77 protein-coding genes and 1 pseudogene (1 of these 78 only partly in view) are annotated in these 87,501 nt (G+C 56.9%); 30 read left to right on the forward strand and 48 right to left on the reverse strand.

Translation table 11 applies throughout. The features are described from left to right. On the reverse strand, positions 1-69 hold the 5' end (the start) of the coding sequence (locus VF709_RS18055; RefSeq protein WP_149896857.1) for a DUF4153 domain-containing protein. It extends 1,680 nt beyond the left edge of the window; the window shows 69 of its 1,749 coding nt (coding positions 1-69); the start codon lies at positions 67-69; the stop codon falls past the left edge of the window. Positions 70-404: 335 nt separating this feature from the next. Between VF709_RS18055 and pckA the strand changes: the two genes are divergently transcribed. Next, a complete protein-coding gene (gene pckA / locus VF709_RS18060) occupies positions 405-2,024 on the forward strand; it encodes a phosphoenolpyruvate carboxykinase (ATP) (protein WP_014833557.1) in 1,620 nt (539 codons plus the stop codon). 96 nt (positions 2,025-2,120) lie between these two features. Here pckA and envZ read toward each other — a convergent pair whose 3' ends face one another. After that, complete coding sequence (envZ, locus tag VF709_RS18065; RefSeq protein WP_029882169.1) at positions 2,121-3,467, reverse strand: two-component system sensor histidine kinase EnvZ; 1,347 nt, start codon at positions 3,465-3,467, stop codon at positions 2,121-2,123. Then, positions 3,464-4,183, reverse strand: coding sequence for an osmolarity response regulator transcription factor OmpR (ompR, locus tag VF709_RS18070; protein ID WP_006177890.1), 720 nt, complete (start codon positions 4,181-4,183; stop codon positions 3,464-3,466). The genes envZ and ompR overlap by 4 nt, the downstream gene beginning before the upstream one ends. A 232-nt stretch (positions 4,184-4,415) precedes the next feature. On the opposite strand from ompR, the gene greB reads away from it, so the two are divergent. The 5 genes from greB to feoC all read left to right on the forward strand — a co-directional run bounded on the left by greB (position 4,416) and on the right by feoC (position 10,465). Continuing rightward, complete coding sequence (gene greB, locus VF709_RS18075; RefSeq protein WP_013099090.1) at positions 4,416-4,889, forward strand: transcription elongation factor GreB; 474 nt, start codon at positions 4,416-4,418, stop codon at positions 4,887-4,889. Positions 4,890-4,975: 86 nt separating this feature from the next. After that, the gene (locus VF709_RS18080; protein WP_040022726.1) at positions 4,976-7,306 is read left to right on the forward strand and encodes a Tex family protein; all 2,331 of its coding nucleotides are present in this window, start codon (positions 4,976-4,978) and stop codon (positions 7,304-7,306) included. A gap of 334 nt (positions 7,307-7,640) precedes the next feature. After that, on the forward strand, positions 7,641-7,868 hold the full coding sequence (gene feoA, locus VF709_RS18085; RefSeq protein ID WP_010436417.1) for a ferrous iron transporter A: 228 nt from the start codon (positions 7,641-7,643) through the stop codon (positions 7,866-7,868). Between the two features lie 30 nt (positions 7,869-7,898). After that, entirely contained in the window at positions 7,899-10,217 is a 2,319-nt protein-coding gene (gene feoB, locus VF709_RS18090; protein WP_013099092.1) for a Fe(2+) transporter permease subunit FeoB, read from the forward strand. An 8-nt stretch (positions 10,218-10,225) separates the two neighbouring features. Continuing rightward, complete coding sequence (feoC, locus tag VF709_RS18095; protein WP_013099093.1) at positions 10,226-10,465, forward strand: [Fe-S]-dependent transcriptional repressor FeoC; 240 nt, start codon at positions 10,226-10,228, stop codon at positions 10,463-10,465. On the opposite strand, the gene bioH is transcribed toward feoC, so the two are convergent. Continuing rightward, positions 10,437-11,219 carry a pimeloyl-ACP methyl ester esterase BioH gene (bioH, locus tag VF709_RS18100; RefSeq protein ID WP_038981426.1) on the reverse strand — a complete coding sequence of 261 codons (783 nt, stop codon included), beginning with the start codon at positions 11,217-11,219 and terminating at the stop codon, positions 10,437-10,439. The genes feoC and bioH overlap by 29 nt on opposite strands. 35 nt (positions 11,220-11,254) lie before the next feature. Between bioH and gntX the strand changes: the two genes are divergently transcribed. The 3 genes from gntX (at position 11,255) to gntT (ending at position 14,281) form a co-directional block, all read left to right on the forward strand. Beyond that, on the forward strand, positions 11,255-11,938 hold the full coding sequence (gene gntX / locus VF709_RS18105) for a DNA utilization protein GntX (RefSeq protein ID WP_038420751.1): 684 nt from the start codon (positions 11,255-11,257) through the stop codon (positions 11,936-11,938). Positions 11,939-11,999: 61 nt separating this feature from the next. Then, positions 12,000-12,575, forward strand: a complete 576-nt coding sequence (gene nfuA, locus VF709_RS18110) for a Fe-S biogenesis protein NfuA (protein WP_013099096.1) — start codon at positions 12,000-12,002, stop codon at positions 12,573-12,575. Positions 12,576-12,964: 389 nt separating this feature from the next. Continuing rightward, positions 12,965-14,281, forward strand: coding sequence for a gluconate transporter (gntT, locus tag VF709_RS18115; RefSeq protein WP_013099097.1), 1,317 nt, complete (start codon positions 12,965-12,967; stop codon positions 14,279-14,281). Between the two features lie 110 nt (positions 14,282-14,391). Here gntT and malQ read toward each other — a convergent pair whose 3' ends face one another. Both malQ and malP read right to left on the reverse strand, forming a co-directional pair. Next, positions 14,392-16,470, reverse strand: coding sequence for a 4-alpha-glucanotransferase (gene malQ, locus VF709_RS18120; protein WP_440232118.1), 2,079 nt, complete (start codon positions 16,468-16,470; stop codon positions 14,392-14,394). Positions 16,471-16,479: 9 nt separating this feature from the next. Then, the gene (malP, locus tag VF709_RS18125) at positions 16,480-18,873 is read right to left on the reverse strand and encodes a maltodextrin phosphorylase (protein ID WP_149896856.1); all 2,394 of its coding nucleotides are present in this window, start codon (positions 18,871-18,873) and stop codon (positions 16,480-16,482) included. Between the two features lie 585 nt (positions 18,874-19,458). Between malP and malT the strand changes: the two genes are divergently transcribed. Beyond that, the gene (gene malT / locus VF709_RS18130; protein ID WP_149896855.1) at positions 19,459-22,164 is read left to right on the forward strand and encodes an HTH-type transcriptional regulator MalT; all 2,706 of its coding nucleotides are present in this window, start codon (positions 19,459-19,461) and stop codon (positions 22,162-22,164) included. Positions 22,165-22,225: 61 nt separating this feature from the next. On the opposite strand, the gene VF709_RS18135 is transcribed toward malT, so the two are convergent. The 3 genes from VF709_RS18135 to glpE are packed head-to-tail and all read right to left on the reverse strand — an operon-like array spanning position 22,226 to position 24,211. Continuing rightward, positions 22,226-22,984, reverse strand: a complete 759-nt coding sequence (locus VF709_RS18135) for a DeoR/GlpR family transcriptional regulator (protein ID WP_013099103.1) — start codon at positions 22,982-22,984, stop codon at positions 22,226-22,228. Positions 22,985-23,000: 16 nt separating this feature from the next. After that, on the reverse strand, positions 23,001-23,831 hold the full coding sequence (gene glpG, locus VF709_RS18140; RefSeq protein WP_013099104.1) for a rhomboid family intramembrane serine protease GlpG: 831 nt from the start codon (positions 23,829-23,831) through the stop codon (positions 23,001-23,003). Positions 23,832-23,878: 47 nt separating this feature from the next. Next, on the reverse strand, positions 23,879-24,211 hold the full coding sequence (glpE, locus tag VF709_RS18145) for a thiosulfate sulfurtransferase GlpE (protein ID WP_014833569.1): 333 nt from the start codon (positions 24,209-24,211) through the stop codon (positions 23,879-23,881). A gap of 250 nt (positions 24,212-24,461) precedes the next feature. On the opposite strand from glpE, the gene glpD reads away from it, so the two are divergent. Next, the gene (gene glpD, locus VF709_RS18150) at positions 24,462-25,970 is read left to right on the forward strand and encodes a glycerol-3-phosphate dehydrogenase (RefSeq protein ID WP_013099107.1); all 1,509 of its coding nucleotides are present in this window, start codon (positions 24,462-24,464) and stop codon (positions 25,968-25,970) included. A gap of 86 nt (positions 25,971-26,056) precedes the next feature. On the opposite strand, the gene glgP is transcribed toward glpD, so the two are convergent. From glgP to asd, 6 genes are all read right to left on the reverse strand, one after another. Further along, positions 26,057-28,504, reverse strand: a complete 2,448-nt coding sequence (gene glgP, locus VF709_RS18155; protein WP_013099108.1) for a glycogen phosphorylase — start codon at positions 28,502-28,504, stop codon at positions 26,057-26,059. Positions 28,505-28,522: 18 nt separating this feature from the next. Continuing rightward, the gene (glgA, locus tag VF709_RS18160) at positions 28,523-29,956 is read right to left on the reverse strand and encodes a glycogen synthase GlgA (protein ID WP_013099109.1); all 1,434 of its coding nucleotides are present in this window, start codon (positions 29,954-29,956) and stop codon (positions 28,523-28,525) included. Beyond that, positions 29,956-31,251: a glucose-1-phosphate adenylyltransferase gene (gene glgC, locus VF709_RS18165; protein WP_013099110.1), complete on the reverse strand. Its 1,296-nt coding sequence runs from the start codon at positions 31,249-31,251 to the stop codon at positions 29,956-29,958. The genes glgA and glgC overlap by 1 nt, the downstream gene beginning before the upstream one ends. Before the next feature lie 17 nt (positions 31,252-31,268). Next, positions 31,269-33,242, reverse strand: coding sequence for a glycogen debranching protein GlgX (glgX, locus tag VF709_RS18170; protein ID WP_440232122.1), 1,974 nt, complete (start codon positions 33,240-33,242; stop codon positions 31,269-31,271). Then, on the reverse strand, positions 33,239-35,425 hold the full coding sequence (glgB, locus tag VF709_RS18175) for a 1,4-alpha-glucan branching enzyme (RefSeq protein ID WP_440232124.1): 2,187 nt from the start codon (positions 35,423-35,425) through the stop codon (positions 33,239-33,241). The genes glgX and glgB overlap by 4 nt, the downstream gene beginning before the upstream one ends. A 239-nt stretch (positions 35,426-35,664) precedes the next feature. After that, the gene (gene asd / locus VF709_RS18180) at positions 35,665-36,768 is read right to left on the reverse strand and encodes an aspartate-semialdehyde dehydrogenase (protein ID WP_029883894.1); all 1,104 of its coding nucleotides are present in this window, start codon (positions 36,766-36,768) and stop codon (positions 35,665-35,667) included. 177 nt (positions 36,769-36,945) lie between these two features. On the opposite strand from asd, the gene yhgN reads away from it, so the two are divergent. Together yhgN and VF709_RS18190 are read left to right on the forward strand one after the other, a co-directional pair. Then, the gene (yhgN, locus tag VF709_RS18185; RefSeq protein ID WP_003861574.1) at positions 36,946-37,539 is read left to right on the forward strand and encodes an NAAT family transporter YhgN; all 594 of its coding nucleotides are present in this window, start codon (positions 36,946-36,948) and stop codon (positions 37,537-37,539) included. A gap of 402 nt (positions 37,540-37,941) precedes the next feature. Then, the gene (locus tag VF709_RS18190; protein WP_038420756.1) at positions 37,942-38,388 is read left to right on the forward strand and encodes a hypothetical protein; all 447 of its coding nucleotides are present in this window, start codon (positions 37,942-37,944) and stop codon (positions 38,386-38,388) included. A gap of 153 nt (positions 38,389-38,541) precedes the next feature. On the opposite strand, the gene gntU is transcribed toward VF709_RS18190, so the two are convergent. The 5 genes from gntU to VF709_RS18215 all read right to left on the reverse strand — a co-directional run bounded on the left by gntU (position 38,542) and on the right by VF709_RS18215 (position 43,493). Continuing rightward, complete coding sequence (gntU, locus tag VF709_RS18195) at positions 38,542-39,882, reverse strand: gluconate transporter (protein WP_014833577.1); 1,341 nt, start codon at positions 39,880-39,882, stop codon at positions 38,542-38,544. 3 nt (positions 39,883-39,885) lie between these two features. Next, positions 39,886-40,413 (reverse strand): gluconokinase, encoded by a 528-nt coding sequence (gene gntK / locus VF709_RS18200; RefSeq protein ID WP_038420757.1) that lies wholly within the window; start codon positions 40,411-40,413, stop codon positions 39,886-39,888. Between the two features lie 126 nt (positions 40,414-40,539). Next, positions 40,540-41,535, reverse strand: coding sequence for a gluconate operon transcriptional repressor GntR (gntR, locus tag VF709_RS18205; protein WP_014833579.1), 996 nt, complete (start codon positions 41,533-41,535; stop codon positions 40,540-40,542). 101 nt (positions 41,536-41,636) lie between these two features. Beyond that, the gene (locus tag VF709_RS18210; RefSeq protein WP_000639796.1) at positions 41,637-42,332 is read right to left on the reverse strand and encodes a pirin family protein; all 696 of its coding nucleotides are present in this window, start codon (positions 42,330-42,332) and stop codon (positions 41,637-41,639) included. 123 nt (positions 42,333-42,455) lie between these two features. Further along, entirely contained in the window at positions 42,456-43,493 is a 1,038-nt protein-coding gene (locus VF709_RS18215; protein WP_038420758.1) for an oxidoreductase, read from the reverse strand. A 309-nt stretch (positions 43,494-43,802) separates the two neighbouring features. On the opposite strand from VF709_RS18215, the gene yhhY reads away from it, so the two are divergent. Then, positions 43,803-44,291: an N-acetyltransferase gene (yhhY, locus tag VF709_RS18220; RefSeq protein WP_149896852.1), complete on the forward strand. Its 489-nt coding sequence runs from the start codon at positions 43,803-43,805 to the stop codon at positions 44,289-44,291. Positions 44,292-44,345: 54 nt separating this feature from the next. On the opposite strand, the gene ggt is transcribed toward yhhY, so the two are convergent. Continuing rightward, positions 44,346-46,091, reverse strand: a complete 1,746-nt coding sequence (ggt, locus tag VF709_RS18225) for a gamma-glutamyltransferase (RefSeq protein WP_013099121.1) — start codon at positions 46,089-46,091, stop codon at positions 44,346-44,348. A gap of 122 nt (positions 46,092-46,213) precedes the next feature. Here ggt and VF709_RS18230 point away from each other — a divergent pair, with 122 nt between their 5' ends. Continuing rightward, entirely contained in the window at positions 46,214-46,591 is a 378-nt protein-coding gene (locus VF709_RS18230; RefSeq protein ID WP_013099122.1) for a DUF2756 family protein, read from the forward strand. On the opposite strand, the gene ugpQ is transcribed toward VF709_RS18230, so the two are convergent. The 10 genes from ugpQ to livK all read right to left on the reverse strand — a co-directional run bounded on the left by ugpQ (position 46,575) and on the right by livK (position 56,618). Next, a complete protein-coding gene (ugpQ, locus tag VF709_RS18235) occupies positions 46,575-47,321 on the reverse strand; it encodes a glycerophosphodiester phosphodiesterase (protein ID WP_040020745.1) in 747 nt (248 codons plus the stop codon). The two genes, VF709_RS18230 and ugpQ, sit on opposite strands and share 17 nt — an antisense overlap. Beyond that, the gene (locus VF709_RS18240; protein ID WP_020687753.1) at positions 47,318-48,388 is read right to left on the reverse strand and encodes a sn-glycerol-3-phosphate import ATP-binding protein UgpC; all 1,071 of its coding nucleotides are present in this window, start codon (positions 48,386-48,388) and stop codon (positions 47,318-47,320) included. Before VF709_RS18240 ends, ugpQ begins: the two co-directional genes overlap by 4 nt. Before the next feature lies 1 nt (position 48,389). Continuing rightward, positions 48,390-49,235 (reverse strand): sn-glycerol-3-phosphate ABC transporter permease UgpE, encoded by an 846-nt coding sequence (ugpE, locus tag VF709_RS18245; RefSeq protein WP_440232130.1) that lies wholly within the window; start codon positions 49,233-49,235, stop codon positions 48,390-48,392. Continuing rightward, a complete protein-coding gene (gene ugpA, locus VF709_RS18250) occupies positions 49,232-50,119 on the reverse strand; it encodes a sn-glycerol-3-phosphate ABC transporter permease UgpA (protein WP_013099126.1) in 888 nt (295 codons plus the stop codon). Before ugpA ends, ugpE begins: the two co-directional genes overlap by 4 nt. Positions 50,120-50,221: 102 nt before the next feature. Beyond that, on the reverse strand, positions 50,222-51,538 hold the full coding sequence (gene ugpB / locus VF709_RS18255; protein WP_029883603.1) for a sn-glycerol-3-phosphate ABC transporter substrate-binding protein UgpB: 1,317 nt from the start codon (positions 51,536-51,538) through the stop codon (positions 50,222-50,224). A 244-nt stretch (positions 51,539-51,782) separates the two neighbouring features. After that, positions 51,783-52,496: a high-affinity branched-chain amino acid ABC transporter ATP-binding protein LivF gene (livF, locus tag VF709_RS18260; RefSeq protein WP_013099128.1), complete on the reverse strand. Its 714-nt coding sequence runs from the start codon at positions 52,494-52,496 to the stop codon at positions 51,783-51,785. 1 nt (position 52,497) lies between these two features. Continuing rightward, positions 52,498-53,265: a high-affinity branched-chain amino acid ABC transporter ATP-binding protein LivG gene (gene livG, locus VF709_RS18265; protein WP_013099129.1), complete on the reverse strand. Its 768-nt coding sequence runs from the start codon at positions 53,263-53,265 to the stop codon at positions 52,498-52,500. Beyond that, positions 53,262-54,539: a branched chain amino acid ABC transporter permease LivM gene (livM, locus tag VF709_RS18270; protein ID WP_014833590.1), complete on the reverse strand. Its 1,278-nt coding sequence runs from the start codon at positions 54,537-54,539 to the stop codon at positions 53,262-53,264. The genes livG and livM overlap by 4 nt, the downstream gene beginning before the upstream one ends. Then, on the reverse strand, positions 54,536-55,462 hold the full coding sequence (gene livH / locus VF709_RS18275) for a high-affinity branched-chain amino acid ABC transporter permease LivH (RefSeq protein ID WP_013099131.1): 927 nt from the start codon (positions 55,460-55,462) through the stop codon (positions 54,536-54,538). Before livH ends, livM begins: the two co-directional genes overlap by 4 nt. A 46-nt stretch (positions 55,463-55,508) precedes the next feature. Beyond that, positions 55,509-56,618, reverse strand: coding sequence for a high-affinity branched-chain amino acid ABC transporter substrate-binding protein LivK (livK, locus tag VF709_RS18280; RefSeq protein WP_038420760.1), 1,110 nt, complete (start codon positions 56,616-56,618; stop codon positions 55,509-55,511). Between the two features lie 424 nt (positions 56,619-57,042). On the opposite strand from livK, the gene panM reads away from it, so the two are divergent. Beyond that, positions 57,043-57,426, forward strand: a complete 384-nt coding sequence (gene panM, locus VF709_RS18285) for an aspartate 1-decarboxylase autocleavage activator PanM (protein WP_440232134.1) — start codon at positions 57,043-57,045, stop codon at positions 57,424-57,426. Positions 57,427-57,517: 91 nt separating this feature from the next. Here the strand turns inward: panM and livJ are convergent, their stop codons facing one another. From livJ to ftsY, 6 genes are all read right to left on the reverse strand, one after another. Continuing rightward, positions 57,518-58,618 (reverse strand): branched chain amino acid ABC transporter substrate-binding protein LivJ, encoded by a 1,101-nt coding sequence (livJ, locus tag VF709_RS18290; RefSeq protein ID WP_014833593.1) that lies wholly within the window; start codon positions 58,616-58,618, stop codon positions 57,518-57,520. 196 nt (positions 58,619-58,814) lie between these two features. Beyond that, the gene (locus tag VF709_RS18295; RefSeq protein ID WP_038420762.1) at positions 58,815-60,080 is read right to left on the reverse strand and encodes a 4-aminobutyrate--2-oxoglutarate transaminase; all 1,266 of its coding nucleotides are present in this window, start codon (positions 60,078-60,080) and stop codon (positions 58,815-58,817) included. 136 nt (positions 60,081-60,216) lie between these two features. Further along, the gene (rpoH, locus tag VF709_RS18300; protein WP_008500093.1) at positions 60,217-61,074 is read right to left on the reverse strand and encodes an RNA polymerase sigma factor RpoH; all 858 of its coding nucleotides are present in this window, start codon (positions 61,072-61,074) and stop codon (positions 60,217-60,219) included. Between the two features lie 251 nt (positions 61,075-61,325). Next, entirely contained in the window at positions 61,326-62,381 is a 1,056-nt protein-coding gene (gene ftsX / locus VF709_RS18305) for a permease-like cell division protein FtsX (RefSeq protein ID WP_149896850.1), read from the reverse strand. Continuing rightward, positions 62,368-63,039 carry a cell division ATP-binding protein FtsE gene (gene ftsE, locus VF709_RS18310; protein WP_057071758.1) on the reverse strand — a complete coding sequence of 224 codons (672 nt, stop codon included), beginning with the start codon at positions 63,037-63,039 and terminating at the stop codon, positions 62,368-62,370. The genes ftsX and ftsE overlap by 14 nt, the downstream gene beginning before the upstream one ends. A gap of 2 nt (positions 63,040-63,041) precedes the next feature. Then, the gene (ftsY, locus tag VF709_RS18315) at positions 63,042-64,499 is read right to left on the reverse strand and encodes a signal recognition particle-docking protein FtsY (protein WP_100168769.1); all 1,458 of its coding nucleotides are present in this window, start codon (positions 64,497-64,499) and stop codon (positions 63,042-63,044) included. Positions 64,500-64,626: 127 nt separating this feature from the next. Between ftsY and rsmD the strand changes: the two genes are divergently transcribed. Further along, the gene (gene rsmD, locus VF709_RS18320) at positions 64,627-65,229 is read left to right on the forward strand and encodes a 16S rRNA (guanine(966)-N(2))-methyltransferase (protein WP_029883606.1); all 603 of its coding nucleotides are present in this window, start codon (positions 64,627-64,629) and stop codon (positions 65,227-65,229) included. Then, positions 65,213-65,494 (forward strand): DUF1145 family protein, encoded by a 282-nt coding sequence (locus VF709_RS18325; protein WP_013099143.1) that lies wholly within the window; start codon positions 65,213-65,215, stop codon positions 65,492-65,494. Before rsmD ends, VF709_RS18325 begins: the two co-directional genes overlap by 17 nt. Before the next feature lie 54 nt (positions 65,495-65,548). Here the strand turns inward: VF709_RS18325 and VF709_RS18330 are convergent, their stop codons facing one another. Next, a complete protein-coding gene (locus VF709_RS18330; protein WP_029883607.1) occupies positions 65,549-65,905 on the reverse strand; it encodes a DUF2500 domain-containing protein in 357 nt (118 codons plus the stop codon). A 129-nt stretch (positions 65,906-66,034) separates the two neighbouring features. Here VF709_RS18330 and VF709_RS18335 point away from each other — a divergent pair, with 129 nt between their 5' ends. The 5 genes from VF709_RS18335 (at position 66,035) to VF709_RS18355 (ending at position 71,898) form a co-directional block, all read left to right on the forward strand. Beyond that, the gene (locus VF709_RS18335) at positions 66,035-66,661 is read left to right on the forward strand and encodes a lysoplasmalogenase (protein ID WP_013099145.1); all 627 of its coding nucleotides are present in this window, start codon (positions 66,035-66,037) and stop codon (positions 66,659-66,661) included. Between the two features lie 76 nt (positions 66,662-66,737). After that, entirely contained in the window at positions 66,738-68,912 is a 2,175-nt protein-coding gene (zntA, locus tag VF709_RS18340; RefSeq protein ID WP_114519306.1) for a Zn(II)/Cd(II)/Pb(II) translocating P-type ATPase ZntA, read from the forward strand. 196 nt (positions 68,913-69,108) lie between these two features. Beyond that, positions 69,109-70,080: a TRAP transporter substrate-binding protein gene (locus VF709_RS18345; RefSeq protein ID WP_013099147.1), complete on the forward strand. Its 972-nt coding sequence runs from the start codon at positions 69,109-69,111 to the stop codon at positions 70,078-70,080. A gap of 11 nt (positions 70,081-70,091) precedes the next feature. Continuing rightward, positions 70,092-70,601: a TRAP transporter small permease gene (locus tag VF709_RS18350; RefSeq protein WP_013099148.1), complete on the forward strand. Its 510-nt coding sequence runs from the start codon at positions 70,092-70,094 to the stop codon at positions 70,599-70,601. A 10-nt stretch (positions 70,602-70,611) separates the two neighbouring features. Next, on the forward strand, positions 70,612-71,898 hold the full coding sequence (locus tag VF709_RS18355; protein WP_440232140.1) for a TRAP transporter large permease: 1,287 nt from the start codon (positions 70,612-70,614) through the stop codon (positions 71,896-71,898). 4 nt (positions 71,899-71,902) lie between these two features. Here VF709_RS18355 and tusA read toward each other — a convergent pair whose 3' ends face one another. Continuing rightward, positions 71,903-72,145 (reverse strand): sulfurtransferase TusA, encoded by a 243-nt coding sequence (gene tusA / locus VF709_RS18360; RefSeq protein WP_014833603.1) that lies wholly within the window; start codon positions 72,143-72,145, stop codon positions 71,903-71,905. A gap of 167 nt (positions 72,146-72,312) precedes the next feature. Here tusA and VF709_RS18365 point away from each other — a divergent pair, with 167 nt between their 5' ends. Beyond that, entirely contained in the window at positions 72,313-72,978 is a 666-nt protein-coding gene (locus VF709_RS18365; RefSeq protein ID WP_013099151.1) for a 7-cyano-7-deazaguanine/7-aminomethyl-7-deazaguanine transporter, read from the forward strand. Between the two features lie 72 nt (positions 72,979-73,050). Continuing rightward, on the forward strand, positions 73,051-73,608 hold the full coding sequence (locus tag VF709_RS18370) for a DcrB family lipoprotein (protein WP_013099152.1): 558 nt from the start codon (positions 73,051-73,053) through the stop codon (positions 73,606-73,608). A 4-nt stretch (positions 73,609-73,612) separates the two neighbouring features. On the opposite strand, the pseudogene VF709_RS18375 reads toward VF709_RS18370, so the two are convergent. Beyond that, a pseudogene (locus VF709_RS18375) lies at positions 73,613-74,865 on the reverse strand (MFS transporter). A gap of 109 nt (positions 74,866-74,974) precedes the next feature. On the opposite strand from VF709_RS18375, the gene VF709_RS18380 reads away from it, so the two are divergent. Then, positions 74,975-76,024 carry an AI-2E family transporter gene (locus VF709_RS18380; RefSeq protein WP_013099154.1) on the forward strand — a complete coding sequence of 350 codons (1,050 nt, stop codon included), beginning with the start codon at positions 74,975-74,977 and terminating at the stop codon, positions 76,022-76,024. A gap of 104 nt (positions 76,025-76,128) precedes the next feature. Further along, the gene (acpT, locus tag VF709_RS18385; RefSeq protein WP_038420766.1) at positions 76,129-76,728 is read left to right on the forward strand and encodes a 4'-phosphopantetheinyl transferase AcpT; all 600 of its coding nucleotides are present in this window, start codon (positions 76,129-76,131) and stop codon (positions 76,726-76,728) included. On the opposite strand, the gene arnF is transcribed toward acpT, so the two are convergent. From arnF to VF709_RS18425, 8 genes are all read right to left on the reverse strand, one after another. Then, entirely contained in the window at positions 76,679-77,083 is a 405-nt protein-coding gene (gene arnF / locus VF709_RS18390; protein WP_058682457.1) for a 4-amino-4-deoxy-L-arabinose-phosphoundecaprenol flippase subunit ArnF, read from the reverse strand. The two genes, acpT and arnF, sit on opposite strands and share 50 nt — an antisense overlap. Beyond that, positions 77,080-77,418, reverse strand: coding sequence for a 4-amino-4-deoxy-L-arabinose-phosphoundecaprenol flippase subunit ArnE (arnE, locus tag VF709_RS18395; protein ID WP_013099172.1), 339 nt, complete (start codon positions 77,416-77,418; stop codon positions 77,080-77,082). The genes arnF and arnE overlap by 4 nt, the downstream gene beginning before the upstream one ends. Continuing rightward, entirely contained in the window at positions 77,415-79,070 is a 1,656-nt protein-coding gene (gene arnT / locus VF709_RS18400; protein ID WP_440232143.1) for a lipid IV(A) 4-amino-4-deoxy-L-arabinosyltransferase, read from the reverse strand. Before arnT ends, arnE begins: the two co-directional genes overlap by 4 nt. Continuing rightward, on the reverse strand, positions 79,067-79,969 hold the full coding sequence (arnD, locus tag VF709_RS18405; RefSeq protein WP_038420770.1) for a 4-deoxy-4-formamido-L-arabinose-phosphoundecaprenol deformylase: 903 nt from the start codon (positions 79,967-79,969) through the stop codon (positions 79,067-79,069). The genes arnT and arnD overlap by 4 nt, the downstream gene beginning before the upstream one ends. After that, complete coding sequence (gene arnA, locus VF709_RS18410; RefSeq protein ID WP_038420771.1) at positions 79,966-81,948, reverse strand: bifunctional UDP-4-amino-4-deoxy-L-arabinose formyltransferase/UDP-glucuronic acid oxidase ArnA; 1,983 nt, start codon at positions 81,946-81,948, stop codon at positions 79,966-79,968. The genes arnD and arnA overlap by 4 nt, the downstream gene beginning before the upstream one ends. After that, the gene (gene arnC, locus VF709_RS18415) at positions 81,945-82,928 is read right to left on the reverse strand and encodes an undecaprenyl-phosphate 4-deoxy-4-formamido-L-arabinose transferase (RefSeq protein WP_013099176.1); all 984 of its coding nucleotides are present in this window, start codon (positions 82,926-82,928) and stop codon (positions 81,945-81,947) included. Before arnC ends, arnA begins: the two co-directional genes overlap by 4 nt. Position 82,929: 1 nt before the next feature. Further along, entirely contained in the window at positions 82,930-84,069 is a 1,140-nt protein-coding gene (gene arnB / locus VF709_RS18420) for a UDP-4-amino-4-deoxy-L-arabinose aminotransferase (protein ID WP_038420772.1), read from the reverse strand. Positions 84,070-84,393: 324 nt separating this feature from the next. Next, on the reverse strand, positions 84,394-84,900 hold the full coding sequence (locus VF709_RS18425) for a phenolic acid decarboxylase (protein WP_029883623.1): 507 nt from the start codon (positions 84,898-84,900) through the stop codon (positions 84,394-84,396). Between the two features lie 99 nt (positions 84,901-84,999). Here VF709_RS18425 and VF709_RS18430 point away from each other — a divergent pair, with 99 nt between their 5' ends. From VF709_RS18430 to VF709_RS18440, 3 genes are all read left to right on the forward strand, one after another. After that, the gene (locus tag VF709_RS18430; protein WP_038420773.1) at positions 85,000-85,881 is read left to right on the forward strand and encodes a LysR family transcriptional regulator; all 882 of its coding nucleotides are present in this window, start codon (positions 85,000-85,002) and stop codon (positions 85,879-85,881) included. Between the two features lie 32 nt (positions 85,882-85,913). Continuing rightward, the gene (locus VF709_RS18435; protein ID WP_020687718.1) at positions 85,914-86,708 is read left to right on the forward strand and encodes an SDR family NAD(P)-dependent oxidoreductase; all 795 of its coding nucleotides are present in this window, start codon (positions 85,914-85,916) and stop codon (positions 86,706-86,708) included. A 106-nt stretch (positions 86,709-86,814) separates the two neighbouring features. Then, positions 86,815-87,477, forward strand: coding sequence for an HAD family hydrolase (locus tag VF709_RS18440; RefSeq protein WP_013099181.1), 663 nt, complete (start codon positions 86,815-86,817; stop codon positions 87,475-87,477). The last annotated feature ends 24 nt before the right edge of the window (positions 87,478-87,501 follow it).

The following is an 87,501-nucleotide window of genomic DNA, read 5'->3' on the forward strand; positions in this document are numbered from 1 at the left end:
CCCCTGTAAAGCGCCCACCAGCACGATGGCCAGGCGCGTTGAAGGGGATAACGTTTCACTGTTTTCCATCTCTCATCCCTTTTCCAGAAAAGCGTATTGTTTCATCAATCCGCGGACGACATGAATCGTTTTCATACTGTAACCCTTACGTAATTTTCTTACGTGTATGCGATTACATTCACATTCTTTCCGATAAAATCACCAGCCATTAACCTTTTCGGAACATTTTCCCCACCAAAAAAGCGATTCCTGCGATAATCCGCCTGCCCTGTGACTGGAGTCGCAGCGTTTTCCGTTAGTAAGGGTTTTGACCAGATACGTAAATCTATGAGCCCCGTCGCGGTTAACAACCTCAGAAAAACCCTACAATTTCAGGCAGTACATATTGGCTAAGGAGCAGTGATATGCGTGTTACTGGTTTAACCCCGCAAGATCTCAAGGCTTATGGTATTCACGACGTCCAGGAAATCGTCTACAACCCCGATTACGATACGCTGTATCAGGAAGAGCTCAATCCAGCACTGGAAGGATACGAGCGAGGTGTGTTGACTAACCTTGGTGCTATCGCCGTCGATACCGGTATCTTTACCGGTCGTTCGCCGAAAGATAAGTATATCGTCCGAGACGAAACCACCCGCGATACGCTGTGGTGGGCTGACAAAGGCAAAGGGAAGAACGATAACAAACCGCTCTCCCCGGAAACCTGGCAGCATCTGAAAGGGCTCGTCACCCAGCAACTTTCCGGCAAGCGTCTGTTCATTGTCGACGCTTTCTGCGGCGCTAACGCCGACACCCGTCTTTCCGTGCGTTTTATCACCGAAGTGGCCTGGCAGGCGCATTTCGTGAAAAACATGTTTATTCGTCCAACCGACGAAGAGCTGCAGACGTTCAAACCCGATTTCATCGTGATGAACGGTGCCAAATGCACCAACCCACAGTGGCAAGAGCAGGGCCTGAACTCCGAGAACTTTATCGCCTTTAACCTGACCGAGCGTATCCAGCTGATTGGCGGTACCTGGTACGGCGGCGAGATGAAGAAAGGCATGTTCTCGGTCATGAACTACCTGCTGCCGCTGCGCGGTATCGCCTCTATGCACTGCTCAGCGAACGTCGGTGAAAAAGGGGATGTGGCGGTGTTCTTCGGCCTGTCCGGCACCGGTAAAACCACCCTGTCTACCGATCCAAAACGTCGGCTGATTGGGGATGACGAGCACGGCTGGGATGACGACGGCGTGTTTAACTTCGAAGGCGGTTGCTACGCGAAGACCATTCGTCTGTCTGAAGAAGCTGAGCCGGATATCTTCCATGCCATCCGCCGCGATGCGCTGCTGGAAAACGTCACCGTACGTGCCGACGGCTCTATCGACTTCGACGACGCATCCAAAACCGAAAACACCCGCGTTTCCTACCCGATCTACCACATCGACAACATTGTGAAGCCGGTGTCGAAAGCGGGTCATGCGACGAAGGTGATTTTCCTGACGGCGGATGCGTTCGGCGTGCTGCCGCCGGTTTCCCGCCTGACCGCCAGCCAGACGCAGTATCATTTCCTCTCCGGTTTTACCGCCAAACTGGCGGGCACCGAGCGGGGCGTGACGGAGCCAACCCCAACGTTCTCTGCCTGCTTCGGCGCGGCCTTCCTGTCGCTGCACCCGACGCAGTACGCAGAAGTGCTGGTAAAACGCATGCAGGCCTCCGGGGCGCAGGCGTACCTGGTTAACACCGGCTGGAACGGTACCGGCAAGCGTATCTCCATCAAAGATACCCGCGCCATTATCGACGCCATTCTGGATGGTTCTCTGGATAACGCTGAAACCTTCACTCTGCCGATGTTTGATCTGGCTATTCCAACGGCGCTGCCGGGCGTGGATACGCATATCCTTGACCCGCGTAACACCTACGGATCCCCGGAACAGTGGCGTGAGAAAGCAGAAACGCTGGCGAAGCTGTTTATTGAGAACTTCGAGAAGTATACCGATACCCCGGCGGGTGAAGCGCTGGTGAGTGCGGGACCGAAGCTGTAGGTAAAAGCAAAAAGGCAACGAAAGTTGCCTTTTTTAATGGTTTCTCCCTCTCCCCGTGGGAGAGGGCCGGGGTGAGGGCATCAGGCCGCACCCCGATTACCCCTCTTTCACCTGCCCCCGCGTCACCGGCACCGGCAACCAGGCGCGAATGCTCAACCCACCCCGCTCGCTGGTACCAATCTCCAGCAACCCGTTATGGTTATCAACAATACGCTGCACAATCGCCAGGCCTAAACCGGTTCCGCTGGTGCTGCGCGCGCTGTCGCCGCGCACAAACGGCTGGAACAGATGCTTACGCTGCTCGGGCTTGATACCCGGACCGTCATCTTCCACCTGGAACCAGGCGCGGTTGAGTTCCGATCCGCTGCTGACTTTAATCCAGCCATTACCGTAGCGGGCCGCATTCACCACCATATTTGCCACCGCGCGCTTGATGGAGAGCGGATGCATGCGAACCTGAATTTCACCGGCCTGAAGGTCGGTATCAATCTCACGCTCGTAGCCGCTTTCAGCCGCCACCACTTCGCCCAGCACCGCGTTCAGGTCAGCCATCTCCATCGGCATCTCCTGCCCGGTACGCAGGTAGTCAATGAACTGCTCAATGATGGCATTACACTCTTCGATATCCTTGTTGATGGACTCGGCGAGATAACCGTCCTCTTCGCCCATCATCTCCGTCGCCAGTCGGATACGCGTGAGTGGCGTACGCAGATCATGGCTGACGCCCGCCATCAGCAGCGTACGGTCATCCGCCAGCTGTTTGACGCCAGCCGCCATATGATTAAACGCGCGCGTCACCGAACGCACTTCCGATGCGCCATATTCACGCAGCGGCGGCGGAATAATCCCTTTACCGACCTGGAGCGCAGCGTGTTCCAGGTCGACCAGCGGTCGGTTCTGTATGCGGATAAACAGCCACGCGCCGCCTATCGCTAACAGCATGATGGCAAGGGTGTAGCGGAACAGCGGCGAGAAGTCGCCCTGGTGGATTTCGGTCAGCGGAACGCGCACCCAGATATTGGGCGACAGCCAGGTTTTCAGCCAGACAACCGGCGAGCTTTTGTTGACCTCAACACGCACCTCCGTCGGGCCCCCCAGCTGCTGCGCCATCTGCTGGCTGAGGAATTCATAGTGCTGTGCCCAGCGCAGACCCGCGTCTTCCGCCGCTTCATTCGAATAGAGCGAAATGCCCAGTTCACGGTAGATTTCACGGCGAAACGCCGGAGGAACCACTAACTGCGTGCCGTCCTCCAGCTGCAGTTTATCGGTCATCAGCATACGTACTTCGTACGCCAGGACCTTATTAAACTGCTGAAGGCTCGGCAGGATCGCAAAGTTCAGCACCACCAGGTAGGTTGTCACCAGGCTGACAAACAGCAGGGTGACAATCAAAAGCAGGGTACGGGCAAACGAGCTTCGCGGTGAGAAGCGCATTCGCCTCATGCTTTAGCGCCGTCCGGGACGAACACGTAGCCCAGACCCCATACGGTCTGAATATAACGAGGATGCGCCGGATCTTCTTCCACCATGCGGCGCAGACGAGAGATCTGCACGTCGATGGAACGTTCCATTGCCGAGTATTCACGGCCGCGCGCCAGGTTCATCAGCTTGTCACGGGAGAGCGGCTCACGCGGGTGGCTGACCAGCGCTTTCAGTACCGCGAACTCACCGCTGGTGAGCGGCATTGGCTCGTCTTCACGGAACATCTCACGCGTACCGAGGTTCAGCTTGAACTTCCCGAACGCAATCACCGCTTCTTCCTGCGACGGTGCGCCTGGCAGCTCGTTCGCCTGACGGCGCAGCACGGCCCGAATACGCGCCAGCAGTTCACGCGGGTTAAACGGTTTAGGAATGTAGTCGTCAGCGCCAATTTCGAGGCCCACGATACGGTCAACCTCTTCCCCTTTCGCCGTCACCATAATGATTGGCATGGGGTTGCTCTGGCTGCGCAGGCGGCGGCAGATAGAGAGCCCGTCTTCGCCCGGCAGCATCAGGTCGAGGACCATCAGATGGAAGGATTCACGGGTCAGCAGGCGGTCCATCTGCTCAGCGTTCGCGACGCTACGAACCTGGAAGCCCTGCTCGGTCAGATAACGTTCCAGCAGCGCACGCAGGCGCATGTCGTCATCCACGACCAGAATTTTGTAGTTCTCTTGCATTGTGTGTACTCCCAAAGGTTCGGATAGTCTAATAACAGCGTATTCTAAAAAAGTGCACGGGTTCGACCAGCGAATTCTGGTATAAATTCTAGTCGAAATTGTTACAAAGCATATTTAACAGCAGCTTATCTGCACAATTCATCACATAAATGATTATTAACGCTGTCTGATAGACTACGTGATACGTAATGTGCGCAATGTTTGCAATGAAGTCGAGTCTGAAGGTCACAGTATGAAAACGCCCCTGATCACCCGCGAAGGGTACGAAAAACTCAAAAAAGAGATGGATTACCTGTGGCGCGAAGAGCGTCCGGAAGTGACCAAAAAAGTTACCTGGGCGGCAAGCCTGGGCGACCGCAGCGAAAATGCTGACTACCAGTACAACAAGAAGCGGCTGCGTGAGATCGACCGTCGGGTACGCTATCTGACCAAATGTCTCGAGAATCTTAAAATTGTCGATTATTCACCGCAGCAGGAGGGCAAAGTCTTCTTCGGCGCGTGGGTAGAGATCGAGAATGATGATGGCAATACCCTGCGCTTTCGCATTGTCGGGTACGACGAAATTTTTGGCCGTAAGGATTATATCTCCATCGACTCGCCGATGGCCCGCGCGCTGCTGAAAAAGGAGGTGGGTGATTTAGCCGTCGTCCAGACGCCTGCCGGAGAAGCGAGCTGGTACGTCAATGAGATCACCTACGTAAAATAGTCCGAGAGCGCCCTCCACGGCTGGCATTTTACCGTGTCAGCCCGTATAACTATCCCCTGATTTTTGACCCACAAGATGATAAAGCCATGATGAAAGATTCGCTCTGCCGCATTATTGCGGGTGAACTTCAGGCCAGAGCCGAACAGGTAGAAGCTGCCGTTCGCCTGCTTGATGAAGGGAACACCGTGCCGTTTATTGCACGTTATCGTAAGGAAGTCACCGGCGGTCTGGATGACACGCAGCTGCGTAACCTGGAGACCCGTCTGGGCTACCTCCGTGAACTGGAAGACCGCCGTCAGGCAATCCTCAAATCCATCGGCGAACAGGGCAAACTGACCAGCGATCTGGAAAAGGCCATTAACGGCACCCTGAGCAAAACTGAACTCGAAGACCTCTATCTGCCCTACAAACCGAAGCGCCGTACGCGCGGGCAGATTGCAATTGAAGCAGGTCTGGAGCCGCTGGCCGAGCTGCTGTGGAACGAACCGTCACACGACCCGGAAACCGAAGCGGCCAAATTTATCGACGCTGACAAAGGCGTGGCAGACGCCAAAGCGGCCCTTGATGGCGCACGCTACATTCTGATGGAGCGCTTCTCCGAGGATGCCGCCCTGCTCTCCCGCGTGCGTGATTATCTGTGGAAGAACGCCCACATCGTCTCTACCGTGGTGGCAGGCAAAGAAGAGGAAGGCGCGAAATTCCGCGACTACTTCGATCACCACGAACCGATTTCAACCGTGCCTTCTCACCGTGCGCTGGCCATGTTCCGCGGCCGTAATGAAGGCGTGCTGCAGCTCTCTCTCAACGCCGACCCACAGTTTGATGAGCCGCCAAAAGAGAGCCACTGCGAGCAGATCATCACCGATCACCTCTGCCTGCGCCTGAATAACGCCCCGGCGGACAGCTGGCGTAAAGGCGTGGTGAGCTGGACGTGGCGCATTAAGGTGCTGATGCACCTCGAAACCGAACTGATGGGCACCGTGCGCGAGCGTGCGGAAGACGAAGCAATTAACGTTTTTGCCCGCAACCTGCATGATCTGCTGATGGCCGCACCTGCTGGCCTGCGTGCGACCATGGGTCTCGATCCGGGTCTGCGTACCGGCGTAAAAGTGGCGGTGGTTGACGGCACCGGCAAGCTGGTGGCAACCGACACCATTTATCCGCATACCGGTCAGGCGGCGAAGGCCGCTGTAGTGGTGGCCGCACTATGCGAGAAATATAACGTTGAGCTGGTGGCTATCGGCAACGGTACGGCCTCCCGCGAAACCGAACGTTTCTACCTCGACGTGCAGAAACAGTTCCCGAAAGTGACGGCGCAGAAAGTGATCGTCAGCGAGGCCGGGGCGTCCGTCTATTCTGCGTCAGAGCTGGCGGCCCAGGAGTTCCCGGACCTGGACGTCTCCCTGCGCGGTGCGGTCTCTATCGCCCGTCGTCTGCAGGATCCGCTGGCGGAACTGGTGAAGATCGACCCGAAATCCATCGGTGTGGGCCAGTATCAGCACGACGTGAGCCAGACGCAGCTGGCGCGTAAGCTGGATGCGGTGGTGGAAGATTGCGTAAACGCCGTGGGCGTGGACCTGAACACCGCCTCCGTTCCTCTGCTGACCCGCGTGGCAGGCTTAACCCGCATGATGGCGCAGAACATCGTTGCCTGGCGTGATGAGAACGGTCAGTTCCAGAACCGCCAGCAGTTGCTGAAGGTAAGCCGTCTGGGGCCAAAAGCGTTTGAGCAGTGTGCGGGCTTCCTGCGCATCAACCACGGCGATAACCCGCTGGATGCCTCAACCGTTCACCCGGAAGCCTACCCGGTGGTTGAGCGCATTCTGGCAGCGACTCAGCAGGCACTCAAAGACCTGATGGGCGACAGCAACGCGCTGCGCAACCTGAAAGCGGTCGATTTCACCGACGAGCAGTTCGGCGTGCCGACCGTGACCGACATCATCAAAGAGCTGGAAAAACCGGGCCGCGATCCGCGTCCTGAGTTCAAAACCGCGACCTTTGCCGACGGCATCGAGACCATGAACGACCTGCTGCCGGGCATGGTGCTGGAAGGCGCCGTCACCAACGTCACTAACTTTGGCGCTTTTGTCGATATCGGCGTGCATCAGGATGGCCTGGTGCATATCTCATCGCTCGCCGATAAGTTCGTTGAAGATCCGCATACGGTGGTCAAAGCGGGCGATATCGTGAAGGTGAAAGTGCTGGAAGTGGACCTGCAGCGCAAGCGAATCGCCCTGACCATGCGTCTGGACGAGCAGCCAGGTGAAACCAACGCGCGCCGCGGCAGTAACGGCGGTGGCCGTGAGCAGCAACGCCCTGCCGCTAAAGGCGCGAAGCCGCGCGGGCGTGATGCGCAGCCAGCGGGTAACAGCGCAATGATGGATGCGCTGGCGGCCGCGATGGGTAAGAAACGCTAAGGTTGTAAATGCCCCTCACCCTAACCCTCTCCCCAATGGGGAGAGGGAACTTGAACACCCTCTCCCCAAGGGAGAGGGCCGGGGTGAGGGGACAAATTATATCGCAAGAGATGAAACCGATTGCATATCCATATTTAAACCACCATTTATCACCCCGTTAACAAATAATCCCCTTTTCGTTTTCCCGTCATTTCAGCAAATATTGAGCAAGGTCAAACAGGCCGTAAATTAATACGCTTAACAACATTCCGTCACAGTTTTCATATTGCTGATAAAAACTATTCTCATTATCATCCCATAGTAGATAATTTAACCTTCCGTGGAATCAGGCATTATGCAATTCACTCCAGACAGTGCATGGAAAATTACCGGTTTTACCCGCGAAATTAGCCCGGCCTATCGGCAAAAGCTGCTGTCGCTGGGCATGCTCCCCGGCTCGTCATTCCAGGTAGTGCGCGTGGCCCCGTTAGGTGATCCCGTTCATATCGAAACCCGGCGCGTGAATCTGGTACTGCGTAAAAAAGACCTCGCATTAATTGAAGTCGAAGCCTTATCCCAATAACAAGCCAGCGGTTTCAGTGAGTCGAAAACAATGAAAAAATTAACTATTGGCTTAATTGGCAATCCTAATTCCGGCAAGACAACGTTATTTAACCAGCTCACCGGTGCACGCCAGCGTGTGGGTAACTGGGCGGGCGTAACGGTTGAACGTAAAGAAGGCCAGTTCACCACGACAGACAATCAGGTCACCCTGGTGGATCTGCCCGGCACCTACTCCTTAACCACCATTTCGTCACAAACCTCGCTCGATGAGCAGATTGCCTGTCACTATATTCTGAGTGGCGATGCGGACCTGTTAATCAACGTGGTCGATGCATCTAACCTGGAGCGTAACCTCTATCTGACGCTGCAGTTGCTTGAGCTGGGGATCCCCTGCATTGTGGCGCTCAACATGCTCGACATCGCAGAGAAACAAAAGCTGCGTATCGACGTCGACGCCCTCTCCGCGCGTCTGGGCTGCCCGGTAGTGCCGCTGGTTTCTACCCGTGCCCGCGGAATTGACGCACTGAAGCTGGCCATTGACCGCCACGCGGGCAACGCCGACGTTGAGCTGGTGCACTATGCGCAACCGCTTCTGCGCGAAGCCGGTCTGCTGGCGCAGGAGATGGACAACAGCATGCCCGCCAGACAGCGCCTGTGGCTCGGCCTGCAGATGCTGGAAGGCGATATTTACAGCCGCGCCTATGCGGGCCATGCCGCAGACAAACTGGACGTGGCGCTGGCGCGTCTGAGCGATGAGCTCGATGACCCGGCCCTGCACATCGCCGACGCGCGCTATCAGGCCATCGCCGCCATTTGCGACGTGGTCAGTAATGCCCTGACGGCCGAGCCAAGCCGCTTTACGGCCGCCGTGGACAAGATTGTGCTTAACCGCTTCCTCGGTTTGCCGATCTTTTTACTGGTCATGTACCTGATGTTCCTCCTCGCCATTAACATCGGTGGCGCGCTACAGCCTATTTTCGATGCTGGTTCTGTGGCGATATTTGTCCACGGTATTCAGTGGCTGGGCTACACCCTGCACTTCCCGGAATGGCTGACCATTTTCCTCGCCCAGGGGATCGGTGGTGGTATCAACACCGTTCTGCCGCTGGTACCGCAAATCGGCATGATGTACCTGTTCCTCTCGTTCCTTGAGGACTCCGGTTACATGGCGCGTGCGGCTTTCGTGATGGATCGTCTGATGCAGGCCCTGGGTCTGCCGGGTAAATCCTTCGTCCCGCTGATTGTCGGCTTCGGCTGTAACGTCCCGTCGGTAATGGGTGCGCGCACGCTTGATGCACCCCGCGAACGTCTGATGACCATCATGATGGCGCCATTTATGTCCTGCGGGGCGCGACTGGCTATCTTTGCGGTCTTTGCCGCGGCCTTCTTTGGTCAGGAAGGGGCACTGGCGGTCTTCTCGCTGTATGTGCTGGGCATCGTGATGGCGATCCTGACCGGGCTCATGCTTAAACACACCATCATGCGCGGGGAAGCGTCGCCGTTTGTGATGGAACTGCCGGTGTATCACGTGCCGCATCTGAAAAGCCTGGCGATCCAGACTTGGCAGCGCCTGAAAGGTTTTGTGCTGCGCGCCGGTAAAGTGATTGTCATCGTCAGCATCTTCCTGAGCGCGCTGAACAGTTTCACCCTGAGCGGGCAGGCGGCGGATAACATCAACGACTCCGCCCTCGCCTCCGTGAGCCGCATCATTACCCCGGTGTTTAAACCGATTGGCGTGCATGAAGACAACTGGCAGGCGACCGTTGGCCTGTTCACCGGCGCGATGGCAAAAGAGGTGGTGGTCGGCACCCTGAACACGCTTTACACCGCTGAGAATATCCAGGAAGAAGAGTTTAACCCGGCGGCGTTCCACCTCGGTGATGAACTGCTCGGCGCGGTGGAAGAGACCTGGCAGAGCCTGAAAGACACCTTCAGCCTGAGCGTACTGGCGAACCCGATTGAAGCCAGCAAAGGCGACGGCGAAATGGCCACCGGTGCCATGGGCGTGATGAGCGAGAAATTTGGCAGCGCGTCAGCGGCCTACAGCTACCTCATCTTTGTCCTGCTCTATATTCCGTGCATCTCGGTGATGGGGGCGATAGCCCGTGAGTCCAGCCGCGGCTGGATGGGGTTCTCCATCCTGTGGGGCTTAAACATCGCCTACTCGCTGGCGACGCTCTTTTACCAGACCGTTAACTTCAGCCAGCATCCGCGCTACAGCCTGGTCTGCATCCTGGCGGTTGTGCTGTTTAACGTGCTCGTTCTCGGTCTGCTACGCCGGGCACGCAGCCGCGTCGATATCAACCTGCTGGCAAACCGTAAAACCGCCGCGACCTGCTGCAACAGCCCGGCGGGCGATTGTCACTAGGGGGAGCCATGGCATCGTTGATTCAGGTTCGTGATTTACTGGCGTTGCAGGGGCGTATGGAGGCAAAACAGCTGAGCCTCAGCCTGCATACGCCGCAGCCGATGATCGATGCCATGCTGGAAAGACTGGAAGCGATGGGGAAAGCCATACGTATTCAGGAAGAGCCGGACGGTTGTCTGTCCGGCAGTTGTAAACATTGCCCGGAAGGGAAAGCCTGTCTCAGGGAGTGGTGGGCACTTCGTGACTGAAGGCGATCAACGCTGAACAAAACTCGGCAGGATGCGAGATAAACGGCGCATGGGCCGCTTTGGCGATTGTCAGCGATTGACTCTCTGGCCACAGTTCATCCAGCAGTGGCACCACTTTGCGTGGAACCAGCCCATCCAGATAACCATAAATGCGCAGGTGCGGCACCGCCAGCGCGGTCATCGGCTCACGCAGGTCGACCGTTTTCAGTAATTCGAGTCCCCCGTTCAGCACCTCCACATCCGGCATCGGCAGCGACAGCACGGTTTGCTTCAGCAGACGGGCATCCTTACGGGCGCTCTCTGTCCCCATCGTCTGCAGGGCCAGGAAGCGTTCTACCGTTCGCTGGTAATCTTCGCTCAACTGCCGCTGGAAGTTGCTCAGTACGTCCGGCTTAATACCCGGCCACTCCTCCTGCGCACTGAAGTTCGGCGACGAGGCCACCGTTACCAGCGCCTGCACGCGTTCAGGGTTCGTTAATGCAACCTCACTTGCCACCAGCCCGCCCAGACTCCAGCCGAGCCAGATGGCCTGTTGCGGTGCGGCGGCCAGAACCTGCTGCGCCATTTCGTCAAGCGACATCGCCCCATAGCCCCGGCTGCGGCCAAAACCGGGTAAATCCACCAGATGCAGCGTGAAATGCGAGGCAAGTTCCTCATTTACGCAATGCCATACTTCCGCATTCAGTCCCCATCCGTGCAGCAGCACAAGATGGCGATTTCCCGTCCCTACGGTCTGCCACCACAGCGTCTTCATCAGTTACTGTTCTCTTTTTTACATGGAGGTTGTCTATGCTAACAGTGCCCGGCTTGTGCTGGCTATGTCGAATGCCACTTGCGCTGAGCGCGTGGGGAGTCTGTTCCGTCTGCACGCGTTCGCTGGCAAGCCGCATCACGACCTGCCCGCAGTGCGGTTTACCGGCGTACAGTCCACAGTTTCCCTGCGGTCGCTGCCTGAAAAAGCCACCACCGTGGAGCGCCCTGGTGGCGATCGATGATTACGTTCCACCGTTAAGCAGGCTTATCCACGCGCTGAAGTTTTCCGGCCAGATTGCGCTGGCTCGCCCTCTCGCCCGCCTGTTATTGCTGGCGGTGTTGCAGGCACGGCGCACGCGCGCGCTGCCGAAAGTGGATATGGTGCTGAATGTGCCCTTATACCGGCGCCGTCACTGGCGACGCGGCTACAACCAGAGCGACCTGCTCTGTCGCCCGCTCGCCCGGTGGCTCGGCTGTCAGTACCCAGCCGCTGCGCTGACGCGCCGCCATGCCACTGCCATTCAGCATCAGCTGAGCGCCCGGCTTCGCAAAAGGAACCTCAAAAACGCCTTTCGCCTTGAATTCGCCGTCAAAGGGCTCCATATCGCGATTGTGGATGATGTCGTCACCACAGGCAGTACCGTTGCTGAACTTTCCCGACTGCTTTTGCAAAGCGGCGCCGCGTCGGTTCAGGTATGGTGTCTGTGCCGTACCTTGTAGCCCTTCTCCAATGGGCGTATGATTATACCCAGGTAATTTAGTCAACTATTAGGCCAAAGCTATGATCCGTATTTCCGATTCTGCACAAGCGCACTTTGCCAAACTGCTGGCAAATCAGGAAGAAGGGACGCAGATCCGCGTGTTTGTGATCAATCCAGGCACTCCGAATGCAGAATGTGGTGTCTCCTATTGTCCGCCAGACGCGGTGGAAGCAACTGACACTGCCCTTAAATTTGACCAGCTCACGGCATATGTTGATGAGCTGAGCGCGCCGTATCTTGAAGATGCGGAGATCGACTTCGTCACCGACCAGCTGGGCTCGCAGCTGACGCTGAAAGCGCCAAACGCCAAAATGCGTAAAGTATCTGACGATGCCCCGCTGATGGAGCGCGTAGAGTATCTGCTGCAATCCCAGATCAACCCGCAGCTGGCCGGTCACGGTGGTCGCGTTTCCCTGATGGAAATCACCGACGAAGGCTACGCAATTCTGCAGTTTGGCGGCGGCTGTAACGGTTGTTCCATGGTCGATGTGACCCTGAAAGAAGGGATCGAGAAGCAGCTGCTGAACGAGTTCCCTGAACTGAAAGGCGTGCGTGACCTGACCGAACACCAGCGCGGCGAGCACTCTTACTACTGATTCATTGCCCGTCTGTATTGCCCGGTGGCGCTGCGCTTACCGGGCCTACAAAAATAGTGCGGTCTGATGCACTCACCCCGCCCCTCTCCCACGGGAGAGGGTGAAAACATTAAAAACGGTAACCTTGCGGTTACCGTTTTGCGTTTACCTCCATATGTTGACCTGCGTCTCATAATTTAAATTTTGCCCTCCAGGGTGATTCTCAATCACGTCATGTTACCCGTATCATTCTCATGGGCACTAAACACACTCATAACAGCCGACTAAACTAAATAGTTTCCAAGGTATCAGTATTAGTGCCGTTAACCACTCTGTTCCCAGTTGGGACAACCGGAACGTGTCGTTGAAACAATGACGTTACCCATAACAATTCAAAGGCCAGGTAAATCATGCCATTAGTCATCGTTGCTATCGGTGTTGTGTTATTACTGCTCTTGATGATCCGTTTCAAAATGAACGGGTTTATCGCTCTGGTTCTGGTGGCACTTGCAGTCGGTCTGATGCAAGGGATGCCGCTGGTCAAAGTTATTAGCTCCATTAAAGCGGGTGTCGGCGGTACGCTCGGCAGCCTGGCGTTGATCATGGGCTTTGGCGCCATGCTCGGCAAAATGCTGGCGGACTGCGGTGGTGCACAGCGTATTGCCACCACGCTTATCGACAAATTTGGTAAGAAGAACATCCAGTGGGCAGTTGTGTTAACCGGTTTTACCGTCGGTTTCGCACTGTTCTATGAAGTGGGCTTCGTGCTGATGCTGCCGCTGGTCTTCACCATTGCGGCGGCGGCGAGCATTCCGCTGCTGTATGTCGGTGTGCCAATGGCAGCAGCGCTGTCCGTGACGCACGGCTTCCTGCCACCGCACCCGGGCCCAACCGCTATCGCCACCATTTTCCACGCCGATATGGGTAAAACCCTGCTGTTCGGTACGATTCTGGCCATCCCAACCGTGATTCTGGCAGGCCCTGTTTATGCCCGCTTCCTGAAAGGCATTGATAAGCCGATTCCGGAAGGTCTGTACAGCGCGAAAACCTTCACCGAAGAAGAAATGCCTGGCTTTGGCGTCAGCGTCTGGACCTCTCTGGTTCCGGTGATCCTGATGGCGATGCGCGCCGTGGCAGAGATGGTTCTGCCGAAAGGTCACGCGTTCCTGTCCGTTGCTGAGTTCCTCGGCGACCCGGTGATGGCCACGCTGATTGCTGTGTTGATCGCGATGTTCACCTTCGGCCTGAACCGCGGTCGTTCCATGGATCAGATCAACGACACGCTGACCTCTTCCATCAAAATCATTGCCATGATGCTGTTGATCATCGGCGGTGGCGGTGCGTTCAAGCAGGTTCTGGTCGATAGCGGTGTGGATAAATACATCGCGGCCATGATGCATGAAACCAACGTGTCGCCGCTTCTGATGGCCTGGTCTATCGCCGCAGTTCTGCGTATCGCGCTGGGTTCTGCAACCGTTGCGGCAATCACCGCGGGCGGTATCGTTGCGCCACTGATTGCCACCACGGGCGTCAGCCCTGAGCTGATGGTTATTGCCGTCGGTTCCGGTAGCGTGATTTTCTCACACGTGAACGATCCGGGCTTCTGGCTGTTCAAGGAGTACTTCAACCTGACTATCGGTGAAACCATCAAGTCCTGGTCCGCGCTGGAAACCATTATTTCGGTGTGCGGTCTGGTCGGGGTGCTGCTGTTGAATATGGTGGTCTGATGCCATAAGTCGGGTGGCGGCTTCGCCTTACCCGACCTACTCGCTCCATGTAGGCCCGGTAAGCGTAGCGCCACCGGGCAATAAAAAACCCGCCACTGGCGGGTTTTTTATCACTTCTTCGCGACTGCTTTTCGCCGCTTATCCAAATCCTTAATCAGCCTGTTCACCCCGTCATCAGCAAACATCGTCTCAAGCGTGGTGGATAACTTGCGGCGCCAGTTCTTGTACTGATAGCTGGTGCCCGGGATGTTCACCGGCTCCGCCATATCAATCCAGTCTTCCGGCTGCAGGCCCAGCAGGGCGCTGTTGCTGTCGGCAATGTAGCGCTGCAATCCGCGGTTGAGCGTCGGCGTCATCGACATCAGCGACGCTTTATGCCCGGCGCGTTTCGGCAGACAGCCGTGCTTATGCAGTGCATCCAGCAGACCCTGCTTCGCCAGCTCGCGATCCTGATACAGGCCGCGAAGGACATCTTCATCCGGATAGAGACCCAGGGTTTTACCGAGCGTCAGATCGCCGCTTTCCCAATAGCCACGAAGCGTAGGAAGGTCATGCGTCGTCGCGACTGCCATTGACTGTTCAGGGTACGCTTGCGGCGCGCGGAAGGTTTTCTCATGGTCGTTTTCAAAATAGAGCACTTTATAGGAGTAAACGCCGCTGTCGCGAAGCTTACTGACGATTTTTACCGGCACGGTACCGAGATCTTCGCCGATCACCATGCACTGATGGCGCTTGCTTTCCAGCGCCAGGATCGACAGCAGATCGTCAACCGGATACTGAACATACGCCCCGTGATCGGCCGTCTCACCGTAGGGGATCCACCACAGGCGCAGCACCGACATCACGTGGTCGATACGCAGCGCGCCGCAGTTCTGCATGTTGGCGCGCAGCAGGTCGATAAACGGCTCGTAGGCACGCGCCGCCATCACGTGCGGATCCATCGGCGGCAGGCCCCAGTTCTGGCCGAGCGGGCCCAGAATATCCGGTGGTGCGCCTACGGAGGCCTTCAGGCAGTACAGCTCACGGTCACACCAGGTTTCCGCCCCGCCTTCTGCCACGCCAACGGCCAGGTCGCGATACAGACCGATCGGCATCTTATAGCCCTGGCTCACCTGCCAGCAGTCGGCAAACTGGCTGTACGCCAGCCACTGCAGCCACAGGTAGAAGTCCACTTCATCGGCGTATTTTTTACAGAACGCTTTGACTTCAGGCGTGTCGACGGATTGATACGCCTCCGGCCAGACCGGCCAGCCCCAGCGCATTTCGTCCTCTTTCACCTGATACGCATGCAGCGCATCGAACGCCGCCTGCCAGTAGAGGCTCTCGCCCTCCTGCGCCACAAACTGACGGAAGGCGGCCATCTCCTCGTCATCACGCTGAGAAAAGCCTTTCCAAGCCAGACGCAGGGCAGCCATCTTCAGCGCCGTCACGGTGGAATAGTCCACCCAGTCTGCTTCGCGCGCCTGCTTCAGCGCCTGCTGAGTGGTGCTAAGTGCCCACCACGCCTGCGCTTCCGGGCTGTTTTTGAAATCGTCTAACGCATTCACGTCGATGTAAATCACGTTCAGCCAGCGACGGGACGACGGGCTGTACGGGCTGGCACTCTCCGGGTTAGCCGGATAGAGGGCGTGGATCGGGTTGAGGCCGATAAACGCGCCGCCGCGCTCCCCCACCGATGCCAGCATCTTTTTCAGGTCACCAAAATCGCCGATGCCCCAGTTGCTGTCAGAGCGCAGGGTGTAGAGTTGCACGCAGGCCCCCCACAGCTTTTTGCCTTCGAGCAACGCCTGCGGCTCATAACAACGTTTTGGCGCCACGATCAACCGGCAGTGAAAGCGCAGCTCGTCCTGGGTGAGCGTTAGGGTGTGGTAACCCTCCGGCAGCTTCGCCGGAAGGGTGAGTGCTTTGCCGCCGGTGGCGTGGCCCTTGTGCTGATGTCCCTCTTCGGTGGTCAGCAGCCAGGTAAACTCGCCGCGTCCTTCCACCGCCAGCGACATCTTTTTGCCCGCGGTGAAGACTTTAACGTTCGGTACCGGCGTGGCCGACGCTTTCGCGTCGGTTTTGTGCATGGCATCCAGCAAACGTCTTTTGGTGTCGGCGCCAATAGACTGTGGTTTGCCGTGAGCATTAATGTAACTGAGGCTGATCCCCGCCGCCTGCGCGGCACTGTCCAGACGTTTACTCTCCATCGCGCTTCCTTAGCGTTTTGCCTGCCAGATACGAGTCTGATAATCCCGGATTGAACGGTCAGAGCTGAACATTCCGCAGCGGGCGGTGTTCAGAATGCACGCCCGGGTCCACGCTTCCTGGTCACGGTACAACACGTCGACCTGTTTTTGCGCTTCCACGTAGGCCGTGAAGTCCGCCATCACCAGATACGGGTCGCCACCGTGTTTGTCCATGCTGTGCAGCATCTGGTCAAACGCGTGCTTATCGCCATCGCTGTATTTACCGCTTTCCAGCTCTTTCAGCACCGCATCCAGCACTTTGTCCTTCTTACGCCATTTCACCGGATCGTAGCCTTTGGCCTTGAGGGCTTTCACTTCTTCAACCGTATGACCAAAGATAAAGATGTTCTCTTCTCCGACCTTCTCGGCAATCTCTACGTTCGCACCGTCTAGCGTACCAACAGTCAGCGCGCCGTTCAGCGCCAGCTTCATGTTGCCCGTACCGGACGCTTCTTTACCCGCGGTCGAGATCTGCTCGGAGATATCCGCCGCCGGGATCAGCATCTCTGCGGCAGAGACGCAGTAGTCCGGCAAGAACACCACTTTCAGCTTGTCGCCCACTTTCGGATCGTTGTTGATAGCCTCCGCCACTTTATTGATGGCGAGGATAATGTTTTTCGCCAGGTAGTAGCCCGGTGCCGCTTTCGCGCCGAACAGGAACACGCGCGGCACGCGGTCAGCCTGCGGGTTCTCGCGGATCTCTTTGTACAGCGCGAGGATATGCAGCAGGTTCAGGTGCTGACGTTTATATTCGTGCAGACGCTTAATCTGGATGTCGAAAATGGCGTTCGGGTTAATCTCGATCCCGGTACGCGCTTTCACAAACGCCGCCAGACGCACTTTGTTATCCCGCTTGATGGCGCGGTATTGTTCGCGGAACTTCGCGTCGTCCGCGTATTTTTCCAGGTTGATCAGCTGGTCCAGATCGTTGGCCCACTCTTTCTTCAGCGTTTTGTCCAGCAGACCGGCCAGCAGCGGGTTGCACTGTTTGATCCAGCGACGCGGCGTGATGCCGTTAGTTACGTTATGGAATTTGGTCGGCCACAGCTGGTGATATTCCGGGAACAGGTCTTTCACCACCAGATCCGAGTGCAGCGCCGCCACACCGTTCACCGCAAAGCCGCTCACCACGCACATATTTGCCATGCGCACCTGTTTGTCATGCACCACGGCCAGCTTCGCCCAGACCGCTTTGTTGCCCGGCCAGGTTTTATCCACCAGCGTTTTAAACTGGTCGTTAATCTTGTTGATGATCTGCATATGGCGCGGCAGCAGCGTTTTCACCAGCTTCTCGTCCCAGCACTCCAGCGCTTCTGGCATCAGGGTGTGGTTGGTGTAAGCAAAGGTGCGGCTGGTGATCGCCCAGGCATCATCCCAGCTCAGCTGGTGCTCGTCGATCAGCACACGCAGCAGTTCAGGAATAGCGATGGTCGGGTGCGTGTCGTTAAGTTGAATCACTTCAAAGTCAGGCAGCTGTGCCAGCTTGCGGCCCGCCAGGTGGTGACGACGCAGAATATCCGCCACGGAGCAGGCGCACTGGAAGTACTGCTGCATCAGACGCAGTTTCTTGCCCGCCAGATGGTTGTCGTTCGGGTAGAGCACTTTGGTCAGCTTCTCGGCGTCGATGCCCTGCTGTTCAGCACGCAGGAAATCGCCGTCGTTAAATTTGGTCAGGTTAAACGGATGCGCATGCTTCGCCTGCCACAGACGCAGCGGTTGCGCCACGCCGTTACGGTAACCCAGCACCGGCAGGTCCCAGGCTTCGCCGATAAACGTAAATGCCGGTTCCCAGAGACCCTGTTTTGATACTTTACCGCCAATGTTCACCTGCACATCCAGCTGCGCGTTGTGGCGGAACCACGGGTAGGTGTTACGGTGCCAGTCGTCCGGCGCTTCCATCTGATGCCCGTCTGCAAATGACTGACGGAACAGACCGTATTGATAGTTCAGGCCGTAACCAATGGCCGACTGCCCAACCGTTGCCATCGAATCGAGGAAACAGGCCGCCAGACGTCCCAGACCACCGTTGCCCAGCGCCGGGTCAATCTCTTCTTCCAGCAGGTCGGTCAGGTTAATGTCGTGTTCTTTCAGCACATCCCCAATCTCCTGATACCAGCCGAGGTTCAGCAGGTTGTTGCCGGTCAGACGACCGATCAGGAATTCCATCGAGATATAGTTGACGTGGCGCTGGCCTTTTACCGGTTTTGCCAGAGGTTGAGCATCCAGCTGCTCTGCGAGCGCACCGCTCACCGCCTGCCACCACTGGTGAGGCGTCATCTCGTTTGCAGCATGAAGGCCAAAACGCTGCCACTGACGCGTCAGGGCAGCCTGGAATTGAGCTTTGTTGAAGGTAGGCTGTGACATAGGGGATCGGCATCCTTTAGAAAGAAAACACAAGTTGGCGCTAGTGTGCCTGGCTCATTTCTCCTCTTCCTCCTCCCGCAGGGGATTAGGCAGGGAGGAGTAGCGGGGATGAGCATAAAAGTGTGATCGAGGCCACTCTGAGAGCATAGTCGGAGTGTGTCAGGAAGATAAAAAGATAACCGGGAAGCGTGTCAGGAAAATGAAATGCAGTTTCGGGTGAAATTAAAACGCGCTGAAATGATTACTTACGTAGAATAATATTTCCGCAACCGGGTCAGAACGAAGAAGATTATTAATTTCACTAAACTTTACCCCGCGTTTATTAAATTTGACGTCACTATACCTTTCTGAAACCAGTTTCAGCGCAGCCGCAGCACAGCCATACAAGCCAGCATTGACGCGGCATCACAGCCCTTTCCAGAAAGTTCCATCATCTGTCTGAATGTTTTGTGACAGAGTGCAAATTCAGAGCCACCAAAACCAGACATAACTTGCAATAGTTCTCTTTCTGGCCGACCTTATATCTATTAATTACGAAGCGCAAAAAAAATAAATTCTCTCGTTCCCCACAGTGAAGTGAAACCTATGTTGATTCCGTCTAAATTAAGTCGCCCGGTTCGTCTTGACCATACAGTGGTCCGCGAGCGTCTGTTGGCTAAACTTTCCGGCGCGCATAATTTCCGACTGGCGCTGGTTACGAGCCCTGCAGGTTATGGAAAAACAACGCTCATTTCGCAATGGGCCGCAGGTAAAAGCGATCTTGGCTGGTACTCCCTTGATGAGGGCGATAACCAGCAAGAACGTTTTGCCAGCTATCTGATTGCCGCCATTCAGCAGGCCACCAACGGGCACTGCGTGGCCAGCGAAGTGATGGTGCAAAAGCGCCAGTACGCCAGCCTGTCCTCCCTTTTCTCTCAGCTGTTTATTGAACTGGCCGAGTGGCACCGCCCGCTTTACGTGGTCATTGATGATTATCATATGATCACTAACCCGGTGATCCATGAGTCCATGCGCTTCTTCCTGCGCCATCAGCCGGAAAACCTGACCCTGGTGGTGCTGTCGCGTAACCTGCCGCAGTTGGGCATTGCCAACCTGCGCGTGCGCGATCAACTGCTGGAAGTGGGTAGCCAACAGCTGGCCTTTACCCATCAGGAAGCCAAACAGTTCTTTGACTGCCGCCTGAACTCACCGATTGAGGCCGCTGAAAGCAGCCGCCTGTGCGACGATGTCGCCGGTTGGGCGACAGCGCTGCAGCTGATTGCCCTCTCCGCCCGGCAAAACAACAGCCCGACGCATCAGTCCGCGCGTCGCCTGGCGGGGATCAACGCCAGCCATCTTTCCGATTACCTGGTGGATGAGGTGCTGAACAGCGTCGATCCTTCGACCCGCCATTTCCTGCTGAAGAGCTCCCTGCTGCGTTCCATGAACGACGCGTTGATTGTGCGCGTGACCGGCTGCGAAAACGGTCAGCTGCAGCTTGAAGAGATTGAACGCCAGGGGCTGTTCCTGACGCGGATGGACGATCCCGGTGAATGGTTCAGCTATCACCCGCTGTTTGGCAGTTTCCTGCGCCAGCGTTGCCAGTGGGAGCTGGCGACTGAATTGCCGGACATCCACCGGGCTGCCGCTGAGAGCTGGATGGCGCAAGGCTTCCCGAGCGAGGCTATCCATCATGCGCTCGCCGCCGGTGATGCCGGCATGCTGCGCGATATCCTCCTCAACCACGCGTGGGGGTTGTTTAACCACAGCGAACTGACGCTGCTGGAAGAGTCGCTGAAAGCGCTGCCGTGGGAGAGCCTGCTGGAGAACCCGCGTCTGGTGCTGCTGCAGGCCTGGCTGATGCAGAGCCAGCACCGCTACAGCGAAGTGAATACCCTGCTGGCGCGTGCCGAGCAGGAGATGGAAAGCGATATGGATACCACCCTGCACGGCGAATTTAACGCCTTGCGGGCCCAGGTAGCGATCAACGATGGCGATCCGGAAGAAGCAGAGCGGCTGGCAATGGTCGCGCTGGATGAGCTGCCGCTGGCCAATTTCTACAGCCGCATTGTGGCGACGTCGGTACACGGCGAGGTACTGCACTGCAAGGGTGAGCTGACGCGCTCCCTGTCGCTGATGCAACAGACCGAACAGATGGCCCGCCGTCATGATGTCTGGCATTACGCGCTGTGGAGCCTGATCCAGCAAAGCGAAATTTTATTTGCTCAGGGGTTCCTGCAGGCGGCCTGGGAGAATCAGGAAAAGGCGTTTCAGCTGATTCGCGAACAGCATCTTGAACAGCTGCCAATGCACGAGTTCCTGTTGCGTATTCGCGCCCAGCTTCTGTGGGCGTGGTCACGCCTGGATGAAGCAGAGAGCTGTGCCCGTCAGGGCGTAGAGGTGCTTTCCGGCTTCCAGCCGCAGCAGCAACTGCAGTGCCTGGCCCTGCTGGTGCAATGCTCGCTGGCGCGTGGGGATCTGGATAATGCCCGCAACCACCTGAACCGTCTGGAGAACCTGCTCGGCAATGGTCAGTATCACAGCGACTGGGTTTCGAACGCCGATAAGGTGCGGGTGATTTACTGGCAGATGACGGGTGATAAGAAATCCGCCGCCAACTGGCTGCGCCAGACGCCAAAACCTGAATTTGCAAATAACCACTTCCTGCAAAGTCAGTGGCGAAACATTGCCCGCGCGCAGATCCTGCTCGGTGAGTTTGAACCGGCTGAGATTGTGCTGGAAGAGCTGAACGAGAACGCCCGCAGCCTGCGTCTGATGAGCGATCTCAACCGTAACCTGCTGCTGCTTAACCAGCTCTACTGGCAGGCCGGGCGTAAAAATGATGCCCAGCGCGTACTGCTGGAGGCGTTGCAGCTGGCGAACCGTACCGGGTTTATCAGTCACTTTGTGATTGAGGGCGAAGTGATGGCTCAGCAGCTGCGTCAGCTTATTCAGCTCAACACGCTGCCGGAGCTGGATCAGCACCGTGCCCAGCGCATCCTGCGCGAGATTAACCAGCACCATCGCCACAAGTTTGCCCACTTCGACGAGAACTTCGTTGAACGCCTGCTGAACCATCCGGAAGTACCTGAACTTATTCGCACCAGCCCGCTGACGCAGCGCGAATGGCAGGTGCTGGGGCTTATCTATTCAGGCTACAGCAATGAGCAGATTGCCGGTGAGCTGGCGGTGGCGGCAACCACCATCAAAACGCATATCCGCAATCTGTATCAGAAGCTGGGCGTGGCGCACCGTCAGGATGCGGTGCAGCATGCGCAGCAGTTGTTGAAGATGATGGGGTATGGGGTGTAGGTTTGTGCGGGCTGATGCCCTCACCCCGGCCCTCTCCCCGTGGGAGAGGGAGAATGGCTTCTCAACATAACTCTAACTGCACATTATTATCTTTAATCACCTGCATCACGCCCGCCGGTGGCATCACATCGGTATAAACCGCATTTACCATGCTGATGCTGCCCATGTTGACCATCGCGTTACGGCCAAATTTGGAGTGGTCCACCACCAGCATCACGTGACGTGAGTTTTCAATGATCGCGCGCTTGGTGCGCACCTCGTGATAATCAAATTCCAGCAGTGAGCCGTCGCTGTCGATGCCGCTGATCCCCAGAATGCCGAAGTCGAGACGGAACTGAGAGATAAAATCGAGCGTCGCTTCACCAATGATGCCGCCGTCGCGGCTGCGCAGTTCGCCCCCGGCGAGGATGATGCGGAAATCATCTTTCTGCATCAGGGTATTGGCCACGTTCAGGTTGTTGGTCACGATGCGCAGGTTTTCGTGATCCAGCAGCGCATGGGCGACCGCTTCAGGCGTGGTGCCGATATCAATAAACAGCGTCGCCCCGTTGGGGATTTGGCTCGCCACTTTACGGGCAATGCGCTCTTTCTCTGCCGTCTGCGTGGCTTTGCGGTCATGCCACGAGGTGTTAACCGAACTGGACGGCAGCGCCGCCCCGCCGTGATGGCGCAAAATACGGTTTTGATCGGCAAGATCGTTCAGGTCGCGGCGGATGGTTTGTGGGCTGACGGCAAACTGTTCCACCAGCTCTTCGGTGCTGACGTATCCCTGTTTTTTTACCAGTTCGATAATGGCGTCATGACGTTGTGTTTGTTTCATGAAATATCCCTGGGAATTATGTTCGTTTTCGCGCATGGAGCGTGTCGGCAAACGCCATTGCCAGCCCGACGGCCAGCCCGGTGACGTGTGCACCATTGGCGATAGACATACCAAACAGATCAAACCATCCGGCAATTAGCCATATTAACGCAAAGGTTATTAATCCGCGCTGCAGATAGATGCCACTTTCGGGGTCGCGCTCGCCTCTGAGCCAGACATAGCCCATCAGGGCATACACCACGCCGGATAAACCACCGAACCACGGGCCGCTGAATTTATGCTGCACATAGCCGCTCAGCAGGGCGCTGATAAGGGTGATAACAATCAGCTTGCCGCTGCCCAGACGCTTCTCCACCGCGCCACCGAGATACCACCACCACAGCAGGTTAAAGAGAATATGCATCACCGAGAAGTGCATCAGCGCGTGGGTGAAATAGCGCCAGACGTCAAAATCGAGAGACGGGTCGTACGGCCACGCAAGCGCGATCATCACGCTCTGGTCACCCACCACGTTCATAATGATGAAGACGATAATGCAGGCAGCCATCAGCAGCAGCGTAAACGGACCTGCGCGCTCGCGAATGGTGGCAAGGAAGGGGAAGCGCCGATAGTGCAGTCCGCTCCCCGTCTGCCCCGACTGCCAGCTCGCGGCCAGATAGCGAGGGTCGCCGGGATTCTCAAGAAAGCGGGCCAGTTCCGCATTCACGCGATCGGCCTGGCTTTCATCCGCCAGCCAGACATCGGTTTTCGTGTGCTGCTGAACGGTCAGGATGATGCCCTGGGTTGCCATATAGTCGACAAACGCCTGGGCGACGCGCGGATTGGTAAAAGAGGTGATCATCAACATGGGCGGCGGTCGCTTATTTCCACACAAAAGGGGACAGTATAGCGGGATCAGCGCTCAAAAGCGTATTCCACTTCTGCCGGGAAATGACGATGCCAGGCATCGAAACCGCCGTCGACGCTGTAGACCGCATCATAGCCCTGCTGAATAAGGTACTGCGCCGCACCTTTGCTGCTGTTGCCGTGATAGCACATCACCATCACCGGCGTATCGAAGTCGTTATCGCGCATAAACGCGCCCAGCGTATCGTTGGTGAGGTGGAACGCACCCGGGGTGTGGCCCATCGCAAAACTCTGCGGATCGCGGATATCCACCAGCACCGCCGTTCCCTGGTGCATCTTCTGGTGGGCTTCTTCTACGTTAATACATTCAAACTGATCCATGGTGTTCTCTTTCTGTTGTTCAGGTTGGGTGCGCTCTGATGCCCTCACCCCAGCCCTCTCCCACGGGGAGAGGGAGAAAAGTTAGTCGCACTATTTTACCCCGTAGTGTACGTCCTGGCGGCGGGTAAACGCCATTATGTTATCCATATCACTCTAAATTGTTTTTTTGATGTTACCAAAAGCGCGTTCCTTTGCTATTATGAGCGATATCGAACATTTCTGAGCTTTAACGAAAGTGCGTGAGGGTGTTATGGAAACCAAAGATCTGATTGTGATAGGCGGTGGCATCAACGGTGCCGGTATTGCGGCAGACGCCGCAGGACGCGGATTATCCGTACTGATGCTGGAAGCTAACGACCTCGCCTGCGCGACGTCGTCCGCCAGCTCCAAACTGATTCACGGTGGCCTGCGCTACCTGGAACACTATGAATTCCGTCTGGTCAGTGAAGCGCTGGCCGAACGTGAAGTGCTGCTGAAGATGGCACCGCACCTGGCCATCCCGATGCGCTTCCGCCTGCCCCATCGCCCGCATCTGCGTCCGGCGTGGATGATTCGAATCGGTCTGTTTATGTACGATCATCTGGGTAAACGCACCAGCCTGCCGGGTTCAAACGGTTTGCGTTTTGGCTCAGAATCGGTCCTTAAGCCTGAAATCGTGCGCGGTTTCGAATATTCCGACTGCTGGGTGGACGATGCGCGTCTGGTGCTGGCTAACGCACAGATGGTTGAGAAGAAAGGCGGCGAAGTGAAAACCCGCACCCGCGCCACCGCTGCGCGCCGTGAAAACGGCCTGTGGATCGTCGAAGCGGAAGACGTAGATACCGGCGAGAAGTTCAGCTGGAAAGCGCGCGGTCTGGTGAACGCCACCGGCCCATGGGTGAAACAGTTCTTCGACGAGGGGATGCATCTGCCATCTCCGTACGGTATCCGCCTGATCAAAGGCAGCCACATTGTGGTACCACGCGTGCACACCCAGAAGCAGGCCTACATTCTGCAGAACGAAGACAAGCGCATTGTGTTTGTGATCCCGTGGATGGACGAATTCTCCATCATCGGCACCACCGACGTGGAGTACAAAGGCGATCCGAAAAACGTCGAGATCGACGAGAGCGAAGTGAACTACCTGCTGAAGGTGTATAACGCGCACTTCAAGAAACAGCTGTCCCGCGATGACGTGGTCTGGACTTACTCCGGCGTGCGTCCGCTGTGCGATGACGAATCTGACTCACCGCAGGCGATTACCCGCGACTATACGCTCGATATTCACGACGTGGACGGTCAGGCACCGCTGCTCTCCGTGTTTGGCGGCAAGCTCACCACCTACCGTAAGCTGGCCGAGCACGCGCTGGAAAAACTGGCGCCGTACTACAAAGGCATTGGCCCGGCATGGACCAAAGGCGCGGTACTGCCTGGCGGTGATATCGGCGACAACCGCGATGATTACGCCGCGAAGCTGCGTCGTCGCTATCCATTCATCACGGAAGGCATGGCGCGCCACTATGCCCGTACCTACGGCAGCAACACGGAATTGATCCTGGGTGACGCGAAAGAGATTACCGACCTGGGCGAACATTTTGGCCACGAGCTGTATGAAGCCGAACTGCGCTATCTGGTGGAACATGAGTGGGTTCGCCGTCTGGATGATGCCATCTGGCGTCGTACCAAAGAGGGTATGTGGCTGAATGCCGAACAGCAGTCGCGTGTGGCGCAGTGGTTGCTGCAGCATGCGGGGAAGCGTGAGCTGTCGTTGGCGTCGTGATGTAAAAAAGCCGGGTGGCGGCTCCGCTTTACCCGGCCTACTCGATCCCGTAGGCCCGGTAAGCGCAGCGCCACCGGGCTTTGTTTTTACAACCGCACCGGATCAATATGCCAGATATTCTCGGCATACTCCTTAATGGTCCTGTCGGACGAGAAATACCCCATATTGGCGATGTTATGCATCGCGACGCAGGTCCACTTCTCCTGCTGACGATAAAGCTCGTCCACCCTGTCCTGACAATCCACGTAGCTGCGGTAATCCGCCAGCACCTGATAGTGGTCGCCAAAGTTAATCAGCGAATCCACCAGGTCCCGATAGCGCCCTGGCTCGTCTGGGCTAAACACCCCGGTGGCGATTTGCGTCAGCACCTGACGTAGCTCCTCATCCTCTTCGTAATACTCACGCGGCGAGTAGCCTTTCTTGCGCAGCGCCTCCACCTCTTCCGTGGTATTTCCGAAGATAAAGATATTTTCCGCCCCCACGTGCTCCAGCATTTCGACATTGGCCCCGTCCAGCGTGCCGATGGTCAGCGCGCCGTTAAGGGCAAACTTCATGTTACTGGTGCCGGACGCTTCCGTCCCGGCGGTGGAGATCTGCTCAGAGAGATCGGCCGCCGGAATGATCAGCTGCGCCAGGCTGACGCTGTAGTTAGGAACAAAGACCACCTTCAGCTTGTCGCCGATATCCGGATCGTTGTTGACCACCTTCGCCACATCGTTGATGAGGTGAATGATGTGCTTCGCCATGTAGTAAGCGGATGCCGCCTTACCGGCAAAGATCTTCACACGCGGCACCCACTCCGCCGTCGGATCGGCCTTGATGCGGTTATAGTGGGTGATCACATGCAGCACGTTCATCAGCTGGCGCTTGTACTCATGAATACGCTTGATCTGCACGTCGAACAGCGCTTTCGGGTTCGCCACCACGTTCAGATGCAACGCCAGCCAGACTGACAGACGTTTCTTGTTCAGCAGCTTGGCTTCTCGTACGGCTTTGTTCACCGCCGGAAAATCAATGTGCTGTTCAAGCTCGCTCAGCTGGCTGAGATCGGTTCGCCAGGTGCGGCCAATGTGCTCATCCAGCACCTCAGAAAGCGGCTGGTTTGCCAGCGCCAGCCAGCGACGCGGCGTGACGCCATTGGTCACGTTGCAGAAACGCGTCGGGAAGATCTTCGCAAAGTCCGCAAACAGCGACTGCACCATCAGGTTCGAGTGCAGCTCTGAAACCCCGTTCACCTTGTGGCTGATCACCACCGCCAGCCAGGCCATACGTACGCGACGACCGTTCGATTCATCGATGATAGAAGCGCGACTCAGCAGGCCGGTATCGTTCGGATACTGCTCCTGCAACGTCTTGAGGAAGTAGTCGTTAATTTCAAAGATGATCTGCAGATGGCGCGGCAAAATTTTGCCGAGCATATCCACCGGCCAGGTTTCCAGCGCTTCGCTCATCAGCGTGTGGTTAGTGTAAGAGAAGACCTGACAGGTCACCTCAAACGCGTCATCCCAGCTGAACTTATGCTCATCGATAAGCAGACGCATCAGCTCCGGAATCGACAGCACCGGATGGGTATCGTTGAGGTGAATGGCGGTTTTTTCCGCCAGATTGGCGTAGGTCTTGTGCAGCTGATAGTGACGGCTGAGGATATCCTGAATCGTCGCGGAGACGAGGAAATACTCCTGACGCAGGCGCAACTCGCGCCCGGAATAGGTCGAGTCGTCCGGGTAGAGCACGCGGGAGACGTTCTCGGAGTGGTTTTTATCTTCCACCGCCGCGAAGTAGTCGCCCTGGTTAAATTTACCCAGGTTAATCTCGCTACTGGCCTGCGCGTTCCACAGACGCAGCGTATTGGTCGCATCGGTATCGTAGCCCGGGACAATCTGGTCATAGGCGACGGCAAGGATCTCTTCGGTTTCCACCCAGCGGGACTTTTTCCCTTCCTGCTGAATACGTCCGCCAAACCGCACCTTATAGCGCGTATTGTGACGTTTAAACTCCCACGGGTTACCGTATTCCAGCCAGTAGTCCGGGGACTCTTTCTGACGTCCGTCCACGATGTTCTGCTTGAACATCCCGTAGTCGTAGCGAATGCCGTAGCCACGCCCCGGCAGGGCCAGCGTCGCCAGCGAGTCGAGGAAGCAGGCGGCAAGTCGCCCCAGGCCACCGTTACCGAGCCCCGGGTCGTTCTCTTCGTCAATCAGCTCTTCTAAGTCCAGCCCCATCTCTTCCAGCGCGGTTTTAACGTCATCGTAAATACCGAGCGATAACAGCGCGTTAGAGAGGGTGCGGCCAATCAAAAATTCCATCGACAGGTAGTAAACCTGACGTGTTTCCTGCGACAGCTGGGCGCGGTTGGAGCGCAGCCAGCGTTCAACCATGCGGTCACGCACCGCAAACAGGGTGGCGTTGAGCCACTCGTGTTTGTTGGCGATGACCGGATCTTTCCCGATGGTAAACATCAGCTTATAGGCGATAGAGTGCTTCAACGCCTCAACGCTGAGCGTGGGGGAAGAGTAGCTAAAAGGAGCGTTCATATCAGTAACTTCGCCTCGTTACATCAAGCGTTGATAGAGATCGCGGTATGACTGCGCCGCAACGTGCCAGCTAAAGTCCATGGACATCGCCTGACGTTGAACGTAACGCCACAGCGACGGACGGGACCACAAGACGAAAGCACGCCGAATCGCCCGAAGCAGCGACCAGGCATTACTGTCCTCAAAGACAAACCCGCTGGCGATACCGTCCGCCAGGTTTTCCAGTGAGCTGTCAGATACCGTATCCGCCAGCCCGCCCGTGCGTCGCACCAGCGGCAGGGTGCCGTACTTCAGGCCGTAGAGCTGCGTCAGGCCGCAAGGTTCGAAACGGCTCGGCACCAGAATGACGTCCGCGCCGCCCATGATCCGGTGCGAGAACGCTTCGTGATAGCCAATCTGCACGCCCACCTGCCCCGGGTGTTCCGCCGCTGCCGCCAGGAAGCCTTCCTGCAATACCGGGTCGCCCGCGCCGAGCAGCGCCAGCTGTCCGCCCTGCTCCAGCAGTCCCGGCAGGGCCTCCAGCACCAGGTCCAGCCCTTTCTGGCTGGTCAGACGGCTCACCACCGCAAACAGCGGCACTTTGTCGTTGACCTTCAGCCCCATCGCAATTTGTAACTGGCGTTTGTTTTCCGCTTTGTCTTCCACGGAATCACGGCCATAGCGGGCCGCGAGCAGCAGGTCGGTCTCCGGGTTCCAGATCTGTTCATCGACGCCGTTAAGGATCCCCGACAAACGCCCTTCACGATGGCGCTGACGGAGCAACCCTTCCAGGCCGTAGCCGAACTCCGGCTGCGTAATTTCACGGGCGTAGGTCGGGCTCACGGCCGTGATGTGGTCGGCATAGTAAAGCCCGGCCTTCAGGAACGAGATCTGCCCGTTAAACTCCAGCCCGTGCATGTTATAGAACGACCATGGCAGATCGATGTCATTCATGTGATGGGCGTAGTACATGCCCTGATACGCCAGGTTATGCACCGTAAAGACCGATTTCGCCGGATGGCCGCGCGCCGCCAGATATGCCGGAGCGAGCCCCGCGTGCCAGTCGTGTGCGTGCACAATGTCCGGGCGCCAGAACGGATCCAGCCCTACCGCCATTTCAGCCCCAACCCAGCCGAGCAGCGCAAAACGCAGCACGTTGTCGGTATAGGCAAACAGGTTCGTATCGTGATACGGGCTACCTGGTCGGTCATATAAGTGCGGCGCGTCAATCAGGTAGATGCCCACGCCATTGTAATGTCCATACAGCAGGGTGATGCGTCCGGCGAAGGTGTCACGGCGCGTCACCACCTTTGCATCGGGAATGCCGCGCCGGATATCCGGGAAGGCAGGCAGCAGGACTCGGGTATCTACTCCGCCAGCGATTTGCGCCGCGGGTAATGCACCAAGAACATCCGCCAGGCCGCCCGTTTTTAACAACGGGAACATCTCAGAACATACGTGTAAAACCTGCATCATCGCTCCTGTTTGATCTGCAGCTTCCGCAACATTTCCCGTGTGACTAACACGATCCCCTCTTCAGAACGGTAGAAGCGACGTGCATCTTCTTCCGCGTTTTCACCAATCACCATTCCTTCAGGAATGACGCAGGCACGGTCGATCACGCAGCGACGCAGACGACACGAACGCCCGACCCAGACATCCGGCAGCAGCACCGCCGAATCGATATTACAGAATGAGTTTATACGCACGCGCGGGAACAGCACCGACTGCACCACCACCGAGCCGGAGATAATGCACCCGCCAGAGACCAGCGAGTTCAGCGTCATGCCGTGGCTGCCGGAGCGGTCCTGAACGAATTTCGCTGGCGGCAGGGATTCCATATGGGTACGGATCGGCCAGTTCTGGTCGTACATATCCAGCTCAGGCGTGACGGAGGCCAGATCGAGGTTGGCTTTCCAGTACGCTTCCAGGGTTCCCACATCGCGCCAGTAAGGTTCCGCATTCGGATCTGACTGCACGCAGGACAGCGGGAAAGGATGTGCATAGGCCATGCCAGCTTTGGTAATTTTCGGAATGATGTCTTTACCGAAGTCGTGGCTGGAGTGTTCGTCTTTGTCGTCTTCTTCCAGCAGCTCATAAAGGTAATCTGCATCAAAGACATAGATCCCCATGCTGGCGAGCGATTTGGTGTCATCTCCCGGCATGGTTGGTGGGTTGGCCGGTTTTTCAACGAAGTCGATAATTTTATCGTCCGCGTCCACGTGCATCACGCCAAACGCCGTCGCCTCGGCAACGGGCACCGGCAGACACGCCACGGTGCAGCGCGCCCCTTTCTCGACGTGGTCGATGAGCATGTGGGAGTAGTCTTGCTTGTAGATGTGATCCCCGGCGAGGATCACGATGTACTCCGCGTTGTAGCGGCGAATAATATCGAGGTTCTGGGTCACCGCATCAGCGGTGCCGCGGTACCAGTTTTCACCGTGAACACGCTGCTGGGCAGGCAGGAGATCGACAAACTCATTCATCTCTTCGCTGAAGAATGACCAGCCGCGCTGAATATGCTGCACCAGGGTGTGCGACTGATACTGCGTAATGACGCCAATGCGGCGAATACCTGAGTTCAGGCAGTTGGACAGTGCAAAATCGATAATTCGGAACTTACCACCAAAGTGAACAGCCGGCTTGGCGCGCTTGATGGTCAAATCTTTAAGACGGGTTCCGCGCCCGCCAGCGAGGATCAGGGCAACCGTTTTTAAGGGGAGCTGGCGTGCCAACATTAAGGGATCGTTCTTCTCTAATCTAACCATGACTAACTCCTTTTTTATCATCTTTGGAATACGCACACTCCGTGCGCAGGCCCGTGCCAGACAGCCATTACTACCGGATTATCCGCTCCGGCAAAGGGGGGAACGGCGCGCCATTCCCCGTCAGGTAAAACAATCTCAGCGACGTCATCCGTCGCGTTCAGCGTAACCAGCCAGCGATCCGAAAGCAGGATCTGCAGGCGCGGTACGCCGTGTTGCCACTCTTGCGCGCTTAACGGTTGCGCGTCTTTATTCAGCCAGCGAACGTTGCCGTCGCCCTCCTCCCACCAGCGGTTGGCGGTGAGCGCGGGGATCTGCTGACGAAGGTGGATCAGCGCCGCGGTAAAGTGGATCAGGCCGCTGTTCGCTTCTCCCCAGTCGAGCCAGGTTAAGGTGTTGTCCTGGCAATAGGCGTTGTTGTTACCGTGCTGGCTGTGGCCATGTTCATCCCCTGCCAGCAGCATCGGCGTGCCCTGCGACAACAAAAGCGTCGTCAGCAGCGCATGCACGCTGGCGCGTCGCCGCTCAATAACATCCAGACTTCCGCCTAACCCTTCTATACCATGATTAAAGCTATGGTTATTGTTAGTGCCATCGCGATTCTCCTCGCCATTTGCCTCATTGTGTTTCTGATTGAAACAAACGCAGTCCCGGAGCGTAAAACCGTCATGCGCGGTCACCAGGTTGACGGTAGCAGACGGTCGTTTGCCATCACGTTTAAACAGATCGCTGGAAGCGGCAAAGCGTCCGGCGAACTCCCCCAGCGACAGGCTTCTCTCCAGCCAGAAGCGGCGTACGGCATCGCGATAGTGGTCGTTCCATTCAGCAAACAGCGGCGGGAAGTTCCCCACCTGGTAGCCGCCTTCACCAATGTCCCACGGCTCGGCAATCAGTTTCACCCGCGAGAGCACCGGGCAGTTTTTGATCGCCTCAAACAGCGGCGCCTGCTGGCTGAACCCCGGCGTGCGGCCCATCACCGGCGCCAGGTCAAAACGAAAACCGTCGACGTGGAACGTTTCCACCCAATATTTCAGGCATTCATACGCAAAATGCGTCACCGCCGGATGGCTGAGGTTGAGCGTGTTACCGCAACCGGTCCAGTTGTGGTAATCACCATCCTCTCTGATCCAATAATAGCTACGGTTATCAATTCCGCGCATGGAGAGCGTCGGACCGTCAAGATCGCTTTCCGCGCTGTGGTTCAGCACCACGTCCAGAATCACTTCGATACCGGCCGCATGAAGCGCTTTCACCGCATCACGAAACTCTTCCCGCGCCTTGTCCGGGTGGGCGGCGTAGCGGGGGTCGAGCGCAAACATCGCCAGCGGGTTGTAGCCCCAGTAGTTGCTCAGGCCCAGCCGCTGCAGGCGAGGCTCGCTGGCGAAATGGGCGATGGGCAACAACTCCAGCGCGGTGATCCCGAGATGTTTCAGATAGGCGATCATGGTCGGATGGCCGAGCGCCTTATAGGTGCCGCGCATCTCTTTGGGAATAGACGGATGGAGATAGGTCAGCCCTTTTACATGGGCCTCGTAAATCACGGTGTTGCCCCACGGCGTGCCCGGCGGGGCATCGTCTTCCCAGTCGTACCGATCGCCCACCACCACGCTTTTTGGGTCCACGTGGGCGCTGTCGCGGTGGTCGGGTTCCCCGTAGCCGACGTGGAAAATCGGGTCGTCTTTAAACTCGCCTTCCACGCGGTGGGCGCAGGGGTCAATCAGCAGCTTTGCCGGGTTAAACCAGTGCCCCTGAGCAGGCGCCCAGGGACCGTGAACGCGAAAACCGTAATGCATCCCTGGCCGCCCACCGGCCAGGTAACCGTGCCAGGTATCCCCGGTGCGCGCCGGTAAATCGTAACGATGTTCGTTACCTTCCCCATCAAACACACAGAGTTCGACCCGCTCCGCGTGAGCAGAAAAGAGGGTGAAATTCACACCCTTTCCGTCAAAGCTCGCCCCGAGCGGTTCGGGTTTACCTGCCGTAAGCTGCGTCATTCGCCCTCCCGCACCAGCCAGATGGTACCGAGCGGCGGCAGCGTCAGGCTCAGGGAGTTGGGGCGCCCGTGGCTTTCGATGGCATCACTCTGGACCAGTCCGCCATTACCGGCGTTACTGCCGTGGTAATGCATGGAATCGGTGTTGAGGATTTCGCGCCATTTACCGGCCTGATTAATGCCAAAGCGGTAATGATGACGTGGAACCGGCGTAAAGTTGCTGGCAACGATAATCTCGTTACCCGCTTTATCCCGGCGCACAAAGACAAATACCGAGCGCTCATGGCCGTCCACCACCAGCCACTCAAAACCGTACGGATCGAAGTCCAGCTCGTGCAGTGCTTTATGGTGGCGGTAGGTCAGGTTCAGATCGCGGACCAGCCGCTGCACGCCGTGGTGCCAGTTGTCAGCGCCCTCCAGCAGATGCCAGTCGAGGCTGGTATCGTGGTTCCACTCGCGCCCCTGGGCGAACTCGTTGCCCATAAACAGCAGTTTTTTGCCCGGGAAGGCGAACATCCAGCCGTAATAGGCGCGCAGGTTGGCAAACTTCTGCCACGCGTCGCCCGGCATGCGGTCGAGAATGGATTTTTTACCGTGCACCACTTCATCGTGCGACAGCGGCAGCATGAAGTTTTCGGTGTAGTTGTAGAGCAGCCCGAAGGTAAGCTTATCGTGATGATACTGACGATAAACCGGGTCGAGCTTCATGTAATCGAGCGTGTCGTGCATCCAGCCCAGGTTCCACTTGTACCAGAAGCCCAGGCCACCCATTGACGGCGGACGGGAAACGCCCGGGAAGTCGGTGGACTCTTCCGCCATCGTCACCGCGCCCTCAACCTGCTCGCCAATAATGCGGTTGGTGTTGCGCAGAAACTCAATCGCTTCCAGGTTCTCGCGACCGCCATACTCGTTCGGGATCCACTCGCCCTCTTTGCGGCTATAGTCGCGATAGATCATCGACGCCACCGCATCCACGCGCAGGGCATCAATGCCGAAACGCTCGATCCAGTAAAGCGCGTTCCCGACCAGGTAGTTCGCGACTTCACGACGACCGTAGTTGTAGATCAGCGTATTCCAGTCCTGGTGATAGCCTTCGCGCGGGTCGCTGTGCTCGTACAGTTTTGTGCCGTCGAACTCGGCCAGCGCAAAATCATCCGACGGGAAGTGGCCCGGCACCCAGTCAAGAATGACGTTCAGCCCGGCGGCGTGTGCGGCATCAACGAAATAGCGGAAGTCGTCGCGCGTGCCAAAGCGGCGCGTCGGTGCGTATAACCCGGTGGGCTGATAGCCCCAGCTTCCGTCGAACGGGTGCTCGTTAACCGGCAGCAGCTCCAGATGGGTAAAGCCCATCCATTTGGCGTAGGGTACCAACTGGTCAGCCAGCTCACGATAGCTCAGCCAGAAATTGTCATCGGTGTGGCGACGCCAGGAGCCGAGATGCACCTCATAAACGGAGATTGGCGCGTCGAAGCGGTTAGCCTGCTTGCGCTCTTCCGTCTGGACCACCTTCTCCGGCAGGCCGCAAATAAGCGAGGCAGTATTCGGGCGCAGCTCCGCTTCAAAGGCGTACGGGTCAGCTTTAATGCGCAGCTTGCCGTTGGCATCGATCATCTCAAATTTATAGAGCTGACCGTTATGCGCCCCGGGGATGAACAGCTCCCAGATGCCGGTTTCCCGACGCAGGCGCATGGGGTGACGACGACCGTCCCAGTAGTTGAACTGCCCGACGACGGAGACGCGCTGGGCGTTTGGCGCCCACACGGCAAACCGCGTGCCGGTAATACCATCCATGGTATCCGCATGGGCACCCAGCGTTTCATAAGGCCGCAGATGGGTGCCTTCGGACAGCAGCCAGGCATCCATCTCTTTTAAGAGCGGGCCAAAGCTATAGGGATCGTCAATCAGGTTTTGCTGACCGTGCCAGATGACGGCAAGCTGATAACGAAAGGGGTTTTTACGACGGGGCATGACGCCCGAGAAGAAGCCACGTGAGTCGAGGCATTCCAGATTACCCACCTTGCGGCCGGTTTTGGGTTCGATGACCCACACTTCTGTGGCATCCGGTAACAGCGCGCGAACTTCCAGCCCGGCCTCTGTACGGTGCATCCCTAGCACAGAAAAGGGGTCGGCAAAATGACCCGTAATAAGCGCATTAATCACGTCTCTCGAAATACGATCGGACATGGTATTCATCCTGTTTTTTTATGTCGCCCTTTTTATTCGCTCCGGGACGACTTTTAATGTGACCTAAACGGTGCAGCTCATCCTCTCTGCTCCGCCCTACCCTCAGGTGAGAAATAAATCTTCCTTAAAGCATAGCCAACGACGAGGTTCCTCCTGATAAAAAATAAGACATCTGCGTTTTACTCCATGTAGTACGCAAAAAAAGGGGGTGAAAATCACCCCCGGTAGTTAACAAATTATTACGCCAGCTGGCGCAGCATGCGGCGCAGCGGCTCTGCGGCACCCCACAGCAGCTGGTCACCCACGGTGAACGCGGAGAGGTACTCTGGCCCCATGTTCAGCTTGCGCAGACGGCCAACCGGCGTGGTCAGCGTGCCGGTGACGGCCGCAGGCGTCAATTCGCGCATGGTGATATCGCGATCGTTTGGCACCACTTTCGCCCACGGGTTGTGTGCGGCGAGCAGCTCTTCCACGGTCGGAATAGACACATCTTTTTTCAGTTTAATGGTGAAGGCCTGGCTGTGGCAGCGCAGCGCGCCGATACGCACGCACAGACCGTCAACCGGAATGGTGTTCGCGGTAGCGAGGATTTTGTTGGTCTCCGCCTGACCCTTCCACTCTTCACGGGTCTGGCCGTTATCCAGCTGTTTGTCGATCCACGGGATCAGGCCACCGGCCAGCGGTACGCCAAAGTTATCGACCGGCAGTTCGCCGCTGCGGGTCAGTTCGGTGACTTTACGCTCGATATCGAGGATCGCGGACGCCGGATTTGCCAGCTCGGTCGCAACGCTCTGGTGCAGCTGGCCCATCTGGGTCAGCAGTTCACGCATGTGACGCGCACCGCCGCCGGATGCGGCCTGGTAGGTCGCCACGGAGACCCACTCCACCAGGTCCTGCGCGAACAGGCCACCGAGGGACATCAGCATCAGGCTGACGGTACAGTTACCGCCGACAAAGGTTTTCACGCCGTTGTTCAGGCCGTCGGTGATCACGCCCTGGTTCACCGGGTCGAGGATGATGATGGCATCGTCTTTCATACGCAGCGAAGAGGCCGCGTCAATCCAGTAGCCCTGCCAGCCGCTTTCACGCAGCTTTGGATAGATTTCGTTGGTATAATCGCCGCCCTGGCAGGTCACAATAATGTCGAGTGCCTTCAGCGCTTCCAGATCGTAAGCATCCTGCAACGTCCCTGTGGTACCACCAAAGGACGGTGCAGCCTGGCCGAGCTGGGAAGTGGAGAAGAAGACCGGGCGGATAGCGTCGAAATCGCGCTCTTCAACCATGCGTTGCATGAGTACAGAGCCGACCATACCGCGCCAGCCGATAAAACCAACGTTTTTCATAGCATTTGTTTCCTGCAGAGGGTGTGTGCTGTTTGTGCAAGCCAGTATTGAACTGGGATATGCTTCACATTACAAAATGCTGCCAAAGTCGCAAGCGAAATTAATCGATGATTGCCCGGCAATCAGAAAAAGAGCTAATCATCCTAATAACCATAGAGAAATTCAGGGCTAATTTACATGAGTGAAATCATTTCTGCGGCGGTTTTATTGATCCTGATAATGGATCCACTGGGAAACCTGCCGATTTTCATGTCGGTGCTGAAGCACACCGAACCCAAGCGCCGCCGGGCGATCATGATCCGCGAGCTGCTCATCGCCCTGCTGGTGATGTTTATCTTCCTGTTTGCTGGCGAAAAAATTCTCGCTTTCCTGAATCTGCGTGCCGAAACGGTCTCCATTTCCGGCGGAATTATTCTGTTCCTGATTGCCATTAAGATGATTTTCCCGAGCGCGGAAGGCAGCAGCAGCGGCCTGCCTGCGGGTGAAGAGCCGTTTATCGTACCGCTGGCGATCCCGCTGGTCGCCGGGCCGACCATTCTGGCCACATTGATGCTACTGTCGCATCAGTATCCCAACCAGATGAGCCATCTGGTGATTGCTTTGCTGATTGCCTGGGGCGGAACGTTCATTATTCTGCTGCAGTCGTCGCTGTTCCTGCGCCTGCTGGGCGAAAAAGGGGTCAATGCGCTGGAACGCTTGATGGGGCTGATTCTGGTGATGATGGCGACGCAGATGTTCCTGGACGGGATCCGGGCGTGGATGAAGGGCTAGGTAAAAGCAAAACGGCAATCTTAGATTGCCGTTTTTAGTGGTTGCTCCCTCTCCCCGTGGGAGAGGGCCGGGGTGAGGGCATCAGGCCGCACTCCTCAAAAATAATATTTCGTTTTGCGAGCCGCCTTCCAGAGCCTCACTTGTCACCCCATCCCCAACGCAGTATCTTCTTGCCGCGCCTGCAAAATCAGGCGTCGGGATTAGCCTCCTGAACTTCCTCATCAGCAACACGAGTGTTATCGTGTCGCGCGCTTAGCTACACTCCAATGGTGGGCCGGGCAGGGGCGTCGCAAGACGCGCCGGTAGCTGATGAGGCCGGTAAGGCTAACCCTGTCTGGTTCCACCACCCGTGAGATTAGCCTCTCCAGTGGTGGATATACATTACGCATCAGAGGCGGTCTTATGACTACTATCCTTAGCTTTTCTCACTCCTTATTCACCACACCGTTCGATCACACCACCGACTTCACCGAGCTGGCAGACAACTGCGCGCGGTTTGTCGACGTGCTGGTTGAATGTGACGATCCAACTCAGAAGATGGCGCTGTGTGGACGACTTTCCGCCTGCCTCACCCTGCTTCAGCCCACGCTGCTTGAACCTGTACCAGAATATTTAAAAGCCAGCCTGACGGTGGATGACCTGCCGTTGGACGTGCCGGTATTCGAACCAGAAGTTGATCAGTTAGGGCGATATTGCCAGCTGTTAACGCAAATGCTGTTAGCGCATTCGCTGTCAGAAAGCGATGAGAGAGTGGCGGGAGATCTGTTGCAGGAGTTGGTGCGATTTTACAGCGATACGCTAAAAGCGCCGCGCTGGCTGCGCACAACGGAAGGCACAGTACTGCTGTAAAAAAGCCGGGTGGCGCTTGCGCTTACCCGGCCTACGGGAACTGAGTTTTTTGTAGGTCGGGTAAGGCGAAGCCGCCACCCGACAAAATAAGATCTCTGCGGCCTGATGCCCTCACCCCAACCCTCTCCCACAGGGAGAGGGAGAAAACCGGGGTTAGCTCAGCAGCGTAAACGCAATCATCCCGACAATCGCACCCGTAGTGCCGAGGATAGTTTCCATCAGCGTCCAGGTTTTCAGGGTTTGCGCTTCGGTCGCACCGGTAAATTTACCGAACAGCCAGAAGCCCGCATCGTTCACGTGCGACACCACAATCGAACCACCCGCGATACAGATAGACAGAGCCGCCATCTGCGCACCGGAATAGTTCAGCTGTTCAATCACCGGCATCACCAGGCCAACAGCCGTTAAACAGGCAACGGTCGCGGAGCCCTGAATGATACGCACCGCCGCCGCCAGCACAAAGCAGGTGACCGCGATGGGCAGTCCCATTCCGGTCAGCGCTTCACCCAGCGCCGGACCGACGCCTGAATCCACCAGCACCTGCTTGAACACGCCACCCGCACCGATCACCAGCAGGATAATGCCCGCTGGCTGCAGCGCAGCACCGCAGATTTCCATCACGCGGTCTTTCGGCATCCCCTGACGCATCGCCAGGCCATAAATCGCCACCAGACACGCCACCAGAATTGCCGTGAACGGGTGACCGATAAATTCGAACCATTCGTACGCGGTAGAGCCCACCGGTACAAAGCGCGCGGCAATGGTTTTCAAACCCACCAGCACCAGCGGCAGCAGGATCAGAGACAGGCTGAAGCCGAAGGACGGCATTTTACCTTCGCCCAGGTGCGGCTCGGTAATATCATCAGGAATATGCAGTTCAACGTAGCGGCTGATGAAGTTGCCCCACAGCGGACCGGCGATAATCATTCCCGGGATTGCCGCGCACAGGCCAATCAGGATCATCCAGCCAAAGTCGGCGTGCATCTGGGAAGCCAGCAGCATCGGCGCAGGCCCCGGCAGCAGAAACGCCGCCGCCGCGGCCACACCCGCAAACAGCGGAATAACCAGCTTCACAAGGTTAGTACCGGTATGGCGCGCCATGGAGAACGCTACGCTAATCAGCAACACCACGGCCACTTCAAAGAACAACGGCAGCGCGCAGATCAGACCGGCCAGCCCAATCGCATAGTGTGCACGACTGTGACCAAACGATTTCAGCATCTTGACGGCAATCTGGTCGACCGCGCCCGTCTCATGCAGGATCTTGCCAAACATCGCGCCCAGCGCGACCACAATAGCCAGGAAGCCCAGTGTGCCCCCCATCCCTTTTTCCATCGTCGCAGCGATCTTGTCGAGCGGCATACCGGAAAAGAGACCTGCACCAATAGAAACCACCATCAAAGCAACAAAAGCATGCATACGCGCTTTCATCACTAAAAACAGCAGCAGCAATACCGAACCCACTGCTGTCAAAACTAGCGTTAATGTACTCAAAACTTACTGCCTTTTATTAATGACCTCGATGGTGCTGGCAACAACACCCTCCAGTGACTGATCGATATCAACCACTAAGACGTCTTTTTCATCTTCACCTGGCTCCTGCAGCGCTTCGAACTGTGTGACCAGCATCTGGGTTTTGAAGAAGTGGCCTTTGCGCGCCTTGAGACGGCTTTCGATGACGTCGAAATCGCCTTTCAGGTAGATGAAAGAGAGGTTCGGGTTGCCGTCACGCAGCAGATCGCGGTAGGTTTTTTTCAGCGCAGAGCAGACGATCAGGGAAACTTTATTGGTGCGCTGCATGGCAAACGCGGCATCGTTCAGCGCCTGTAACCACGGTTTACGGTCGTCGTCGTTCAGCGGCTCGCCGGAGGCCATCTTCATGATGTTGCTGCGCGGATGGAGGAAGTCGCCATCAAGAAACGCCGCATTAAGTTGATGCGCCACTTCGCTTGCCACGGCAGATTTACCGCTACCGGAAACGCCCATCAGGACGTAAACGTGGTGATCATGATTAGTCGTGCTCAAAGGGTGTCCCTCAGTCAATTGTTACGGGTAACAGTTATCGGTAACATTGTCCTGCCGGGGCAAAAGAGAAGCAATATCCAAACGTGCGCGATGTGAATAAGTGTGAGCTACTTCAAATTTGTCGGATTAAATAGATCCACCCGGTGACAAGGTGAAACCTAAATCTAACATTTTTGGCGTAACCGCTTCACCGCGAATGCGCGCCAGCAGGCGTTCTGCGCCAATGCGGCCCATGCGTTCACGCGGTGTCAGGACGCTCGCCAGACGCGGCTCCATCACCTGGCCGATGTCATGGCCGTGGAAACCGGCTATCGCCATATCATCGGGGATCTTCAGCCCCAGACGCTGGCATTCGAACGCTGCACCGACCGCAAGGTCATCGTTGGTACAGAAAATACCGTCCAGTTGTGGATACTCGCGCCGTGCCTGCCGCATCAGCTCAATACCCGACGTATAGGAAGAGGACTGCTCCACCATCACGCTGTACGGGGTTAAATTTGCGTCAAGCATCGCCTGCTCGTATCCCTTCTGTTTGATGATAGTACGTTCATCAAGACGCGCACCCAGGTAGGCGATATGACGATGACCGCGCGCGATGATCGCCGCCGTCATCTGCCGCGCCGCTTCGAAGTTGTCAAAACCCACGGCAATATCAAGGCACGGCGACTGGCTGTCCATCAGTTCCACCACCGGGATCCCGGCCACTTCGATCATCTTCAGCGTACGGGGGGTGTGAGTACGTTCAGTTAAAATCAGGCCATCGATGTTCCAGGAAAGCATCGATTCAAGACGTTCTTCTTCCAGTTCCGGTTTGTAGCCGTAGTGTGCCAGCATGGTCTGGTAACCAAACGCATCCGTGACGCTTTCAATACCGCGCAACACTTCGGCAAAGACCTGGTTGGTTAAAGAAGGCAGGAGGACGCCCACCGCACGACTGGTAGCATTGGAGAGAATATCGGGTGCGCGGTTAGGGATATAACCCAGTTCATCGAGAGCAGCGGCAATCTTGCCACGCAACGCTACGGAAACCTGTTCCGGGTTACGTAAAAAACGGCTGACCGTCATTTTGGTCACACCAACACGATCGGCGACATCCTGAAGTACGGGGCGTTTCTTTTTCATCGTCCTGAGAAATCTTGAAGAGAGAGATTTGCTCAGTTTATCACGGACAAAGCCCATCCTTCCCCTGTCAAAGGGAAGGATGGGCATTTATTTATGATTTATTACACCGGTGGCAGATCAAACAGCAGAATTTCACTTTCGCTGTCGGCATGCACGGAGAGCGCTTGCTCATCCCAGATGGCCAGACCATCTGCCGTTGTCGCTTTGGTGCCGTTGATGGACACTTCACCTTTCACCACCTGGATCCAGACGCGGCGGTTCGCGGCGATCTGGTGTACAGACTGTTCGTCTTTCGCCAGCGCCCAGCGGTACAGTTCCATATCCTGATGCACTTTTAGCGAACCTTCACGCGCATCCGGGGAGAGCACCAGCTGTTTGCCCTGTTTGGCGTCGAAGCGGCGCTGCTCGTAGCGCGGCGTGATGCCGGTTTCTTCTGGAATGATCCAGATTTGATACAGGTGCAGTTTTTCCGTTTTGCTCGGGTTGTACTCCGAGTGACGAACACCGGTACCCGCACTCATGATCTGGAACTCGCCCGCCGGAACCTGCTCTTTGTTGCCCATGCTGTCCTGGTGCTCAACCGCCCCTTCCAGCACATAGGTCAGGATTTCCATGTCTTTATGCGGGTGGGTACCGAAGCCCTGGCCTGCATCAATCACGTCATCGTTAATCACGCGCAGTGCAGAGAAGCCCATGAAGTTCGGGTCGTAGTAGTCGGCAAACGAGAATGAATGCCATGAGTCCAGCCAGCCATGATTCGCGTGACCACGTTCGTTTGCTTTGCGTAAGTAGATCATTGTTTTCACCCTCAGTTCGTTTCGATGAAGTAAGTGTGGACGCAAACCGCCTGGGATCATAGAGGGTGAAAATTGACTCCTCTGTTCAAAAATTATGAACAAGTGCAGAGGAGCCATTTTTGCTTATTTCGCAAGGGTTACCGTGGCAGGAGAAGCCTGTTCGAAGGCCCGTTCGAGGATTTCGAGGTTGGTCAGAACGTCAGATTCCTTGACGTAATTCCCCACGCCGCGGGTCAGGGTTGCATGCAGCGCGTCGTAGACGCGACCATAGTCGCCGGTTTCAGGCGTCAGCTCTTCTCTGACCGTCACACCTTCTGCGTTCACATACTCCAGTACGCCAACCGAATCATCCGCCGCAAAGCCCGGTTCACCCGGCATGATATTGGCCTTCAGGCTGGTCTCCTGCTGATCGATACCGTACTTGATAAACGAACCTTTCGTGCCGTGAACGATAAATTTCGGGTAGTCGATTTTCACCAGATGGCTGGTTTTAACGATGGCTTTCAGGTCGCCGTAGAACAGCTGCGCTTCAAAAGTATCGTCCGGGTTGGCTTTATTACGCAGGCTGCGAATGTCATACGCCACGTGGTCCGGGCGGCCAAACAGGGAGATGATTTGGTCCATGGTATGGACGCCAAGACCGTAGAAGGAACCGTCCTGCGGCAGGCCGGGCTTGGTCTCCGCCACTGGGCGGTAATAGTCAAAATGGCTTTCCATTTCGACGATGTCGCCAAGCTTGCCGCTCTCAATCGCCTTTTTCGCCGTCAGGAAGCAGCTGTCGAAGCGACGGTTCTGATACGGCGTGACGGTCAGCCCTTTGCTTTTCGCCAGTGCGAAGAGTGTTTTCGCTTCAGCGATGGTCGGGGTGAAGGGTTTTTCTACCAGCACGTTTTTACCCGCCTCGAGCGCGCGTTTCGCATAGTCGAAATGGCTGTCGGCATGGGTACAGACGATGACCAGTTTAACCTGCGGGTCGCCCAGGACTTCATTGAGATCGCTGGTGAAATGAATATGGGAATACTGCGGAGACTGCTCTTCCGGCTTCGCGCTGCGGCGGTAGATATGCGCCACATGCCAGCTGTCTTTACGGTTGAGAACATACGGAAGGTGATAGCGGGTCGTACTTTTACCAAATCCAATAAATGCGCAATGTAAGGTCATAGCTCAGTCCTTTTGGAAGGTTACTGGGTTTTACCATAGCGCATGTTTTGCCCTCACCCCAGCCCTCTCCCACGGGGAGAGGGCGAAAAAGGACAAAAAAAAGCCAGCTAAAAGCTGGCTAAAGTAATACTGGAAGCAATGTGAGCAATGTCGTGCTTTCAGGTTCCCGTAGTGGTCTTCCTGAATGCAGAGCAATAATAATCATTCTCATTCGCACTTGTCCAATACTTTTTGCAAAAAATAGCGGTTGACTCAAATTTCAAAGTCACTGATGTTGGAAAGGATGTTTAACTGACTGAGGAATAAGGAATGAGTGAGATAGTGATACGCCATGCGGAACCGAAAGATTATGACGCCATTCGTCAGATCCACGCCCAGCCGGAGGTGTACCACAACACGCTACAGGTTCCTCATCCCTCTGAGCAGATGTGGCAAGAGCGGCTATCCGACCAGCCGGGCATTAAACAGCTGGTCGCATGTATCGACGGCACCGTTGCCGGACACCTGTGCATCGCCGTTGCGCGACGCCCGCGCCGCAGCCATGTGGCTGATTTTGGGATTTGTGTAGGCGCGCAGTGGCAAAACCGGGGCGTTGCCAGCGCACTGATGCGCACCATGATTGATATGTGCGATAACTGGCTGCGCGTTGACCGCATTGAGCTGACGGTGTTTGTCGATAACGAGCCGGCGATTGCGGTGTACAAAAAACACGGATTTGAGATTGAAGGCACAGGCAAGCGTTATGCCCTGCGCAACGGCGAGTATGTGGATGCGTATTATATGGCGCGAATGAAGTAGTTTGTTGCCCTCACCCTAACCCTCTCCCACCGGGAGAGGGAATTACACAACAGATTAATACCCCGCCGTTAAATCATCCACCGACCGCGGGTCTGACGCGCCAAACAGCGCCCCGTCCGGCCCCACCATAATGCTCTGGGTGCTGCCCATCGCCTCTTTCACCGCTACCTTCTGTCCGCGCTGCTCCAGTAGTTTGAGGGTGTCCGGGCTAAAGCCCTTCTCGACGCGCAGTTCATCCGGCAGCCACTGATGATGGAAGCGTGGGGCGTTGGTCGCCTCCGCCACGTTCATACCAAAATCGATACTGTTCACCACCATCTGCAGCACGGTGGTGATAATTCGGCTGCCGCCGGGGCTGCCGGTTACCAGCCAGGTTTTGCCGTCTTTCACCACAATGGTTGGTGACATCGACGACAGCGGACGTTTCTTCGGCCCCACCGCGTTGGCATCCCCACCGACCAGCCCGTAGACGTTCGGTACGCCCGGTTTGGCAGAGAAGTCATCCATCTCGTTGTTCAGCAGAATGCCGCTGTTGCCCGCCACAATCCCGGTTCCAAAGGTGGTATTGAGCGTATAGGTAACCGCCACCGCGTTACCGTCTTTATCCACCACCGAGAAGTGGGTGGTCTGGTTACTTTCATACGGTGCCAGCTTGCCGGGGCGGATCTCGCTCGACGGCTTAGCCTTATTGATGTCGATCTGATCGGCAATGGATTTGGCATACGCTTTGTTGGTCAGCGCCTGCCACGGCACCTTCACAAAGTCCGGGTCGCCAAGGTATTCCGAGCGGTCGGCATAGGCGCGTTTTTCCGCCTCGGCCATCACCTGCATGGCATCGGCACTGCCGAAGCCAAACTTGTGCATATCGAAGTTTTCCAGAATATTGAGGATCTGCACGATGTGGATCCCGCCGGAGGACGGCGGCGGCATGGAGAAGACCTCATACCCACGATAGGTGCCGCTAATTGGCTCGCGCTCCACCGCCTTATACTCCGCCAGATCCGCTTTAGTGATGAGCCCGCCGTTCTTTTGCATCTCTTCGGCAATCTGGTCGGCAATCGCCCCTTTGTAGAAGGCGTCCGGGCCATGCTCCGCAATCAGCTCCAGGCTTTTGGCAAGGTTCTTCTGCACCAGCTTATCGCCCTTCTTCAGCGGCTCTCCGTCTTTCCAGAAGATCGCCTTGCTGTTTTCATGGTTCGGAATGACTTCGCTGCCGTAGGTTTTAAGGTCATCGGCCAGGGCGTCGTTCACCACAAAGCCGTCGCGTGCCAGCTTAATGGCAGGCTGGACCACTTTGTTCAGCGGCATCGTGCCGTATTTTTCCAGCGCCAGCGAGAAGCCTGCGACGGTGCCCGGCGTGCCGGACGCAAGGTGCGAGGTCAGCGATTTTTTACTGTCCGGATTGCCCTGATCGTCAAGGAACATATCGCGGGAGGCCTGAGCTGGCGCCATTTCGCGGAAGTCGATAGCCGTCGTCTTCCCGTCTTTGGTGCGCAGCATCATAAAGCCGCCGCCGCCGAGATTCCCCGCCTGCGGGTGTGTTACCGCCAGCGCATAGCCGACCGCCACCGCGGCATCCACCGCATTACCGCCCTGTTTGAGAATATCGACGCCCACTTTCGTTGCCAGCGCATCCACCGAGGCCACCATCCCGTGCGTGGCCCGCACGGGATGAAACACATCTTCCTCCACGCCATAAGAGACCGGAGGAGCCGCAGGCGGGTTAGCCGCCACGCTAAATGTACCGCCTGCCATCAGCGCAGCGATGGCGACCCAGCGCAAAAGGGTTGGTTTCATCATTATTGTTCTCCAGGTGAAGGGAGCCATATTCCCCGCTTAAGCCTGGTTCACAACTCCTAAAAAATCATCGTCATGGTGAATTCGGGGTAAACTTAAGAGAAACCTCAAAGAAGGAGAAGATCATGAAACGCTTCCTGATCCTTACGGCGTTGCTCCCGTTTGCCGCACTTGCACAGCCACTCAATACGATGAATAACCCTAACCAGCCGGGCTATGTCATTCCGAGCCAGCAGCGTATGCAGACGGAGATGATGAGTCAGCAGCAACAGCAAAAAGGGATGCTGAACCAGCAGTTGAACACGCAGACCCGAATGCAGCAGCAGAGCCTGCAAAATCAGATGAACACTAACACCCAGCGCGTGCAGCAGGGGCAGATGCGCGAGCAACCGCTGCCGAATAAAAACGGCGGGATGCTGGGAGGGATGAGTTCGTCAGGCAGCGGACAGCAGCATATGCTGCCGTCGCAGTCGAATGGCAGTATGCTTAATCCGCAGAACTAAAGTCCGGACCGATCAGGTCAATCGCATCGGTACAGATGCTGTCCACACCCCAGCGCAGCAGCTCAGCCGCACGCTGGGGTTTGTTGACGGTATACACCAGAATATGCAGCCCTGCCGCTTTCAGCATCTTAACCCTCGCCTCATCCAGCAGCTTATGATTGAGATGGATCGACACGCACGCTAAGCGGGTGGTCAGCTCACGCCAGTCCTCGCGCCACTCGTCCAGCAGCAGCCCGCGCGGCAGCTCCGGCACCGCAGCCTGTGCCGCTTCAAGGGCATCAATTTCAAATGACGACAGCAGCGGTGGCGTCATGCCTTCCCACAGCTCGCGCGCGGCCAGCGCAATCACGTTGCCCGTGAGCGGCCCGGTACCGGTCGTCGGTTTGATTTCGATGTTGGCCATCATCCCGTGTTGACGACAACGGTCGGCCACTTCCGCCAGCAGCGGCAACGGTTCGCCTTTGTACTCGCCGCTGAACCAGCTTCCGGCATCCACCTTCAGCAGATCGCGCCACGGCAGTTCCCCCGCCACGCCCCAGCCGTTGCTGGTGCGTTCGAGATCGTCATCATGCAGCAGGAAAATTTCGCCGTCTTTCGACAGCTTGGCGTCGAACTCAATCATCGTGTGGCCGTAGCGTGCGCCAACATCAATTGCCGCCAGGGTATTTTCCGGCGCCAGTTTACCGCCGCCACGGTGGGCGACGATGTGGGGATAAGGCCAGTTGCTCATACTCGTTGTCCTGTTTCACCGTCAAATAAGTGCAGGTGATTTTCCGGCAGATGCAGCCACAGCGTGCTGCCTGCTTTCGGGCGTTCCTGATGCGGCAGACGCACCACCATTTTTTGCTCGCCCCAGCGTCCATGCGCCAGGTTATCTGCACCCAACATCTCCAGCGTGTCCATCACCAACGGCACGCCGCCGTCCGCCTGAGAGGTTAAACCAATATGCTCCGGGCGAATACCGAGCGTCATCTTACGCCCGGCGTAGCCACGATAGTACCAGTTGATGGGCAATGCCATCCCGCTTTCCAGCTCAAAGTGGGTGCCCGCGCTGCTGATCCGCCCTTCCAGCAGGTTCATTGCCGGGCTGCCGATAAAGCTCGCCACAAAGCGGCTGGCCGGTTTTTCGTACACCTCCACCGGCGTGCCAATCTGCTCGGCAACGCCTTTGTTCATCACCATCACCCGCTGGGCAAGGGTCATGGCTTCGACCTGATCGTGCGTCACGTACAGGGAGGTGGTTTTAAGACGGCGATGCAGTTGCTGCAGCTCCAGACGCATCTGCACGCGCAGCTTGGCGTCAAGGTTAGAGAGCGGTTCATCGAACAGGAACACCGCCGGATCGCGCACGATGGCACGCCCCATCGCCACGCGCTGGCGCTGGCCGCCGGAGAGCTCGCGCGGACGGCGCTTAAGCAGGCCATCCAGCTCCAGAATGCGCGCCGCCTCTTTCACCCGCTCCTCGATATGCCCCTTGCCCATGCCGCGGATTTTCAGCCCCCAGGCCATGTTCTCTTCCACGCTCATGTGCGGATAGAGGGCGTAGTTCTGGAACACCATCGCGATGCCGCGATCTTTGGGCTCCATCTCGGTCACGCGCTGGCGGTCAATCCAGATATCGCCGGAGGAGACGCGCTCAAGCCCGGCCACCATGCGCAGCAGCGTGGATTTGCCGCAACCGGACGGGCCGACCATCACGATGAACTCCCCGTCCGCCACGTCGAGGGTGAGCGGCTGAATCACCTGGGTTTTGCCATCCCAGCTTTTGGTCACTGCCTGAAGTTTTAAACCTGCCATCTTATTTCTCACTGTCTACTAAACCACGCACAAACGCACGCTGCATGGCTAAAACGATAACGACCGGGGGGATAAGGGTGAGCAGCATCGCCGCCATCACCTGGTTCCAGAGAGTGGTGCCTTCGCCGGTGGCGATCATGCCCTTGATGCCCGCCACGGCGGTGCCGAGGTTGACGTCCTGAATAATCAGCAGCGGCCACAGGTACTGGTTCCAGCCGTAGATAAAGGTGATCACAAACAGCGCCGCGAGGTTGGTTTTCGACAGCGGCAGCACGATGTCGCGGAAAAAGCGCATCGGTGATGCACCGTCAATGCGCGCGGCTTCAATCAGCTCGTCCGGCAGCGTCATAAAGAACTGGCGGAACAGGAAGGTGGCAGTCGCAGACGCCATCAGCGGCAGGGTTAAGCCCGCGTAGCTGTCGAGCATCTTCAGGTTGGCGATCACTTCCACCGTCGGGAAGATACGCACCTCCACCGGCAGCATCAGGGTGATAAAAATCATCCAGAAGAAGAGGTTACGCAGCGGAAAGCGGAACCAGACGATGGCGAAGGCCGAGAGCATCGACACCGTGATTTTGCCCACCGTAATGCCGAACGCCATGATGAAGCTGTTGAGCATCATCAGCCAGAACGGCGCGCTGTTGGCCCCCACACCCTGGGTCCAGATGGTTTTCATGTTCTCAAAAAGATGCGTGCCTGGGATCAGCGTCATCGGCGTGTCGAACACCGCTTTGGTGTCCAGCGTGGCGGCGACAAACGCCACGTACAGCGGAAAGAGGATGACGATAATCCCCAGAATCAGCATGGTATGGCTGAAAATCGTCAGCCCGTGACGGTTCTCAATCATTGGTAGCGCACCTTACTTTCGACATAGCGGAACTGCACCACCGTGAGGATGATGACGAGGAACATCAGCACGACGGACTGCGCGGCGGAGGCCGAGAGATCCAGCCCGGCAAACCCTTCGCGGTAGATTTTATAAATCAGCGTCGTCGTGGCCTGCACCGGGCCACCGGCGGTGGCCGCGTCGATGACCGGGAAGGTGTCGAAAAAGGCATACACCAGGTTCACCACCAGCAGGAAGAAACTCACCGGGGCAATCAGCGGCAGCGACAGCCTGAAGAAGCGGCGGATCGGGCCTGCACCGTCAATGGCGGCGGCTTCCACCAGCGAACGCGGAATGGACTGTAGCGCGGCAAAGAAGAACAGGAAGTTGTAGCTGATCTGCTTCCACACCGAGGCGAACACCACCAGGAACATCGCCTGGCCGCTATTCTGGGCGTGGTTCCAGTCGTATCCGAATTCCGCCAGAAAATGGGTAATTAACCCGCGTCCGGGGTTAAACAGGAAGATCCACAGCACGGCGGCGACCGCTGGTGCCACGGCGTAGGGCAGCAGCATCAGGGTCTGATACAGACGGCTGCCACGCACCACATAATCCACCAGCGCGGCGAAGAACAGCGAGGCAACAAGGCCGCTCACGGTGACCAGCGCGCTGAATTTGATCGTCGTCCAGAAAGAATCCAGGTAGTAGCTGTCGTGGAACAGCGCGGTGAAATTGTCCAGGCCAACAAACTGGCTGGAAAGCCCAAACGGATCAACGCTTTGCACCGAGTACCAGAGCGCTTCGCCCGCAGGCCAGATAAAGAAGATAACGGTGATGACCAGCTGAGGCGCGACCAGCAGATACGGCAGCCAGCGGGAACGAAACACCGGACGGGATGATGACATTGAGATTTGGTTCCTGAACAGTGCCGGGTGGCGGCTACGCCTTACCCGGCCTACATATGGCACGTCGTAGGCCCGGTAAGCGCAGCGCCACCGGGCATTTTTTTACGATTTGGTGGACTGCTCAAAGCGGCGCAGCAGCTGATTTCCGCGCTCTACCGCTGAATCCAGCGCCTGCTGTGGCGTTTTCTTGCCGGTCCAGACGCTTTCCAGCTCTTCGTCGACAATGGTGCGGATCTGCGGCATGTTGCCCAGACGCAGCCCTTTGGTGAACGGCAACGGCGGCTTGTTCAGCATCTGACGCGTCGCGATATCCGCACCCGGATTCTTGCTGTAGAAGCCCTGCTCGCGGGTCAGGTCATAGGCAGCTTTGGTGATCGGCAGGTAGCCGGTTTTCTGGTGCCATTCGGCCGCGTTTTCAGGTTTCGCCAGGAAGTCGAGGAACTCGGCCACTCCTTTGTAGGTGCCGGCGTCTTTACCCTGCATCACCCACAGGCTTGCTCCGCCGATGATGGCGTTCTGCGGCGCGCCTTTCACGTCTGCGTCGTACGGCATCATGCCCACGCCATAGTTGAATTTGGCATAGTGACGGATATCCGCCAGCGAGCCGGACGAGGCGGTGGTAATGGCGCAGTCACCGTTGTAGAACTTCTCGGTGGATTCGTCTTTACGTCCGAAGTAGCTGAAATCACCCTTCTTGTTCAACTCTTCCAGCAGCGCGATGTGCTTCACCTGCTCTGGCTTGTTGAACTCCAGTACCGCGTCGGTGCCATCGAAACCGTTGTTTTTGGTGGCTACCGGCAAGCCGTGCCAGGCGCTGAAGTTTTCAATCTGGATCCAGCCCTGCCAGCCGCTGGCGTAGCCGCACTTCATCCCCGCCGCTTTCAGCTTCGCGGTGTACTCCGCCAGATCCTGCCAGGTTTTTGGCGGCTGCTCCGGGTCTAAACCGGCTTTCTTAAAGGCGTCTTTGTTGTAGTACAGCACCGGCGTCGAGCTGTTAAACGGCTGAGACAGCAGATGGCCGGTTTTAGAATCGGTGTAGTAACCCGCTACGGTCGGCACAAACTGGGATTCGTCGAAGTTGATCCCCGCCTCTTTGAACACTTCGTAGACCGGTTTGATGGCTTTGGAGGCCATCATGGTCGCGGTGCCTACTTCGTACACCTGCAAAATGGCAGGCGCATTACCGGTACGGAAGGCGGCAATGCCCGCGCTCAGGCTCTGCTCGTAGTTACCTTTGTACACCGGCACAATTTTGTAATCCGGATGGGAGTCGTTGAAACGCTGCGCCAGGGAGTCAACCTCTTTACCCAACTCCCCTTCCATGGAATGCCAGAACGGAATGGTCGTCACAGCCATTGCGTTCGTCGCAAAAGCCAGACCCAGTGCCAGACCCAAAGCTGTGTGTCGTAACGATGTCATTGTCATCTCTCTTATTGTGCCGGATGCGCGATATCACGCGTTTTATGCTCGCGAGGTAACATGACATGCTCGAATGACAGAAAAATAACTGTTTGTTTACAGATAAGTGACAACAAAAGGTCAGCGGGATGATGGTTGTGTGAAGGGGTTTATGTGAAAAAGCCGGGTGGCGGCTTCGCCTTACCCGGCCTACTCGATCCCGTAGGCCCGGTAAGCGTAAGCGCCACCGGGCAATACAGACGGCTCAGCCGCCTAAATACGCACTCCGCACCGCTTCATTGGCCAGCAGCGCATCGCCGGTATCCTCAAGCACCACGTGGCCGTTCTCCAGCACGTAACCGCGATCGGCGAGCTTCAGCGCCTGGTTGGCGTTCTGCTCGACGAGGAAGATGGTCATCCCCTCTTTACGCAGCTGTTCAATGGTGTCGAAGATCTGCTGAATGATAATTGGCGCAAGACCCAGCGACGGTTCATCCAGCAGCAGCAGGCGCGGCTGGCTCATCAGGGCGCGGCCGATCGCCAGCATTTGCTGCTCACCGCCGGACATGGTCCCCGCACGCTGAATACGACGCTCCCACAGGCGCGGGAAGAGTTCGTACACCCACTTGATACGGGACTGATACTGGTCGCGGTCAGCGAAGAAGCCGCCCATCGCCAGGTTCTCTTCCACCGTCATGCGCGAGAAGACGCGACGCCCTTCAGGGACTATCGCCACCGCTTCACGCATGATTCTGGCGGTCTGCCAGTCGGTGATGTCTTTGCCATCAAACACAATCCGACCGCTGGTGGCGCGCGGGTCGCCGCACAGGGTACCAAGCAGCGTGGTTTTGCCCGCGCCGTTAGCCCCAATCAGGGTGACGATTTCGCCCTGATTGATATGCAGGCTGACGTCGTGCAGCGCCTGGATCTTGCCGTAGTGGGCACTTACCTTGTCAAACGTTAACATCGCTTTTTCCATCTTATGCCTCACCCAGGTATGCGCGGATCACGTCCGGGTTGTTGCGGATCTCATCCGGCGTGCCGTTTGCCAGCGGCGTCCCCTGGTTCACCACGTAGATACGGTCAGAGATACCCATTACCAGCTTCATATCGTGCTCAATCAGCAGGATAGTCGTGTCGTGATGATCGCGAAGCTCAGCAATCAGCTCGTCCAGCTCTTTGGTCTCTTTCGGGTTGAGGCCCGCAGCGGGTTCATCGAGCATCAGGATTTCCGGCTGCGTTACCATGCAGCGCACAATCTCAAGGCGACGCTGGTCACCGTACGCAAGGTTACTTGCCTGGCGGTTGGCATGCGGCAGCAGACCGATACGGTCAAGCCATGTTGCCGCACGATCCAGCGCTTCGCTCTGCGCACGGCGGAAGGCTGGCGTCTTCAGCAGGCCGGAGAACAGACCGGTTTTCAACTGCTGATGCTGTGCCACCAGCAGGTTCTCAATCACCGTCATCTCGCGGAACAGACGCACGTGCTGGAAAGTACGCACTACGCCCATGCGGGCAATCTGCTGGCCCGGCAGTCCTTCCAGGTGCTGGTCGCGCAGCATGATGGTGCCGCCCGTCGGCTTGTAGAAACCGGTCAGGCAGTTAAAGACCGTGGTTTTTCCCGCACCGTTCGGGCCAATCAGGGAGACGATCTCTTTCTTGTGCAGATCCAGATTCACATTGTTGACCGCCAGCAGGCCGCCAAAACGCATCATAAGACCGTTAACGGATAATAATGGCTGACTCATGCCTGCTCTCCTTTTGCTTGCCCGTTCTTCAGCTTCAGCTGTGGACGGGTCATCGGCAGCAGACCCTGCGGACGCCAGATCATCATCAGCACCATCAAACCACCCAGCATCAGCATGCTGTATTCGTTAAAGTCACGCATCAGCTCGCGTGAGACCACCAGCAGAATGGCGGCGAGGATAACAGCAAACTGCGAACCCATCCCGCCGAGTACCACAATCGCCAGCACAAAGGCGGATTCGGCAAAGGTGAACGATTCCGGGCTGACAAAGCCCTGACGCGCGGCAAACAGCGTGCCGGCAAAACCGGCAAACGCGGCGCTGATGGTGAACGCAGTCAGCTTAATGCGAGTCGGGTTGAGGCCCAGGGAGCGGCAGGCGATTTCATCTTCACGCAGCGCTTCCCACGCACGGCCCAGCGGCATACGCAGCAGGCGGTTAATCACGAACAGCGTGATGACCACCAGCAGCAGCGCCACCATGTAGAGCCAGATGACGCGGTCGGACGGATCATACTTCACGCCAAAGAAGTTGCTGAAGGTATCCCAGCCGCCTTCACGGGCGGTACGGCTGAACTCCAGACCAAAGAAGGTTGGTTTCGGGATCTGGCTGATGCCGTTCGGGCCGCCGGTCACCTCGGTATTGTTGAGCAGCAGGATACGGACGATTTCGCCGAAGCCTAAGGTCACAATCGCCAGGTAGTCACCGCGCAGGCGCAGCACCGGGAAGCCAAGCAGGAAACCTGCCGCGGCAGAGACCAGCCCCGCCAGCGGCAAGCACGTCCAGAAGCCGAGACCGTAATAGTGGTTCAGTAGCGCAAAGGTATACGCGCCAATGGCGTAGAAACCGCCGTAGCCCAGTACCAGCAGGCCAGAGAGCCCCACCACCACGTTCAGGCCCAGACCCAGAATAACGTAGATCATGGTCAGGGTGGCGATATCTACCGTGCCGCGCGAGACCACGAACGGCCACGCCACCGCAGCCACCAGCAGCGCCACGAGGAACAGCTTCTGCTTAACGGTGGAGCCGTCGATAGCCGGCAGGACAAACTTCGGTCCTGAGACGCCTTTCAGCGTTTTCTGGAACAGCGGACGCAGCAGCTGGAACAGGAACACCACGGCGGTGCCGATAAAGACCCACTGCCAGCGAATGTCTGCGGCGGTGTCCACCACAAGCTTTGTGCCGTTCAGCTCTAACTGAACGCCCATAAAGACGCCCGCCAGCACGAAGAACATGGCGGCAGAGAGCAGCGCCATTGCAAAATGCATCGGTTTCATACTTTCTCTACCTCCGGACGACCCAGAATACCGGTAGGCATCACCAGCAGAACCAGAATCAGCAGGGCAAACGACACCACGTCTTTATACTCGGTACTCAGATACGCTGAGGAGAGCGCTTCTGCCACGCCCAGAATCAGGCCGCCAATCATCGCGCCTGGAATACTGCCGATACCGCCCAGTACCGCCGCGGTAAAGGCTTTCATCCCGGCCATAAAACCGATGTACGGGTTAATTACGCCGTAGAACTGGCCGAGCAGGACGCCTGCGACGGCCGCCATCGCCGCGCCGATCACAAAAGTGAGCGCAATCACGCGGTCAGTGTTGATGCCGAGCAGGCTCGCCATCTTCAAATCTTCCGCGCAGGCGCGGCAGGCGCGTCCCATGCGGGAGTAGCGGATGAAGAGCGTCAGAGCGAGCATCGCAATAAAGGTCACCACCCAGATCACCAGTTGCATGGTGGTGATAGAGGCAGAGAAGTTTTCGCTGGCGCCGACAATCCACTGGCCGTTGAACAGGCTTGGCAGCGCCACATCGCGCGAGCCTTCGGTCAGGCTGACGTAGTTTTGCAGGAAGATAGACATCCCAATCGCGGAGATCAGGGCAATCAGGCGCTTGGAGCTGCGTACCGGCCGGTAGGCCACCCGCTCGATGCTCCAGCCGTAGGCGCTGGCAATCACAATCGCGCCGACAAACCCGGCGGCGACCAGCAGCCAGCTGCTGTCGATACCCATCATCATCAGGGCGGCGATAATCATAAAGGAGACGTAGCTACCGATCATGTACACCTCGCCGTGGGCGAAGTTGATCATGCCGATAATGCCGTACACCATCGTATAGCCGATGGCAATCAGCGCGTAGGTGCTTCCCAGCGTGACGCCGTTAAACATCTGCTGCAGGAAATAGAGAAACTGCTCGGACATATGCAAACCTTTTTATACCCGCCCGGCGGTCCGGGCGGCGGGATAATTATTTGGCGGCCGAAGACGAACCGTCGGCGTGCCACTTAAAGACACCAAATTCAAATCCCTTCAGATCGCCTTTCTCATCCCAGTTCAGCGGCCCAATCACGGTGTTCGCCCCGTGTGCTTTTAAATCTTTCACCAGATCCAGCGGTTCTTTGCTGCCAGTACGGTCCAGCGCGGTGGCCAGTGACTGCACGGCGGCGTAGGTGATCCAGACGTATGGACCACTTGGATCTTTCTTCTGCGCCTTGAGCGCATCCACGATAGCCTTGTTCGCCGGATCCTGGTCATAGCGTTTTGGCATTGTCACCAGCATGCCTTCAGCGGCATCCCCGGCGATGTTAGACAGGGAGGCGTTACCCACGCCTTCTGGACCCATGAACTGGGTTTTCAGACCGACAGAGCGCGCCTGGCGCAGCATCTGGCCCATTTCCGGGTAATAACCACCGTAGTAAACGAAGTCGATATTCTCTTTTTGCAGACGGGCGATCAGCGCAGAGAAATCTTTCTCACCCGCGGTAATCCCGTCGAAGAAGACAATATTTGCGCCGCCTTTTTTCAGCCCGTCCTGAACGGAACGCGCCAGGCCTTCGCCGTACTGCTGTTTGTCATGAATAATGGCAATGCGCTGCGGTTTAACCGTCTCGAGAATGTATTTCGCCGCGGTCGGCCCCTGGGAGGAGTCCAGACCGGCGGTACGCATAATGTGCTGGTAGCCGCGCTGGGTCAGCTCCGGGTTGGTGGCACCAGGGGTAATCATCAGAATACCTTCGTCTTCGTAGATATCAGACGCAGGCTGAGTGGACGATGAGCACAGATGGCCGATCACATACTGGATGCCATCGTTCACGATTTTGTTCGCCACCGCGACGGCCTGTTTTGGATCGCAGGCGTCGTCGTACTCCACGCCCACCAGCTTGTCGCCTTTGATGCCACCTTTGTCGTTGATGTCTTTAATTGCCTGACGTGCGCCGTTGAACTCCATGTCACCCCACTGGGCAACAGGCCCGGACATGGCACCGACCACCGCAACTTTAATCTCTTCCGCCATGGCTGCATGCGAGAGAGACAATGCAACCATGCCCGCGATTAACGTCTTCGCGTTCCTTTTCATCTCTGAATCCCCATTCGTGATGTCGTGTATATATTTTGTTTTATTATGGTTAAAAAGCATTCTGTACTTTTAATGCACAACGCTATTTTTACCAGTGCCTTTAATGGTTTAGCGCAGGTTTTTATCAAAAACCAGACTAAAATCTCTATTTTTCAGGCGATTAAGCAAAGATAATATTCTGAAATCAGGCAGAGATAAACAAATAAAAGTGCAGTTTGCAGCATAAAATAACGGTACAAAGCGCCGAATAAATCACTGCCATTCAGGTTAAAATTCTGCTTATTTTTCGATCCATGTGTTTTCAAACTGCACTTCGCCCTGGCAAAAAACTAATCACCTGGTAACGGGGAATAAAAAGAGGAAGCCGCTGAGCGAATAAATTGAGTACACTGCCTCTACTCAATTTGATTTGGACAAGCAGCTAATGAAACTGACTATCGTTCGTCTGGTGACCTTTAGCGACCAGGATCATATCGACCTGGGCAAGATCTGGCCGGAATATTCCCCTTCGTCGCTGAGCGTTGACGAAACCCACCGTATTTATGCCGCGCGCTTCAACGAGCGTCTGTTGGCTGCTGTGCGCGTGACGCTGAGCGGCACGGAAGGGGCGCTGGACTCTCTGCGCGTGCGTGACGTCACCCGTCGTCGCGGCGTAGGACAGTACCTGATTGAAGAAGTGATCCGTGAAAACCCGAGCAGTACCTCCTGGTGGATGGCCGACGTAGGCGTGGAGGACCGTAGCGTGATGGCGGCGTTTATGCAGGCGTTAGGGTTTACGGCGCAGAAAAATGGGTGGGAGAAGCGCTAGATTTGTGCGGCCTGATGCCCTCACCCCAGCCCTCTCCCACGGGGAGAGGGGGCAAACATTAAAAAAGGCAACTTACGTTGCCTTTTTGCTTTTATTTGGCGTCAGTAGCAGTACCGTTGGCATGCCAGTCAAACACGCCGAACTCGAAGCCCTTCAGATCGCCCTTCTCATCCCAAGAGAGCGGCCCCATCACGGTATCAACAGAGTTCGCTTTCAGCCAGGTGGCAATCTCAGCCGGATCGGCTGACTGGTTCAGACCCGCCTGCAGAGACTGCAGTGCTGCGTAGGTGGTCCAGACGAACGCGCCGCTTGGATCCTGTTTCTTCGCCTTAATGGCATCTACAATCGGTTTGTTCGCAGGGACCTGGTCGTAGTTCTTCGGCTTGGTCACCAGCAGGCCTTCCGCAGACTCACCGGCAATGTTAGACAGGGAAACGTTCGCCACCCCTTCCGGCCCCATGAACTGGGTTTTCAGACCCGCTGCACGAGCCTGACGCAGGATCTGCCCCATTTCCGGGTGGTAGCCACCGTAGTAAACAAAGTCGATATTTTCTTTCTTCAGACGCGCCACCAGGGTAGAGAAGTCTTTCTCACCGGCGGTGATACCATCAAAGAAGACGACGTCAGCATTCGCTTTCTTCAGGTTGTCCTGCACGGAGCGCGCCAGACCTTCACCGTACTGCTGTTTGTCATGAACGATCGCGATACGCTTCGGCTTCACTTTTTCGACAATGTATTTGGCGGCCGTTGGGCCCTGATCGGAGTCCAGACCGGTGGTGCGCAGGATCAGCTTATAGCCGCGCGACGTCAGCTCCGGTGCCGTTGCCGCCGGGGTGATCATCAGGATGCCTTCGTCTTCGTAGATATCAGACGCAGGCTGGGTGGAAGAGGAGCACAGGTGACCGATAACGTATTTGATGCCGTCGTTCACCACTTTGTTCGCCACGGCAACCGCTTGTTTCGGGTCACAGGCATCATCATATTTTACGATCTGCAGTTTTTCGCCTTTGATACCGCCCTTCGCATTAATGTCGGCAACCGCCTGCTCTGCGCCCGTAAATTCCTGGTCGCCATACTGTGCTACCGGACCGGACATCGCGCCCACCACGGCCACTTTAATATCGGCCTGCGCCATGGTGCTGAATGCCAACGCGATACATCCTGCCAGTAACGCTTTACCCTTCATGTTCATCCTGAGATTCCCCATTATTATGGTTATTACGATTGTTGTGATGTTGTTGTGTAGCGCTTTATTTCAGTTATAGGTATGCCAGTCGCGCTTTTTCAGCATACTCTGCTAAAACATACCCCATTTTTATGATTTTGGAATAGCAAATTTGAAATGAATATATGATAAGCCCGGCAGGAATTTCACCGGGCTTCTGGCTTTAACGAGTCAGCGACGCAGAAATAATGTCCAGCGCTTTACGGAACTGCACTTCAGGGATTGTGAGCGGATAGAGGAAACGGATGACGTTACCGTACACGCCGCAACTCAGAAGCAGAAGGCCTTCCTGCAGGGCTCGCTCCTGAACCTGACGGGTGAATTCCGGTGACGGCAGCCCGGATTGCGGATCGTTAAACTCCACCGCCACCATTGAGCCTTGCGCGCGGATATCCGCGATATACGGACAATGTTCCTTCGCTTTGTTCAGTACTTCCACCAGATGATGACCCAGGTGCGCCGAGCGCGTACAAAGATCGTCTTCATCAATCACGTCCAGCACGGCATGTGCGGCGGCGATCGCCAGTGGGTTACCGGCGTAGGTACCGCCCAGTCCGCCAGGCGCAGGCGCGTCCATCACCTCGGCGCGGCCCGACACTGCCGAGAGCGGCATGCCACCCGCCAGGCTTTTCGCCATGGTGATCAGATCCGGCTTCACGCAGTGGTGTTCCATCGAGAACAGTTTTCCGGTACGCGCAAAACCGCTTTGCACCTCATCGGCGATCAGCAAAATACCGTGGGTATCGCACAGGGCGCGCAAGGCCTGCATAAAATCCGCCGGTGCGATATTGAAACCGCCCTCACCCTGAACCGGTTCAAGAATAATGGCCGCGACCTGGTCCGGGGCAATGTCCGCTTTGAAGATACGCTCCAGGCTTTTTAATGCCTCCGCCGTACTGACACCGTGCAGTTCATTGGGGTATTGGGCGTGATATACCGAGCCAGGAAACGGCCCGAAACCCAGCTTGTAAGGGGCAACTTTCCCCGTCAGCGCCATGGTCATCGAGGTGCGTCCATGAAAAGCACCGCCAAAGGCGATCAGGCCAGGGCGTCTGGTGTATGCGCGGGCAATTTTTACCGCGTTTTCGACGGCTTCTGCCCCCGTTGAGAAGAAGGCGGTTTTGGCCGGGCCGTCAATCGGCACACGCGCGTTGATTCGCTCGGCAAGCGACACATAGCCTTCGTACGGCACAATCTGGTACGCCGTGTGGGTGAAGGCATGAAGTTGTTTTTCAATGGCGGAAATGATTTTTGGATGGCGATGCCCGGTGTTCAGCACCGCTATTCCGGCGGCAAAGTCGATATACTCGTTGCCCTCGACGTCCCACACCGTGGCGTTTTCAGCTTTATCGGCATAGAAGTTACACATCACGCCGATGCCGCGCGGCGTCGCCTGTAAACGCCGGTCGTTCAGTTCGTTATTTTTCACCCTGTCCCCCTGAGAAAGTCGCCTGCTTAGCGCATCAGTAAGTGTTTGCCAGGGGGGAGAAATTCGCCAGAGTGGGCGCTAAAAAAACAAAACCCCCGGATTCGCATCCAGGGGCTCTCGTCATACTTCGCGGGAATTACGCTTCAATCGCGGCGCGAAGTTTTTTCATGGCGTTCTTTTCAAGCTGACGCACACGTTCAGCGGACACGCCATAGCGGTCGGCCAGTTCCTGCAGCGTGGACTTGTTGTCTTCGTCCAGCCAGCGGGCACGGATAATATCCTGGCTACGCTCGTCAAGACCTTCCATCGCATAGCTCAGCTTGTTCGCGGCCTGATCTTCCCAGTTGTCCTCTTCAATGCCGTCAGCAAAGTTAGAGGTCTTATCCTGCAGATACAGTACCGGCGCCATTGGCTGGCTGTCGGACGCATCGTCATCGGAAGACATGTCAAAAGTCATGTCCTGCGCGGCCATACGGGATTCCATCTCACGCACATCTTTGCTGGAAACACCCAGCTCGCGCGCCACCATTTCTACTTCATCCTGATTGAACCAGCCCAGACGCTGCTTGGTTTTACGCAGGTTGAAGAAGAGTTTGCGTTGCGCTTTTGTCGTGGCGACTTTCACGATACGCCAGTTGCGCAGCACGTATTCGTGAATCTCTGCTTTGATCCAGTGCACAGCGAAGGAGACCAGTCGTACACCCACTTCCGGGTTAAAGCGACGTACAGCCTTCATCAGGCCGATGTTACCTTCCTGAATCAAATCCGCCTGCGGCAGGCCATAGCCCGCATAATTACGAGCAATGTGAACAACAAAGCGCAGGTGAGACAGGATCAGCTTTTTCGCTGCTTCCAGATCGCCCTGGTAATGCAGCTTTTCAGCAAGCTCCTTTTCTTCCTCGGCCGTTAACATCGGCCAGGTGTTCGCAGCCCGGATATACGATTCCAGGTTACCAACAGGGGCTAAAGCTAAAGTTTGCATTTCTTTGGTCATTCATTCCTCTCAATGTTTCTTCTGGTCCAGGTTGTCCCCATCAGGCAACAACCATGCCAAAGCGTTTGAGCAACGAGATTAGCATTCACTCTTTTATCAGACAGTGATTTTATCCACAAGTTCCAGGTGCAACGGTGAATAAATTACGCACAAAATGTGACATGGAGATGATAACAGGGGAAGAGACAACAGGGACGCTTTCCCTGCAGAGCGAACATCTCGGTGCAGGGAAAGATTATATCACGCTTTTCTTAGTCGGGAGTAAAGTGGCGTAAATGTTGAACCGTCGCCAGCCATGCTGCCACCCAGCCAATCATGGAGCAGACCAGCAGCAGAAGAAGGCACTCATCGAACCCTAAGCCACTGATATCAAACTTAGTTCCGAAGACCTGCGCCACCTCGGTCACGGCGGAGGAGAGCCGCATCACCAAAATTTCTGACAATATCAGTGAAAGAAATGCGCCGGAAAAACCGAGCAATGCGCCGCCGTAAAGGAACGGACGCAGGATGAAGCCATCCGTCGCACCAATCAGCTTTTGCACGTTGATGGTATCGCGGCGGGCGAAAATGCTCAGGCGCACGCTGTTACCGATGACGAGGAACACCGCCGCCACCATCAGCACGCCAATCATCGCCGACACGCGCCCCACCAGCCCGGTCAGTGCGGCAAGACGCGCAAACCAGCTGTCGTCCATACGCACTTCATCAATGCCTTTAATGGTAGAGATGCGGTCGCGCAGCGTATTAAGTGAATCCGTTCCCTGGAAGTCGAGCTTCGGGATCACCACCGCCACGGCCGGCAGCGGGTTCTCTTCGAGCATATCCAGCGCGCCGCCAAAGCCTGACCAGTTACGGAACTCACCCAGCGCTTCTTCGCGGGAAAGGTAGTTCACCTTCTCCACGCCCTTCTCGGCCTGGATTTGCCCCACCACCTGCGTCGCGGCGTTATCGTCGAGCGCTTTGTCCAGATAGACCGTGATCTGCGGAGACGGATAATACTGCGACGCCGCCTGATTCACGTTCTTATAGACCATATAGCAGACGCTTGGCAGCGTCAGCGAAATGGCGATAACCATCACCGTCAGGAACGTCGCCAGCGGTTTACTTTTCAGATCCTGCAACGCGCCGTGGAAGGCGTAACGTACCTGTTCATTGAACACGTTGGTTTTGCGGGAGTTTGGCTTCGGCGCGGCTTTCGCCCGCTTCGGCGCATTACGGTTACCGTCACCGCCACCCTGCGGCTTACGGAAACGGTCAAACCGGTTCCCGAACTGCCGAATCTGGTTCATTGCATCACGCTTGTTCACCGTAGCCTCCGTGCAAATGCCCGTCGCTCAGGGTCAGCATGCGGTACGAACGGCGGGAAATGAGCCCGATGTCGTGCGTCGCCATCAATACCGTCACCCCAACGCGGTTGAATTCCTCAAACAGACGCAAAATCCCTTCAGAAAGGGCGTCGTCCAGGTTACCGGTCGGTTCATCCGCCAGCAATACCGCAGGCTTGTTCACCACCGCACGGGCAATGCCCACACGCTGCTGTTCACCACCGGAGAGCTGGATCGGGAAGTTCTTCGCTTTGTCCAGCAGCCCGACCTTATCCAGCGCCGCAGAGACGCGACGGCGGATATCATCATAGCTGGCACCGGCAATAATCAGCGGGATCGCCACGTTATCGAAAACGGTGCGATCCATCAGCAGGTGGTGATCCTGGAAAATCATCCCGATCTGGCGACGCAGGAACGGCACTTCGCGATTCTTAAGACGGCTAATTTCATGGCCGCTGAACCAGATTTTCCCGGCGCTTGGCCGTTCAATCCCACAGATAAGCTTGAGCAGGGTACTTTTCCCCGCGCCGGAATGGCCGGTCAGGAATGCCATCTCGCCTGGCTGCAGGTGGAAGGTCACCCCCTGCAGCGCTTGTCTCCCACCGAGATAGGCCTTGCTGACGTGTTCAAAGCGAATCATTGTTAGTCCTCTCGGGCAAATAATGCCTCAATAAAGTCGTCCGCCTTAAACGGACGCAAATCCTCAATACGCTCGCCCACACCGATGTAACGAATAGGAATGCCGAACTGATCGGCCACGGAGAAGATCACCCCGCCTTTCGCGGTGCCGTCCAGTTTGGTCAGCGTGATCCCGGTCAGTCCTACCGCTTCATGGAACAGCTTCGCCTGGCTGACAGCGTTCTGTCCGGTGCTGGCATCGATGGTCAGCATAATTTCATGCGGTGCGTCTTCGTCCAGCTTCTTCATGACGCGGACGATTTTCTTCAACTCTTCCATCAGGTGCGATTTGTTCTGCAAACGCCCTGCGGTATCGGCAATCAGGACATCCACATTTCGCGACTTCGCCGCCTGGATGGCGTCAAAGATCACGGACGCGGAATCTGCACCGGTGTGCTGCGCAATCACCGGAATGTTGTTGCGCTGGCCCCACACCTGCAGCTGTTCAACCGCCGCCGCGCGGAAGGTATCACCCGCCGCCAGCATCACCGTTTTACCCTGCTGCTCGAACTGACGCGCCAGTTTGCCGATGGTGGTGGTTTTCCCGACACCGTTAACGCCAACCATCAGAATAACAAATGGCGTTTTGCCTTCAATATTAAGCGGTTCGTCAACTTTTGCGAGAATTTCACCCATCTCGTCTTTCAGCAGGCCGTACAGCGCTTCGGCGTCGCGCAGCTGTTTGCGGCTCGCCCCTTCGGTCAGGTTGGCGATGATCTTACGGGTGGTTTCCACCCCAACGTCCGCAATCAGCAACTGCTCTTCCAGCTCTTCAAACAGATCGTCGTCGATCTTTTTGCCGCGGAACAGACTGATAAATCCGGAACCTAAATTTTCTTTAGTTTTTAACAGGCTGCGTTTCAGGCGGGCAAAGAAACCTTCTTTGGTCGGTTTTTCCTGCTCCTGAACGATCTCCTCTTCGGCCTGCTCTTCCACCGGCACGACGATAACCGCTTCTTCAGCCGCCTGAGCGGCCAGCGCCTGGGCTTCCAGCTCTTCGTCGGTCAGCGCCGGCTCATGTGCCGCTTCTTCTTCCACCGCGTCGACAATTTCCACGGTTTCCGCTTCGGCCTGCCACTCTTCAGGGGAAACGTCGTCCGCTTTTACCTCTTCCGGCAGCGGCAACTCTTCATGTTCGATAACGGCCTGCGGCGCTTCAGTAACCGCTTCAACAACAGGTTCTGGCTTTTCGCTCTCCTGAACCTGTTCGGTGATCTCAACCACCTCTTCAGCAAAGGCTTCAGTCTCTTCTTTGCTGTGCGCATGCTCTTCCGCTTCGACAACCGCGGCGGTTTCTACAGGCGTTTCAGGCTGAGACTGCTCTTCAACGGCTTGTTGTTCTTCGGTTTTCTGTTCTGTTTCTTGCTCTTTTTCACCGAAACCCAGCCAGGAAAAGAAGCCACGTTTTTTTTGTTTTGCCATCTGCGACTACACTCCTCGCGGCGCTATATACATGGAAGCTAAAAAAATGATGAAATAGTCTAACACTTTACTTAATTGACATCACCGCCCGCAATCGCAGGCCAATTGTTAACAGAGCTTTCCTGAGATGAAGAAACCCAACCGCGCCCCAGCCGGTCAAATTCGTATTATCGGTGGCCAGTGGCGAGGCCGGAAACTCCCGGTGCCGGACAGCCCCGGTTTACGCCCAACCACCGACCGCGTGCGTGAAACGCTGTTTAACTGGCTGGCCCCGTCAATGGTAGACGCCCACTGCCTCGACTGCTTTGCGGGCAGCGGAGCATTAGGGCTGGAAGCCCTCTCGCGCTACGCCGCCAGCGCCACGCTGCTGGAGATGGAGCGCGGCGTCGCGCAGACGCTGCAGCAAAATCTGGCGACGCTGAAAGCCACCAACGCCAAAGTGGTGAACACCAATACGCTCAGTTTCCTCGCGCAGCCAGGCACGCCGCACAACGTGGTGTTTGTCGATCCGCCGTTCCGTAAGGGGCTGCTGGAAGAGACGTTATCCCTGCTGGAAAGCAACGGCTGGCTGGCGGATGACGCGCTGATTTACGTTGAAAGCGAAGTGGAAAATGGGCTACCGCCAGTGCCGGTTCACTGGGATTTACACCGCGAAAAAGTGGCGGGTCAGGTCGCTTATCGTCTGTATCATCGTCAGGCACAAGGAGAATCCAATGCCAGTACTGATTAATCTGGGACGTTTGCTGATGCTGTGCGTCTGGGCGTTTTTACTGCTCAATCTGGTGCATCCGTTCCCGCGCCCGATGAATATCTTTGTGAACGTGGCGTTTATCTTTACCACCTTCATGCACGCCCTGCAGATGGTGATGCTGAAAAACGGCCTGCCAAAAGACGGCCCGCAGATGACCGGCTGGCAGCAGCTGCGCGTGTTTATTTTCGGCGTGTTTGAACTGCTGGTGTGGATGAAGAAGTTTAAGGCGCAGGTGAAGAAGTAAGGTGCGGTCTGATGCCCTCACCCTAACCCTCTCCCACAGGGAGAGGGAACCGTATTATTCAGCCCTGAACCCTTCAAACCGCGACCCTTTGTAACTCAGCATCCCTTTCTCACCTACCGTCAGCTGATGGTACTGCTGCGCCTCCAGGCGGAAGGTCATCTCCAGGCCGCCCGTTTCCGGCTTAAAGCTCGCTTCATAGCGCATGGTTGTTCCCGCAGGGGTAACCTGTTGCTGGCGCGAGCGCCGGTCATTAAGGGGTTTTTCGCGTTTATTGCTCACCACCACGCGCTTTTGCATCAACGGCGCGGCGTCGTTATCCGCCTTCTCGCGGCGCTGCTGCACAAAACGGAACGAGGCGGCAATGACGATAATCGCCACCACGATAATGAAAAACAGCGGCATCTTGCTCATTCAACAATCCCATAAGATTATGCGGAATTCAGGATACCCTGACTCCCCTGGCATTGCCAAACGCCTGCCCGCATCACTACACTGAAGATGAAACTGATTATTCAGCCTTAACAGATACAGGGAGTTAATATGCTTTGGTCATTTATCGCTGTCTGTTTTTCCGCATGGCTTTATGTCGATGCGTCATACCGCGGTCCGGCCTGGCAGCGCTGGTTGTTTAAACCCGTCACGCTGTTGCTGCTCCTGCTGCTTGCCTGGCAAGCGCCGATGTTTAACGCCATCAGCTACCTGGTCCTCGCCGGGCTGTGTGCTTCTCTGATTGGCGATGCCTTAACCCTGCTGCCGCGTCAGCGTCTGCTGTATGCCGTGGGGGCGTTCTTCCTGTCGCATCTGCTTTACACCATCTATTTTGCCAGCCAGATGACGCTATCCTTCTTCTGGCCGCTCCCGCTGGTGCTGCTGGTGATCGGCGCGCTGCTGATCGCGGTGATCTGGTCACGCCTGGAAGAGATGCGTCTGCCTGTCTGCACGTTTATTGCCATGACGCTGGTGATGGTGTGGCTGGCCGGTGAACTGTGGTTCTTCCGCCCAACCTCACAGGCGATGTCCGCTTTCTTTGGCGCGGCGCTGCTGTTAATCGGCAATATCGTCTGGCTGGGCAGCCACTATCGCCGTCGTTTCCGGGCTGATAACGCGATTGCCTCCGCCTGTTACTTTGCCGGGCACTTCCTGATTGTGCGTTCGCTGTATATCTAAATAAGCCTTGACTCTGGAGTCGACTCCAGAGTGTATGCTGCGGTTAATGAGAAAATTATCATTACCGGAGAGTGCCATGTCGACTCCAGAAACACCTAAAAAAGCCCCACACTTTTCAGCATTTAAGCTCAGCCCGGTGCCAGCGAAAGATGACTGCTGCTGTGACGGGGCATGCGAAACGCAAAACGCGCCGCCGCTGCCTGAAAGCGGAAACCATTACAGCTGGGTGGTTGACGGCATGGATTGCGCGGCCTGCGCCCGCAAAGTCGAAAATGCGGTAAAACAGATCCCCGGCGTCAGCCACGTGCAGGTGCGCTTTGCGACCGAAAAACTGCTGGTCAGCGCCGAGAGTGACGTTAGCGAGCAGGTTGTGTCCGCCGTCAGCCAGGCCGGTTATTCCCTGCGTAGCGAAACGACCCCCGCCGAAAAAACCGCTCCGCTGCGAGAAAATCTGCCCCTTATCGCGCTCGTGATTATGATGGCCCTGAGCTGGGGTCTGGAGCAGATCAACCACCCGTTTGGCAATCTGGCGTTTATCGCCACCACGCTTGTCGGGTTGTATCCCATTGCCCGCCAGGCGCTGCGGCTGATGAAAAGCGGCAGTTGGTTCGCCATCGAAACGCTGATGAGCGTGGCGGCTATCGGCGCGCTGTTCATTGGTGCCACAGCGGAAGCGGCCATGGTGCTGCTGCTGTTCTTAATTGGCGAACGTCTTGAAGGTTGGGCGGCAAGCCGGGCGCGTAAAGGGGTCAGCGCCCTGATGGCGCTTAAGCCCGAAACCGCCACACGAGTAGCCGGAAACGAACGCCAGACGGTGGCCATTAACGCGCTGCGTCCAGGCGATGTGATTGAAGTCGCTGCCGGAGGGCGCCTGCCTGCGGACGGTACCCTGCTCACCGCCACCGCGAGCTTCGACGAAAGCGCCCTCACCGGGGAGTCGATTCCGGTTGAACGCACGGCCGGTGAAAAAGTACCTGCGGGCGCCACCAGCGTCGACCGTCTGGTCCAGCTCACGGTACTTTCCGAACCCGGTGACAGCGCCATCGACCGTATCCTGAAGCTGATCGAAGAGGCCGAGGAGCGTCGCGCCCCCGTCGAGCGATTTATTGACCGCTTCAGCCGGATTTACACCCCCGCCATCATGCTGGTTGCCCTGCTGGTCACTATCGTTCCGCCGCTGTTCTTTGGTGCGCCGTGGGAAGGCTGGATTTACAAAGGTCTGACCCTGCTGCTGATTGGCTGTCCGTGTGCGCTAGTGATCTCCACCCCGGCGGCCATTACCTCCGGTCTGGCGGCAGCGGCACGTCGTGGCGCCCTGATAAAAGGCGGCGCGGCGCTGGAACAGTTAAGCCAGGTGCAGCAGGTGGCGTTCGATAAAACCGGCACGCTGACCGTCGGCAAGCCGCAGGTCACCGGCGTGTATCCGCAGGATATCGATGAAGATGAACTGCTGGCGCTGGCCGCCGCCGTTGAGCAGGGTTCCACTCACCCGCTGGCGCAGGCGATTGTGCGTGAAGCGCAGTCGCGCGGGCTGGCCATTCCGGCGGCAACGGCGCAGCGGGCGCTGGTTGGGGCCGGGATTGAGGCCGACATCGACGGTAAAAAGGTGCTGATTGTCGCGGCGGGTAAGTTTTCTAACCCAGAGGTTGAGGCGTTAGAACAGACCGGACAAACTGTCGTAACCGTCATGCAGGACGGCGTCGCCAAAGGCATGCTGGCACTGCGCGATACCCTGCGTGATGATGCGAAAGAGGCCGTCGCGGCGCTCCATCAGCTGGGCGTCCAGGGTGTGATCCTCACCGGCGATAACCCGCGTGCCGCCGCCGCGATTGCCGGAGAGCTGGGGCTGGACTTTAAGGCCGGATTACTGCCTGCGGACAAGGTCAGTGCCGTGACGGAGCTGAACAGCCATGCTCCGCTGGCGATGATCGGCGACGGAATCAACGATGCGCCAGCGATGAAAGCATCCACCATCGGGATTGCCATGGGCAGCGGTACCGACGTGGCGCTGGAAACCGCCGATGCCGCGCTCACCCATAACCGCCTGACCGGGCTGGCGCAGATGATTTCCCTGGCACGCGCCACGCGCGCCAATATTCGCCAGAACATCAGTATCGCCCTGGGGCTGAAAGGGATTTTCCTCGTCACCACCCTGCTCGGCATCACCGGGCTGTGGCTGGCGGTGCTGGCGGATACCGGCGCGACGGTGCTGGTGACGGCTAACGCGCTCCGCTTACTGCGACGCAAATAACACGCAATGCACGCCTGGCCGGGTAAAGCGTAACGGCAACCCGGCCTTCCCTTCTCAAAAATCTAAACCAGCGTTTCAGAAATTCACGCTTTTGTGAGGCGCTTCACCTCCGTTTTCCAGGCCATAGTGTAATTTTTAAACGTACAAAACTAAAACACCGTTTTAACACTTACCTCACTACCCTGGAGTTGACTTGATGAAAACGACCCTCAAGCCGTTACTGGCCGCTCTGTGTCTGTCTGCTTTTGCCTGCTCCGTTTCTGCGCAAACCATTAAAGCCGCCGATGTGCATCCTGAAGGCTACCCGAACGTGGTAGCCGTACAGCACATGGGGGAGAAACTCAAACAACAAACCGACGGCAAGCTGGAGATCAAGGTCTTTCCCGGCGGCGTGCTCGGGGATGAAAAGCAGATGATTGAACAGGCGCAGATGGGGGCGATCGACATGATCCGTGTCTCCATGGCTCCGGTGGCGGCGATCCTGCCCGATATCGAAGTCTTTACCCTGCCCTATGTGTTCCGCGATGAAGACCACATGCACAAAGTCATCGACGGCGATATCGGCAAGCAGATTGGCGACAAACTGACCGCCAACCCCAAATCGCGGCTGGTGTTTCTCGGCTGGATGGATTCCGGCACCCGTAACCTGATCACCAAAACGCCGATCGTCAAACCGGAGGATCTGAAAGGCAAAAAAATCCGCGTTCAGGGAAGCCCGGTGGCGCTGGCGACACTGAAAGACATGGGGGCTAACTCGGTGGCAATGGGGGTCAGTGAGGTCTACAGCGGCATGCAGACCGGCGTAATCGACGGCGCTGAGAATAATCCGCCGACCTTCATCGCCCATAACTATATGCCGATCGCCAAAAACTATACCCTCAGCGGCCACTTCATTACCCCGGAAATGCTGCTCTACTCGAAAGTGAAATGGGACAAGCTCAGCGCAGACGAACAGCAGAAAATCCTGACCCTGGCGCGCGAAGCGCAGTTCGAACAGCGCAAGCTGTGGCAGGCCTATAACGCCGAGGCGCTGGCGAAGATGAAAGCCGGTGGCGTGCAGTTCCACGAGATCGACAAATCGGTATTTATCAAAGCCACAGAGCCGGTGCGCGCGCAGTATGGCGAAAAGCATCAGGACCTGATGAAAGCCATTGCTGACGTTCAGTAAACGGAGAACGTATGTCCGAACTCTACCTGAAGTGGATGGACCGGCTGTATCTGCTCGCCATGGGCGTAGCGGGATGCGCGCTGCTGGTGATGACGGTGGTGATCCCGATTGGCATCTTCTCGCGCTATGTGCTGAATCGCGGTGAATCCTGGCCGGAGCCGATTGCCATCATCTGCATGGTGACCTTTACGTTTATCGGCGCGGCGGTGAGCTACCGTGCCGGGTCACACATCGCGGTGAACATGCTGACCGACCGACTGCCAGACATGCTGAAAACAGCGTGTGCGCGCGTGGTGGATCTGCTGATGCTGCTGATCTCGCTGATTATGTTCTGGTACAGCTACTGGCTGTGTGTCGAGCTCTGGGAGCAGCCGGTCGCCGAGTTTCCGATCCTGACGTCAGGGGAGAGTTATCTGCCGCTGCCGATTGGTTCTGCGGTGCTGATCCTGTTTGTCATTGAACGTCTGCTGTTTGGCTCACAGGAAAACCGTCCTGTGGTGCTGATCGGCAACCACAGTTAAGGGGTGAACAATGGATGCATTCGTTTTGTTATTCACCCTCGCCATTTTGCTGGCGCTGGGTATGCCGGTGGCGTTTGCCGTCGGCTTAAGCGCCGTCGCGGGCGCGTTGTGGATCGAGTTACCGCTCGAAGCGCTGATGATCCAGATCACCAGCGGGGTTAACAAATTTACCCTGCTGGCGATCCCGTTTTTCATCCTGGCGGGGGCGATCATGGCGGAAGGCGGCATCGCCCGACGGCTGGTGAATTTCGCGTATGTCTTTGTCGGTTTTATTCGCGGCGGGCTGTCGCTGGTGAATATTGTGGCCTCCACCTTTTTCGGCGCGATTTCCGGTTCATCGGTGGCGGATACGGCCTCCATCGGCAGCGTGATGATCCCGGAGATGGAGAGAAAGGGGTATCCCCGCGAGTATGCGGCGGCGGTCACCGCCAGCGGGTCGGTGCAGGCGATTTTAATCCCGCCCAGCCACAACTCGGTGATCTACTCGCTGGCCGCAGGCGGTACGGTCTCCATTGCCACGCTGTTTATCGCAGGCGTGCTGCCGGGGCTGCTGCTGGGACTGTGCCTGATGACGCTGTGCCTGTGCTTTGCCCATAAGCGCGGCTATCCAAAAGGCGAAAAGATCCCCTTTAAACAGGCGCTGAAGATTTTGCTGGACGCTCTGTGGGGGCTGATGACGGTGGTAATTATCCTCGGCGGGATCATGTCCGGGATATTCACCGCCACCGAATCCGCGGCGGTCGCCTGTCTGTGGGCATTCTTTGTCACCATGTTCATCTATCGCGACTACGCATGGAGCGAACTGCCTAAGCTGATGTGCCGGACGGTGAAAACGGTCACTATCGTGATGATCTTGATTGGCTTTGCGGCGGCGTTTGGCGCGGTGATGACCTACATGCAGTTGCCTGTGCGCATTACGGCGTTCTTCACCTCGCTCTCGGATAACAAGTACGTGATCCTGATGTACCTCAACATCATGCTGCTGCTGATTGGCACCCTGATGGATATGGCGCCGATCATTCTGATCCTGACGCCGGTGCTGTTGCCGGTGACCCAGTCGCTTGGGATCGACCCGGTCCATTTCGGGATGATCATGATGGTGAATCTGGGGATCGGGCTTATCACGCCGCCAGTGGGTTCGGTGCTGTTTGTGGCCAGTGCGGTAAGCAAGCAGAAAATCGAGCATGTGGTGCGCGCGATGCTACCGTTTTACGGCATGCTGCTGCTGGTGCTGGGAATGATAACGTACATCCCGGCGATTTCGCTGTGGCTGCCGGGATTGTTAGGCATGCAGTAGGGGGTTACCCCTTGCGGATTAAATACCGGTACGGCAGCGCTTCGGTCTGCTGTGCCACCAGTTCATGCTCCATAAAGGTACAAAAACCGGGGATATCGCGGGTGGTTGCCGGATCGTCAGCGATGATCAGCAGCGTTTCGCCGGTTTGCATATTGCGCACGGTTTTGCGCACCATCATTACCGGCTCAGGGCAGCGGAGGCCCTGTGCATCAAGGGTGTGGTCTGGAGTGGAAAACAGATCGGTCATGGTGTTCTCGGTCAGATAAAAACGGCTGTAGTTTACGCCCCGTAGCCAGCAATGCAAACCAGGTTAACGGTTGCGTAAAAACTAACCATTGCATTGTCCTGCCAAAGCAGTATCATGCTGCGGTTTTTATTGGGTTCCCTCACCCCAACGTATAAAAAGGTCACAATATGACGCCGTTTTCTGAATCGCAGCGCGTAAAAGCGTTGTTCTGGCTTTCGCTTTTTCATCTGCTGGTGATCACCTCCAGTAACTATCTGGTGCAGTTGCCGATTGCCATCTTTGGTTTCCATACCACCTGGGGCGCGTTCAGCTTCCCGTTTATTTTTCTCGCCACCGATCTGACCGTGCGTATTTTTGGCGCACCGCTGGCTCGCCGCATTATTTTTGCGGTCATGCTGCCGGCGCTGTTCGTGTCTTACGTTATTTCCTCCCTGTTTTACATGGGAAGCTGGCAGGGCTTTGAGGCGTTAACCCACTTCAACCTGTTTGTTGCCCGAATCGCTACTGCAAGCTTTATGGCCTATGCGCTGGGGCAGATCCTCGACGTGCACGTATTTAACCGCCTGCGTCAGAATCACCGCTGGTGGATGGCCCCCACCGCCTCGACGCTGTTCGGCAACGTCAGCGATACGCTGGCCTTCTTCTTCATTGCCTTCTGGCACAGCCCGGATGCGTTTATGGCTGAACACTGGATGGAAATTGCGCTGGTGGACTACTGCTTCAAGGTGCTTATCAGCATTGTCTTCTTCCTGCCGATGTACGGCGTGCTGCTGAATATGCTGCTGAAAAGACTGGCAGATAAATCTGAAATCACAGCATTGCAGGCTGGTTAAGGGTTCGCTTTATCAGTTGTGATAAGATGGACAAATGAGCCGTTATGGCCGTTTATCGAAAGGAAGAAGTCAATGCGCAATCTGGTTAAATATGTCGGGATTGGCCTGCTGGTTGTCGGCCTTGCAGCCTGTGATAACAGCGATACGAAAACGCCTGCTCAGGGCGCGTCTGCAGAGAGCAACGCAACCGGTCAGCCGGTGAACCTGCTGGACGGTAAACTCAGCTTCTCTCTGCCAGCGGATATGACTGACCAGAGCGGCAAGCTGGGTACCCAGGCGAACAACATGCACGTCTATTCCGATGCAACCGGGCAGAAAGCGGTGATTGTGATTGTGGGCGACGATACCAGCGAAGACCTGGCCGTGCTGTCCAAACGTCTGGAAGATCAGCAGCGCAGCCGCGACCCGCAGCTGCAGGTGGTGACGAACAAGTCCATCGAACTGAAAGGCCACACGCTGCAGCAGCTGGACAGCATTATCTCTGCAAAAGGTCAGACGGCTTACTCTTCCGTGGTGCTGGGTAAGGTGGATAACAAACTGCTGACCCTGCAGATCACCCTGCCAGCGGAAGATCAGCAGAAAGCGCAGACTGCCGCTGAAAACATCATCAACACCATCGTGATTCAGTAACGCGTCAGGATGATGACGTGGCCTCCGGTGCCTGCACCGGGGGCCATTTTTTTAGCCGCCACGTGAGCATCAGGGCCATCACCACCAGACCCGCAGCCGCAAGATAGATTACCGGCACGCCTGCCCAGGCCATGACCAGCCCTGCCAGCGGCCCGGTAATGCCCAACGACATATCCATAAACACCGTGTAGGTTGCCAGCGCCGCCCCCTGATTCTGCGGCGGCACGGCTTTCACCGCCACCACGCCCAGCGCCGGGAAGACCAGCGAAAAACCGGCTCCGGCGAAGAACACGCCAATTTTTGCCATCCACGGCGCGGTCGCTATACCGGTCAGCAGCAGCCCGACAATCTCAACGGCAAAGCAGATCATCGCTACATTCAGCCCGCCCAGGCGGTTAATACCGTTCGGGAAGAGCAAACGGGCACCCACGAACGCACAGCTGAACAGGGTTAACGCAAAGGCCGCCCCGTCCCAGCCTTTGGCGTCATAAAACAGGGTGATAAAGGTGGCGATCACCCCAAAGCCGGTGGTTGCCAGCGCCAGTGCCATACCATACGGCCAGACGCGCCCCAGCACTGCCCGGAACGGCAGCGGTTTGCCTTTGCTGGCCTTCACTTTCGGGCGCGGCAGGGCAAACAGGATCGCCACCAGCGCGACCACCATAATGGTGCCCGCCAGCCCGTACAGTCCGCCATACGCATAGCACATCACCCCAAGCGGGGCGCCAAGCGCCATTGCCCCGTAGGTGACAATGCCGTTCCAGGAGATGACCCGGCCAATGTGCGGTGCCCCGACCACGCCTACGCCCCACAGCGTCGAGCCGGTTCCTGCCAGGCTTTGCCCAATACCGAGGATCACCCGGCCCAGGCACAGCAGCACCAGGCTGACCAACGGCCAGTGGCTGGTCGTTGCCGCCAGCAGGTAACTCAGGCCACTGAGAAAACAGCCGCATAATCCTGTGATCACAATGCTCTTCGGCCCGAACAGATCCGCGTAGCGACCCGCATGCGGGCGGCTCAACAGCGTGGCGAAGTACTGCAGGCTAATCACCAGCCCCGCCCAGAATGCGCTAAACCCCATCACGTCATGCACATAGCCCGGCAACACCGCCAGCGGCAGGCCAATCGTCAGATAACTGGCAAAGTTAAAAATCACAACGGAGACAATGCGCAGATTAAGGCGTAATCCGCTTAATGCCGGTTCGGCGGCGGGTTCGGGCATGAGGTTTTACCTGGATTTTTGCAACAGTGTTTCACTATTACCACGACGCCAGCAGAAAATCAGCAGCGACTTTCAGATTAACGGTGCCAGACGAAGCGAAACCCGCGCACTACACTTAACGGGCAATCACATTAAGGAACACGAATGACCCCTAACCCGCCCGACAAAGCAGGACTCCACATCCTGTTAAAACTCGCCTCCCTGGTGGTGATCCTCGCCGGTATCCATGCTGCCGCCGATATTATTGTCCAGCTTCTGCTGGCGCTCTTTTTTGCCATTGTGCTTAACCCGCTGGTGACCTGGTTTTTGCGCCGGGGTATCAGCCGCCCGGTGGCCATAACCATTGTGGTTATCGTGATGCTGATTGCCCTCACCGCCCTTTTCGGCGTTCTGGCCGCCTCGCTGAGCGAGTTCTCCACGATGCTGCCGCAATACAACAAAGAGCTGACGCGCAAGATCGTGGCGCTTCAGGAGATGATGCCGTTTCTGAATCTGCATATTTCGCCGGAACGGATGTTGCGCCGGATGGATTCAGAAAAAATCATGACCTACGCCACCACGCTGATGACCGGCCTGTCCGGCGCTATGGCCAGCATTTTGCTGCTGGTCATGACGGTGGTGTTTATGCTGTTCGAAGTGCGCCACGTGCCCTATAAGCTGCGTTTCGCGCTGAATAATCCGCAAATTCACATCGCTGGTTTACACCGCGCGTTAAAGGGCGTCTCCAAATATCTGGCATTAAAAACCCTGTTGAGCGTCTGGACCGGCGTGATTGTCTGGCTGGGGCTGATGCTGATGGGCGTGCAGTTCGCGCTGATGTGGGGAGTGCTGGCGTTTTTGCTGAACTACGTGCCCAACATTGGCGCGGTACTCTCCGCCGTGCCGCCCATGATTCAGGCGTTTCTGTTTAATGGCTTCTATGAGTGCATGCTGGTGGGGGCGCTGTTCCTCGTGGTGCATATGGTGCTGGGGAATATTCTTGAACCACGGATGATGGGCCACCGGCTGGGCATGTCGACGCTGGTGGTGTTCTTATCCTTACTGATTTGGGGATGGCTGCTGGGCCCGGTTGGGATGCTGCTGTCGGTACCGCTCACCAGCGTCTGTAAAATCTGGATGGAGACCACCAAAGGCGGCAGCAAACTGGCGATACTGCTGGGGCCGGGCCGACCCAAGAGTCGATTGCCCGGGTGATTTTCCGTTACTGATTAGCCATTGTTGAGGTCAATGGATTATAGTAATGGTTTCGCCGCGCAACTTTACAGCTATCGCGTTTTTGACTGAAGGCCAGACGTTATATGTACCAGGTTTTGCTGGGAAAAATCTCCTCGCTGAGCACAGACCAGTGGGCGCAAGCCCTCTCCCAATACGCTCCGCAGGGTGCTCAACGCGCCCGTTGGCTGGCGGGTCGAGGGCTACTGTCGCGTGTGCTGGCACCACAGCCTTTACCGGAGATTGTCTACCGTGAACAGGGCAAACCCGTGTTTGCCGACGAGTATCCTCTGTGGTTCAGCGTGAGTCACTCGGAAGATGATATTGCGTTAATTATCAGCGATGAAGGTGACGTAGGCTGTTCGCTGGAGCATATCCGTCCGCAGGAAAACTGGCCTACGCTCGCCAATGCCGTATTTAGCAATGCCGAGCATGACGCGCTGGAAAAGGAAACATCCGAAAACAAACTCAGCACATTCTGGCGTATCTGGACCCTAAAAAAGGCCATCCTTAAACAACGCGGTGGTCATTCCTGGCAAATGGTCAGCATTGACAGCAGTGCCGCGCTGCACTCAACGAGCCAGTGCCGGACAGGTTTGCTGAGCCTCGCCGTTTGCACCACCACGCCCTTTGAGATTACGGCGTCTCTGATCCATTCTGTACACGCTGAGCTGGCCGAAAAATAACCAGCACGCCCAGCATAATCAACCCGACACCCGCCAGCCCCTGCCACGAGAACGACTCACCCCAGCCGGGCAGCAGGATCGCCGCGCCCCACACCAGAATATAACTGAGGCTCAGCAAGGCGTACGCTTTGCTGAGCGCCATGCGATGCAGCGCCAGATACCAGCAGCCCATAGAGGCCACATAGCCCATCAGCCCCAGCAGCAGCGCGCCGGTACCGGACGAAAAATGCCAGAGGGCCCTGAAAAATGCCAGCGCCTCGTCGACGGGCGGAAGCGCCTGCATGGCGCTGCGCAGCAGCAGCTGCGCGGCACTGACTAACGCCACGCTGCATAACGCCCAGCACGCCCCTTTCACAGGCTTCCTCCCAGCAAAACAATCCCGATCATAATCAACCCTACGCCCAGCCAGTGATGTCGGGCCACCTTCTCATGCCAGAGCCCCTTCGCTGCCAGCGTCACCCAGACAAAATTAAGGCTCAGCATGGGATAGGCGACCCCGACGGGAAGACGCTGCAATACCACCAGCCAGACCAGCATGCCGCAGCCCAGCGCCAGCAAGGCGAGCCCCAGCCACAGCACAATATGCGCGCCACGCCGCCCGGTTTTCGCCGGACGGGTCGCTTGCTTCTGACAGAGCTGTCCCGCGCAGGTCAGCAGACTAGCCAGCACCAGCCAAAGCCAGGTCATCATTGCGGCAGATACTGCAGGTAAGCCAGCCGCCCCTGGATATACAGGTAGTCCGGCTTTGGCAGGTTATCACGGTTCAGATCGTTGTTCTTCGACAGCAGGATCACCAGCGACACGCTCCCCTGCTGGCGATGCCTCGCCAGCCACTGCGCAAAGTCATCTTTAGTGATAAAGCGGTCTTTCACGTCCGGATAATCCAGCCCGTAACGCAGCTCACCGCTCTGACCAAACATGATGATGTCATTACGTTTAAGCTCCCACGCCAGCCCTGCCGCCACGCCGACGTTATCGGCCAGCACGAACCGGCTCTGCTGGAGCGGGTCGCGCACGGTATCCACCAGCGACTGTGGCTGTTTGGAGTCCACCACCAGGTTGGGAATGGCAAAACCAATCAGCAACGCCAGCCCGGCAGGGCACAGCGCCGCCAGCCACCAGCGCTGCTGGCTCCGTCTGAAGCTAAACCAGCCCACCACGGCCCAGACGAGGAAGGCCACCACCGCGCAGAAGACTTTATACAGCTCGACCGACGTCCAGACCGGGTGCTTAGCCAGCCCCCACGGCGACACGACTAACGCAGCGATGACACCGAGGGTACCGAACGCCAGGTTGATCCCGGCATTGATGCGTAACACGCTGGCCCCCTTTTCCGCAGCGAGGCAGGCATAGCGCGCCATCAGGATCGCCAGCGGGGCAAAACACGGCAGGATGTAGGTAGGCAGCTTGCCTTTGGCAATGCTGAAGAATAAAAGCGGCATCACCACCCAACCGAGCAGATAAAGCCCGCCGCCTGCCGGATGTTTTTCACGCCAGCCCAGACGCAGCGCACCGGGCAACAGCGCCAGCCACGGCAGACTGCCCGCGACCAGGAATGGCAGGTAATACCAGAACGGGGCTTTGTGCTGGGCGTCGCTTTGGGCAAAACGCTGAATGTGTTCAACCCAGAAGAAGTAGCGCCAGAAATCGGGTTCACGCTGGGCAATCGCCAGCCCCCAGGGCAAGACAATAAGCACGCAGCTCAGGATCGCAAGCCCGCCAAAAATCAGCACCTCTTTCCAGCGCTTTTGGGCAATCACCCACGGCAGGACGCCAAGGACCGGCACCGCCAGGGCGAGAAAGCCTTTGGTCATCACCCCCATACCGCAGGCCAGCCCCAGCACGATGTAGCCCCCCGCGTTGCCAGCCAGGGTCTGCGCCTGCGAGGCCAGCCAGAAACTGCACATCGCCGCCGCCAGCCACAGGGAGATGATGGGGTCGAGCACGGCATAGGTGCCAATGCCATAGACCAGAAACAGCGTCAGGAAGATAAGGCCGGAGAACAGGGCAACGCGTTTATCGCGCCAGAGTTGCCAGGCCATCCAGATAACCAGTAGCGCCGTCAGGCCGGTGGAAAAGATGGCCCCGGCGCGCACGGCAAAGTTTGTATGGCCAAACAGCAGTTGCCCGAGGCTGTTGACCCAGTAGCCAGCAATCGGCTTTTCAAAGTAACGCAGCCCCAGAAAATGCGGCACAATCCAGTTGCCGGAGGCGAGCATTTCACGGCTGATTTCCGCATAGCGCGTTTCATCAGGCTGCCATAACAGACGGATATCAACCGGAATGAGATAGTAAACAATAAACAGGGCGAAAAGCCCTAAGCCATAACGGGCGACTTTCATGGTACCGGACTCACGGTTTGTTGATAGCCAAGCCAGCCTTCCCGGCCAGCCATTTCACTTCGCACAATTTTGCCGACGGGCAGCGTACTGAGATCGTCTGGCAGCAGGTCGATCAACGGGCAGAACTGAATCCCCTCCTGCGCCGCCAGCGTCAACAGCGCATCGAAATCATGCTGATACGCAATCCCTTCCACCTCGGCGTGGATGGTGTAGACCGGCGTGCCGGTGTCGCGATGTATACGGTCCAGAATGTAGCGGTTGAAGCCGTCGGCGGTCACCTCGCGCCCCACCACTTCATCCCAGGTGGGCAGTGTGACCGGGATTTGCACCGTGCCAACGCGGTTTTCACCGAGCTGTGGTAAAAAAGGTCCGCTGCCCCGGCAATCGCTGTTGTAGCGAAACGCGAACGGCTCTTTGGCTTTCACGACGCGTTGATCCGCACGCCATCCGGCCACGGCGGAGCAGCGCACCGACTGCCCGATAATGGCCTCCAGCTCCCGCAGACCACGCTCGATTTCCCGGGCCAGGCGAGGAATGTCCCAGACGCCCGCCCAGGCCTGCCAGGCATGGTGATCCCAGGCATGCAGGCCGACCTCATGGTGCTGCGCCGCTTCACGGATGATGGCTTCGTTACCCGCGCCGATACGCCTGCCGGGCCATGCGGTACCGGCCAGCAAAATATCCCAGCCGTAGAGCGATGCTGCGCGCGAGCGCAGCATTTTGAACAGAAATGCCGGTTTAACCAGACGCCATAAATGACGTCCCATGTTGTCTGGCCCCACGCTGAAGAAGATGCTGGCACGCACATCGTGCTTGCTCAGCAGCCTCAGCAGTCCGGGAACGCCGTCACGCGTCCCCCTGAAGGTATCGACATCAATGCGTAAACCGACTTTTTTCATGAGGCCTGTTCCGACAGCTCCACGGTGCGCAGGAAGAAATCGAGCGTCTCATCAATGGTTTGCTCCATCTTCACCGTTGGCGTCCAGTTCAGGCAGCGCTTCGCATTGCGAATGCTCGGCTTGCGGTGCTCAACGTCCTGGTAGCCTTTGCCATAGTAGCTGCTGCTTTCCACTTCGCGGAATCCTGCAAACGGCGGGAACTGGTTACGCAGCGGATGGCGCTCGAAGCTTGCCAGCAGCATTTCGGCCAGTTCACGAATGCTCGCTTCGTTATCCGGGTTGCCGATGTTGATGATCTCCCCGTTGCAGCGGCCATCCTTGTTTTCAATGATGCGGAACAGGGCTTCGATGCCGTCGCTGATGTCGGTGAAGCAGCGTTTTTGTTTACCGCCTTCAATGAGCTTAATGGGCGAGCCTTCCACCAGGTTCAGGATCAGCTGGGTAATGGCGCGGGAGCTACCAATGCGCGCCGCGTTCAGGTTATCCAGACGTGGCCCCATCCAGTTGAATGGCCGGAACAGGGTAAAGCGCAGCCCTTCTTTCTCGCCGTAGGCCCAAATCACGCGGTCCAGCAGCTGTTTAGAGACGGAGTAAATCCAGCGCTGCTTGTTGATCGGCCCGACCACCAGGTTAGAGGTATCTTCATCGAAGTTTTTATCAGTACACATGCCGTACACTTCGGAGGTGGACGGGAAGATGATGCGCTTATCGTATTTCACGCAGTCGCGGATAATCTTCAGGTTCTCTTCAAAGTCCAGCTCGAATACGCGCAGCGGGTTGCGGGTGTACTCAATCGGCGTGGCAATGGCGACCAGTGGCAGCACCACGTCGCATTTTTTGATGTGGTACTCGATCCACTCGGAGTGGATGCTGATATCCCCTTCCACGAAATGGAAGCGCGGGCAGTCAAGGAAACGGCTGATGGCATCGGAGCCAATGTCGAGGCCATAAATTTCGTAGTTATCGTCTTTCAGCAGACGCTCGGTCAGGTGGTTACCAATAAAACCGTTTACGCCGAGGATCAGCACGCGGGTGCGGCGCTTAATTGCCACCACCGGGGCGCTGGTGATCAAGGCGCCGGGAACCAGCCCCAGAGACTGCGCCAGTTGCGCGCCCTGCACATAAACGCCGTTGTCGGTCTGACCGGTCACGATCTCCAGCGCCTGCTCGCCGCAGCTGACAATCAGCGGAGAGACAGAGACGATGGTGCCCGGTTTCGCGGCCGGGACATCATCGCGCACGCGGGATTTCCAGACGATGAATTTGCTGACGCCGGCAAAGCTATACGCCCCCGGCCAGGGGTCGGTCACCGCGCGCACCAGGTTGTGCAGCTGGCGGGCGGGCTTGTTCCAGTCCAGACGGCCGTCTTCCGGCGTGCGGCGGCCAAAACAACTCGCCTTGCTCTCGTCCTGAGCGGTCTCGCTGAAGGTGCCGTTCAGGATGGTTGGCAGGGCATCACGCAGCAGGCTTTGTGCCACCGAGCAGAGTTTCTGATGAAGCTGCAGCGCCGTCTCATCCGCATCAATGGCAACACGCTGCTGCGCAATGATGGCGCCCGCATCCGCGCGGTGCACCATGCGGTGCAGGGTCACGCCGGTTTCAGTTTCGCCATTCACCAGCACCCAGTTCAGCGGCGCGCGGCCACGGTAGGCGGGCAGCAATGAGCCGTGAAGGTTAAATGCCCCTTTCGTCGCCAGACGTAAAATATCGTCGCAAATCAGGTTGCGGTAGTAGAACGAGAAGATGACATCCGGGGCGGTGTCGCGAATGCGATCCACCCACAGCGGGTGGTTGATATCGTCCGGCGCGTAGACCGGAATGCCGTGCTCGGCGGCGATACGCGCCACGGAGCCAAAGAAGTTATTCTCGCCTGCGGCGTCCGGATGCGTGAAGATGGCAGCGATATCATAACCCGCTTCAAGCAGGGCAAGCAGGCCCGCGCACCCCATATCGTGATAGGCAAAGACAACAGCTTTCATGGGTGTTTTTCCTCTTGAGAGACTTTGTGTTCCTGGCGGACAACACGTTGAATAAAGTAGCGCGGACGTGCGCGAACATCGTTATAGATACGGCCAATGTACTCACCGAGCAGGCCCATCCCGACAAACTGGGCGCCGATGAACATGAACAGCACGGCAAAGAGCATGAACACCCCTTCCGCCGCCCACTGGGGGCCAAAGACCAGACGCAGGACGACCAGCAAAACGGAAAGCGTAAACCCGGCCAGCGCGATAATGCTGCCAAAGACGCTCAGCAGGCGCAGCGGCGTGGTGGTCAGGCAGGTGATGAGGTCGTACATCAGGTTGATAAGACGCATAAAGCTGTACTTCGACTCCCCGTGCTCACGCTCGGCGTGCAGCACCGGGATCTCCGTCGCCTTACGGGCAAAGGTATTCGCCAGAATCGGAATGAAGGTGCTGCGTTCATGGCAGTGCAGCATGGCGTCGACAATATGGCGGCGATAGGCGCGCAGCATGCAGCCGTAATCGCCCATCGCTTTGCCGGTGGTGCGCTGGATCAGGCGGTTGATGGTGCGGGAAGCCAGCTTGCGGAACAGGCTATCCTGACGATTCTGCCGTACCGTACCCACCACGTCGTACCCTTCGTCGGCTTTGGCGACCAGCCGGGGGATCTCCTCCGGCGGGTTTTGCAGATCGGCATCCAGCGTGATGACCAAATCCCCCGTCACGTGGCTGAACCCGGCCATAATGGCCGAATGCTGGCCATAGTTGCGGTTAAGCAGCACCGCGACGATATGGCTGCCTTCAGCCTGCGCAGCCTCGGTCAACATCAGGGCGGAGTTATCGCTGCTGCCGTCATCCACCAGCAGGATCTCGTAGGCTTTGCCCAGCGTCTCGCAGGCGGCGGTGGTGCGGCGGATCAGTTCGGGCAGGCTCTCCTGCTCGTTATAAACGGGGATCACCACAGAAACTTTTTGTACAGGCGGCGCACTGAACATATCAATGTCCTGCAAGCTGATGGAGCGCGGTAATGACGCGGCTTGTGTCGTCATGAGTCATGTCCGGGAAAAGTGGGAGAGAACAAATACGCGCGCTGTTCCATTCAGAATGCGGGAGCGATACATCAGGAAAACGCTCGCGGTAGTATTTTTGGGTGTGTGCCGCGCGGAAATGCAGGCCAGTGCCGATACCCTTCTCCTTCAGGGCCGCCATCAGGTTATCGCGGGAAATCCCGCAGCGGGCTTCATCCACGCGAATAATAAACAGGTGCCAGGCGTGCACATGCGACCATGATGGAATAGTGAGCGGCTGGAACGGCGTGTCGGCCAACTCGCGCAGGTAGCGTTCGGCGATGTCCTGACGGCGTTTGTTGGCCTGTTTCAGTTTGCCCAACTGCACCAGCGCCAGCGCGGCGTTGATATCCGCGAGGTTGTATTTAAAGCCGGGCGCGATCACTTCGGCCTGCGGCGCGCGGCCGTGGGTCTGGCGGTCATAGGCATCGACGCCCAGACCGTGGAATTTCAGGCTGCGGATTTTTTGTGCCAGCTGTTCGTCATCCGTCACCACCAGACCGCCCTCGGCGCAGGTCATGTTTTTAATGGCGTGGAAGGAGAAAATTGCCGTGCCCTGCCAGCCCACGTGACGGTCTTTGTAGTACGTGCCCGCGGCGTGTGCCGCATCTTCGATCACCGGAATACCGTGACGTTCCCCCACCGCGCGGATAGCATCGATATCACACGGCGCACCGGCGTAATGCACCGGGATAATCGCTTTGGTACGCGGCGTAATCGCGGCGTCTACCGCGTCCGGGGTGACCATCAGGGTATCTTTGTCCACATCGATCATCACCGGGTTTGCCCCCAGCAGAACGATCATATTCAGCGTGGAGACCCAGGTCAGGGAGGGGGTGATGACGTCATCGCCAGGGCCAATACCCAGCGCCATCAGGGTGACGTGCATCCCGGCAGTTGCCGAACTGACGGCTATGGCGTGGTGATTCCCGGTCAGCTGACAAAATGCCTCTTCAAGCGCCTGATTTTTCGGCCCGGTCGTGATCCAGCCAGAGGTTAATACCTCCTGCAACGCCGCGATTTCCTCATTACCCATTGAGGGGCGGGAAAAAGGCAAAAAATCACTCATCATTAATTTCCTTGCAATAAGAATGGCATGCTTTTGATATTAACCAATTAGCGGACCGTTTATTTCAACGGTTCATAAACTCATATCAAGGTAGCGCTCATTTCTTAGGGAAAAATTAAGAGAGGGAATTAAAATGTTTTCACATGAATTTAAATACCTTTAAAAACATAAAGTTATAAAATTATGAATTATTTATTTTGTGACAGCACTCAATTTTTTCAAAATGTAACGTTTAAACCAAAGCTCAACAAACAAAAAAAATCCCGGTTATTTCTTTAAAAACAGAAATAACCGGGAACTTTTCTTTTTAGTTAATTGTCGCGCTTATTTTAAATTATTTGGGAAGTCAGCGGGCAATTCACTGGCCGCACACGCAATTACGCTGTCATCGTTGGCCCCACAGTCGCGCACGAAGGTAATGGTGGCAAATTCATCAATCACTTCTGTTGGATAGGCCGGACCTGCATCGCGATAGCTGTTCATCAGTGGAATGTGATCGTTCTGGAAGCAGACGGTTTTTTCCGGGTTGTTCATGACCCAACGCGGGAAGAAGATAGTGCCATGGAACAGTTTGTCCCCAAGGTTCACAATCAGGCTAACGTCGGTGCCGGTGGGTTCAGTCCAGGAAATTTTATAAATACTCTCACCTACGCGAACAACATACACCTGCTGATCTTTTACCCAACGATTCCCCACCAGGCCGCTGTGAATACGGTAGTCGATGGTATTTTCATTTTTGATATAAATCTCGTAGTTCCAGCCATTATCGTAGGTATAAACCAGATGTTTGCCGATGAAGCCGCTTAAGTCGTGTTTGTCGAAGGTGCTCATATAATGTCTCCATTGTTTTGATGAGACGATCCTACCCCTTCAAAAAATGAATTAATAACGCTATGTTTGAATCAAATTCATCCAAATTTTAGATTGATTATGCACAAGACGACGCTCGAACAATGGTCCTTGCTGGAGAAGGTGGTGGATGCGGGCAGTTTTGCCAGAGCCGCGGAAGAGACGCACCGCAGCCAGTCTTCCGTCAGCTATAACCTGGCGCTACTGCAGGAACGGCTGGGGGTGGCGCTTCTGGTGCAGGAAGGCCGTCGGGCGGTGTTGACCCCTGCCGGGGAACTGCTGCTCAACCAGGTCAAACCGCTGCTGAAAGCCTTCGCGTACGTTGAGACACGCGCGCTTACCCTGCGTAACGGAATGCGCACGCGGCTGGATCTGGTGGTGGACAATATCTTCCCCCGCCGTCGTCTGTTCGCCATCCTGCGTCAGTTCCAGCAGCAGTATCCGCAGACTCAGGTCCGTCTTACCGAAGTGCTGGAAAATACCCGCGCCGATGCCATCAATGATGAAGCCGATGTGATGGTCTTAACCCGCCGCCAGGATATGACCGGGCTTGGCGAATGGCTGATGAATATCGACTTTGTTGCCGTGGCCCATCACCAGCATCCGCTCTTTCAGCTCGACGCGCCGCTGAACGACGACATGCTCCGCCCGTGGCCGCTGATTAAAATTGCGGACAACCAGGCCGCGGCGCACTCCGCCAGTGGCTCGTGGACCTTTTCCACCATAGACGCGGCCATTGAGGCGGTGATGTCGCAGGTGGGTTACGGCTGGCTGCCGGAGGAGCGCATTCAGACTCAGCTGGAACAAGGGGTACTGAAGATGCTGCCGCTCAGCCATGGCGTGCGGCGAGCCACGCCGCTGCACCTGATTGTGAAGCGCTCGCTTAGCCCGCTGGACGAACAGGTTGAGTCGCTATTGCGCCTTTTTAGCCAGGAGCCGTCATCGTCACCTGCTACGCTTTAAGGTCCGAACGTTAAAACGATAAGGAGCAGATGATGAAAATCGACTTTACGGGGAAAGTGGCGCTGGTCACCGCCTCAACGGGTGGAATTGGCTTCGCCATTGCCAGAGGGCTGGCAGAAAGCGGTGCGGAAGTGATCGTCAATGGCCGCAGTACCGAGTCGGTGAATAAAGGTATTCAGCAGCTGCAGCAGGTAGTGCCGGGCGTGCAGGTGCGTGCCGCGATAGCCGATCTCAGCACGCCGGAAGGGGTCGAGTCGCTGCTGAAGGTGGCGAATAACGTGGACATTCTGGTCAACAATGCCGGGATTTACGGGCCGCAGGATTTCTATGCCACCGACGATGACACCTGGGAACGTTACTGGCAGACCAACGTAATGTCCGGCGTGCGTCTCTCCCGCGCGCTGCTTCCCGGCATGGTGAAGAAAGGCTGGGGCCGCGTGGTATTTATCTCCTCCGAGTCGGCCTGCAATATCCCGGCGGACATGATCCACTACGGCGTGACCAAAACGGCACAGCTCTCGCTGGCACGCGGACTGGCGAAGTTCGTGGCGGGTAGCGGCGTGACGGTCAACAGCGTATTGCCGGGGCCGACGATGTCTGACGGATTCGCAGAGATGATGAAAGACGAGATCGAGAAGACCGGTAAGTCGCTGGAACAGCTGGCAAAAGAGTTTGTGATGGCCAACCGCCCCAGCTCGGTGATCCAGCGAGCGGCCACGGTTGAAGAGGTCGCCAATATGGTGGTCTATGTCTGCTCAGCGCAGGCCTCCGCCACGTCTGGCGCGGCGTTGCGCGTCGACGGTGGCGTGGTGGATGACATTATCTGAGTGGCTCAGGCCGCAAGAATGAGAAAAAAAGCGTGAGGTTTAAGGACTGTGGCGCCAAAGCAGGTAAACTAACGAGCAGAATGTGTATTTCAGCTAAGACGTATTTATGACCAATATGATTGCCGACGAGACCGTGGCCAAATCTAACGTGCTCTCTGTCTTCGACTTTGATGGAACGTTAACACACCACGATAGCTTCATCCCTTTCCTGCGTTTTGCCTTCGGGAAACGTTACTTCGCGGGACGACTGGTGCGTATGGCATTGCCGACGCTCCACTGCGTACGCCGCAAGCTAACGCGTGATGAGCTAAAAGAGGTGCTGATCAAAACGTTCCTGACAGGGGTGGATGAACACTGGTTACGTCAGCAGGCGGAAGCGTTTTGCGAAAAATACTGGAACAAGCTGATGCGCCCCGAGGGGGTGCTGGCGGTGGCGGCGGAGGTGAACTCTGGCGCGGAAGTGACCATCTGTTCCGCCTCTCCGGCACTGGTGCTCCAGCCGTGGGCTGACAAGCTTGGCATCAAGCTGATTGGCACACAACTGGAAGTGAAAGACGGTAAGCTGACCGGGCGCATTACCGGCAACAACTGCCGCTGCGCCCAGAAAGTCGCCAGACTGGAAAAGGTGTATGGCAATCTGAACGAGTACCACCTGCGCGCCTGGGGGGATACCCGTGGCGACCACGAACTGCTGGCCGCAGCGCAGGATCCACACTGGCGGCACTTCCACCCACCGCGCAAGCGCCGCAACTCACCGATTAAGGGTTAGGTGCGGTCTGGTGCCCTCACGCCG

The sequence above is a fragment of the Enterobacter sp. Lyrl_3 genome (assembly GCF_051948675.1).
GTDB lineage: Bacteria > Pseudomonadota > Gammaproteobacteria > Enterobacterales > Enterobacteriaceae > Enterobacter > Enterobacter cloacae.

What these genes read in the sequence shown, in the direction of transcription:
- pckA (WP_014833557.1), top strand. Translation starts at nt 405, where the DNA reads ATGCGTGTTACTGGTTTAACCCCGCAAGATCTCAAGGCTTATGGTATT.
- envZ (WP_029882169.1), bottom strand. Translation starts at nt 3,467, where the DNA reads ATGAGGCGAATGCGCTTCTCACCGCGAAGCTCGTTTGCCCGTACCCTG.
- ompR (WP_006177890.1), bottom strand. Translation starts at nt 4,183, where the DNA reads ATGCAAGAGAACTACAAAATTCTGGTCGTGGATGACGACATGCGCCTG.
- greB (WP_013099090.1), top strand. Translation starts at nt 4,416, where the DNA reads ATGAAAACGCCCCTGATCACCCGCGAAGGGTACGAAAAACTCAAAAAA.
- VF709_RS18080 (WP_040022726.1), top strand. Translation starts at nt 4,976, where the DNA reads ATGATGAAAGATTCGCTCTGCCGCATTATTGCGGGTGAACTTCAGGCC.
- feoA (WP_010436417.1), top strand. Translation starts at nt 7,641, where the DNA reads ATGCAATTCACTCCAGACAGTGCATGGAAAATTACCGGTTTTACCCGC.
- feoB (WP_013099092.1), top strand. Translation starts at nt 7,899, where the DNA reads ATGAAAAAATTAACTATTGGCTTAATTGGCAATCCTAATTCCGGCAAG.
- feoC (WP_013099093.1), top strand. Translation starts at nt 10,226, where the DNA reads ATGGCATCGTTGATTCAGGTTCGTGATTTACTGGCGTTGCAGGGGCGT.
- bioH (WP_038981426.1), bottom strand. Translation starts at nt 11,219, where the DNA reads ATGAAGACGCTGTGGTGGCAGACCGTAGGGACGGGAAATCGCCATCTT.
- gntX (WP_038420751.1), top strand. Translation starts at nt 11,255, where the DNA reads ATGCTAACAGTGCCCGGCTTGTGCTGGCTATGTCGAATGCCACTTGCG.
- nfuA (WP_013099096.1), top strand. Translation starts at nt 12,000, where the DNA reads ATGATCCGTATTTCCGATTCTGCACAAGCGCACTTTGCCAAACTGCTG.
- gntT (WP_013099097.1), top strand. Translation starts at nt 12,965, where the DNA reads ATGCCATTAGTCATCGTTGCTATCGGTGTTGTGTTATTACTGCTCTTG.
- malQ (WP_440232118.1), bottom strand. Translation starts at nt 16,470, where the DNA reads ATGGAGAGTAAACGTCTGGACAGTGCCGCGCAGGCGGCGGGGATCAGC.
- malP (WP_149896856.1), bottom strand. Translation starts at nt 18,873, where the DNA reads ATGTCACAGCCTACCTTCAACAAAGCTCAATTCCAGGCTGCCCTGACG.
- malT (WP_149896855.1), top strand. Translation starts at nt 19,459, where the DNA reads ATGTTGATTCCGTCTAAATTAAGTCGCCCGGTTCGTCTTGACCATACA.
- VF709_RS18135 (WP_013099103.1), bottom strand. Translation starts at nt 22,984, where the DNA reads ATGAAACAAACACAACGTCATGACGCCATTATCGAACTGGTAAAAAAA.
- glpG (WP_013099104.1), bottom strand. Translation starts at nt 23,831, where the DNA reads ATGTTGATGATCACCTCTTTTACCAATCCGCGCGTCGCCCAGGCGTTT.
- glpE (WP_014833569.1), bottom strand. Translation starts at nt 24,211, where the DNA reads ATGGATCAGTTTGAATGTATTAACGTAGAAGAAGCCCACCAGAAGATG.
- glpD (WP_013099107.1), top strand. Translation starts at nt 24,462, where the DNA reads ATGGAAACCAAAGATCTGATTGTGATAGGCGGTGGCATCAACGGTGCC.
- glgP (WP_013099108.1), bottom strand. Translation starts at nt 28,504, where the DNA reads ATGAACGCTCCTTTTAGCTACTCTTCCCCCACGCTCAGCGTTGAGGCG.
- glgA (WP_013099109.1), bottom strand. Translation starts at nt 29,956, where the DNA reads ATGCAGGTTTTACACGTATGTTCTGAGATGTTCCCGTTGTTAAAAACG.
- glgC (WP_013099110.1), bottom strand. Translation starts at nt 31,251, where the DNA reads ATGGTTAGATTAGAGAAGAACGATCCCTTAATGTTGGCACGCCAGCTC.
- glgX (WP_440232122.1), bottom strand. Translation starts at nt 33,242, where the DNA reads ATGACGCAGCTTACGGCAGGTAAACCCGAACCGCTCGGGGCGAGCTTT.
- glgB (WP_440232124.1), bottom strand. Translation starts at nt 35,425, where the DNA reads ATGTCCGATCGTATTTCGAGAGACGTGATTAATGCGCTTATTACGGGT.
- asd (WP_029883894.1), bottom strand. Translation starts at nt 36,768, where the DNA reads ATGAAAAACGTTGGTTTTATCGGCTGGCGCGGTATGGTCGGCTCTGTA.
- yhgN (WP_003861574.1), top strand. Translation starts at nt 36,946, where the DNA reads ATGAGTGAAATCATTTCTGCGGCGGTTTTATTGATCCTGATAATGGAT.
- VF709_RS18190 (WP_038420756.1), top strand. Translation starts at nt 37,942, where the DNA reads ATGACTACTATCCTTAGCTTTTCTCACTCCTTATTCACCACACCGTTC.
- gntR (WP_014833579.1), bottom strand. Translation starts at nt 41,535, where the DNA reads ATGAAAAAGAAACGCCCCGTACTTCAGGATGTCGCCGATCGTGTTGGT.
- VF709_RS18210 (WP_000639796.1), bottom strand. Translation starts at nt 42,332, where the DNA reads ATGATCTACTTACGCAAAGCAAACGAACGTGGTCACGCGAATCATGGC.
- VF709_RS18215 (WP_038420758.1), bottom strand. Translation starts at nt 43,493, where the DNA reads ATGACCTTACATTGCGCATTTATTGGATTTGGTAAAAGTACGACCCGC.
- yhhY (WP_149896852.1), top strand. Translation starts at nt 43,803, where the DNA reads ATGAGTGAGATAGTGATACGCCATGCGGAACCGAAAGATTATGACGCC.
- ggt (WP_013099121.1), bottom strand. Translation starts at nt 46,091, where the DNA reads ATGATGAAACCAACCCTTTTGCGCTGGGTCGCCATCGCTGCGCTGATG.
- VF709_RS18230 (WP_013099122.1), top strand. Translation starts at nt 46,214, where the DNA reads ATGAAACGCTTCCTGATCCTTACGGCGTTGCTCCCGTTTGCCGCACTT.
- ugpQ (WP_040020745.1), bottom strand. Translation starts at nt 47,321, where the DNA reads ATGAGCAACTGGCCTTATCCCCACATCGTCGCCCACCGTGGCGGCGGT.
- VF709_RS18240 (WP_020687753.1), bottom strand. Translation starts at nt 48,388, where the DNA reads ATGGCAGGTTTAAAACTTCAGGCAGTGACCAAAAGCTGGGATGGCAAA.
- ugpE (WP_440232130.1), bottom strand. Translation starts at nt 49,235, where the DNA reads ATGATTGAGAACCGTCACGGGCTGACGATTTTCAGCCATACCATGCTG.
- ugpA (WP_013099126.1), bottom strand. Translation starts at nt 50,119, where the DNA reads ATGTCATCATCCCGTCCGGTGTTTCGTTCCCGCTGGCTGCCGTATCTG.
- ugpB (WP_029883603.1), bottom strand. Translation starts at nt 51,538, where the DNA reads ATGACATCGTTACGACACACAGCTTTGGGTCTGGCACTGGGTCTGGCT.
- livF (WP_013099128.1), bottom strand. Translation starts at nt 52,496, where the DNA reads ATGGAAAAAGCGATGTTAACGTTTGACAAGGTAAGTGCCCACTACGGC.
- livG (WP_013099129.1), bottom strand. Translation starts at nt 53,265, where the DNA reads ATGAGTCAGCCATTATTATCCGTTAACGGTCTTATGATGCGTTTTGGC.
- livM (WP_014833590.1), bottom strand. Translation starts at nt 54,539, where the DNA reads ATGAAACCGATGCATTTTGCAATGGCGCTGCTCTCTGCCGCCATGTTC.
- livH (WP_013099131.1), bottom strand. Translation starts at nt 55,462, where the DNA reads ATGTCCGAGCAGTTTCTCTATTTCCTGCAGCAGATGTTTAACGGCGTC.
- livK (WP_038420760.1), bottom strand. Translation starts at nt 56,618, where the DNA reads ATGAAAAGGAACGCGAAGACGTTAATCGCGGGCATGGTTGCATTGTCT.
- panM (WP_440232134.1), top strand. Translation starts at nt 57,043, where the DNA reads ATGAAACTGACTATCGTTCGTCTGGTGACCTTTAGCGACCAGGATCAT.
- livJ (WP_014833593.1), bottom strand. Translation starts at nt 58,618, where the DNA reads ATGAACATGAAGGGTAAAGCGTTACTGGCAGGATGTATCGCGTTGGCA.
- rpoH (WP_008500093.1), bottom strand. Translation starts at nt 61,074, where the DNA reads ATGACCAAAGAAATGCAAACTTTAGCTTTAGCCCCTGTTGGTAACCTG.
- ftsE (WP_057071758.1), bottom strand. Translation starts at nt 63,039, where the DNA reads ATGATTCGCTTTGAACACGTCAGCAAGGCCTATCTCGGTGGGAGACAA.
- ftsY (WP_100168769.1), bottom strand. Translation starts at nt 64,499, where the DNA reads ATGGCAAAACAAAAAAAACGTGGCTTCTTTTCCTGGCTGGGTTTCGGT.
- rsmD (WP_029883606.1), top strand. Translation starts at nt 64,627, where the DNA reads ATGAAGAAACCCAACCGCGCCCCAGCCGGTCAAATTCGTATTATCGGT.
- VF709_RS18325 (WP_013099143.1), top strand. Translation starts at nt 65,213, where the DNA reads ATGCCAGTACTGATTAATCTGGGACGTTTGCTGATGCTGTGCGTCTGG.
- VF709_RS18330 (WP_029883607.1), bottom strand. Translation starts at nt 65,905, where the DNA reads ATGAGCAAGATGCCGCTGTTTTTCATTATCGTGGTGGCGATTATCGTC.
- VF709_RS18335 (WP_013099145.1), top strand. Translation starts at nt 66,035, where the DNA reads ATGCTTTGGTCATTTATCGCTGTCTGTTTTTCCGCATGGCTTTATGTC.
- zntA (WP_114519306.1), top strand. Translation starts at nt 66,738, where the DNA reads ATGTCGACTCCAGAAACACCTAAAAAAGCCCCACACTTTTCAGCATTT.
- VF709_RS18345 (WP_013099147.1), top strand. Translation starts at nt 69,109, where the DNA reads ATGAAAACGACCCTCAAGCCGTTACTGGCCGCTCTGTGTCTGTCTGCT.
- VF709_RS18350 (WP_013099148.1), top strand. Translation starts at nt 70,092, where the DNA reads ATGTCCGAACTCTACCTGAAGTGGATGGACCGGCTGTATCTGCTCGCC.
- VF709_RS18355 (WP_440232140.1), top strand. Translation starts at nt 70,612, where the DNA reads ATGGATGCATTCGTTTTGTTATTCACCCTCGCCATTTTGCTGGCGCTG.
- tusA (WP_014833603.1), bottom strand. Translation starts at nt 72,145, where the DNA reads ATGACCGATCTGTTTTCCACTCCAGACCACACCCTTGATGCACAGGGC.
- VF709_RS18365 (WP_013099151.1), top strand. Translation starts at nt 72,313, where the DNA reads ATGACGCCGTTTTCTGAATCGCAGCGCGTAAAAGCGTTGTTCTGGCTT.
- VF709_RS18370 (WP_013099152.1), top strand. Translation starts at nt 73,051, where the DNA reads ATGCGCAATCTGGTTAAATATGTCGGGATTGGCCTGCTGGTTGTCGGC.
- VF709_RS18380 (WP_013099154.1), top strand. Translation starts at nt 74,975, where the DNA reads ATGACCCCTAACCCGCCCGACAAAGCAGGACTCCACATCCTGTTAAAA.
- acpT (WP_038420766.1), top strand. Translation starts at nt 76,129, where the DNA reads ATGTACCAGGTTTTGCTGGGAAAAATCTCCTCGCTGAGCACAGACCAG.
- arnE (WP_013099172.1), bottom strand. Translation starts at nt 77,418, where the DNA reads ATGATGACCTGGCTTTGGCTGGTGCTGGCTAGTCTGCTGACCTGCGCG.
- arnT (WP_440232143.1), bottom strand. Translation starts at nt 79,070, where the DNA reads ATGAAAGTCGCCCGTTATGGCTTAGGGCTTTTCGCCCTGTTTATTGTT.
- arnD (WP_038420770.1), bottom strand. Translation starts at nt 79,969, where the DNA reads ATGAAAAAAGTCGGTTTACGCATTGATGTCGATACCTTCAGGGGGACG.
- arnA (WP_038420771.1), bottom strand. Translation starts at nt 81,948, where the DNA reads ATGAAAGCTGTTGTCTTTGCCTATCACGATATGGGGTGCGCGGGCCTG.
- arnC (WP_013099176.1), bottom strand. Translation starts at nt 82,928, where the DNA reads ATGTTCAGTGCGCCGCCTGTACAAAAAGTTTCTGTGGTGATCCCCGTT.
- arnB (WP_038420772.1), bottom strand. Translation starts at nt 84,069, where the DNA reads ATGAGTGATTTTTTGCCTTTTTCCCGCCCCTCAATGGGTAATGAGGAA.
- VF709_RS18425 (WP_029883623.1), bottom strand. Translation starts at nt 84,900, where the DNA reads ATGAGCACCTTCGACAAACACGACTTAAGCGGCTTCATCGGCAAACAT.
- VF709_RS18430 (WP_038420773.1), top strand. Translation starts at nt 85,000, where the DNA reads ATGCACAAGACGACGCTCGAACAATGGTCCTTGCTGGAGAAGGTGGTG.
- VF709_RS18435 (WP_020687718.1), top strand. Translation starts at nt 85,914, where the DNA reads ATGAAAATCGACTTTACGGGGAAAGTGGCGCTGGTCACCGCCTCAACG.
- VF709_RS18440 (WP_013099181.1), top strand. Translation starts at nt 86,815, where the DNA reads ATGACCAATATGATTGCCGACGAGACCGTGGCCAAATCTAACGTGCTC.